The sequence below is a fragment of the Leptospira bandrabouensis genome, assembly GCF_004770905.1.
GTDB lineage: Bacteria > Spirochaetota > Leptospiria > Leptospirales > Leptospiraceae > Leptospira_A > Leptospira_A bandrabouensis.
This window is the reverse complement of sequence record NZ_RQHT01000014.1, coordinates 865,073-980,415: the sequence shown is the minus strand read 5'-3', so window position 1 is coordinate 980,415 and position 115,343 is coordinate 865,073. Positions and strand designations below refer to the sequence as shown.

The 115,343-nt window shown below is 37.8% G+C and carries 114 protein-coding genes and 4 tRNA genes (3 of these 118 only partly in view); 74 read left to right on the top strand and 44 right to left on the bottom strand.

Annotated elements, in window-relative coordinates; translation table 11 throughout:
- Positions 1 to 720: the final stretch of an efflux RND transporter permease subunit gene (locus EHR07_RS11855; protein WP_135745263.1), read on the top strand. Its footprint begins 2,481 nt before the window's first position; 720 of the gene's 3,201 nt are visible here — the last part of the coding sequence; its start codon lies beyond the left edge, outside the window; it ends in the stop codon at positions 718 to 720.
- A gap of 1 nt (position 721) precedes the next feature.
- The gene (locus EHR07_RS11850) at positions 722 to 2,149 is read left to right on the top strand and encodes a TolC family protein (RefSeq protein WP_135745262.1); all 1,428 of its coding nucleotides are present in this window, start codon (positions 722 to 724) and stop codon (positions 2,147 to 2,149) included.
- Positions 2,150 to 2,565: 416 nt separating this feature from the next.
- Here EHR07_RS11850 and EHR07_RS11845 read toward each other — a convergent pair whose 3' ends face one another.
- From EHR07_RS11845 to EHR07_RS11830, 4 genes are all read right to left on the bottom strand, one after another.
- Positions 2,566 to 3,051, bottom strand: coding sequence for a hypothetical protein (locus EHR07_RS11845; RefSeq protein WP_208739774.1), 486 nt, complete (start codon positions 3,049 to 3,051; stop codon positions 2,566 to 2,568).
- 89 nt (positions 3,052 to 3,140) lie between these two features.
- The gene (locus tag EHR07_RS11840; protein ID WP_135745261.1) at positions 3,141 to 3,476 is read right to left on the bottom strand and encodes a Zn-ribbon domain-containing OB-fold protein; all 336 of its coding nucleotides are present in this window, start codon (positions 3,474 to 3,476) and stop codon (positions 3,141 to 3,143) included.
- 105 nt (positions 3,477 to 3,581) lie between these two features.
- Positions 3,582 to 4,586, bottom strand: coding sequence for an NADP-dependent oxidoreductase (locus EHR07_RS11835; RefSeq protein WP_135745260.1), 1,005 nt, complete (start codon positions 4,584 to 4,586; stop codon positions 3,582 to 3,584).
- 4 nt (positions 4,587 to 4,590) lie between these two features.
- Positions 4,591 to 5,391, bottom strand: a complete 801-nt coding sequence (locus EHR07_RS11830) for an SDR family NAD(P)-dependent oxidoreductase (RefSeq protein WP_135745259.1) — start codon at positions 5,389 to 5,391, stop codon at positions 4,591 to 4,593.
- A gap of 119 nt (positions 5,392 to 5,510) precedes the next feature.
- Between EHR07_RS11830 and EHR07_RS11825 the strand changes: the two genes are divergently transcribed.
- The gene (locus tag EHR07_RS11825; RefSeq protein ID WP_135745258.1) at positions 5,511 to 5,936 is read left to right on the top strand and encodes a winged helix-turn-helix transcriptional regulator; all 426 of its coding nucleotides are present in this window, start codon (positions 5,511 to 5,513) and stop codon (positions 5,934 to 5,936) included.
- A gap of 201 nt (positions 5,937 to 6,137) precedes the next feature.
- Here EHR07_RS11825 and EHR07_RS11820 read toward each other — a convergent pair whose 3' ends face one another.
- The 6 genes from EHR07_RS11820 to aroC all read right to left on the bottom strand — a co-directional run bounded on the left by EHR07_RS11820 (position 6,138) and on the right by aroC (position 12,513).
- The gene (locus EHR07_RS11820; RefSeq protein WP_135745257.1) at positions 6,138 to 7,352 is read right to left on the bottom strand and encodes an acetyl-CoA C-acetyltransferase; all 1,215 of its coding nucleotides are present in this window, start codon (positions 7,350 to 7,352) and stop codon (positions 6,138 to 6,140) included.
- A gap of 71 nt (positions 7,353 to 7,423) precedes the next feature.
- Positions 7,424 to 8,395, bottom strand: coding sequence for a hypothetical protein (locus EHR07_RS11815; protein WP_135745256.1), 972 nt, complete (start codon positions 8,393 to 8,395; stop codon positions 7,424 to 7,426).
- A gap of 208 nt (positions 8,396 to 8,603) precedes the next feature.
- Positions 8,604 to 9,131: a NuoI/complex I 23 kDa subunit family protein gene (locus tag EHR07_RS11810; protein WP_135745255.1), complete on the bottom strand. Its 528-nt coding sequence runs from the start codon at positions 9,129 to 9,131 to the stop codon at positions 8,604 to 8,606.
- Positions 9,118 to 10,566, bottom strand: coding sequence for an NADH-quinone oxidoreductase subunit G (locus EHR07_RS11805; RefSeq protein ID WP_135745254.1), 1,449 nt, complete (start codon positions 10,564 to 10,566; stop codon positions 9,118 to 9,120). Before EHR07_RS11805 ends, EHR07_RS11810 begins: the two co-directional genes overlap by 14 nt.
- A gap of 53 nt (positions 10,567 to 10,619) precedes the next feature.
- Positions 10,620 to 11,360: a response regulator gene (locus EHR07_RS11800; protein WP_135745253.1), complete on the bottom strand. Its 741-nt coding sequence runs from the start codon at positions 11,358 to 11,360 to the stop codon at positions 10,620 to 10,622.
- Between the two features lie 16 nt (positions 11,361 to 11,376).
- Complete coding sequence (gene aroC, locus EHR07_RS11795) at positions 11,377 to 12,513, bottom strand: chorismate synthase (protein ID WP_135745252.1); 1,137 nt, start codon at positions 12,511 to 12,513, stop codon at positions 11,377 to 11,379.
- Here aroC and EHR07_RS11790 point away from each other — a divergent pair.
- Genes EHR07_RS11790 through EHR07_RS11775 form a run of 4 tightly spaced genes read left to right on the top strand, consistent with a single transcriptional unit; the run spans position 12,504 to position 15,290 of the window.
- Positions 12,504 to 13,070 carry an LIC_10042 family TonB-like protein gene (locus EHR07_RS11790; RefSeq protein WP_135745251.1) on the top strand — a complete coding sequence of 189 codons (567 nt, stop codon included), beginning with the start codon at positions 12,504 to 12,506 and terminating at the stop codon, positions 13,068 to 13,070. The two genes, aroC and EHR07_RS11790, sit on opposite strands and share 10 nt — an antisense overlap.
- On the top strand, positions 13,057 to 13,596 hold the full coding sequence (locus EHR07_RS11785; protein WP_135745250.1) for a UpxY family transcription antiterminator: 540 nt from the start codon (positions 13,057 to 13,059) through the stop codon (positions 13,594 to 13,596). The genes EHR07_RS11790 and EHR07_RS11785 overlap by 14 nt, the downstream gene beginning before the upstream one ends.
- Complete coding sequence (locus EHR07_RS11780) at positions 13,593 to 14,567, top strand: KpsF/GutQ family sugar-phosphate isomerase (RefSeq protein WP_135745249.1); 975 nt, start codon at positions 13,593 to 13,595, stop codon at positions 14,565 to 14,567. Before EHR07_RS11785 ends, EHR07_RS11780 begins: the two co-directional genes overlap by 4 nt.
- 6 nt (positions 14,568 to 14,573) lie before the next feature.
- A complete protein-coding gene (locus EHR07_RS11775) occupies positions 14,574 to 15,290 on the top strand; it encodes a type I 3-dehydroquinate dehydratase (RefSeq protein ID WP_135745248.1) in 717 nt (238 codons plus the stop codon).
- A gap of 2 nt (positions 15,291 to 15,292) precedes the next feature.
- Here EHR07_RS11775 and EHR07_RS11770 read toward each other — a convergent pair whose 3' ends face one another.
- Genes EHR07_RS11770 through EHR07_RS11760 form a run of 3 tightly spaced genes read right to left on the bottom strand, consistent with a single transcriptional unit; the run spans position 15,293 to position 19,039 of the window.
- Positions 15,293 to 16,870, bottom strand: a complete 1,578-nt coding sequence (locus tag EHR07_RS11770) for a tetratricopeptide repeat protein (RefSeq protein ID WP_135745247.1) — start codon at positions 16,868 to 16,870, stop codon at positions 15,293 to 15,295.
- Between the two features lie 44 nt (positions 16,871 to 16,914).
- Complete coding sequence (locus EHR07_RS11765; RefSeq protein WP_135745246.1) at positions 16,915 to 18,522, bottom strand: GMC family oxidoreductase N-terminal domain-containing protein; 1,608 nt, start codon at positions 18,520 to 18,522, stop codon at positions 16,915 to 16,917.
- Positions 18,523 to 18,532: 10 nt separating this feature from the next.
- Positions 18,533 to 19,039: a hypothetical protein gene (locus EHR07_RS11760; protein ID WP_208739772.1), complete on the bottom strand. Its 507-nt coding sequence runs from the start codon at positions 19,037 to 19,039 to the stop codon at positions 18,533 to 18,535.
- Between EHR07_RS11760 and EHR07_RS11755 the strand changes: the two genes are divergently transcribed.
- The 4 genes from EHR07_RS11755 to EHR07_RS11740 are packed head-to-tail and all read left to right on the top strand — an operon-like array spanning position 18,981 to position 23,754.
- A complete protein-coding gene (locus EHR07_RS11755; RefSeq protein ID WP_135745244.1) occupies positions 18,981 to 20,405 on the top strand; it encodes a peptidoglycan recognition protein family protein in 1,425 nt (474 codons plus the stop codon). The genes EHR07_RS11760 and EHR07_RS11755 overlap by 59 nt on opposite strands.
- Before the next feature lie 23 nt (positions 20,406 to 20,428).
- The gene (gene pepN / locus EHR07_RS11750; RefSeq protein WP_135745243.1) at positions 20,429 to 23,071 is read left to right on the top strand and encodes an aminopeptidase N; all 2,643 of its coding nucleotides are present in this window, start codon (positions 20,429 to 20,431) and stop codon (positions 23,069 to 23,071) included.
- A 9-nt stretch (positions 23,072 to 23,080) separates the two neighbouring features.
- The gene (locus EHR07_RS11745) at positions 23,081 to 23,404 is read left to right on the top strand and encodes a TRL-like family protein (RefSeq protein WP_135745242.1); all 324 of its coding nucleotides are present in this window, start codon (positions 23,081 to 23,083) and stop codon (positions 23,402 to 23,404) included.
- Positions 23,401 to 23,754: a TRL domain-containing protein gene (locus EHR07_RS11740; RefSeq protein ID WP_135745241.1), complete on the top strand. Its 354-nt coding sequence runs from the start codon at positions 23,401 to 23,403 to the stop codon at positions 23,752 to 23,754. The genes EHR07_RS11745 and EHR07_RS11740 overlap by 4 nt, the downstream gene beginning before the upstream one ends.
- On the opposite strand, the gene EHR07_RS11735 is transcribed toward EHR07_RS11740, so the two are convergent.
- Positions 23,751 to 24,704 carry a glycerophosphodiester phosphodiesterase gene (locus tag EHR07_RS11735; protein WP_135745240.1) on the bottom strand — a complete coding sequence of 318 codons (954 nt, stop codon included), beginning with the start codon at positions 24,702 to 24,704 and terminating at the stop codon, positions 23,751 to 23,753. The two genes, EHR07_RS11740 and EHR07_RS11735, sit on opposite strands and share 4 nt — an antisense overlap.
- Positions 24,705 to 25,092: 388 nt before the next feature.
- Here EHR07_RS11735 and EHR07_RS11730 point away from each other — a divergent pair, with 388 nt between their 5' ends.
- Positions 25,093 to 25,587, top strand: a complete 495-nt coding sequence (locus tag EHR07_RS11730; RefSeq protein ID WP_135745239.1) for a helix-turn-helix domain-containing protein — start codon at positions 25,093 to 25,095, stop codon at positions 25,585 to 25,587.
- A 50-nt stretch (positions 25,588 to 25,637) separates the two neighbouring features.
- Here EHR07_RS11730 and fliG read toward each other — a convergent pair whose 3' ends face one another.
- Positions 25,638 to 26,651 (bottom strand): flagellar motor switch protein FliG, encoded by a 1,014-nt coding sequence (gene fliG / locus EHR07_RS11725; RefSeq protein ID WP_004785217.1) that lies wholly within the window; start codon positions 26,649 to 26,651, stop codon positions 25,638 to 25,640.
- Positions 26,652 to 26,901: 250 nt separating this feature from the next.
- Between fliG and EHR07_RS11720 the strand changes: the two genes are divergently transcribed.
- On the top strand, positions 26,902 to 27,477 hold the full coding sequence (locus EHR07_RS11720) for a TetR/AcrR family transcriptional regulator (RefSeq protein WP_135745238.1): 576 nt from the start codon (positions 26,902 to 26,904) through the stop codon (positions 27,475 to 27,477).
- 22 nt (positions 27,478 to 27,499) lie between these two features.
- Entirely contained in the window at positions 27,500 to 28,468 is a 969-nt protein-coding gene (locus EHR07_RS11715) for an MBL fold metallo-hydrolase (RefSeq protein ID WP_135745237.1), read from the top strand.
- A gap of 415 nt (positions 28,469 to 28,883) precedes the next feature.
- Here the strand turns inward: EHR07_RS11715 and EHR07_RS11705 are convergent, their stop codons facing one another.
- Complete coding sequence (locus EHR07_RS11705) at positions 28,884 to 29,495, bottom strand: hypothetical protein (protein ID WP_135745235.1); 612 nt, start codon at positions 29,493 to 29,495, stop codon at positions 28,884 to 28,886.
- Here EHR07_RS11705 and EHR07_RS11700 point away from each other — a divergent pair.
- Positions 29,494 to 30,549 (top strand): hypothetical protein, encoded by a 1,056-nt coding sequence (locus EHR07_RS11700; RefSeq protein ID WP_135745234.1) that lies wholly within the window; start codon positions 29,494 to 29,496, stop codon positions 30,547 to 30,549. The genes EHR07_RS11705 and EHR07_RS11700 overlap by 2 nt on opposite strands.
- Here EHR07_RS11700 and EHR07_RS11695 read toward each other — a convergent pair.
- The gene (locus tag EHR07_RS11695) at positions 30,514 to 31,485 is read right to left on the bottom strand and encodes a M23 family metallopeptidase (protein ID WP_135745233.1); all 972 of its coding nucleotides are present in this window, start codon (positions 31,483 to 31,485) and stop codon (positions 30,514 to 30,516) included. The genes EHR07_RS11700 and EHR07_RS11695 overlap by 36 nt on opposite strands.
- A gap of 12 nt (positions 31,486 to 31,497) precedes the next feature.
- On the bottom strand, positions 31,498 to 33,954 hold the full coding sequence (locus EHR07_RS11690; RefSeq protein ID WP_135745232.1) for a sensor domain-containing protein: 2,457 nt from the start codon (positions 33,952 to 33,954) through the stop codon (positions 31,498 to 31,500).
- A gap of 238 nt (positions 33,955 to 34,192) precedes the next feature.
- Between EHR07_RS11690 and EHR07_RS11685 the strand changes: the two genes are divergently transcribed.
- The 4 genes from EHR07_RS11685 to EHR07_RS11670 all read left to right on the top strand — a co-directional run bounded on the left by EHR07_RS11685 (position 34,193) and on the right by EHR07_RS11670 (position 38,236).
- Entirely contained in the window at positions 34,193 to 34,759 is a 567-nt protein-coding gene (locus EHR07_RS11685) for a hypothetical protein (RefSeq protein ID WP_135745231.1), read from the top strand.
- A gap of 99 nt (positions 34,760 to 34,858) precedes the next feature.
- Positions 34,859 to 35,431, top strand: coding sequence for an HmuY family protein (locus tag EHR07_RS11680; RefSeq protein ID WP_238776949.1), 573 nt, complete (start codon positions 34,859 to 34,861; stop codon positions 35,429 to 35,431).
- Positions 35,431 to 37,617: a TonB-dependent receptor plug domain-containing protein gene (locus EHR07_RS11675; protein WP_135746271.1), complete on the top strand. Its 2,187-nt coding sequence runs from the start codon at positions 35,431 to 35,433 to the stop codon at positions 37,615 to 37,617. Before EHR07_RS11680 ends, EHR07_RS11675 begins: the two co-directional genes overlap by 1 nt.
- Complete coding sequence (locus EHR07_RS11670) at positions 37,592 to 38,236, top strand: hypothetical protein (RefSeq protein ID WP_135745230.1); 645 nt, start codon at positions 37,592 to 37,594, stop codon at positions 38,234 to 38,236. Before EHR07_RS11675 ends, EHR07_RS11670 begins: the two co-directional genes overlap by 26 nt.
- On the opposite strand, the gene EHR07_RS11665 is transcribed toward EHR07_RS11670, so the two are convergent.
- The gene (locus EHR07_RS11665) at positions 38,233 to 38,760 is read right to left on the bottom strand and encodes a DUF3015 domain-containing protein (RefSeq protein WP_135745229.1); all 528 of its coding nucleotides are present in this window, start codon (positions 38,758 to 38,760) and stop codon (positions 38,233 to 38,235) included. The two genes, EHR07_RS11670 and EHR07_RS11665, sit on opposite strands and share 4 nt — an antisense overlap.
- A gap of 13 nt (positions 38,761 to 38,773) precedes the next feature.
- Positions 38,774 to 38,995 (bottom strand): hypothetical protein, encoded by a 222-nt coding sequence (locus tag EHR07_RS11660; protein ID WP_135745228.1) that lies wholly within the window; start codon positions 38,993 to 38,995, stop codon positions 38,774 to 38,776.
- A gap of 188 nt (positions 38,996 to 39,183) precedes the next feature.
- Between EHR07_RS11660 and EHR07_RS11650 the strand changes: the two genes are divergently transcribed.
- Both EHR07_RS11650 and EHR07_RS11645 read left to right on the top strand, forming a co-directional pair.
- Positions 39,184 to 40,107: an FAD-binding oxidoreductase gene (locus tag EHR07_RS11650; protein ID WP_135745227.1), complete on the top strand. Its 924-nt coding sequence runs from the start codon at positions 39,184 to 39,186 to the stop codon at positions 40,105 to 40,107.
- 1 nt (position 40,108) lies between these two features.
- Entirely contained in the window at positions 40,109 to 40,330 is a 222-nt protein-coding gene (locus EHR07_RS11645; protein ID WP_004785453.1) for a transcriptional coactivator p15/PC4 family protein, read from the top strand.
- A 5-nt stretch (positions 40,331 to 40,335) separates the two neighbouring features.
- Here EHR07_RS11645 and EHR07_RS11640 read toward each other — a convergent pair whose 3' ends face one another.
- Positions 40,336 to 41,988, bottom strand: coding sequence for an anti-sigma factor antagonist (locus EHR07_RS11640; RefSeq protein ID WP_167483371.1), 1,653 nt, complete (start codon positions 41,986 to 41,988; stop codon positions 40,336 to 40,338).
- Positions 41,989 to 42,059: 71 nt separating this feature from the next.
- Here EHR07_RS11640 and EHR07_RS11635 point away from each other — a divergent pair, with 71 nt between their 5' ends.
- The 9 genes from EHR07_RS11635 (at position 42,060) to EHR07_RS11595 (ending at position 49,906) form a co-directional block, all read left to right on the top strand.
- A complete protein-coding gene (locus tag EHR07_RS11635) occupies positions 42,060 to 42,770 on the top strand; it encodes a 7-carboxy-7-deazaguanine synthase QueE (protein ID WP_135745226.1) in 711 nt (236 codons plus the stop codon).
- Positions 42,770 to 45,613, top strand: a complete 2,844-nt coding sequence (locus tag EHR07_RS11630; protein WP_135745225.1) for a DEAD/DEAH box helicase — start codon at positions 42,770 to 42,772, stop codon at positions 45,611 to 45,613. Before EHR07_RS11635 ends, EHR07_RS11630 begins: the two co-directional genes overlap by 1 nt.
- A 38-nt stretch (positions 45,614 to 45,651) precedes the next feature.
- Positions 45,652 to 46,917 (top strand): dicarboxylate/amino acid:cation symporter, encoded by a 1,266-nt coding sequence (locus tag EHR07_RS11625; protein WP_135745224.1) that lies wholly within the window; start codon positions 45,652 to 45,654, stop codon positions 46,915 to 46,917.
- Positions 46,904 to 47,755, top strand: coding sequence for an SGNH/GDSL hydrolase family protein (locus EHR07_RS11620; protein ID WP_135745223.1), 852 nt, complete (start codon positions 46,904 to 46,906; stop codon positions 47,753 to 47,755). Before EHR07_RS11625 ends, EHR07_RS11620 begins: the two co-directional genes overlap by 14 nt.
- A gap of 1 nt (position 47,756) precedes the next feature.
- Entirely contained in the window at positions 47,757 to 48,575 is an 819-nt protein-coding gene (locus EHR07_RS11615) for a hypothetical protein (protein ID WP_135745222.1), read from the top strand.
- Position 48,576: 1 nt separating this feature from the next.
- Entirely contained in the window at positions 48,577 to 48,894 is a 318-nt protein-coding gene (locus EHR07_RS11610) for a TRL domain-containing protein (RefSeq protein WP_135745221.1), read from the top strand.
- Positions 48,891 to 49,136, top strand: coding sequence for a hypothetical protein (locus EHR07_RS11605; RefSeq protein WP_135745220.1), 246 nt, complete (start codon positions 48,891 to 48,893; stop codon positions 49,134 to 49,136). Before EHR07_RS11610 ends, EHR07_RS11605 begins: the two co-directional genes overlap by 4 nt.
- Positions 49,072 to 49,461, top strand: a complete 390-nt coding sequence (locus EHR07_RS19205) for a TRL-like family protein (RefSeq protein ID WP_244288937.1) — start codon at positions 49,072 to 49,074, stop codon at positions 49,459 to 49,461. The genes EHR07_RS11605 and EHR07_RS19205 overlap by 65 nt, the downstream gene beginning before the upstream one ends.
- A gap of 82 nt (positions 49,462 to 49,543) precedes the next feature.
- Positions 49,544 to 49,906 carry an Ig-like domain-containing domain gene (locus EHR07_RS11595; RefSeq protein WP_244288936.1) on the top strand — a complete coding sequence of 121 codons (363 nt, stop codon included), beginning with the start codon at positions 49,544 to 49,546 and terminating at the stop codon, positions 49,904 to 49,906.
- 131 nt (positions 49,907 to 50,037) lie between these two features.
- Here the strand turns inward: EHR07_RS11595 and EHR07_RS11590 are convergent, their stop codons facing one another.
- Positions 50,038 to 52,185, bottom strand: coding sequence for a sodium-translocating pyrophosphatase (locus tag EHR07_RS11590; protein WP_135745218.1), 2,148 nt, complete (start codon positions 52,183 to 52,185; stop codon positions 50,038 to 50,040).
- A gap of 70 nt (positions 52,186 to 52,255) precedes the next feature.
- Between EHR07_RS11590 and EHR07_RS11585 the strand changes: the two genes are divergently transcribed.
- Positions 52,256 to 53,425: a tetratricopeptide repeat protein gene (locus EHR07_RS11585; protein WP_135745217.1), complete on the top strand. Its 1,170-nt coding sequence runs from the start codon at positions 52,256 to 52,258 to the stop codon at positions 53,423 to 53,425.
- Between the two features lie 106 nt (positions 53,426 to 53,531).
- On the opposite strand, the gene acs is transcribed toward EHR07_RS11585, so the two are convergent.
- Positions 53,532 to 55,496, bottom strand: coding sequence for an acetate--CoA ligase (gene acs, locus EHR07_RS11580; protein WP_135745216.1), 1,965 nt, complete (start codon positions 55,494 to 55,496; stop codon positions 53,532 to 53,534).
- 83 nt (positions 55,497 to 55,579) lie between these two features.
- A complete protein-coding gene (gene folE, locus EHR07_RS11575; RefSeq protein WP_265395020.1) occupies positions 55,580 to 56,152 on the bottom strand; it encodes a GTP cyclohydrolase I FolE in 573 nt (190 codons plus the stop codon).
- Positions 56,153 to 56,288: 136 nt separating this feature from the next.
- Here folE and EHR07_RS11570 point away from each other — a divergent pair, with 136 nt between their 5' ends.
- The 6 genes from EHR07_RS11570 to EHR07_RS11545 all read left to right on the top strand — a co-directional run bounded on the left by EHR07_RS11570 (position 56,289) and on the right by EHR07_RS11545 (position 60,263).
- Entirely contained in the window at positions 56,289 to 57,398 is a 1,110-nt protein-coding gene (locus EHR07_RS11570; RefSeq protein WP_244288935.1) for a glycosyltransferase family 4 protein, read from the top strand.
- 102 nt (positions 57,399 to 57,500) lie between these two features.
- Positions 57,501 to 57,692, top strand: coding sequence for a (2Fe-2S)-binding protein (locus EHR07_RS11565; protein ID WP_100743687.1), 192 nt, complete (start codon positions 57,501 to 57,503; stop codon positions 57,690 to 57,692).
- Positions 57,670 to 58,143 (top strand): WbuC family cupin fold metalloprotein, encoded by a 474-nt coding sequence (locus EHR07_RS11560; RefSeq protein WP_135745215.1) that lies wholly within the window; start codon positions 57,670 to 57,672, stop codon positions 58,141 to 58,143. Before EHR07_RS11565 ends, EHR07_RS11560 begins: the two co-directional genes overlap by 23 nt.
- Complete coding sequence (locus EHR07_RS11555) at positions 58,140 to 59,156, top strand: CE1 family esterase (protein ID WP_135745214.1); 1,017 nt, start codon at positions 58,140 to 58,142, stop codon at positions 59,154 to 59,156. The genes EHR07_RS11560 and EHR07_RS11555 overlap by 4 nt, the downstream gene beginning before the upstream one ends.
- Complete coding sequence (locus EHR07_RS11550; protein WP_135745213.1) at positions 59,137 to 60,015, top strand: alpha/beta fold hydrolase; 879 nt, start codon at positions 59,137 to 59,139, stop codon at positions 60,013 to 60,015. Before EHR07_RS11555 ends, EHR07_RS11550 begins: the two co-directional genes overlap by 20 nt.
- A gap of 47 nt (positions 60,016 to 60,062) precedes the next feature.
- Positions 60,063 to 60,263 (top strand): YgaP family membrane protein, encoded by a 201-nt coding sequence (locus EHR07_RS11545; RefSeq protein WP_135572759.1) that lies wholly within the window; start codon positions 60,063 to 60,065, stop codon positions 60,261 to 60,263.
- A gap of 59 nt (positions 60,264 to 60,322) precedes the next feature.
- Here EHR07_RS11545 and EHR07_RS11540 read toward each other — a convergent pair whose 3' ends face one another.
- Complete coding sequence (locus EHR07_RS11540) at positions 60,323 to 61,438, bottom strand: class I SAM-dependent RNA methyltransferase (protein WP_135745212.1); 1,116 nt, start codon at positions 61,436 to 61,438, stop codon at positions 60,323 to 60,325.
- 70 nt (positions 61,439 to 61,508) lie between these two features.
- Here EHR07_RS11540 and EHR07_RS11535 point away from each other — a divergent pair.
- From EHR07_RS11535 to recR, 8 genes are all read left to right on the top strand, one after another.
- A tRNA-Ser gene (locus tag EHR07_RS11535) sits at positions 61,509 to 61,592 on the top strand.
- A 7-nt stretch (positions 61,593 to 61,599) separates the two neighbouring features.
- A tRNA-Ser gene (locus EHR07_RS11530) sits at positions 61,600 to 61,686 on the top strand.
- A gap of 392 nt (positions 61,687 to 62,078) precedes the next feature.
- Positions 62,079 to 62,152, top strand: a tRNA-Arg gene (locus tag EHR07_RS11525).
- A gap of 1 nt (position 62,153) precedes the next feature.
- The gene (locus EHR07_RS11520) at positions 62,154 to 62,594 is read left to right on the top strand and encodes a nucleoside deaminase (RefSeq protein WP_135745211.1); all 441 of its coding nucleotides are present in this window, start codon (positions 62,154 to 62,156) and stop codon (positions 62,592 to 62,594) included.
- 45 nt (positions 62,595 to 62,639) lie between these two features.
- Positions 62,640 to 62,726: transfer RNA gene (locus EHR07_RS11515), tRNA-Ser, on the top strand.
- A gap of 227 nt (positions 62,727 to 62,953) precedes the next feature.
- Entirely contained in the window at positions 62,954 to 64,459 is a 1,506-nt protein-coding gene (gene dnaX, locus EHR07_RS11510) for a DNA polymerase III subunit gamma/tau (protein WP_135745210.1), read from the top strand.
- A 20-nt stretch (positions 64,460 to 64,479) separates the two neighbouring features.
- The gene (locus EHR07_RS11505) at positions 64,480 to 64,845 is read left to right on the top strand and encodes a YbaB/EbfC family nucleoid-associated protein (protein WP_208739843.1); all 366 of its coding nucleotides are present in this window, start codon (positions 64,480 to 64,482) and stop codon (positions 64,843 to 64,845) included.
- Positions 64,823 to 65,431, top strand: coding sequence for a recombination mediator RecR (gene recR / locus EHR07_RS11500; protein WP_135745208.1), 609 nt, complete (start codon positions 64,823 to 64,825; stop codon positions 65,429 to 65,431). Before EHR07_RS11505 ends, recR begins: the two co-directional genes overlap by 23 nt.
- Before the next feature lie 102 nt (positions 65,432 to 65,533).
- Here recR and EHR07_RS11495 read toward each other — a convergent pair whose 3' ends face one another.
- Genes EHR07_RS11495 through EHR07_RS11475 form a run of 5 tightly spaced genes read right to left on the bottom strand, consistent with a single transcriptional unit; the run spans position 65,534 to position 71,628 of the window.
- The gene (locus EHR07_RS11495) at positions 65,534 to 67,084 is read right to left on the bottom strand and encodes an alginate export family protein (protein ID WP_135745207.1); all 1,551 of its coding nucleotides are present in this window, start codon (positions 67,082 to 67,084) and stop codon (positions 65,534 to 65,536) included.
- Between the two features lie 5 nt (positions 67,085 to 67,089).
- Positions 67,090 to 67,944, bottom strand: a complete 855-nt coding sequence (locus tag EHR07_RS11490) for a substrate-binding periplasmic protein (RefSeq protein WP_135745206.1) — start codon at positions 67,942 to 67,944, stop codon at positions 67,090 to 67,092.
- Between the two features lie 42 nt (positions 67,945 to 67,986).
- Entirely contained in the window at positions 67,987 to 69,540 is a 1,554-nt protein-coding gene (locus EHR07_RS11485; RefSeq protein ID WP_425270295.1) for an OmpA family protein, read from the bottom strand.
- Positions 69,541 to 69,569: 29 nt separating this feature from the next.
- Positions 69,570 to 70,826: a serine--tRNA ligase gene (gene serS / locus EHR07_RS11480; protein ID WP_135745205.1), complete on the bottom strand. Its 1,257-nt coding sequence runs from the start codon at positions 70,824 to 70,826 to the stop codon at positions 69,570 to 69,572.
- On the bottom strand, positions 70,819 to 71,628 hold the full coding sequence (locus EHR07_RS11475) for a TatD family hydrolase (protein WP_208739770.1): 810 nt from the start codon (positions 71,626 to 71,628) through the stop codon (positions 70,819 to 70,821). Before EHR07_RS11475 ends, serS begins: the two co-directional genes overlap by 8 nt.
- 105 nt (positions 71,629 to 71,733) lie before the next feature.
- Between EHR07_RS11475 and EHR07_RS11470 the strand changes: the two genes are divergently transcribed.
- Genes EHR07_RS11470 through EHR07_RS11455 form a run of 4 tightly spaced genes read left to right on the top strand, consistent with a single transcriptional unit; the run spans position 71,734 to position 75,386 of the window.
- The gene (locus EHR07_RS11470) at positions 71,734 to 72,723 is read left to right on the top strand and encodes a M23 family metallopeptidase (protein ID WP_002972343.1); all 990 of its coding nucleotides are present in this window, start codon (positions 71,734 to 71,736) and stop codon (positions 72,721 to 72,723) included.
- Positions 72,723 to 73,076 (top strand): bactofilin family protein, encoded by a 354-nt coding sequence (locus EHR07_RS11465; protein WP_002972551.1) that lies wholly within the window; start codon positions 72,723 to 72,725, stop codon positions 73,074 to 73,076. The genes EHR07_RS11470 and EHR07_RS11465 overlap by 1 nt, the downstream gene beginning before the upstream one ends.
- 8 nt (positions 73,077 to 73,084) lie before the next feature.
- Positions 73,085 to 73,555: a YaaR family protein gene (locus EHR07_RS11460; protein WP_135745203.1), complete on the top strand. Its 471-nt coding sequence runs from the start codon at positions 73,085 to 73,087 to the stop codon at positions 73,553 to 73,555.
- A gap of 4 nt (positions 73,556 to 73,559) precedes the next feature.
- The gene (locus EHR07_RS11455) at positions 73,560 to 75,386 is read left to right on the top strand and encodes an ABC transporter transmembrane domain-containing protein (protein WP_135745202.1); all 1,827 of its coding nucleotides are present in this window, start codon (positions 73,560 to 73,562) and stop codon (positions 75,384 to 75,386) included.
- On the opposite strand, the gene EHR07_RS11450 is transcribed toward EHR07_RS11455, so the two are convergent.
- From EHR07_RS11450 to EHR07_RS11440, 3 genes are read right to left on the bottom strand one after another with little or no spacing between them, the layout of a single operon-like run.
- The gene (locus tag EHR07_RS11450; protein ID WP_135745201.1) at positions 75,360 to 76,256 is read right to left on the bottom strand and encodes a ParB/RepB/Spo0J family partition protein; all 897 of its coding nucleotides are present in this window, start codon (positions 76,254 to 76,256) and stop codon (positions 75,360 to 75,362) included. The genes EHR07_RS11455 and EHR07_RS11450 overlap by 27 nt on opposite strands.
- Positions 76,257 to 76,260: 4 nt before the next feature.
- The gene (locus EHR07_RS11445; RefSeq protein WP_135745200.1) at positions 76,261 to 77,022 is read right to left on the bottom strand and encodes a ParA family protein; all 762 of its coding nucleotides are present in this window, start codon (positions 77,020 to 77,022) and stop codon (positions 76,261 to 76,263) included.
- Positions 77,015 to 77,758 (bottom strand): RsmG family class I SAM-dependent methyltransferase, encoded by a 744-nt coding sequence (locus tag EHR07_RS11440; RefSeq protein ID WP_135745199.1) that lies wholly within the window; start codon positions 77,756 to 77,758, stop codon positions 77,015 to 77,017. The genes EHR07_RS11445 and EHR07_RS11440 overlap by 8 nt, the downstream gene beginning before the upstream one ends.
- A 58-nt stretch (positions 77,759 to 77,816) precedes the next feature.
- On the opposite strand from EHR07_RS11440, the gene EHR07_RS11435 reads away from it, so the two are divergent.
- On the top strand, positions 77,817 to 78,542 hold the full coding sequence (locus tag EHR07_RS11435; RefSeq protein ID WP_135745198.1) for a hypothetical protein: 726 nt from the start codon (positions 77,817 to 77,819) through the stop codon (positions 78,540 to 78,542).
- A gap of 329 nt (positions 78,543 to 78,871) precedes the next feature.
- On the opposite strand, the gene mnmG is transcribed toward EHR07_RS11435, so the two are convergent.
- Complete coding sequence (gene mnmG / locus EHR07_RS11430; protein WP_135745197.1) at positions 78,872 to 80,746, bottom strand: tRNA uridine-5-carboxymethylaminomethyl(34) synthesis enzyme MnmG; 1,875 nt, start codon at positions 80,744 to 80,746, stop codon at positions 78,872 to 78,874.
- 169 nt (positions 80,747 to 80,915) lie between these two features.
- Between mnmG and EHR07_RS11425 the strand changes: the two genes are divergently transcribed.
- The 10 genes from EHR07_RS11425 to EHR07_RS11380 all read left to right on the top strand — a co-directional run bounded on the left by EHR07_RS11425 (position 80,916) and on the right by EHR07_RS11380 (position 93,070).
- The gene (locus tag EHR07_RS11425) at positions 80,916 to 81,839 is read left to right on the top strand and encodes a branched-chain amino acid transaminase (protein ID WP_135745196.1); all 924 of its coding nucleotides are present in this window, start codon (positions 80,916 to 80,918) and stop codon (positions 81,837 to 81,839) included.
- Between the two features lie 6 nt (positions 81,840 to 81,845).
- The gene (locus tag EHR07_RS11420; RefSeq protein ID WP_135745195.1) at positions 81,846 to 82,778 is read left to right on the top strand and encodes a hypothetical protein; all 933 of its coding nucleotides are present in this window, start codon (positions 81,846 to 81,848) and stop codon (positions 82,776 to 82,778) included.
- A gap of 217 nt (positions 82,779 to 82,995) precedes the next feature.
- The gene (gene dnaA / locus EHR07_RS11415; protein ID WP_135745194.1) at positions 82,996 to 84,321 is read left to right on the top strand and encodes a chromosomal replication initiator protein DnaA; all 1,326 of its coding nucleotides are present in this window, start codon (positions 82,996 to 82,998) and stop codon (positions 84,319 to 84,321) included.
- A gap of 246 nt (positions 84,322 to 84,567) precedes the next feature.
- Complete coding sequence (gene dnaN, locus EHR07_RS11410; RefSeq protein WP_100720475.1) at positions 84,568 to 85,686, top strand: DNA polymerase III subunit beta; 1,119 nt, start codon at positions 84,568 to 84,570, stop codon at positions 85,684 to 85,686.
- The gene (recF, locus tag EHR07_RS11405; RefSeq protein ID WP_135745193.1) at positions 85,686 to 86,789 is read left to right on the top strand and encodes a DNA replication/repair protein RecF; all 1,104 of its coding nucleotides are present in this window, start codon (positions 85,686 to 85,688) and stop codon (positions 86,787 to 86,789) included. The genes dnaN and recF overlap by 1 nt, the downstream gene beginning before the upstream one ends.
- A complete protein-coding gene (locus EHR07_RS11400; protein WP_135745192.1) occupies positions 86,786 to 87,109 on the top strand; it encodes a DciA family protein in 324 nt (107 codons plus the stop codon). The genes recF and EHR07_RS11400 overlap by 4 nt, the downstream gene beginning before the upstream one ends.
- Positions 87,110 to 87,187: 78 nt before the next feature.
- Positions 87,188 to 89,107 (top strand): DNA topoisomerase (ATP-hydrolyzing) subunit B, encoded by a 1,920-nt coding sequence (gene gyrB, locus EHR07_RS11395; protein WP_135745191.1) that lies wholly within the window; start codon positions 87,188 to 87,190, stop codon positions 89,105 to 89,107.
- A 19-nt stretch (positions 89,108 to 89,126) separates the two neighbouring features.
- Positions 89,127 to 91,652 (top strand): DNA gyrase subunit A, encoded by a 2,526-nt coding sequence (gyrA, locus tag EHR07_RS11390; protein WP_135745190.1) that lies wholly within the window; start codon positions 89,127 to 89,129, stop codon positions 91,650 to 91,652.
- A 9-nt stretch (positions 91,653 to 91,661) separates the two neighbouring features.
- The gene (locus EHR07_RS11385; RefSeq protein ID WP_135745189.1) at positions 91,662 to 92,675 is read left to right on the top strand and encodes a tRNA dihydrouridine synthase; all 1,014 of its coding nucleotides are present in this window, start codon (positions 91,662 to 91,664) and stop codon (positions 92,673 to 92,675) included.
- An 11-nt stretch (positions 92,676 to 92,686) separates the two neighbouring features.
- Positions 92,687 to 93,070 (top strand): PilZ domain-containing protein, encoded by a 384-nt coding sequence (locus EHR07_RS11380; protein ID WP_135745188.1) that lies wholly within the window; start codon positions 92,687 to 92,689, stop codon positions 93,068 to 93,070.
- Positions 93,071 to 93,145: 75 nt separating this feature from the next.
- Here the strand turns inward: EHR07_RS11380 and EHR07_RS11375 are convergent, their stop codons facing one another.
- A complete protein-coding gene (locus EHR07_RS11375; protein WP_135745187.1) occupies positions 93,146 to 93,727 on the bottom strand; it encodes a lipoprotein LipL21 in 582 nt (193 codons plus the stop codon).
- A 129-nt stretch (positions 93,728 to 93,856) separates the two neighbouring features.
- Between EHR07_RS11375 and EHR07_RS11370 the strand changes: the two genes are divergently transcribed.
- Positions 93,857 to 95,434, top strand: a complete 1,578-nt coding sequence (locus EHR07_RS11370; protein WP_135745186.1) for an LIC10012 family protein — start codon at positions 93,857 to 93,859, stop codon at positions 95,432 to 95,434.
- Positions 95,415 to 96,302: a helix-turn-helix domain-containing protein gene (locus tag EHR07_RS11365; protein ID WP_135745185.1), complete on the top strand. Its 888-nt coding sequence runs from the start codon at positions 95,415 to 95,417 to the stop codon at positions 96,300 to 96,302. The genes EHR07_RS11370 and EHR07_RS11365 overlap by 20 nt, the downstream gene beginning before the upstream one ends.
- On the opposite strand, the gene holA is transcribed toward EHR07_RS11365, so the two are convergent.
- Entirely contained in the window at positions 96,281 to 97,390 is a 1,110-nt protein-coding gene (gene holA, locus EHR07_RS11360) for a DNA polymerase III subunit delta (RefSeq protein ID WP_135745184.1), read from the bottom strand. The genes EHR07_RS11365 and holA overlap by 22 nt on opposite strands.
- 51 nt (positions 97,391 to 97,441) lie before the next feature.
- Here holA and EHR07_RS11355 point away from each other — a divergent pair, with 51 nt between their 5' ends.
- Positions 97,442 to 97,672 (top strand): hypothetical protein, encoded by a 231-nt coding sequence (locus EHR07_RS11355; protein ID WP_100721265.1) that lies wholly within the window; start codon positions 97,442 to 97,444, stop codon positions 97,670 to 97,672.
- On the opposite strand, the gene EHR07_RS11350 is transcribed toward EHR07_RS11355, so the two are convergent.
- Positions 97,656 to 98,231, bottom strand: coding sequence for a Maf family protein (locus EHR07_RS11350; protein ID WP_135745183.1), 576 nt, complete (start codon positions 98,229 to 98,231; stop codon positions 97,656 to 97,658). The two genes, EHR07_RS11355 and EHR07_RS11350, sit on opposite strands and share 17 nt — an antisense overlap.
- A gap of 39 nt (positions 98,232 to 98,270) precedes the next feature.
- On the opposite strand from EHR07_RS11350, the gene EHR07_RS11345 reads away from it, so the two are divergent.
- The 3 genes from EHR07_RS11345 to EHR07_RS11335 are packed head-to-tail and all read left to right on the top strand — an operon-like array spanning position 98,271 to position 99,894.
- Positions 98,271 to 98,513 carry a hypothetical protein gene (locus EHR07_RS11345; protein ID WP_208739768.1) on the top strand — a complete coding sequence of 81 codons (243 nt, stop codon included), beginning with the start codon at positions 98,271 to 98,273 and terminating at the stop codon, positions 98,511 to 98,513.
- A complete protein-coding gene (locus EHR07_RS11340; protein WP_135695761.1) occupies positions 98,510 to 99,247 on the top strand; it encodes an SDR family NAD(P)-dependent oxidoreductase in 738 nt (245 codons plus the stop codon). Before EHR07_RS11345 ends, EHR07_RS11340 begins: the two co-directional genes overlap by 4 nt.
- 20 nt (positions 99,248 to 99,267) lie before the next feature.
- Complete coding sequence (locus EHR07_RS11335) at positions 99,268 to 99,894, top strand: L-threonylcarbamoyladenylate synthase (protein ID WP_135745182.1); 627 nt, start codon at positions 99,268 to 99,270, stop codon at positions 99,892 to 99,894.
- A gap of 1 nt (position 99,895) precedes the next feature.
- Here EHR07_RS11335 and EHR07_RS11330 read toward each other — a convergent pair whose 3' ends face one another.
- Positions 99,896 to 100,984, bottom strand: coding sequence for a CapA family protein (locus EHR07_RS11330; protein WP_425270293.1), 1,089 nt, complete (start codon positions 100,982 to 100,984; stop codon positions 99,896 to 99,898).
- A gap of 7 nt (positions 100,985 to 100,991) precedes the next feature.
- On the opposite strand from EHR07_RS11330, the gene EHR07_RS11325 reads away from it, so the two are divergent.
- Positions 100,992 to 102,650, top strand: coding sequence for an alkaline phosphatase family protein (locus tag EHR07_RS11325; protein WP_135746265.1), 1,659 nt, complete (start codon positions 100,992 to 100,994; stop codon positions 102,648 to 102,650).
- 20 nt (positions 102,651 to 102,670) lie between these two features.
- Here EHR07_RS11325 and EHR07_RS11320 read toward each other — a convergent pair whose 3' ends face one another.
- Genes EHR07_RS11320 through EHR07_RS11305 form a run of 4 tightly spaced genes read right to left on the bottom strand, consistent with a single transcriptional unit; the run spans position 102,671 to position 106,845 of the window.
- On the bottom strand, positions 102,671 to 104,863 hold the full coding sequence (locus tag EHR07_RS11320) for a ribonuclease R family protein (protein WP_135745180.1): 2,193 nt from the start codon (positions 104,861 to 104,863) through the stop codon (positions 102,671 to 102,673).
- A gap of 4 nt (positions 104,864 to 104,867) precedes the next feature.
- The gene (gene tsaB / locus EHR07_RS11315; RefSeq protein WP_135745179.1) at positions 104,868 to 105,539 is read right to left on the bottom strand and encodes a tRNA (adenosine(37)-N6)-threonylcarbamoyltransferase complex dimerization subunit type 1 TsaB; all 672 of its coding nucleotides are present in this window, start codon (positions 105,537 to 105,539) and stop codon (positions 104,868 to 104,870) included.
- The gene (gene tsaE / locus EHR07_RS11310) at positions 105,536 to 105,994 is read right to left on the bottom strand and encodes a tRNA (adenosine(37)-N6)-threonylcarbamoyltransferase complex ATPase subunit type 1 TsaE (RefSeq protein ID WP_135745178.1); all 459 of its coding nucleotides are present in this window, start codon (positions 105,992 to 105,994) and stop codon (positions 105,536 to 105,538) included. The genes tsaB and tsaE overlap by 4 nt, the downstream gene beginning before the upstream one ends.
- Positions 105,991 to 106,845 (bottom strand): Hsp33 family molecular chaperone HslO, encoded by an 855-nt coding sequence (locus EHR07_RS11305; RefSeq protein ID WP_135745177.1) that lies wholly within the window; start codon positions 106,843 to 106,845, stop codon positions 105,991 to 105,993. The genes tsaE and EHR07_RS11305 overlap by 4 nt, the downstream gene beginning before the upstream one ends.
- 75 nt (positions 106,846 to 106,920) lie before the next feature.
- Between EHR07_RS11305 and EHR07_RS11300 the strand changes: the two genes are divergently transcribed.
- The 6 genes from EHR07_RS11300 (at position 106,921) to EHR07_RS11275 (ending at position 113,523) form a co-directional block, all read left to right on the top strand.
- A complete protein-coding gene (locus tag EHR07_RS11300) occupies positions 106,921 to 108,903 on the top strand; it encodes a beta-galactosidase (RefSeq protein WP_135745176.1) in 1,983 nt (660 codons plus the stop codon).
- A 26-nt stretch (positions 108,904 to 108,929) separates the two neighbouring features.
- Complete coding sequence (locus tag EHR07_RS11295; RefSeq protein WP_135745175.1) at positions 108,930 to 109,820, top strand: LIC_10030 family protein; 891 nt, start codon at positions 108,930 to 108,932, stop codon at positions 109,818 to 109,820.
- An 11-nt stretch (positions 109,821 to 109,831) separates the two neighbouring features.
- On the top strand, positions 109,832 to 110,674 hold the full coding sequence (locus tag EHR07_RS11290; protein ID WP_135745174.1) for an inositol monophosphatase family protein: 843 nt from the start codon (positions 109,832 to 109,834) through the stop codon (positions 110,672 to 110,674).
- 108 nt (positions 110,675 to 110,782) lie between these two features.
- Positions 110,783 to 111,358 carry a superoxide dismutase gene (locus EHR07_RS11285; protein ID WP_004787680.1) on the top strand — a complete coding sequence of 192 codons (576 nt, stop codon included), beginning with the start codon at positions 110,783 to 110,785 and terminating at the stop codon, positions 111,356 to 111,358.
- 109 nt (positions 111,359 to 111,467) lie between these two features.
- The gene (locus tag EHR07_RS11280) at positions 111,468 to 112,850 is read left to right on the top strand and encodes an anthranilate synthase component I family protein (RefSeq protein WP_135745173.1); all 1,383 of its coding nucleotides are present in this window, start codon (positions 111,468 to 111,470) and stop codon (positions 112,848 to 112,850) included.
- Between the two features lie 67 nt (positions 112,851 to 112,917).
- A complete protein-coding gene (locus tag EHR07_RS11275; protein WP_135745172.1) occupies positions 112,918 to 113,523 on the top strand; it encodes an anthranilate synthase component II in 606 nt (201 codons plus the stop codon).
- Between the two features lie 58 nt (positions 113,524 to 113,581).
- On the opposite strand, the gene EHR07_RS11270 is transcribed toward EHR07_RS11275, so the two are convergent.
- Positions 113,582 to 114,805 carry an LIC10025 family lipoprotein gene (locus EHR07_RS11270; RefSeq protein WP_135746264.1) on the bottom strand — a complete coding sequence of 408 codons (1,224 nt, stop codon included), beginning with the start codon at positions 114,803 to 114,805 and terminating at the stop codon, positions 113,582 to 113,584.
- On the bottom strand, positions 114,780 to 115,343 hold the 3' portion of the coding sequence (locus tag EHR07_RS11265; RefSeq protein WP_238776989.1) for a peroxiredoxin family protein. 66 nt of this gene lie beyond the right edge of the window; only the last 564 of its 630 coding nucleotides appear in the window; its start codon lies beyond the right edge, outside the window; its stop codon occupies positions 114,780 to 114,782. The genes EHR07_RS11270 and EHR07_RS11265 overlap by 26 nt, the downstream gene beginning before the upstream one ends.
- Positions 115,333 to 115,343, top strand: the start of a protein-coding gene (locus tag EHR07_RS11260; protein WP_409036984.1) for an SHOCT domain-containing protein. Its footprint extends 778 nt past the window's final position; only the first 11 of its 789 coding nucleotides appear in the window; its start codon is at positions 115,333 to 115,335; its stop codon lies beyond the right edge, outside the window. The two genes, EHR07_RS11265 and EHR07_RS11260, sit on opposite strands and share 77 nt — an antisense overlap.

Below are 115,343 nucleotides of genomic sequence, written 5' to 3'. Positions count from 1 at the left end.
TTACCCAACGAAGGTTACACAACTGGTGATGCCATCCAAGCAATCCGGGAAGCATCCAAAAATCTACCTTCAGGATTTGAAGTTGGTTGGGAAGGTTTATCTTATGACGAAGCTGCTAGAGGGAACGAAGCCATATTTATCTTTTTAGCGGTAATTGTTTTTGTGTATCTAGTGCTTTCAGCTCAATACGAAAGTTTTATCATTCCTTTCTCTGTGATTCTTTCTCTTCCACCAGGAATTTTTGGAACTTTCTTTTTATTAAAATTATTAGGTCTTGCCAACGATATATATGCCCAGATCGGAATGATTATGTTAATCGGTCTTTTAGGTAAAAACGCAGTATTGATTGTGGAATTTGCAAGGCAAAGACAAGAAGCAGGTTTAAGTGTATTTGACGCTGCCATCGAAGGGGCAAAAGCAAGATTCCGACCCATCCTTATGACATCGTTTGCCTTTGTTGCAGGTTTGTTACCTCTGGTTTTTGCAACAGGCCCCGGTGCTATTGCAAACCATACTATCGGTGCATGTGCGTTAGGTGGAATGGTCTTCGGAACTATCTTCGGTGTCGTAATTGTTCCAGGATTATACATCATCTTTGCAAACATTGCTAAAGGAAAAACTTTAATCTATCGCGAAGATAATATGCCACTTTCAGAATCTGATTCAAGTTACATCACTTCTGAGAAAGAAAGAAAAAAAATGAGAGGAGGAAAGAAATAGAATGAAACGATTTATTTTACCAATTGTATTTTTACTTAATTTTTCCTGTATACCTGCACTCTTCCAAAGAGATAAGGACGATTTAAAACTTCCTGAAGAATTTTTAAATTGGGAATCTTCAGAAAAATCAGAAAAGTTAGCCAATCAAATTTGGAAGGATTTTTTCAAAGAACAACAGTTAATTGAACTCATTGACGTTGCTATCGAAAACAACCAGGAACTCGCCATATTAGAACAAGAAATCAATATTGCTAATAACGAAGTTTTTGCCCGACAAGGGGAATACCTTCCAAAACTATCCCTTCAAGCCGATGGCGGCGTTGAGCAAAAAGAAAGATTTAGTACACCAAATGCCAATTCACCTACACTTTTTGTGCACGGTGGACTTGTGATGAGTTGGGAAATTGATATCTGGAAAAAACTAAGAAATGCTACCAAGTCAGCTTATCTACGTTATTTGGCTGGTATTGAAGGCAAACGATATGTAGTCACAAACTTGGTTGCTGAAATTACAGATACCTATTTTGAACTAATCGCTTTAGACAACCAACTTACATTATTAGAAAACTATATTGAAGTATTATCCAAAGTGAAAGACATGGTAGTTCTTCAAAGAGAAGCGGGCCGAACAACATCATTAGCTGTAAAACGTTTTGAGGCAGAAGTTTCAAAAAATTTAGCGCGCAAATATGACATTGTCCAAAGAATCGCAATCACTGAAAACCGCTTAAACTTCTTATTAGGTAGATTTCCTGAAAGAATTACAAGAAATTCAGAAGAGTTTTTAGATATCTCATTACCTGAGATTCAAAAATCCGTTCCAATTGATCTTTTAGAAAATCGTCCTGACATCAAACAAGCTACGCTTATTTTAGAATCAAGAAAATTGGATGTCGATGTAGCAAGAGCTAGGTTTTATCCTTCACTCATGATTGATGGAAATATTGGATATGAAGCATTTAATTCAAAACATTTCAAAGGCACTCCTGTATCGTTAGCTTATGGGTTAGGTGGTGGTATCATCGCGCCTCTCATCAACAGAAAAGCAATTGAAGCAAACTATGCAACTGCAAACAATCTTCAAATTCAAGCTTTATACAATTACGAAGTTTCACTTCTGAAAGCTTTTACAGAAGTCACCAATCAAATTGTTAAAATCAAAAATTTAAATCAGAAATTTGAAGCAAAAACCAAACAAGTCTTAAACTTAAAGGAATCTGTCGAAATTTCGAACATTCTCTTCAAAGCCGGTCGCATTGATTACATCGACGTATTATTCACACAACGCGACTTCTTAGAAGCACAAATTGAAGTGTATGAATTAAAATATAGTCTATTAGAATCTAACGTAGGTTTGTATAAAGCACTTGGTGGTGGATGGCGCGGACAAAAAGAACCAGAAAGCGAAAGAAAAAATGGAAACTTTTAATCTTCTATAATTTAAAAAATCAGTAAACTTCTGAACATTTTGCGGGGCGCCTCGAATCGAATCCACAACCTAACTTAGATTCATCAACGACCCCGCTTTCCGCTCCAATCTTTCCTATTTGGTTCCTATAAGAAAATGGATGGAATGCGGAAAGGATTTCCGCTGCAATCGGTGGCGCGAGGAAATGATTGTCATTTGTTGGGAAAAGATAATTTTATCTTTGCATTTCGGATAATTTTAAATTTAAAGTTTTTCTTTTTGAAATCTAACAAGTTAGCTATTTCATCCGACTATGTTACAATTTTTCTTGTTACATGGCTCACAGTAAAATAGGTAAGCAAACTCAAACAGACTAGTTTATCACCACATTTCATTTGAAAAAACCAAAAAATATTTGAAGATTGATAACATAGATTTCATGAGTAACCATTTGTCTCTGATTTTCTTTTATGATACAACAATGCTTTCTTCAAACAAACGATAAGCTTTGTTTTTGGAAGTTTATTACTAGCGGATAAATACAATGCTCGTTTCCCATCACAGTTGAATTCTGGAAATTCAATCGAAATCTCCTTTGCGATTGAGGTTTTACAATTAAAGTACAGAGCAAATTCAGAATCTTTTACTTTCGCCATTCGAATGGTGGATCCAGATTTTGTTTTTGGAGTTAAAAAACTTGGTTCTCCCCATTTCAAACATTCTTCAATTTCACCAATCTTTTCATCAGCAAATGACAATTCATAAATCCAATTTCGGATTTCCATAAACTTTTCCAACATTGCAGGCGTTAGATTAAAATAATAGGAAGTTATTTCTTCCGATGGAAGAGGATGCTTTAGTTTGGAATTGGTTTTGAAATTAGATTTCGATTTAATTTTGTATTTAGAGGTTGCCAATTTCATTTTGATGATTCGGATTTCAAAACAAAAACCTAACCTAGCTTTCGAATTGAATATTGAATTAGATCTTGTGTGAACTTTTATAAAAATATCTAATATTCGAATATGGGACCAATTTTTTCATCCGTGTCTTTATAGCGGACTTTATCACCAATTTTGACTGCACTAAAATCAGTCACACCTTCAATCACAGTTGTCAATTTCACATTTTCTTCGGTTTGCACTATTGCCAAAACATACGGAGCACGGGTCGCCATATGGCCGAATCCAACATACACAACAGTAAACGAATGAATCGTTCCATTCTCTTTTAATTCCACTTTTTCTGTGGATTCACTGCCACAGGAGGGACAAGCACTCAGTACTTCAGCTACTTTGAAGTTACATTGGTTGCAAATTGTGCCAGTGAATGATTGTGTTACGCTCATAGTACATTTCTTATGCAGGGCAGATTTAATTGCAATCCGTTTAAATTATTGTTAGGTGAAATTGACAAAAAATGTATTCTTGAACTTTTCTAAACACAATTCAAACTATTGGACTTTTACAACTACTTTACCTTTTGTACGTCCGGTTTCCACATAAGAAATCGCTTCGTTGGTTTGTTCAAACGGAAATACTCTGTCGATCACTGGTCGAATTTTCCCAGCTTCAATCAATGATGTAATTTGACTTAACTGATAACCATCGGATCGCATAAACAGAAATTCGAAATTAACATTCAGCTTTTTAGCAAATCTTTTTACAGACATACTTAGCAAACTCATTATGAATTGGAAAGGCCAGCCTAGGCCGATTTTTTTAGCAAATTCACTAGTGGGAGGCCCAGTGAGTGACACTAGAGTTCCACCTTGTTTCAAAATTTGCAGAGATTGGTGAAGTATTTTATTGTCTCTATTGCTATGTAGTACCAAATCATAATCTTTTAAAATTTTTGAAAAATCTTCCTTTTTATAATCAATTACTAAATCGGCACCAAGACTTTTTACCAAATGCGTATTAGCGGAACTAGTTGTAGTTGCTACAAAGGCACCCAAATGTTTTGCAAGTTGAATTGCAAATGTCCCAACACCACCTGAACCAGCTTGGATGAATACTTTTTGGCCTTTTTTGACATTCGCAATTTCCACCAAAGCCTGCCATGAAGTGAGTCCTACAAGGGGAATGGAAGAAGCCTCTTCCATTGAAATGTTTTTAGGTTTCAATGCTAAATCATTTTCTGAAACAGCGATTAACTGCGCAAAGGTACCTATATGATAATCAGAAGGTCTTGCATAAACTTCATCTCCAACTCTAAATTTTGAAACACTAGCTCCCACTTTTATAATGACACCTGCCATATCGTGTCCGTTAGTAAAAGGTGGTTTGTATGGAAGAAAAATTTTAAAGTCACCATTTCTAATTAAAGAATCAAGTAGGTTGATGGCCGTTGCGTGAATTTGGACTAATACTTCATTATCTTCTACTGTTGGCTCTGGTAATTCTGTAAGCACCAGTTTATCTTTTTTACTGTAACGACTAACTTGAAATGCTTTCATTGTCTTAACCTTTAAACCGATTGAAGTTTTTTATCAAAGAATTCTCAAATAGTTTGTATGCAAAGTGTTGTATTGTCAAAATCACAGAAGCACCTTTACCAACTGGGTGATTAAATTTAGGTTCTTTTGTTTCAATCAATTTTACTAAAGTATCGATCACTGGAGTTGGTTCTGGAGCATTCCCAAACAGATCCTTTGCAAACCTTTCAATTTTACTTCTATATTGGTTGTAGTCATCAATTTTAATTTCAGCTTTCATAGCATTACTAATGATATTCGTCTTAAATCCCATTGGTTCCACCATAGCTACTTTGATATTAAACTCATTTAATTCAAATCGTAAGGATTTAAAAAATCCTTCTAACGCATGTTTAGATGCACCGTAATAAGAGACACTTGGAAAATTCAATAGTCCCATGATCGATCCAACGGTGATTATTTTTCCAGATCTTTGTTTTCTAAAATCGGGTAATAACTCTTTAGTTAGTTTTACTGTTCCCCAAAAATTTGTTTCAAATTGCCTTTTACCTTCTTCAATGGAAGTTTCTTCTGCAAGTCCCGACAAATAAAATCCTGCATTATTAATCAAAACATCTAAATGGGAAATATGCTTGAACAATTCATTACGAAATACCTTGATTGAATTATCATCGGCAATATCAAGTGATAACATTTTAAATGGAACTTTGATTTGGTTAGGGTTACGACTTGTGCCAATGACATTGTAACCACTTTCGTGAAGTCTATTTGCGACGATTAGACCAAAACCTGAGGATGCACCTGTGATTAAAATTGTTTGTTTCATACTACGATTAGACTCTGTGTTTCAATTTTTACTTGCAATTTGCAAGTAAAAATATCACTTTTATTTTGCAAGTGATTATTTTGTAATATTTTTTAAAATTTTAGATTGGAGGAAAAGGAATGGAAAAAACCAATAAAAGGTCAGAATGCCCTCTTAGCTGCTCTCTAGACATTTTTGGTGACAAATGGTCCTTACTCATCATTAGAGATATGATGTTCTTTAATAAGTCAACCTACGGTGATTTTTTAAAATCAGAGGAAGGTATCGCTACAAACATCCTTGCGGCCAGACTCCAAAGTTTAGAAGAAAACGAACTCATCAAAAAAACAGAACATCCAACTAGCAAAGCCAAAGTCCTTTATCAACTGACAAATAAAGCAATCGAACTCTTACCGATACTTGTTGAGATACAATTGTGGGCAGAAAAATATTTTGAAATTCCCGCAGAAATCAAATCTCAGCTCAAAGAAGTAAAAAAGGGAAAAGAGGAATTTATAAAGGTTATGACAAAAAAGTTAAAGAAACAAATTCTCGACCAAACCTAGTTAAGGAAGAAAAAGGATACTAACGAAATTTTTTTCCTGCTTCGTTTGTCTGTTATGCGTATTGCGCATAAATCGCCCACCCGATCAAAGTGGCGCGGTCTGGTATGGGATCTAGAAACGTGCTGTGTAATAAACGATACACGTTTAAACCCCGCAGTTACGAGATCCAAACGTGTTTTTTCAAATTCTTAAAGTTTTATCTTACTTCAATCTTTCGATGATGGTAGCAATTCCCATACCGCCACCGATACAAAGAGTGATGAGTCCGTAACGAAGGTCTCTTCTTTCCAACTCGTCAAGTACGGTTCCAGTCAAAATCGCACCAGTTGCTCCGAGTGGATGTCCAAGAGCAATCGCTCCCCCATTTACATTGATTTTGGACTCATCAATTCCGAGTGTTTTCTTTACGTATAACACTACAGAGGCGAAAGCCTCGTTGATTTCCCAAAGGTCAATATCTTTTACGCTAAGACCAGCTTGTTTCAAAGCTTTTTGCGAAGCAGAAACAGGACCAGTTAACATGATCGTTGGATCTTCGCCTGTTGCCACTGTTGCAAGAATTTTTGCACGTGGTTTCAAACCGTATTTTTTCAATCCTTCGTCATTAGTCACTAGGATCGCAGCTGCACCGTCAACGATTCCAGAAGAGTTTCCAAGTGTGTGGATGTGGTTAATTTTTGTTACTTCAGGGTAAGAACGAAGAGCAATCGCATCCAATTCTTTTTCACCAATCGTTTTGAAGACTGGGCCAAGACTAGAAAGGAAGGCATAATCAGATTCTAAACGTGGGTTTTCTTCTTCTGTTACTACAGTTCCATCATCCAAAGTAATTGGGATCACAGATTTTTTGAAGTACCCATTTTGAATGGCAGCGTGTGCTTTTTGTTGTGAAGATTCTGCAAAACGATCTGCTTCTTCACGAGAAATATCATACTTTGTTGCGATTAGGTCAGCAGAGATCCCTTGTGGAACTAGGTTGTAATGTGCAGCAATTTTATCGTTACCTACGTTAAAATCACGTCCCATCATATCATCACCCATTTTCACACGGCTCATGGATTCAACTCCACCACCAACTCCAATTTCCATTGCTCCGGAAGCAACATGGTTTGCTACGTTGTTAAGGGCTTGTAATCCAGATCCGCAAAAACGGTTTACTGTATAACCAGGAACATCTTTTGGCCAATGTGCCGCCATAACCGCATAACGAGCGATACATGCAGCTTGGTCAGCTACTTGGGATACACAACCCATTACAACTTCTTCAACCGTTTTAGGATCGATTCCGGTACGTGATTGGATGGCTTTTAATGTGGCAGCAGCTAATTCTTGTGGATGGACGGATGCAAGTGTCCCGCGTTTTTTGCCCTTTCCTCTCGGAGTTCGGACAGCATCAATAATATAGGAATTCCCCATGGGTTTACCTCTCTCTGGGTGTTCTAGGAAAAACGTACAGAGTTCGCCTCATAAGAAAAGTAAAAAAATCATCATTTCGTCATAGTTTTCATGAATTTGTGACGGTAGTAGAGTAATTTTGCCCGGATTTGGCACCCGTAACCCGAAAACATCGCATCGAGCCTGTCTGCTTTGCTTTCAGTTCGTTCTTCAGCGATGCGGATGTACCGAAAATTGGGTTCGATGGCCTCCGCAAATTCTCGTTTATTCCAATCTACATAACGCCAAGCGCTAAAACTATGGTTCACTCCCACCTTCTCATCGATGGTTCCCAGGAGTTGGAATTTGGATTCGCAAGGGGTTCTAAAAAATATGTAACGATTAAAAAAATAGAGTATCGTTCGATGCGGATTTGCCTCTAAAACCGAACGAAAATGTTCCCGCATTTCCTCTACAGTATAAAACAGATCGGGACCCGAATTGGTGCTGCGAAAGATGACTGGGGAAAATTCATTCGGTGTATATAATTTTGTTAAAATTCGGATATAAGATGGGTCATCCAGTCGGTAAGGAATTTCATTAAATGCAAAAGGAAAAGGATCTCTTTCTGTGAAATGAATTTCAATATACCGAGTGTGGTCGTATTCCGGGTCATTGATATCGGTAGCCACAATCTTTTTGATATACCGAGAAAGAAATTGGTCTTCGTATAAATCACGAACTGTCACAGCTCCCTCTTCATAGAGAATGGCACTCCCAAAATCTATAAAGCTAGCACCATCTAACAATCGTCCAATGGATCCATATTCATGATGTAAAATTCGATTTCGAAAGATCGAACGTAAAATCAAATTGTGATCGTATAAACGTTTACGGCCCGATCTTTGTTCTACGACTGTGTTTTTAGTTTTTTTAACTTTATAGTAATGAATATGATTGGCAAGGCCAAACCTTAACTTTTCAAACGCATGGTTTTCTAATACACGTTTTTCATCTTCTTCATTTTCGATAATGGTAGTCTCTGCAAAAACTGTAGAAGGAAAACTAAAAGGTACCGTTATCATCCAAAAAAATAGACAAAAAATAAAACTAAAACTTTTGGTTACGATGTATTGGTTTGGAATATTTAGAACAAAAAATCTAAAGTTGAATTTTTGAATCAAAGAATGTAAATTCACAAGTAGATTTATCAAGTGGGATCAAAATTTAAAAACCCGGATTCGTCACGAAACAACAAAAACCGGGTAATCAAATAGAATTGAAAAAATAGATTTAAATCCTTTGGCCGAGAATGGGCCCGCCAGTTTTTTCCATCATTCTTTCTTTCGTTAAAAACAAATCTTCACGATTGTCTGCTGCCATCTCTCCTGTTCCATCTAAGTAAATCGCACCCTTAGGACAGGCTTCCTCACATAATCCACAGAAAATACAACGTAGTAAGTTGATTTCAAACTTCTTTGCATATTTATCTTCTGGGTGAAGGTGTTGACGATCCGTTGGTACTTCTGCTGCTTCAATATGAATGGCATTGGCAGGACAAATCCACATACAACAAAAACAAGCAGTACATCGTTCCCTACCTTGTTCATCTCGTTTCATGGAGTGCATTCCGCGAAAGCGAGTCGAATATTGGCGTTTTTTATCAGGATATTCGATAGTCACTTGTTTGTTGAAAAAAGCTACCTTAACGAAATGTTTAAGAGTAATCCAAAGGCCTTTGCCGATGGACCAAAAATAAAACTTCTCATACCAAGAAAACTGATGTTTTTTGGCTACGTTGATGACATTAACGGTTCCCAACAGATGCCTCCGCTTTTTCAGTCAGTTTTTGAAAGATCAAATCCATAACACCAGCTGCCGTTTCTAATCCTTTGATTGGATTTATCGATTGCTCAAAGTTTTGTTTCAGGCCGTTTTTATTGGTAAAACTACCTGCCGATTCCGCAAAAATTTGAATTGGTGCCGCCAAACTTGCGCTTTTTGCTGCATCAGTCAAATTGGTATCAAACACAATGACTTTTGATGGATCAATTCCTTCCGGGATTGATTCCTTTAAAACAATCACCAAATCAATGGCACCGGACTTAATAGCACTGGTGATTCCTGAAATTCCAGAAGTAGTAGTGATTCCTAAATCTACTGCTCCCTTTGTATTAGGGTGGTAATCTTTTGTGAGTAAAAAATCCACTTGTTCGGTATCTTTGTTTTGTGCATCTGTCACACGGGATTCCCATTGGATAGACTTGCCACCTAACTCGCGCGAGATCGATTCAAAACTTTTTTTCAACGAATCCAGCGTTTCATTGGATTCATGAGCTCCACCAAGAACAGCAATGGATTTCGCTGCTTTCATACGATCTGCAATTTTAGAAATGACTTCTTTGGACGTAGAAGGTTTTCCTGCTTCCAAATAACTATGAAGACGATTTTCATTCATCCAATCCAAATCAAATCTTCCTTTGTCACAAAGGAAAAACATACCTTGGTCATAGTTTTCTCGAACCATATAACGATACATTTTATTGTCTCGCACATTCGTTGTTACATTACAACCTGTAGAACAACCATGACATACGGATTTATGTGATTTATACCACCAAACGCGCGACTTAAATAATGTTTTATTATTTAGGAGTGCTCCCACTGGACAAATATCTGCCAATGCACCTTGGTAGTTATGATCAATTGGTTCTGATTTTGCAAGACCAATGATGGAATGATTTCCTCTTTCAAAAAGTCCAAGATTGGACTGACCGACCTTTTCCTCTTCAAAACGAACACAACGATAACAAACAATACAACGATTATGATTGATGATGAGATTGGTTCCAATCTCTTCTTGAGGAATATTTCGTTTTTCGAATTCAAACCTAGAATGTCCAGAACCGGAACCAAATGCGTTGTCTTGCAAACGGCATTCTCCAGCTTTATCACAAACAGGACAGTCTAACGGGTGATTTGCGAGTAAAAATTCCATTGTGCCAGCGCGAGCTTCTTTCACTCGGTCAGACTTTGTAATGATCCCCATTCCTTCTTTTACAGGAGTGTTACAAGCAGCTTGTAAACGAGGCACACCTTCAATTTCAATGAGACACATACGGCACATACCGACAATGCTTAATGCTGGATGGTAACAGAAGTAAGGGATTTCGACTCCAACTTCTTTTGTGGCGTCGATGAGGTTTTTCTTTTCGTCGACTTCGTATTCGACTCCGTCTATCTTTATCTTAACCAAAGAACAGGCCCCCTACGTTTGATTAGACCTTATCATTGGTTTTTGTCAAACCTTCATTTTGAAATTATATTTACCTCGGAAAGATAAGAGTAAGGTTGCAAATCCACGACGTTGTCGTTGAAGAATTCCGAATCCAGAAAGAGAGAACTGGCCCGGATATTGGTCTGTTTCAGAATTTTAGCAATCAGATCATCCAAAATTTGTAAGGCACGTACTTCATAAAAAAAGATCTTATCGAGATTGATTCTCAAATTGGTGAAAGAAGCTCTTCCACCCAAGGTCAACATAAACCTATCAAAGATCTCATCCTGCGATTTTTTACCCGGACAGCCCTGGATTTCCAAAAGCATCTGCGAAATGGACAATTCGGAGACAGAGATAGTTAATGGATGTTGTTTTTTATCAAAAATGTTTTCTGGTTTGAGTTGCAAAACCTGCGCAATTTTTTCGAGTAGAGCTTGGTTTGCGATGGGTTTCAAAAGATAAGCGGTAACATGGCTTAAGGCCGCACGTCTTACTTGTTCTTTTTCGCCAACCGCAGTTAACATGATGACGGGGGTCATCTTTAACATGTCTTTGCCTTTCTCTAAAAAACTGATTCCGTCCAAATAAGGCATATTGACATCGCTAATGACTAAATCAAAACTATTGTTTCTGATTTTGGTTAGTCCCGACATCCCATCCACAACATGAGTGACATCAAAGTTATACCTTTCTAAAGTATGTAGTAGTAGTTTGGCACTACTTTCATCATCTTCAAGAAGTAAGATTTTATAAACTTTGGGTCGATTCATTTGTTTTAGGATTCCTTTATTGTTCCGGTATAGAATCTAAGTTAGCATATTTCATAAACCATTTTGGCTGTAAGGCTCTTTGATAAAGATAAGCATCCACTAACACAAGGTTTACTACAGCTTCCACAATGGGAACAGCTCTAGGTAAAACACAAGCATCATGGCGACCCTTTGCCTTTAAAACAGTTTCTTCTTTTTTATCATTAATCGTTTTTTGTTCTATTTTAATGGTCGAAGTTGGTTTAAAAGCGGCACGGAGGATCAAATCCATTCCGTTAGAAATTCCACCTTGGATTCCACCGGAATTATTGGTTCTTGTTTTTACTTTTCCTGTTCCCGCTTCTATATAAAACTCATCGTTATGAACTCTTCCTGTTTGGCGAGTACCGGAAAATCCAGAACCCACTTCAAATCCTTTACAAGCAGAAATCGACAAAATCGCTTTGGCTAAGTCTGCATCCAGTTTATCATAAACAGGATCTCCTAAACCAGGAGGTAGATTTCGAACGGCAATTTTTACAACACCGCCTACCGAATCTCCTTCGTCGCGAAGTTTGCGAATGAGAGTCTCCATTGCATCATTGGACGATTGTTTTGGACATCTTGTTGGAAAATTGTCCACAAAATCTCTTGAAGTAGGATATTCTGATTCACTAATATTAGAATCGATTGTACCAATTGAATCCACCCAACCAACGGTTGAGATTCCAAGTTCTCTCTCTAAAATCACACGAGCTAAACCCGCTGCTGCCACTCTTCCGATGGTTTCTCGAACAGAAGACCTTCCACCGCCCACGTGCGCTCTGTGTCCGTATTTTTCGGAATAAGTATAATCTGCATGAGACGGTCGAAACACATGAGCCATTTCATCATAGTCACTACCGATGGTATTTTGGTTATTCACCTTCATTAAAATGGGACTACCAGTTGTTTTACCCTGGAAAACTCCAGACTCAACCACCATCCGATCTTTTTCATCCCTCGGAGTGGTAAGATCATTTTGGCCTGGCCTTCGCCGTGTTAAATCTTTTTGGATTTCTTCTTCAGGAAATGGAAGGCCGGCAGGAACTCCATCCACAACCACACCAACGGAAGTTCCGTGGGACTCACCATACGTAGATACTCGAAAAATTTTTCCCCAACTTGAAGGCATATACGGACAATGAAAATGGAGATTGCATTCTCTCCAATAAAGTTTTTCATGTTCTTGGAATGCACATTCTCTTTGAAGGCCAGAAATACAAGGCAATGGTTGTCAGTTTTGGATTTCACCTTTTGTTATTATTGGCTTTCATTGCTTATAACCTCCAAGGGGACATAGATTCGACATATTTAAATTTAAAAGAAGGTGGAGCCGTTTCGACCCTTCGGTTACAATTTTCTTCCGGAATCGGAAAATCCCAAACATCTTCCTCCACAAATCATACGCAAGACGATGGAACCAAAACTCTAGAAGAGGAAATCTCGGAATTCCAGAATTGTCTCAGTTATCCAGCCCTTGCTTTGGAACAAAAACTGGAAGATACATGCGTTTATAAACTTTCTGTAAAAGAAGATGGTACTCTAGAAAAAATTGCAGTGGTCACCGCGTGTAGGTATGCCGTCTTTGATTTACAGGTGCGTCGGCAACTCGCTGATTGGCATTTTCAATATTCCAAAGGTAAAGAAATTGTTCTACCCATTAGGTTCCGTTTAGATGTCCGAGACTAATCCCCCCATAGAAGAAAGTGCTTGGTACATTGTGTATACAAAACCCAGAGCGGAAAAAAAACTCAGTGAACTTTTAACCAAATACCATTTGGAAAACTACCTCCCTATCCGCAAAGAAAGGAAAAAATGGACTGATCGATTTAAATGGATCCACGTTCCCATCCTTCCTTCTTATATTTTTGTAAAAATCGTATTCTGGAGGGATAAAAATAAAGTCCTCCAATTACCAGGTTCTCACCATTTTGTATTTCATAAAGGCCAACCAGCAACCGTGACCCAAAACGATATTGATATATTAGAAGAAGGTCTACAAAAGTATGCTGATAGTTTGAAGGTTAGTCCTGAATCCGTATTAGAAAAAGGGAAAATGGTTCGCATCATTAGCGGAGCACTAAAAGACAAAACAATGGAAATTTTAAAAGTTAAAAATAAAACCTTAGTGGTCCTAAGGTTACCAGGTGTAGAAACTGCTTTTTCTTATGAAATCAAAGTAGATGATTTAGCCTGGGAGGAATTACTTGTATGAAAGAAAAAGATACACTATCGATCGTAAAACAAGCGCTTGATGACGAAATTTCATCTTTAATTCATTTTAGAGATGAGTTAGATCCGTCCGTAAAAGATTGTATCGATTTAATTTTAAAATCAAAAGGGAAAGTGATAGTCACAGGAGTTGGTAAATCTGGTGACATAGCCAAAAAAATTTCTCATACACTTTCCTCCACGGGAACCTCAGCCTATTTTTTACATCCAACAGATGCATCCCATGGGGATTCAGGCATTGTAGGACCAGATGATGTAGTTCTTGCCATTGGAAAAAGTGGAGAATCGGAAGAACTAAACTACATACTCCCAACACTTCGTAAAATTGGTGCAAAGATTGTAGGAATCACAGCAAACGCCAAATCAAAGTTAGCTACCCTTTCCGACATAGTTATCATCACTCCTGTATTAAAAGAAGCCTGTCCTTTAGATTTGGCTCCTACCTCAAGCACAACGATTGCTCTCGTTTTAGGTGATGCCATAGCTGTGGCTCTTATGGAATTAAAAAATTTTCAAGCAAATGATTTTGCCTTATACCATCCGGCAGGAAGGCTTGGAAAACGACTTTCTCTTTATTTATCTGATGTTATGCGAAAAGGGGAAAGAAATGCGTCGATACCGGTAGATGCAAATCTCGAAACTATTCTCAAAGAAATCACAGAAAAAGGAATTGGAGCCACAGGTGTTGTTGACTCTAATTCAAAACTCATAGGCCTCATCACAGACTATGACATTCGAAAGTATTTAACAAAAAACACTCTATTACCTACTGTCACTGCCAAAGATATGATGAACGCTAATCCAAGCAGTTTCCGACCAGAAGAAAAAGCCTATGACGTCTTAATCAAAATGGAAGGCCGGGAAAGACCAATATCGGTGGCTCCCGTTGTAGATGATAAAGGTGTATTTGTGGGAATGATCTCCCTTCACGACTTATTACAAAAAGGACTTTAATTGATTATGCCAGAATCTTATAAAATCATAGCCTCTGTTGGAGAAGACGACTTACGGCATTTGCAAAAAAAAGATGTAAAGGAAATCGATGTGATCGAAGTACGATTGGATCTTTTTTCCAGAAACTACATTCAAAAGGAAATGAAAAAAAAGCTAAAAGCCTTAGGTCTTCCAGTGCTTTTTACTTACAGGCGAGCAGAAGATAGTAGCGTTCGTTCTTATGTAAAACTATTTCACGAAGATGTAGAAGGAATTTTAAAAGATTTCAATGATAATGCAAATTATCTGGATATTGAATTAAATCGTGAAGACACCATATTTAAAAATTACGAAAATCTAAACTACCGAATCATTTATTCTTATCATTCGTTTAAAAAATCGATCCTTGCCAATGAAATGACAAATTTCATAAACAAAGCAAAACCCGTAAAAAAGAAAAATCCGATTTTCAAATTTGCCATCACACCTGAAGACATCGAAGAAACTGCCGACTTTTTAAATGATATCAAACTTTTGTCCAAATCAAACACGATGATTGGAATTTGTATGGGAGAACTAGGAATCATCTCTAGAGTTTTTGGAGACAAATTTAATTCCTCATTCACTTATATGACGTTAGGCGAACCAAAAGCACCAGGCCAAATGTCTGTCGAAACATTTAAAAAACTCAGGGCAGATTTATTTAAAAGTCCAGGTTTAGCAAAAGAATCAAAGGAAGATTAAAATTAGTTTTGGGAACTTACGGTTCCCGCTTTTGTTTTAATAAACTCACGAAAGTTTACATCTTTCCAAATATCTTTAAAATCCTTTTCTAAGGACTCGGAAACCCAGTATTCTGGTTTTAAATCGGCAGCTAACTTAAACTGTTCCTTTGTTTTAGAGATGTCACCTTTTTTAGAGTAACATCTAGCAAGAAGGTAATGGCCCGAAGAGGAACCTGTCACTTTCTGTAAAATGGTAATCGCCAAGTCCACTTTACCTGAATAAAAATAATTGCGACCACGGTAGAATAAAAATTCCCGCGTTTCTGCTTTTGCAGGATCTTTTTCTAAAACTGAAAAATAAGTTTCTGCTTTGTCAAATGCATTGGTTTCCGTATAACGCCTTGCTAGTTTAAGAAATCCAACTTGGTATTTTTCTGGACTTTGGGTTAAATCAGGAAATTTAGAATCAATAAATTCAGAATACTTTGCAAAACTGGATTCAAATTTTTTAGTACGTTGTCCCGCTTCAAACATACATACAAAACGGAACATATGTGATTCCACTTGGTTGGGGTTGAGGGAAAGCGCTTTATCCGCAGATGAAATACAATTTTCCCAATCTGATTTTTGTTCGTATAATCTTGCCAAGGCCAAGAGCGGTGGATCTTTTTGTAATTGTTTGTATGCTTGTTGAAAAGATGTTTCAGCTTTATCAACTTCAGCTAACTTTTGATAAGCGATACCTTCATTTAAATAAACATAATACAAAAACACATTTGTATCTTTCGAAAATGGATTTTTTTTGGCTCTTTCAAAGGATTCAATCGCAGATTTAGGATCATCTTGTCTCAGTTTAACAATGCCCAGTTTATAATGGTATCTAGATCGATTTGGATTTTTTTCAATGAGAGTTTTAAGATTGGTCTCCGCTAAATCATATTTTTTTTCTTCAAACAAAGCCAACACATAATCCCAACGGACATCTTCTAAATTTGGTTGGTTAGCCAAAACTTGTTCATAATAAGAACTTGGCTTTGTAGATTCCTGAACTTCAGAAACTTCTTCCTGTTTTTTAGCCGCGTCTTTTTTTAAATCAGCATGTTTAGGTTCCGTATGTTTCGTTTCTTGTCTTTGTGGCTGTGAATAAGATTGTGAGGAAGAAGGATTTCCTTTGTTTCCGACAGCGCGATTGTATATTTTTTGTACTTCTTCGTTTTTTGGATCATACTTCAAATAACGTGAAGAGTACGTTGCCGATAAGTTCCAGTCTTGGTGATAATTGAAAAATAGTGCGAGTTTTAAAAGGACAGTTTTTCTTTGGTCTTTGTCCAAATCCAAATCGACGGCTCTTCGAAAGTTTTGAATGGATTTAGGATAATCTTTTTTATATTCATAAATATATCCCAAATACATATACGCTTCCCCGTCTTGCGGGTGTGAGTCGGCGTGTTTTGTGAATTTTTTAATCGCTTCGCCGTATGCTTTTTTCGAAAAAGCTTTTTTACCTTCTTTCATTGCATCGCTGTCAATAGCGAATGCTGTAGTGTGAAGGATGACAAAGATAAATACAAAGGAAAGATATTTCCGCACGGATTCCAAACTAGTTAGAACCCGTGGGATTGAAAGGGATTTTTGGAAAAAAGTTAGATCTTCGTTCTTTCTTCTTTTTGTGAGGCTAAATTTCTCGAAGCTCTGAGAACGATACTCATTGTCGTTATTTGTGGGTTCACCGAAAGTCCCGTAGGGTAAACTGAGGCATCCATGACAAATATGTTTTTATGACCATAAATTTCCAAATTTAAATCAACCGCACCTTTTTCTGGATCATTTGCTGATTGGATGGAACCGTGAGGGTGTGCAGAACCAACTGTTAAATCTCCTGGTTTTGTGCTTTCTTTCAAAATCCAATCAAAATTATCGTTTCCTGTAACTTTATATGGCTCTGTAAACCTGGTGAACGGAAAAATTAATTCTTTAGCACCAGCTGCCACAGTCACTTCTGCAAGGGCTTTGAGTCCTCTTAGCATGTTAAGACCATCTGTGGGTGTTAGTTCAAAATATACCTTTCTTCTTCCCAAACTATATTTTACACTCGCATTGGCTTCCCCATCTGCCCCATCACGAACTAAAACAATTCCCGCATTGTATTTGGTAAAATCCTTCATCACATCAAACTGTTGTTTGCCGTAAAAAGGAACAAGAGAAGAAGCAAGTGTAGGTCTGTAAGGTGCCGCTTCTAACCAATATCCATAACCAGTACCATTTTGGTTATGACCATCTTTGATTACAATGGACTGCGGAGGACCATGAAACATTTTGATTTCCGAATCAAACTTACCAAAGATAGTTGATGTTGGATGAACTTTTAAATTCCTACCTACCCAACCGTTTCCAATCCCACTTCTTTGTAAAAGGGCCGGACCTTCGATCGCACCTGCACTGACAATCACAACAGGGGCTTTGATTTCCATCATCTCAATCACTTCTGTTGGAGCAGTTTCATACGCATCAGGTGTGAACTCAGCAATGACAGTTTTGATTTTGCCTTCTTTGATTTTTGCCGCTCTCATATTGGATATAACAATGGCTCCCGCTTCAATCGCATCGGGGATCCAAGTCAAAAATGCCGATTGTTTTGCGTTGATAGGACAACCTAGTCCACAACGTCCAAGTCCAATACAACCACGGTTATTATTACGAAGAACTTGTGGAGTGAGTCCCATTTTTTTTCCACCCACGCGTAACACATTATTGTTCGCATTAACTAAGTTATCTGGTACTTCGTGCACACCTAATCGTTCGTGTACTTCCGAAACATAAGAATCCATTTCTTCTCTGGAGTACCCTTGCCACCCAAAACGTTCACTCCATTCATTGGTTACGTAATCTGGCGGATACAAAGAAGTTTGCCAATTGACAGTGGTAGAACCACCAATCGACTTCCCTTGTAAAATAGATAATGTTTGTTCTTCTGCTACGATAAATCCAGCATCTCGATACAATCGTGCCTGAGAAATGAATTCATCTGAATTAAATTGAGCAGGAGTAAAATAACTTCCTTCCTCAATGAGTACAACTTTCCAACCGTTTCGCGCAAGCTCACTTGCCGCAACGGCACCACCAGCTCCAGAACCAATGACTACGACATCAGCACTGAGTTCCCATTTTCCATTTTGAATTTTATGTTCTTTAATAATCTCTGCATGTTTTTTCGGAGTAATGATTTTTTGGTTTGAAAGAGGAATTCCCATATAGCCTGCCTTATTGGATATAACCGACAAATTTTTGGTATTCTTTGTCAGAACTTAAAAGGAAAAAAGAAATCTGCCTAAGGATGGCATAAACTCCGCGTTTGAGCCCAAGGGAAGAGTGTTTCCATTCTTGCAATCGTTTGATTCGTTCTTCCATCGGTAGTTTTACAATGGGTGTAAAAGAAAAATCCAACGCCATTGCTGCTAAAATCGAAGAAGGCACACTCGCTAACAACTGTATGACGCTTTCTGTTTCGATGGGATAGGGATGTCCATACACATAATTATCTAAAGCAAGTCCAAGGTCAAAATTCGGAATGGGGTTGTCTTGGAGGAAGACTTCTTGTAAGCTACGAAAACTATGGTATTGTTCTGGAGAAATTCCCCGAAGAGGAGGAGTTGTAAGCCCAGGACCACAGTTCACTCCATGAATCGAAACTGCAGTAAGGGCAAAACATTTGAGAGAAAACTTTAAGAAACGATTTCGTGATAATAGAAAGGGTGTGTACGGCTCCAAGTCTCTTTTCCTTGTTATGATTTTGAACCCATTGTGTCAGAATCTTGTAAAATTATCACTCATTTTCCTTATTTCCACTGGATGTATTGGTATTTTTCGAAAGGCTCCTGATTACCCATCCATTCGCATTGAAGGTTTGGTATCTTATAACGAACTAGAGTCGATTAAGAATGTAAAATGGAATTCTCTCTCCAAAGTCCGGGACCCAAAATCTGTATCTGCTCTTATCCTTCACAACTCCGGAAAACGAAAGTTACCTGAGTTTTTTAAACTTTCTGCCGCCAACCAATTCCTGTTTCACATTTACGTGGACTCTGAAGGAAATATTTTTGGGGATCCCAACTTTTTAAACCAGGAATGGTCGGCTGCACCTGGAATTGATTTAGAATCCATTCACATTGTTTATGAAGGAACCCAGGAAACACTTTATAACAATCGCAAACAACGAGGAGTTCTCAACCAAGTGATTTCCTATTTGGCAGAAGAATTAAACATACCCAAATCCAATTATGATGTCATTTCAAAACGAGGCATTTTTACACATAACCAAACCAAACGTCGGTTTGGCGGATTTGTAGATTTTTCCCCTTGTGGCAGTGAGTTAGCTCTTAAACAAATTCTCTCCGAAATCGATGGTAAATTTTATGAAGAAGATGATTGGAAAGATCGGTTTGTTACTGGTTGGGTATTAAAAAAAGAAAACAAAGAAATTTTAAAAGATACCTTCAAACCCACCAATGGAAGAGGCATCACAAAACCAGAAAAAATCACTATATCACGAATTGAAAAAGACGAAAAAGGATTTCCACCGGAAGATTATAGAGTTAAGTACACCTTCCGTGGAAAAATCAAACCAAGTTGTGTAGTTTTACATTACACTGCCATTTCCGATTATTTTAAATCACTTCGCACACTAGAAGCAAGGAACTTAACGGCCTCTATCATGATTGACAATAACGGAAAGGCTTACCAACTCCTTGATGTTTTGGAAGACAGAGCCGCCGCAGCCACGGGAACTAACGATAATTGTATCCAAATCGAAATTGTGGCCAAAGATACAGAAGAACTTTTAAAACAACCAGAACAAATCCAAACCGTAAAAGATCTTGTGACAGAACTCACTACCAAATATAAAATTCCACTCTCTAATGAAAAACTAGAGGATTTATCTGGCGTTTTTAGCCACACCCAAGCCAAAAAAAAATGGGGTGGTTCTATTTTTCTAAACGCAAAAGACTTTGATCCAGGCGAAGAGTATATGGAAATGATTTTAAATTCCATTGGTGGCAAATACTATAGTGAACCAGAATGGAAAAACCGAAAGGCAATCGATTGGGCCATTTTATATCGTAACTTTCAACCTTAACGAGACGGAGAGACAGAGCTTCTATGAAACAACTTTTACATTTTTTTTACTTACTTTTCGTACTTTTAGTTTTAGATTGCCGTCTCAAAAAACCAGTTTACCACCTAACCCAATCCGAAGCAGAAACTCGATTCGAAATTATAGAAGACATTCATTATGAGTTAGATGTCCATCTCAGTTCGAAGGAAACCTTTGAAGGAAAAGTTAAAATTCGTTTTTTTGGAAAAAAACTCCGTGACTTACGATTGGATTATTATGAAGGAAAAATCAAAAGTATCATTTTAAACGAAGAAGAACTTACTAATCTTCCTTACGAAAATGGCCATATTCAATTGCCAGCAAACAATCTAATGATTGGGAATAACACACTCACAATTTTGTTTGAGACTCCTTATGCCAAAACAGGTAACGGCCTGCATAAATTCACAGATCCAGATGATAAAGAAGTTTATCTGTATTCACAATTTGAAGCCTTTCATGCGAACAAAATGTTCCCTTGTTTTGACCAACCTGATTTAAAAGCAACATTCCAACTCAATGCAACAGTGCCTAAAAATTGGAAGGTCATTTCCACCACACTTCCTCATTCCCAAACCAAAGGACTAAATCCCGAAGAAATTTCTTTTTCCTTTCCAGAATCAGCAAAGATCTCTACCTATGTTTTTTCTCTCCACGCAGGCCCTTATCAAGTTTGGGAGGATAAATTTGAGTCCATCCCTTTAAGATTATTTGTTAGGAAGTCACTTGCTAAGTATGTAGATCCCAAAGATTGGTTTATCTTTACCAAAGAAGGATTTGCCTTTTTTAATTCTTATTTTGGAATTCCTTATCCATTTTTGAAATATGACCAAATCATTGTTCCCGAGTTTAACTTCGGAGCTATGGAAAATGTTGGCGCCGTCACTTTTTCCGAACGATTTGTTTCTCGTTCACCAATGACAAGATCTCAAAGAGAAAATCTTTCCGATGTGGTTTTGCATGAAATGGCACATATGTGGTTTGGAAATCTTGTTACCATGCGTTGGTGGAACGGATTGTGGCTTAACGAAAGTTTTGCGACCTATATGGCAAGTTTAGCCCAAGCAAAAAATTCTGAATTCAAAGAAACTTGGATTAGTTTTTTTGAAAAGATGAAACAATGGGCTTATGAAGAAGATAGTTACAGTACGAACCACCCTGTAGAAGCAAAAGTTTCTGACACGGAAGAAGCCTTTACACAATTTGATGGAATCACTTATGGAAAAGGAGCCTCTGTCCTCAAACAATTAGTTTATTTTATTGGAGAAGAAGCCTTTCAACGAGGTGTTCAAAATTATCTTCGCAAATATTCTTATTCAAACTCTACTCTCTCTGACTTCTTAAAAGAGTTAGAATTTGCAAGTGGGTTTCCTATGAAAAAATGGTCGAAAGATTGGTTAGAAACCAAGGGAACCAACCAAGTAGAGTTAACAACTGTTTGTGCTGATAACCAATTCTATTGGAAAATAGTACAGTCGGCTCCTGGTTCAGAAAACAAACTGAGAGATCACAAAACAATTTTAGGTCTCTACTTTTTTGATAAACCTAACAGACAATTGTCCTTTGAAGAATTCCCTGTGGTTTATTCTGGTCGCTCCACTAATGCCATTTTTTCTTTAAAAACCTGTCCCGATTTTAGTTTTATCAATGCCGAAGATCATGACTTTGCGATCTGGAAGTGGACAGAACCAAACAAAGAAAATTTAGAATATGTTTTAGAATACGATACTGACCCGATGCGAAAACTCATATTGTGGACTGATTATTTTAGACAAGTGCAACTTGCTAATATCACATTTGATGAATTCAAAGACACAGCAGTTCGTTTATATCCCACCGAAACTGATATCAAAATCAAACGATGGATTTTATCACGTTTGGCCGGTGACAATGGTTCCACATATGTAACTAGTAGGTTCTGGTTTCCCGAAGAAAAACGAATTCAGGATTTAAATACTTTACAAAGTTTTTTATGGGAAGAACTAAATAAAGCAAAACCTGGAAGTGATGAACAAAGATACTTATTTGTTTCGCTCATTGACTCCACTTATACAACGACTTCTAAAAAAAGACTCTATGAGTTTTTAGAAAACAAACTTTCTGTAAACGGCTTAAAAATCGACCAAGACTTACGTTGGAATCTAATCATTAAACTCAGTTCCTTAGAATCGGATAGAACCAAAATTCAAAACCTGATCGAACGTGAAAAGAAAGTCGATCCTTCTAGTCGAGGAGTTAATTCCAGTTTGGCGGCCGAAGGAGCAGAACCCAATCATTTTGTAAAAGAAAAATGGATTCAAGTTCTGCTCAACCCAAAGTCAAGTCAGTTCTCCTCATCAACTCTACGTGTGGTGTCTTATTCCTTGTTTCCAGAACACCAAAAAGACATCCAACTCAGCTTCTTAGATACTTATTTTGATGCTTTGGACAAATTTAACAATGGTGAAGATGAAAACTATTTAGATGCCTTTGCTAAAAGTTTAGCTCCAGACTTTTGTACTGACGAAACTTTACTCATTCTAAAGAAGTTTACAGGAAACCATCCCCGTCTTCCGGTTCCTGTGAAAAAAACTCTTCTGAAACAAATTGATTCAGAAAGAAAGTGCATTCAAATGAAAAACAAACATAAAGATCTCATAAACAAATAAGGATTTTTTTTGAATCGGTTTTTGATTTCACACATACTACTTCTTTTGATTTCTATTTTGAATTTTGGAAATTGTGCCTCCCCAGGTTTTGGACCAAAAGGGTATATTTATACCAAAACAAAAATTGGAATTTTTGGAACAGGGGAATCTTCCAAAAGAAGGGCCACATCTTGCATACACTCTGTACTAGGGCTATTTTCTTTTGGCGATGCTTCCTTAGAATTTTTGAAATCAAGATCCAAAATCCAAACTGTCACAGAAACTAATTGGACCACCTTTTCCATTTTGGGAATGTATGCGAACCTTTGTGTCGAGATCTCAGGAAACGAATGAAAAAAGACTCTCGATTCATTTCGAAATCATTTGTGGTTTTGGTTTCTCTTATTTTCGCTTTCTTACTCACTCAATGTGTTAATTTAGGACAACCACAGGGTCTTGGTCCTACAGGTATTTTGTATGCCTCTTATTCTTTAGGACTTTCAGAACGTAACCTACCAAAACTTCCGTTAAAAAAAGGGAAAGCTTGTGTCAAACGATACGGTTTCTTTTTTACAACTGGTAATGCGAGCATTGGCGAAGCTGCCAACGCAGCAGGAATTGTGGATATTTACCGAATCGAAAAAGAGGCAACGAATTACCTCTCTCTTTATTCATCCCTTTGTACGGTGGTTTGGGGAATCTAAGGTTTTTGACGAACTACCGAGTCCAATAAATCTGGATAATCCGAAATAATTCCATCCACACCACAAGAAACAAGTCTCCTCATTTCTTTTTCTGTATTGACAGTCCAAGGAATCACCAACATGGATTTGTTATGCGACTCTTTCACAAATTTGTGTGTAACATATAGAAAGTATGGAGAAATGATATCAGCTTGTTTTTCTTTTGCGGCTGACAAAATGTTTTCTCGATATCCATTTCCAAAACCAATCGTCATCAAAAAACCTTGGAAGTAAGTGGGAACAAACAAAGCACTGGTTTTAATTTTTGGATTTTTAACCTTGGAAACAGCCAAAGTCCGAAGATCAAATGATTGAATGGTTGTCCTTTCTACGACATTATACTTTTCAATGATTTGAATTAGTTTTTCAGTATGTTCTTTCACTAAACTATCGGGTGCAGAACCGTCATCCGGAAATTTTGTTTCAATATTGAACTCATAAACTTCTTTTGATTTTTTTTCCGCTTGTATTACCTTTTCAAAAAACTCTTCTAAGGAAAGAAGTTTGGTACCAGGAACAGGAGTTTGTTTTGGAAAGTTAGGATTTTTTTTGGATCCACAATCATAAGATTGCAGTTCGGCTAACGTAAGTTCATAAAGTGAAGTTTTTTTAATCTCAGTACCATCTGCGTTTTGACAGATCACAGGATTGGTATCCGAATCATGGTGGATGACCACTCGTTTGTCTTTAGTAAGAACCGTATCTAGTTCCAATGTAACCATTTTATATTTGATCGCTTCTTCAAAGGCAGGCCAAGTATTTTCTGGTTTTAGTCCTCTTGCCCCACGATGACCTTGTAAATCGATCACTTTACGCAAACGGTTGGGTGGTTCTACTGTAGCACAGTTGGTAAAATAAAGCGTAAAACAAATTAAGAATAAACTAATTCTAAATGTTAGGGTTTTCTTCATCAATGGTTTCCTTTCTAACGGATTCCATAGTAGACATTCATTGTGATTAGAAAGAAATTTTTAAGACTATTTCCAAAAAGAAAACGGGCCCACTCAATGGAAATCAGGGAAATTCCAGTGTGCCGTAAGAACTGACTCATCGCAAAACACGGAAAAATAAAGAAATCAAACGGGGAAATAAGAAAAGGCTGGAAAAAACGAGCACACCACCTAGGCTAAGCCCGGTGGTGGACTCCAGAAAGGAAATTTAGCGTAATTTGAGCCTAACGGTTCTTTCCCTCTGCAAGTCAAACCTATCCATGCGAATCTTAATCCTTCAGAACGTTCAAAACGTTTTTTAGGCCATTTCAGACCGTTAATAACGGAAATTTTGAATTTTTTTTAAAACATGGAAAAAGTAAATCACTTTAGAAACTACCGAGAACGACGAAAACTTACTAGAATCGAATTATCCGAAAAACTGAACATTCCAAGGTCTGCCGTAGAACTTCTGGAATCCGAAGATTGGATCCGCTCCAAGTTTGATTATGTGGTTTTAGTCTCCAAAGAACTCGGATTGTCACTCATTGATCTCATCCGACAAGAATTCGATTACGACTTAGAAAAAGAATTTTTTAATGAGGAAGAATTTGAAGAGATCGTAGCGCGATATGCCAACGCCAGAGTCACTTTGATACTTTCCGAATTAAAACTATTTTGCAGTAATGCAAAAGTAAGATTGGATGATTTTGATATTACAGAATTTTCTTTTTCGATGGGAAACTTACATAAACTCATCACACTAAACCAAAAATTAGAACGTGGGGAAATTTCTCCGAAAGATGCCCTGATTGAATTTCCACCAAAATGGGGAAAATTCAGTAAACGAAATAAAGATAATTAAAATTAGTTTTAAATTTCGATTAAGAAAAAGTAGAAAATAACTTGTGGGTGTTATACCACAAGTTCGTCTTCTCCCGCACGAGCCACAACGATCTCGCCCGCTTCTTCCAGTTTACGGATGATGTTTACAATTTTTTGCTGAGCGTCTTCCACGTCTTTCAATCGAACAGGACCCATAAAATCCATATCTTCCCTGAGTAAGTTGGCAGCACGTTTGGACATGTTTTTAAAGATTTTATCTTGTACTTCCGAGTCCACAGACTTAAGTGCTTTCGCCAAATCCGTGTTATCTACTTCACGCATTACCTTTTGGATCGCACGGTCGTCGAGTAAAACGATATCTTCGAATACGAACATCCGTTTTTTGATCTCTTCTGCAAGTTCCGGATCTTCCTCTTCCAAGGCCTCGATGATGGTTTTTTCTGTTCCCCGGTCTACAAGGTTTAGAATTTCCACTACAGAGTCAATACCCCCTGCCGAGGTATAATCCTCAGATGCAAGAGTAGAGAGTTTACGCTCTAACACCCGTTCTACCTCACGGAGTACGTCCGGTGATACCCGGTCCATCGTTGCAATCCGTTTGGCCACTTCCGCTTGGATTTGGTGTGGTAAGTTCGATAAGATATTGGATGCTTTTTGCGGATCCAAATAGGAAAGAATGAGTGCGATGGTCTGAGGGTGTTCCCCCTGGATAAAGTTAAGGAGGTGGGCCGGGTCAGTCCTTCGGATAAAGTCAAAGGGCCTTACTTGTAAAGACGAAGTAAGCCGGTTGATGATATCGATGGCTTTCTGATTTCCGAGAGCTTTTTCGAGTAATCCACGGGCAAAGTCGATACCACCATTGGTGATAAACTCTTGGGCCATCATGAGTTCATTGAACTCAACGAGCACCTTTTCTTTGTCTTCTGGAGTGATTTTATCTAAACGAGCAATTTCAAACGTGATTTGTTCGATCTCGTCTTCCCGGAGGTGTTTGAAGATTTCGGAGGCCACTTCGTTTCCAACCGCAACCAAAAAGATGGCGGCCTTTTGTCTTCCTGTAAGCGATGGCTTCTTATTGATCATACTTCGTCCCGAAATCCGTACTACTTAGTTTATCGGCGGACTCTGAAAAAAACAATGAGATTTATTCTAGAGGGAAATGAGAGAAATCGAAAAGGAAAAACTGCGTTTGGCAAACAGGTCATTATCTTTTCCTTGCCTGCTCTTTCCCATAACATCAAAATCCTGATTTGGATCTTCCACATTTGGAAGGGGAAAAGGAACCCCTATTTTTTATGTTGACCGGTCTATTATCTTGCAATAGACTGGCTTTGTGGGAAAAAAAGGAATCGAAACCAAACAGAAAATGATCGAGGTTATGGCTGGTCTTTTGGAGGAATCCGGGTATGAAGCCACAGGTATTATTGAACTTGGAAAGGAAACCGGGACACCCAAAGGTTCTCTCTATTTTCACTTTCCTGGCGGAAAAGACGAACTCACAAACCTTGCTCTCCTCCATTCTGGAAACCAATTGAATTTATTTTTCCAATCGGTACTCGCAGAAGCGGAATCTCCAACTCAGGCCATCAAACAGGTGTTCCATGTTTTGGAAGAACGAATTATTTCCAGTGATTATAAAAAAGGATGCCCCATAGCCACAACAGCAATGGAAACTTCAGGCTCAGTTCCTGCAGTTTCAGATACATGCAAAGAAGTATATTCCATTTGGTTAAAAACTTTTGAAACCTACCTCGTAGGAAAGGGATACACAGCACGTAACGCAAAAAATCTTTCACTTTCCCTACTCTCTTTATGGGAAGGTGCTTTGTTACTGGCAAAACTACAAAAATCACCGGAACCGCTGCGTGTGGCTGCAAAAACTGCAGAATTACTTTTCAAACAAAACTAAATTTATATAGGAAATTTTAAAAATGAAACTCCCATCCAAATCAAAAATTCTTTTAATCATTAGCCTAACATCTGTAATTATTTTTTTTCTATACTTCCTTGGTTATCCCAAAGAAAAGATTCCTACCTACATCGCGGACAAGAAAACAAATTCTTCTTCCATCCCTAAACCGCAGGGAAAATCAAATTTGGTTTTTTCGATTTTAAAAACAGGAGAAGCAAAAACCTTGGAAGGTTTTGTTAAAGAAGGTGGGTCTGTCTTCAAAACAGTGACAGTGGCACATTCCGCCTTTTATATCCAACATCCTAAGGGGAATTTTTTATTTGATACAGGACTCGGGAGCAAAGTCAAAGAACAGTTTCAAATTTTTCCTTTGTATTTAAAACTTTTAATGGATTACAAACCTTTCCAAACTGCCTACGAACAATTGGAATCCAATGGAATCACTCCCAAGTCGATTCAGGATGTATATTTTTCTCATCTTCATTGGGACCATGCAAGTGGTTTAAAAGATTTTCCTTGGGCAAAAATCCACAGTTTACCTGAGGAACTAAATGATCCTAAAATTGAATTAGGTTACATTCCTTCTCAATTTGATGGAGATTCCGTCCATTGGAGTCACTTAAAGTTTTCCAATACACCTTATGCATCTTATGCGAAGAGTTTGGATTTGTATGGGGATGGAACGGTTGTTTTTGTTCCAATGAAAGGACATAGCGAAGGGTCTGTAGGTTTATTCTTACATACCGACAATGGAGAGGTTTTCTTTCTTACCGGAGATATAGTTTGGCGACGGGAAGGCTTTTTAGAAAAAAAACACAAACCAAGAGGGGCTAGATGGATTGTGGATTTTGATACAGAAAGTCTTGGCGAAGAGATCGCAAGAGTCCACGATCTAATCCAAAACAATCCAACTCTGCAAATCATTCCTGCGCATGATAATGATGTGCAAAGTGCATTGGGATTTTTTCCGAAAGTGATAGGTAGGTAAGGTTTTTTACCTTTGGTCATGTCGGATCAAAATGTATCAGCTAACTCTTGAGAGATTTGTAAACTAAATATGAAAGCCCTATTTCTTGATTTATTACTCTCTCTACTTTGCTTAGTGAGTTTGGCTTTTTATTTCACTAAAAAAGTAAATCTTTCTCTCTTGTACGAAATTGTTTTTTTAGCATTACTTTCTCTTTTCAGATTGGGTTGGACTTTATTGACTCTTACTTTCAGAAGGAAAAAGAATTTTTCCTTCTATCTCATTACGATTTTATCGTTGGTAATTAACGGAACAAACCTAAGTTTTTTATTTTTTCTATTTCTTTTAACTTTAGGATTCACCGGTACACACTAGTTCGCATGTATCTACCAATTTAGTCAATATGATGTTCGCCCTATTGATAACTGAGAAAACCTTAGCTTTCTTCTGAATTTTTGTTTGGTATTGGTTTCTCTTGCAAAAGCAAAGATCTGATTCCTTTTATGGACTGGTCCAATCGGTCCAATTCTTCTAACAAACTGCCACGATTCTCTTGGATTTTGTCATGATACAAATGGGCTTTGCCTACCAATTGGTGGTAGTCCAAAGAAAGTTGGTGCAGGGCAGAATCCCACAATACGGGCGCAATTCTTCTTTTTTTCCAATAGATTTGTTTTCCCCATCCATAAACCCATTGCCCGAGGCCAATGGCATGTAGGGGAAAAAGAATGTAGAGGGAAGCAAAGATTACCTTTCCATAAGAAATTTCTTGGGAAAACAATCCCCAAAAATAGATCCAAAGTGCAGAAAGTAACAAAACTGAAACAGTAAGGTTTGCCTTGGGAGTTTTGGGAGAAACTGAATTGAAAATGGAAAGGAGGATGACAGAAAAGATAAGTAAAAGGAGAACTTCCCAAGGGACTAAAGTAAAAAATAAATCCCAAAACTTTTGAAAATTCTCCCAACTAGTTTTGATCTGGTTGATGGTAGTTTGGATTTCTATAATTTGGTTTTGGATTTTTTGAAAGAAGTCTGTAATCGCCGACATGTTGCAAATACTAACTAAAATCAAAAATCATGCAAGTGGTTTCTTTGCCAAATTCTTGGCTCCAAAAACCACAAGAAATTTACTTATACTCTACTCCATCATTGCCATTCCTTTTTTTATTTACCACGAATCCCACTTACCTTGGCATTATATTTTTGCCCTCTGCATTGTTTCTCTAGTAGTTGGATTGTTCCTTACTTATGTTAGTTTGTATATTATCCAACTGTATTGGACAGAAACCTTCCATCCATTCATTGAACTAGGTGTTGTAATCCTTTTTATCTTTGCACTTTGGCTTGCTGAAGTTTTGGTTTTTGAGGCCGGAACTGTATTTTTGTTTATACTGGTGGCCATTGCTTTTCTCATTCGAGTTTTACACCTTGCCGAATATGCGCGCCTTCTTTTGGCAGCCTGTCTCATCGCAAGTAACGCACTGATTGCCTTTAAAGCATTACAAGGTGCAGAAGTTTTATCAGCTTATCTCCTTTTTAAAAACAAATACCAAATTGAAGAAAAAGATCTAAATGATTGGGCTGTTACAAACAACAACCAATATTGGAATGAAGAATTGCAGTTTGGATTTACCCTTCCCGAAGGATTTTATTTTTTCAAACCTGAAAACTTAACTATGGAAAATAAAACGGGAGCAGGGCAAATTGCGGGTCTACTTGCCTTCAGTGATCACGATGCCGAACGTTATCCATTTGTTAGGATCTTCTATTTTCCTGATTACCTTGGTTTCCAAGAAAACCAAGCAGTGGCAGAATTTTCGGAATTTTTAAAAATTCAGGTAAGCAAAGGTGATATTGAGGATATCCAAGAAATCCAACAAAAAGAATTGGAACCTTTTATTCTCACTTCTAAGTTTTGGACTTTTTATGACCTACTACGTCCCCGTTATGCGAAAACAGGATTTATCCTTGTTGATACGCCAAATCACGATAAACTTCTTTTACATATAACAGAAAATTTGGAAAAAGGTGAAATCCACGAACAAGGTATTCGTGAATTTTTATCCTCAATTCGATTCGGAAATCGATTGCAGAGCAATTAAAGAAAGCGGATCTACTAAAGTATCATTGACCTTAGCTCCTAAATGAAGGTGAGGACCTGTTGACATTCCAGTTGTACCAACGGTTCCAATTTCTTGACCTTGTTTAACAATATCACCGACTTTAACTTTGATTTGATCTTGGTGCATATAAAATGAAAATATCTTATTACCATGATCAATGATCGTAAAATTCCCTTCATAGTAAGCTTTGCGAGCAAGAACTACTACACCATCTTGAATCGCGTAAACTGAGGTTCCTGTTTTTCCTCGAAAGTCCACACCACCATGTGGCCGACCTTGTTTGTTATTATAGTCTCGCCTAACATAGAATTTACTGGTAATAAAAATTTTATCCAAAGGATTTTTGAAATTACCTGTAAATTGTAAACGGCTTTGTTTGGAAAAAGCGGCTTCTTTTGCAGTTTTACATTCTTGAATAAAATCCAATGTTTCTTTGGGTAGTTCTTTGGTTACGAATTTATCATCTACCTTGATCTGTTGGTTTTTCTTGATTACTTGGAATTTTGTTGGTTCTAAAATGATTTGGTATTGTTTTTGCCCCCGTTTGACAAAAAAGATTTTAGACACAATCTCAAGAGTCATAGCACCCGCCGGAGTATCGGGAGAGATAGGTAAAAAAGCAACCATACTCTTTTCCCATTTTGTTAGGATTACATCTTTTCCAAGCCAACTTACTTTATAAGACTCATTGATCCACTTTTTATCTTTGGGAGTTAATCGAAGGAAAATGACTTCGCCTCTTCCGAATCGTCTTGCTTCCATGAGTAATGAAAAATTTTTTTCCTCTTTTTTCACGAAGTAGTTGGAAGAAGAAACCTTAGGGGAAGGTTTTTTTTTGACCTCACGGGACTCGGCAGGAACAGCACGTACAAAAGATAAAATAAGAATCAATAAAGACAAAAACCGTATCATCATTATTAAATTCGGCTATTTTGTTTTAGTAGATTCGTTAAAATTTCTAACAAAAGCAACAAATTCATCAGCAGGTAGTGGTTTGCTATAAAGGTATCCTTGGATCATGTGGCAGCCTAAATCGTGAAGTAAATCTCTTTGCGCCGAATTTTCCACTCCTTCCGCTATTACTTCCATACCTAAGGAATGTGCCATATTGATAATGGCCTTACAAATGGCGCGATCATCTTCGTTCAATTCCAAATCAACCACAAAGGATCTATCAATTTTGAGAACATCTGCATTGATTTTTTTAAGATAACTTAAGGAACTATATCCAGTTCCAAAATCATCGATGGATACTTTGATTCCAAGCCCAGATAAATATTCGAATGCCTCTATACTCTTTTCTGGATTTTCCATAATGGAACTTTCAGTTAATTCCAGTTCAATTTCTACAGGATCAATATTGTATTGGAGAATGGTAGATTGTACACGGTGTGACCAGTTAGCACGAGCTAGTTGCTTGCCACTCACATTTATACTTACAGGAAAAGTGTGAAGATTTAGTTCCTTCCATTCTTTTTTGAGTCGGCAAGCCTCTTCTAAAACCCAATCACCAATTCTTTCGATGATTCCTGAGTCTTCTGCAACTGGGATAAATTCAATAGGAGGAACCCATCCCCTTTCAGGATGTTTCCAACGAATGAGTGCCTCAGCACCACAGACATGATTTGTGAGAGTTGAAATTTTTGGTTGGAAAAATAATAATAACTCTTCATTTTGAATGGCTTTCCGAAGAGAATTTTCAATGTATAATCTTTTTTCAGAACGAAGGATCAGTTCGTTGGTATAAAATTTATAATTATTTCTACCTAGTTCTTTTGCCTTGTACATGGCCATATCAGCATTTTTTAAAAGTTCAGAGGAAGAAACTCCATCGTTAGGAGAAAGAGCAATTCCCATACTGATTGTTGTAAATAAATCACGACCCATGATATGAAACGGTTGGCTCAGGATATCGAGAATTTTTTGTGCAAACTCTGCGGCTGCACTTTTGTTTGCTACATCCACTTTTAAAATAGCAAACTCATCACCACCAAATCGTGCGACAGTATCCACTTCCGTCATCACACGTTTGAGTCTTGCCCCAACCATTTGCAAAAGGATATCTCCTTTGGTATGACCCAAACTATCATTGATAAATTTAAAGTTATCAATATCAAAGAAGTAAAATGCAAGTAAGGTTTCCGTTGATTTGTGATTCTTTAATGCCTGATTTGCATGATCAATAAACAAGGTTCGATTCGAAAGACCAGTAAGTGCATCATAATAAGCTAAGTAAGTAATTCTTTCTTCAGATAGTTTTCTTTCCGTAATGTCTACACCGAAACTAATGAACCTTTTCTGATCGGTTTCTGTATCATCAATAGGAATGTACTTTCTTAATAAATAAGTTACTTTATCGTTACTGTCTTGGATGAGTTCTTCAAATTCTACGATTTGATTTTCCTTGGCTGCAATCTCTAAGTATTTTTTGCGTTTTTCATGAAAATCGGAAGGAAGATCCAATTTTTCAGCCAACTCTAAATCGGTTTTTTTATATAACCATTTTCGAATCTCTTTATTCGACAAAAAGACTGGGTTTGTATATTCGTATTGAAAATTCGAATTTAACACTGCGATATCTGAGTCTAGGTTATCTAAGATAAACTCATAAAATGCTTTTTGATTTTTTACCTGTTCTTGCGATCGTTTCCTTTCTGTAATGTCGCGAAAGGTTGCCCAAATTGCCATTTTTCCATTTACTGGAAACAATCGAAAAGAGGATTCCGTAGGAATCAAATGTCCGGATTTAGTTCGCAAAGCTGTGCTTTCAATAAGATTGCCTTGGAATTCTTCATCTTCATCGACTTCCACAGGTGGCATAAAAAATGAAAATTCTTTACCAACAATTTCCTCTAACGGATATTCCAAAACAACCACTGCTTGTTTATTCGCATTGATGATCTGTTTGGTATTTGGATCAATCTGCATGAGGACATCCAAGGATTCTTCGAAAACATTTTGAAGGACGATTACCTTTTCTCTGATTTTATCATAAGCGATCGATCGATTCATATCTTCAATCAATCGTTCAGAAAAATTTAGTACTAAATCTAGAATTCCAAGAGAATAGGTTTTTTCTGCTAGGTGCAAAAAGGTAGGATGGGCCGCTCTTGCCAACTCGTTTGGAGTTAAAGGTTCAATCGAAAGTAATATGTAAGGTGATTCAGGAAACTCTTCAAAGATAAACTTTTGTTTCTCTAAAACTTTAGGATCATTCCAAAATAGAAAGACAGCCGATTCCTTGATGGACCCAGGTTTGATGTCCAAGATGGAATGAAAACTATGAACATTACAAGATTCTATATTCGTTATGTCGCGAAGTATACGGTTATAAAAATCATGATCAAACTCTTCTATGTATATGGTGATTTGTTTGAGAGACATGACCTTGGCATAGTAGACGAAAAATACTTTTCCTTACAATTGATTTTTTGAATCTTACGTTTGTAAGGAATCGAGAGATAAATTAGAAAAGAAAGATGCGAAGATATCCCAATTTTTCCCGATGCAAACCAGATCTGTCCTAGTTCTGCCAGTGAATTTAAAAAATTCAGCCATTTAATAAAATGAATTTGATTCTCATTACCAGTCTTTAAGCCTGGATAAAAATGACCGAGGTTCTATGAAATCCCTTCAAAATAAGACAAAATTATTAATCCTTTTGAGTTTGATCGCCGGACTTTCTCTTCAGTGTGAAAAAAAAGAAAATAACGACAAAGACCTTCTTACTTTAGTGACAATTGGCTCTCTATTCAATATGGCTGGGGACTGTTCCATTGCAGCAAACGGTAAAACTCTCAATACTTGGACCACAACTTCTGGACTTGGTTCTGGAACCATTACTAAAACTAGTAGTGTTCCTGTTGTAGGCCACCCAACTGCCGTATTAAAATATGCTGGTACCGGTGTTGTAAAATTTACTTTAACTGGAAAATCCGAAGTAATTGTGTATGGTTCGGGATCTTGCCCCCTCGATTCTACAAAAGTTATCAAAACGGGAATCACTTATAGTGCAGGAACTCTTGTCGATGACAATGCTGCTTTTCCTGATGCTTACAAACTAGATGGAACTGGAACGATTTCCATTACTGCTCCTAACAACCCATCTGGCGTTTATATTCTCTTTTATGCCCTTCCTAGCAAAGGCCAATCCGCACAGATTAGCTATTCCATAGCTGATTCTTTATAATATTCATAAAGTATGCGAAGGATTTTCATTTGCCTGATTGCCATCGGATTCTTTTTTTGCGCCCGTCAGGAAAAAGCCCTGACGGACCAAGAAATTTTAGTGAATCAGTTGATTGTCAATGCAATCAATGCAGGGAATCCCAATGCTTTGGATAAAATTGTTTTCTCCCGTTTACAAGCGGACGGGAGTTACCTCACTCGCATCAACGCTAGTAATTTAGATTTTTATATTTATTTCTATTTTGAAGGAAATAAACAAATTCCTTTTTCTGACAAAGATAAGTTAACCTGGGACATTGCATTTAACCGGTATAAGGTGGCCACCAATTCAGGGGAAACCAATCGTTCTGGTTTGGGTGGAGCCTGCAAAAGTAATACTACCGATTTTTCTGTGGCAAGTTCTACTTCTGCGGCTAGCCAAGGATGTAATTCCTTTACTTTGGATAGTTCTTCTACCACTCAAGGAATCGGTGGTGCTGGTGCCGTGTATGTTGGAAACCCACTAGTGACCGAATGGTATAACTATACGATCGGAAATTTAACACCGAAGCCAGATATTTATCTAATTCGTTCGGGAACAGGTTCTTCTATTTATGCCGTCCATATTGAAAACTATTATAGTGATGCGGGAACTTCAGGTTATCCGACCATCCGATGGAAAAAACTTCCCTAATGTATTTATTTAATCCCTTCCTTTTGCCAATCCTTTGCCTTTTTTTATTGTTTATAGGGGAAGTTCATTCTCAATCCAAACCTCGTGAAAATGGAAAGAATACAAAAACGGTTGAGAAAACACCAAGTGTTCCGACTACTCCTGTAACTACAGACACGAATACAACCAATCCTAATCCTCAAAACGAAGAAACACAAACTCCGATCACAACCGCTCCCCAAGAAGGGAATAAAGAAGAGAATCCAACAGAGGAAGTGGACCGTTTTAAAGATTTAGATAACAAAAATGGAATTGTCGTAACAGGGTCTCGTGGGGAACGACGACTCAAAGATTCTGCCGTTGCGACAGAAGTCATTTCTCGGAAACGAATTGAACAAACAGGCGCACGTAACCTAGGTGAGGTGCTCGATACTCAACTAGGAATTAATGTTACCCCCTTTTTTGGTGGATCTCAAGTGCAAATGTTGGGTTTGGATTCCAAATACGTTTTATTTCTTGTGGATGGACAACGGGTTGCAGGACGACTCAACAATACCATTGATCTAACACGATTTAAAGTTCAGAACATTGAACGAATCGAAATTGTTAAAGGAAGTTCGTCTTCATTATATGGAGCCGATGCAATTGGTGGTGTGATTAATATCATCACCAAACAAGCTGAAAAACCAGAACATTACCAGTTCCGAACTTCCTATGGAAATGGAAGGCAAACCAATTTCGGAAGCCAAGGCGAAAAGAATATGATCGCCGATGTAGGTTTTAAAAATGATTTTGTTGCTTCCAATTTTTATGGTGGGTTCAACCAATCTGCTGCCTATGATTTAGATCCAAGGACACCTGCTACTACGGGAAATGCATTCCAAGATGCCAACGTAGGTGGAAACATGACTTTCAATCCTGATGGTCAATTTAAAGTAAAAACAGGAATTAATTATTTAAATCGAAACCAAGCTGGAATCGATTCAAGATCCAATGGCGGAGTTTTTGATAGAACAAATCTAACAAACGACTTTCTCGGTTTAGGTGCATTAGAATATACATACGGAAAACGTAATATGGTTTCCTTACGAGGAAATTTTTCACGTTGGGAAAATCATTATAAATTGGACCAACGAAATTCTAATGAGTTGGATGTAAAAGAATTCACAAATGAATTTTCCTCGCAAGGTGTCGCCCAAATTGATCACGAAATCAATAAAGACCACATGGTTACTGCAGGCGTAGAATCCTACTCCGAAGAATTACAATCAGATCGTTTACAAAGAAGAAATGCCTATCGAACAAGAAGGGCAGCTTTCATTCAAGATGAATGGATTATTTGGCGCCAAGGATTTGTTTGGCGACTTGTTCCCGGAGTTCGTCATGACGTGGATTCACAGTTTGGCGGTCAAACCACTCCCAAAATCGCAACAAAAGTAGATATCACAAGTGAACTTGTTTTTCGTGCCAGTTACGGAAAAGGTTTTCGGCCACCTTCCTTTCGAGAGTTGTATTTACGGTTTGAAAATCCTGGAGTTGGTTATGTTGTTGATGGAAACGATAAACTAAGACCTGAAAAGTCAACCACTGTTAACGCAGACATCGAATATACCCCTTTTAAATTTTGGACACTTTCCCTGAGTGTTTTCCGAAATGACATTACTGATCTCATCCAATATAGTTTTGGAACAAGGACTAGTGAATTTGCAAACTTCCAATTAAAAAACGTTCAACGTGCCTATACAAGAGGGGTAGAAGCAGGATCCCGTGTTCGTTTTCTTAAATACTTTGCCCTGGAATTAGGTTACAACCAAACTGATACAAGAGACCTAACGACCGATAGGCCCTTAGAAGGAAGGGCCCTGCATCAAGGAACAATGAACTTTTTTGTGAATGCACCTGGCGGTTGGGAATTTGCACTTCGTGCCAAACGTTTAGACAAACGGCCGTTTTATAGTACTACCAACGACTTCACAGCTGGATCCAGTACGGCTCTAATCGACCAACAAACGAAGAGTATAGAAGAAAATAACAAAGTTGTCTATGGGAAACCTTTCACCCTACTGAATGTACGGATGGAGAAAAAATTCTTCGAAGGAAGAATGTCTCTGTTTTTAGGAGTAGACAACGTCCTGGACCAATACGAGCTTACTTACAATCCTATTCGTCCCAGGTTTTACTATGGTGGACTCCAAGCCACTTTTTGAACTTTATTCGTTTAAAACAAGTTTTGTTATTTTTGTTTTTTATTGTTTTTCAGGAGTAGAACTGTACTCCGATGAATCTAAGTTAAACGTAAAACAATCCAAAGTTTTAAAAGAATCGTTTTCCTACTTGGAATCCCTAGAACCCAAACGAATCAAAATCGACAAGTCTACTTACAACCGTCTCTCCCAATTTGAATCCATTTTTAAATTTAGTTTTTCCGGGAAAAAAGTTTCTCGTTGGATCCAATCTCGAATTAACAAATATTCTTACGGTTCTACCGGAGATTACATAGCTATGTACCAAGATGGTGAAGTATTACTTGGTCGCGCGTTCTTCAGTTTGAATCGATTGGATCGTGTCTTAGTGTTGTTACACGAAGCTAGACATGCCGATGGCAAAAATTATAGCCATGTAATTTGTCCGGAAAATTTTCAATTTTTAAACCCTCGCGATTGGAAGATTCATCCTGCAGGAAAAAAAGGATGTGATTCCACTCCAGATGGTGGTTACGGAATCACTGCTGCTTTTATATTTGAATTAGGTGCTTATGGCTACCTCAACCAAACAGAAGCGGCGCATCGTTATAATTCGGAAATTTCCCGAGTCATTCGAGATTAATAGACACATGCCTGTCTTAGTTTAGGATTTTCTGCGATTTTTGCCTTTAGTCGAGATAAAATGATTTTGGATCGAACTTTAGATTCTTCCTCTTTCGTAGGATCAAAAATAAAAGAATGTTTTTCCTTCATTAGATTTCCCAATTCATCACTATGTGTAGGACAACCTAACAAAGAAGCAATGGCTCGAATTCTTTCACCGGTACCCTTAACGGTTTCTAATTCCAAAGGTTCTTCATTATAAGTCACAAATACTTCTTGGGCTCGGTCAGCGCGAACAATTCCATCCGTAGTGCAATTAGAAGTTCCCGAAGTGATTCCAAATGTTTGAGAGGATAAACTACCATTGGTGGTCGCAGCCAAAACTTGCCCGATATCATTTTTCCAAGCCGGTACCATCGACCCAAGTCCACAACCAGCCATTCCGTACGGTTCTGCAGATAATGAATATGAAACCGATACCAAAAGTAAGCTAACGATTGTCAGCTGAAGTTTAAAAAAAGAAGGGTTCCCGGATCTAAACATAAAACCTCGAAAATTAAATGGAAAATAAAGTATCGGAATTACGGTCAGCTTGAGGAAGACGATTTCCATAATCCAAAATCTCTCCTTTCATGGAGAGAACGGCCCAGGTTTTTTCCTCTTTTGTTTTGGTTTGCATAGATTGGAGCAAAGTATTGGTGAAAGACTCCAATTTTTGATGAAGTACGGTATTGGGAACTGGTGATGGTTTCTTTTCTTGTGCTTCAGTTGATCTCATGCAATTTGTTTTCCCGGTTGTCTTTAAGATCGGCGGGAGGGCCGGAATGACTAAAGTTTAAAAACTCTAAAAAAGGAGTCAAGAAGAGACATAATTCCGAGGAGGAAAAATGAAAACTCTAAGTTCTCCTTTTCCCGAACCATCGGAATGCCAAACTTGACCAAAAACCACCTGTAACGAGGACGACTTTGCTTACCCCTCAAATCAATCTGTTTAAAAAATCAAATCCCCTCCAAGCCCAAGTTTTGGCCAATACCCGTTTGACTCCCGAACCAGGAAAGGGAAAACGCCCAACAAAAGAAGGCGATTCTGCGGTGCATCGAATCACGATTGCCGTCGACCATAACACTTATCCTTATATGATCGGGCAAAGTGCTGGTATCATTCCCCCGGGCGCGGATCCAGAAAAAGAAGCTAAAGGCTCGGCTGATCCGTCGTATACCATCCGTTTGTATTCCATTGCCTCCCCATCCTATAGTTTTGGGCAAACCAAGGATAATATTGAATTTGTGGTCAAAAGGGACAATGTGTACGATGAAAATGGAAATCTTCTCCATAAAGGAGTTTGTTCCAATTATCTTTGTGACTTAAAACCAGGTGATACAGTCACGATGACTGGTCCCGCTGGAAAAAAATTCCTACTTCCACAAACTGACTTTTCTGGTGATATTTTCTTTTTTGCTACAGGAACAGGAATCAGTCCTTTTTTTGGAATGGTGGAAGAACTCCTGGTTCAAAAACTAATTAACTTTCAAGGAAATGTATGGCTAATCTACGGAGCACCCTATTCTGATGAAATCGTACTTCGCGATTATTTTGAAGATATGGCTAAAAACCATCCCAACTTCCATTTCGTAACAGCGATTAGCCGAGAAGAGAAAAATTCCTTCGACGGTGGAAAGATGTACATCACTCACCGCGCAAAAGAAAATGCCGAATCCATTAAAAATGCTGTCAATGGAAACGGTAAGTTTTATATTTGTGGCGGTCCGAAGGGAATGGAAAAAGGAGTCATACAAGAAATCATCTCTGCTTGCGGAACTGATCTTTCGTATGATGAATTCAAAAAACACCTAGAGGAAAAAGAACAACTTTTTGTAGAGACGTACTAAAATGGCAAAAACAGGAATCATTCGAGACATTGACAAAGGACGGGGAGAAGTCATCCGCGTGGAAATCTCCGAATATAAAGGCCAAACTTTTTTTAACATTCGAGTTTGGTATACCGATCCCAACGGGGAACTAAAACCCACTCAAAAAGGAATCGCTATCGCTCCTGCTTTAGTTGGTGATTTAAAAGAAGCGATCGAAGAAGCAGAACGTTGGTTGGCTTAAACCAACTAACTGATTTTATCCCCTTCGCTCGCATAAATAAGCCTCTGTAATATTTCCTTACCAGAGGTAACATTTTCTGCCACGCGAATGTGGTTGTACAACCTTGTGATTTCAAAAATCTTTTTTACTGAATCATGGATGTTGGCAACCACAAGTTCACCACCCCGTCTCCTGAGCCAACCCACAATCTGAATCACCATTCCAATCGCAGAAGAATCAATATGAGATGTATTGGAAAAATCAAAAATTACATACCTAAAACCTTCAGAAATTTTTTGTTCCATAAAAAGTTTTATCTCGGGGCATTTATACAAATCAATATCACCAGTGACTCTGTATTCTAAAATTTCATCATGAACTAACACATCTTTTAAATCCAACTTTTCTGGACCTTTCATCATGATCTGTGAATTCATAAATAAATGTTTGTTCAAATCATCTGATTTTGTTGTAATTTTTGTTTCTAAAACCTGGAGACGACCAAGTACGGAACCAAGTGCATTGGGTGCAAAATGTAAGTTATTTTTAATGTCCTGAATGAGACCAAATAACAATGCCTTAGCGTCTTCTACATGGCCACGTTTGATAAAATCGGAAATTTCTTTGATCCCAGTGGTTGCATTGGCTACCAATATTTCTACTAAAACATCGGGGTCTTGTTTGCCTTTATGATTCGCTTTTGGAAAATGAAATGATTCTTTCACAGATTCTAAAGCATTCTGTTGTAACAAATTATAGTAAGATACGTTTACTTCACAAAAAGGAGATTCGGATTGGTTTAGGCGATCATCAATTTCCAATCGTAATACTAAGTTGCGGATGTCATCGGCCCTAAGATCGCCTAACTGTAGATTGATTTTTTGTCTGGATATGGTTTTGGAATCACCAATAAATTCATCAAATTCTTCCAATATCTGATGAGATGTTTCTGACAACACTTGTTTCAATCGAACACCAGGAGCCAGTTGTAATTCGACATCTATGGCTTGTGCATACAAGGCCCCAATGTCACCAAATTCATCGAAAAATATATCCGAGGCTTTTTCCGGATTGTCGATGTAATGAAAATTTCCACCACCGGCTTTTGCTATTTCCACCAACATTTCTTCATTAAAATCATTTCCTACACCTATGGTTGTTGTGGAGATACCCATGGCTAAGTGATCTGCGGCAATTTTTACCAATGCTTCTTTTTCTTTGATTCCTGAAGTGGGATTTCCATCGGTGAGTAGTAAAACTCGTTTATAGGCATTAGGGATTTTGGAGAGACTGAGACTTTTTAAAGCGGACAACCATCCACCACTTAAATTTGTGGAAGTGGCTACTTGGATATTTCGAATTTTATCGGTCACAGAGACTTTTTCTGTTAGGTGAGTAACCGGTTGGATGAGTTGGACATCAGCGGAATATGCAATGATAGATACAGCATCATGTCTAGTCAGCCAATTGACTAATGCACAAGAAGCCTCAATCACTGATTCCATTTTTTCACCTTTCATGGACCAACTTTTATCTATAGCAAGACCTATCACTAAAGGTTTACGTTCTGCTATTTTTGGATTGGCGGGTGTACGAAACCGAAGCAACAAATGATTTTCTTGTAGCTCTTTTTCTTGGATCAGAGGATATTCCAATTTCGCTTCTACGTACATGACCATAAAATGAAATTCTGAATAAATGTTTTCGCAAGAACAATTTACTTTAATCTGACATCGAAGGACTCATCACAATGTTTGGTAAAATTCACGAAATCTATTCTTCTATTTCTGGCGAAGGAATTTCACAAGGAATCCCAACAGTTTTTATCCGATTTGCCGGATGTTCTTTACGATGTGGCAAAACAGAATCAAGATCGTTATGGTGTGACACAGCTTATGCCTTAGGCCCGAACCAAGGTGAAGAAAAAAGTTTAGAATCGATATGGTCGGAGTTAGAAAACTTAGATCCTCATCATGGTTACCAAGTTCTACTTTCTGGAGGGGAACCCTTAGAGGGGAAAAACCGCGACTTATCCATTTCCATTGCCAATAAAATTTATAAACATAGAACAGAGGCAGGTTTGCCCTACCCTGCGGCGCGTGTGGAAACCAATGGAAGCGAGCGAATTACCGAAGATGTTTTTTTTATTTTCACTATGGACTACAAATTACCAGGTTCCGGTATGGAAGACCGAATGGATCTGGAAAATTTCCGGATTCTAGAAAAGAGACATAATTCACTTGACGAAATCAAGTTCGTTGTGCGAGATAGAATCGACTTTGATAGAAGTATCGAAGTCATTCTCGAACAAAAAATACAGACAAATATATTGTATTCGCCCGTCCACGGGGAAGTGGATGCCAAAGAACTGGTTGAATGGATCAAAGTTGACAATCCACCTAAGTGTCGTTTGTCGCTTCAAATTCATAAAGTGCTTTGGGGAAATCAGAAAGGAGTTTGATGGATATCCCTACTCAATTAAGTTTAGATTTTGAAACAACTGTTGAACCAAAACAAACAAATGAATACGGATTCCTTGTCGACGAACCGGAGTTAGGTCTCGCAAAAGTCACAAAAGAAACTACAACTTCAGTAGAACTGTTTTTTGAATCAAAAGAGATTTTTAGAACTGTTAATAAATCCAACAAACAATTAAAATTTTTAAATCAATATCCACAATCACTTCGTGAATGGGAAGAATTTCCCAAAGCAATGGATTTGGCCCTTGATGCCAGCCAACTCAAACTTACTTATAATTTTAACAAACTATCCTCACTTTCAAACTCGAGAACTCGTTTACTTCCGCATCAAATTGAATCGACATTCATTGTTGCAAATAGTTTAAAACCAAGGTTTATCTTAGCCGATGAAGTAGGGCTTGGAAAAACCATCGAAGCTGGTCTTGCCGTAAAAGAACTTATGTTTCGACGAGGGCTCAAACGAGTCCTTGTGGTGGCACCATCTCCACTACTTGTCCAATGGCAACAGGAGATGAAAAACAAATTCAATGAAGAGTTTGCAATTGTTCGTAGAAGAAATTTTGTTACCAACGGTCCAGACCATTGGAGAAATTTTAATAAAATCATTACTTCTATCGATTTCATTAAAAATCCAAGATATGCCGAAGAAATTCTAGGAACGAAATGGGATATCGTTGTTTTTGATGAAGCCCATAGACTTCGTCGTGATTATTCCAAAATCACTCGTGGATATTTATTTGCTGAAAAAATTGCTAGAAAAACGGAATGCCTCCTCCTTCTCACAGCGACACCATTCCGTGGAAAACTAGAAGAACTTTTTTACCTCATGCACCTTGTCGATCCCAATATCCTTGGGCCTTACCATACCTTCGTTAATGATTATGTGGTTGGTCAAAAAGGGGATTTAAAGGAAAAAATCTCCAAAGTTCTCCTTCGTCGTCGTAAAGTGGAAGTAGGTGGGTTTACCAAACGATTTGCCAAAACAGTTAGGATTGATCTCTCTCCCATCGAACGAGCGTTTTATGATGAAACGACGGAGTATGTAAAAAGAGAATACAATATGGCGATGGGAACCAAAAACCGTGCCATAGGATTTGTAATGGTTGTTTTCCAAAAACTTTTGGATTCTTCTGTCATTGCCCTCCTTTCTGCCTTACAAAAAAGAAAATTTATGTTGGAATCCAAATTCCATTACATGAAAGAACATGAAACCACTTTGGATGATTGGGATTTAGATGAAACGGAAGGTGTCGAAGATTTTATTTCTGAATTAGAAGATGAAGAAATGTCTAGTTTCCAAAGGATCAAACGAGAACTCTTTACTCTGAACCGCCTCATCCATTTAGGAAAACAAATCAAAGAAGACAAAAAAACTCAAAAATTAAAAGAAACTCTCTATCGTTTAAAAAAAGAAGGTCATAAAAAATTCATTATCTTCACTCAGTTTAGAACGACACAAGACCATTTACAATCAGTTCTAGAACCAGACTTCAAAGTTTCTCCTTTCCACGGCTCTTTGAGTATGGATGAAAAAGAAGTCGCTATTCAAAAATTTAAAGAAGACTACGAAATTTTAATTTGTACAGAAGCTGGTGGGGAAGGTCGTAACTTACAATTTGCAAATATACTTTTTAATTATGACTTACCTTGGAGCCCGCTCAAGATCGAACAACGGATTGGAAGGATCCATCGTTTTGGTCAAAAGGACAATGTTTATATCTTTAACTTTGCTTCCAAAGATACAGTCGCGGAAAGAATTTTAGAAGTACTCACAAATAAAATTCGTTTGTTTGAAGAATCCATTGGTGCTTCTGATGATTTACTTGGAACGATTGAAGAGGAACTTGATTTCAACTCTAGTCTTATGAAGTTTGTTACTGGTACGAAAACAAAAGAAGAGTTAGAAACTGAATTTGATCTTAGAATCCAAGTAGCACAAAAAGGATTTGAAAAACTCAATGCTCTTGTAACTCCGAAGGTTTTAGATTTTAACTTAAAAGATTATTATGATCATACACTTGAAGAAAGAGAATGGAACAATAGCCATTTGGAAGAAGTCGTTGCCCAAGGTTCCAAATTTTTTCAAGCTCACTTACCAGGAACTCTAACCTCAGTTGGGAAAGGATCTTACGAATATAAAAACGCGGAAGGTAAAGTTAGAAAAGCCACCTTTGATTCAGACCTTGCCTTAACGAATGATTCATTGGAATTTCTTGCGTTTGGACATCCCTTTGTTGAAAAAGTTACAGAGTTACTCACACAAAGCGATATCGGTCGTAAAAAAAAGTACCTTTTATCAGACAACCTAGGACAAAAAATATTATTTGTTTTTCAGGTGGAATTTGATTTTTCCTTAAAAAGAAAAGACCTGTTTTTTATAGAATATGACTTAAAGAAAAAGAAAACTTTAGTTCTAACGGAAAAACCAACTGAGTGGATCGAAGCAAAATCTTACGTTCCAGAAAAAGAAATTTCCCTTTCCAAATTAGAAGAAGCATTTATCCATTGTTATCCGATCGTTGAATCAGAAGCAGAATCTAAAAAAGAAACTCTAAGAAAAGAAACACTTTCTATTTTCCAAAAGGAAGAATACAAAGTAGAACTTTCTCATCAAAAAACGATTCGCCAATTAGAAGAAAAATTGATGCGCCAGGAAGCCGCTTACAAATGGGACAATCGTCCTGAAAAAAAAGCAGTCCTACATAAGACTATGAAAGAAATCCAACGCGCTAAGGATGATTACACGATTGAAATTCGTAAAATCAAAAATGGTGCCACTATTTTCCATAGAATTCGCCTCTACCAAACTTATATCAGTATTTAATTCATTTACAGAGAAATTCTAAAAAATAGAATTTGGGAATGTCCTTTCTCAAAATTCCTTTCTGGATCCAAATTTTCGCATCTTTGTTGTTAGGTTTGTTATTTGGAATCCTATTAAATCCAGAAACAGGATTTATATCCTCTATCGCTTTAAAACCTTATTTATCATGGATGAAACTACCTGGAGATATTTTTTTAAATTTGCTCCAGATGATTATGATTCCTTTAGTGATTGTCTCCATCGCACTTGGTGTTTCTAGTTTAAAAAATTTAAAGGATCTTTGGAGTTTGGGAAGTAAAACACTTCTCTATTTTATTTTTACAACTATTGTTTCAGTCAGTATTGGAATATCGCTCGCATTGGTGATTAAACCAGGAAATCAAATTCAAACGCAATCAGTCGTTACAAACACAACGATCGCAAAAACGGATTTAAAACAAAATGAAGAATCGGTTCCTGAAATTATCGCAAATATTATCCCTAAAAATCTTGTAAATGTTTGGTCCAAACAACAAATGTTATCGGTTGTTTTTTTTGGAATGATATTGGGAATTTTTTTTCTTACCTCGAGAGAGTCTGGAGCAGCACTCAAAGCATTTTGTCATTCATTGGAAAGTTTTTGTTTATGGGTGGTTGCCACTGCGATGAAATTAGCCCCACTCGCTGTTTTGGGACTCATGAGTTATGCGATGGTACAAATCGGATTTTCTTTGTTATTTGGTTTGGTTTCTTACATTGGGACAGTGATTTTTGGATTATTTTGTATTCTTATTTTTTATTTAAGTTTGATTTTTACCCTCACAAGAAAGAATCCTTTTCGTTTTTTGAATCAAGTTCGCGAAATTCCCCTACTTGGTTTTTCAACCTCTAGTTCAAGTTCAGTCCTTCCCTATTCTTTAAAACTTGCTAAGGAAAAATTAAAATTAAAAGAAACTGTGGCCGACTTTGTACTTCCTCTGGGTGCCACAATCAATATGGATGGAACGGCTCTGTACCAAGCAGTTGCTACCGTTTTTTTAAGTCAGGTTTATCAGGTCAATTTATCCACAATAGACTTGTTTTTGTTAGTTGGAACAGTGACGGCAGCATCTATCGGAACGGCAGCAACTCCTGGGGTTGGTCTCGTTATCCTCACATCTATCTTATTTACATTTCACATTCCCATCGAAGGAATTACTATCCTTTTTGGAGTTGACCGCTTTTTAGATATGTGTAGAACTTCAGTAAATCTAACCGGCGATTTATCCTGCGCATTTATTATGGACCATATCTGGAAGGAAACAAAAACCAATGAAAAAAATTAAATACACAGTTTTCTTAGGAATGTTAGTATTCCTCATTCATTGTGATACTAAAAAAGATTATCTAGACGATGTGGGAGCCAATTTACTTTGCACTACATACGCAATTTGTAATGGGGAAACACCTGCAAAAACTGGTATTATTGGTGATAGTTGGACCGATCTCCTTCTAGGATTTCCAGCAGTGGAAACTCTCAGGCCACAGTTAGAAAATAGGTTTCATTATAAATTTGTAGGTGCCACCCTCGGCGGAAAAACCTTGCAACAGGTAGTAAACGAAGGGCTCCAGTTTCAAGTGATTGACCAAGGTGGTGCAGACATGAAAGTCATCATCCTATCTTTGGGTGGAAATGACATTCAAGCCAATCTTTCCGAATATATTGGAAATGTGGAAACAGTGCAAGCACAACGATTTGCCACCATCAAAGCAAATCTCAAAAAACTAGTCGCAACAGGAAATGCTTACAAAGTTTCTAGATTCGGTGGCCAACCAATCAAGTGGATCATTCATGGTTACGACTATCCAAATCCATATATGGCGCCAGTCATTGCTGGTTCTGATGAGGGTTGCAAATCCAAGTTTGATCGAATTGGTCTTAACGTTCCTGATGCGGCTGTTTTCACTTCAACACAATTAGATGCTTTTAACAATTTATTACTAGATACCATTCGGGAAGAACCCACCCTTCTATATACGGACCTAAGAAATACATTAGGTGGAAAACCATTTTCGCGCGCCGAATTTATGTTAGATTGTATTCATGCAAATAACTTAGGATATACATATCTTACCGATAAGTTCGCTAGATTAATTTATCCAATCACCAATATAGGATTTTAATATGAAAAATATACTAATCATATACATCTTTTTTCTTTCTTTAATTTCTTCTTTATATGCACAACCAACTAACAATACTGGGTTTGCACACCCATTACAAGTCGAACCTGTTGCTTTATATACTAAGGTTAGAGGTAATATAGGTTATTGGCATAAAGACTTCAACGGAGTTAAAGAAATTAATAAGGATATTAATGTTGAGGGAGAATACAAATTTTCCGATTCATTTTCAGTTATTTCTTCCGTAGGTCGAACAGATTATTCACAAACCGATACCGCAAGAGAAATCACATGGGATCGATGGAATGCAGGGATCAAATATGGAAAAGTTTATGAAAATGGATCCTCTCAATTTTTAATTGGTGCTGGTTTAAGACTCTATGATAAAAAAAGAAACGCTGAATTTCGAGAAAGAGAAAACCCAGATTTTTATTTAATCAGACCTAATTTTGGATTGGGATACAAATACGGAATCTTCCAAATCATGTCTGAGTTTCGTTTTCAAACAGAAACTAACAGACATGGAAAAGAGTCTAGCCTCCAGGAATTTAAACGTTATTACCAAGTCGGTATTGCACCTTCTTTTTCAATTGCAGATTCCGTTCGCATCTTTACAGAATTGGAATACAGAGAACCAGTGGATCGAGTGGCCGATAAAAATTTAAGATATTTTAATTTTTATCCAGGGATCTCCATGAGTACTGAAAATTTAGGAACGTTTAGTTTCTCTCTGCTCTTAGGAATTTTGCCAAAAGAAGATAACGCAATTGATCGTGGAATTCGTTTTTCCTATTTCTACTTCTTTGATACAAACCAGTAGTATGAAACGAGGTTTATTGATTTCGATTTGTTTCTTTTTTTTTCAATGTTTCAGTTTTCAAATAGGAAATCCTTCTTTCACTATTTTCCAAAATAAAGGACAAGAAGGATGGTTTTCTCCAGGAAAAGCACCACAACCGTCAGATACATTTGTAGAATCTTGTACTACGAATTACTTCGGTTTGGTGAGTTTAGGAAATGCTAGTTTGGAATATATCCATCGTCAGTCTCGACCAAAGGAAATCCATAGCCTCGACCATTATTATAAAAAACAGTATTTCTTTTTCCAAGAACTTTGTTTAAGAATTACAGGACGATGAAACAGAACATTGACTCATTAACTGAATTTGCAAAGAAACTGAAAAGTGGACTCATTTATGAGGAAATTGAATTCAAATTAAAAGAATTTCATTCCAAAAAGAATAATGCATCTAAAAAATCGCTCGAAGCACTTACCGAAAAAATTCGAAAGAAAGAAGAACAAATTAAAAAACTTTATGACGACATCATCCTTTTACAAAACAAACTTTCAGAAATTTTGGACCAAGAACTTAAAAAATAACCAAACTCATCCAAAAAGAAAACTACTCCTAACATTCTTTTTATTCAATTTATTTCTAAACCTTTCCTGTGCCAGTTCCGGATTTGGAACCCAAGGCCTTCTTTATGAGAACCAAAGGATTAGTATGATGGAAACTGGGAACCCTGCCACCAAGGAAGGAATCGCTTGTGCTAAGTCCTATTTGGGTCTCCTGGCTCTCGGAGACGCTTCTGTCGAAGTGTCCCAAAAAATTGGAAATATTAAAGAAATTACGTCTATTGAACTAGAAACTTACAATTTCTTGGGGATTTACGCAAAACTCTGCGCAATTACCAAGGGTAATTAGTCGAAATTAAAGTTAGAGCCCTATGCCCAGCTGGAAGAGAATTTATATCCTATTTTTCGTTTTATTTTCTTCCCAGGCATGTTTGCCGAAGCCAAAACCATCTCTTTTGGGTGTGTTGGTATTACCTTTGGTCACGCAAACCTCTTCCACTTTTACCATTGAATCCACAGTCCCGACCGATGGAGCCACAGGTGTTTCCTTAAATCCAACAATTACAATCGTAATGACCCAAGCGGTAGAAAGTACTTCGCTCAATACAAATATTAGCTGTTCCCCTTCTTGTCCCAGTCTCAACGGTGGTGCTTCCAACAGAACCATCACTCTTACTCCAGCAAGTGCTTTGACTACTGGCACCACTTACACCATCACTTTAAACAAAAACATCCAATCCATATTTGGATTAACGCTCGGCACAAACACCAGTTTCAGTTTTACCACCTTATAAAAAAAGCCGACGTTTCCGCCGGCTTCTCTCTTTCATTTCCTATTTAAGGAAACTAGAATTGATTGTTTGTATTTGGTAGATTCCTTTGGACCAAAGACCTCTACCAAATTTTCATGGTCTCACTTAATTTCTTATTTAAAGAAATTTAAAATGATCCCACCTTTTGTTACAAAAAACTCAGCAAACACAAGTGAGGTGATCGCCATGAGTTTAATCAAAATGTTGATCGCAGGGCCAGAAGTATCTTTAAACGGATCTCCTACTGTATCACCCACAACCGCAGCTTTGTGTTTTTCAGAACCTTTTCCACCAGCTGTTTTTTCGATGTATTTTTTCGCGTTGTCCCAGGCTCCACCGGAGTTTGCAGAAGAAATCGCAAGAACCACACCAGAAACAAGTGCTCCTGCTAGAAGACCAGCAAGTGACTTCACTCCAAATAAATACCCAACAACAATCGGGCTTAAGAGAACAAGAAGACCTGGAGGGATCATTTCACGAAGAGCAGCAGAAGTAGAAATATCTACACACTTAGCATATTCTGGTTTTGCTTTACCTTCCATAAGACCAGGGATCTCTTTGAATTGGCGACGAACTTCTTTTACCATATCAAGAGCTGCCTTTCCAACTGACTTCATAGTCATTGCCGAAAAGATAAAAGGAAGCATGGCACCGAAAAGAAGACCACCAAACACCAAAGGATCAAGAAGTTCAATGGAAGTTAAATCGATCGCACCTTCACCCATTTCTTTAGAAGCATTTTGAGTTCTAGTGATAAACGCTGCAAATAAGGCAAGGGAAGTAAGAGCAGCCGATCCAATCGCAAATCCTTTTCCTACAGCCGCAGTGGTGTTTCCCGCTGCATCTAGGTTGTCAGTTCGATCGCGAACTTCTTTTCCGAGTTCCGCCATCTCAGCAATTCCACCCGCGTTATCAGAAACAGGGCCGTAAGCATCAATCGTCAGACCAATCGCAATGGTAGAAATCATACCAATAGCAGCGATGGCAATTCCATACATACCGGCAAGGATATTGGAAACAACGATTACGATCACAAGTAAAATTACAGGAATGACTGTGGATTTGTAACCAAGTGCCAAACCGTAAATGATGTTTGTAGCAGCACCAGTATCACAAGCATCTGCCACTTCACGCACTGGTTTGTAAGAGTGGGAAGTGTAAATCTCAGTAATCCAACCAATAAACATACCAGCAAACAAACCTAATGCGACTGATGTAAACACATTCCACTTAGTGATGGTTTTGTCTCCGATTTGGAAACTATCGATCATAAAAATGTCCGTTGCAAAATACAACGCACCCGCTACGATGAATGTAGAAATCCAAAGTTGGAGTTTGAGAGCTTTTTCTACGTTTCCACCTTCTTTCACGCGAGCAAAAAAAGTTGTGATCAGGGAAGCTGGGATTCCAATCGCAGAAATTAAAAGTGGATAGAGTAGAGCTGAATTATTGTCAGCAAGTGCTGATGCTGTGGCACCAATCACAAGAGCCGCACAAGTTGCTTCAGCAGCAGAACCAAAAAGGTCAGCACCCATACCAGCAATATCACCTACGTTGTCTCCAACGTTATCAGCAATGGTTGCTGGGTTACGGGGATCATCTTCTGGAATTCCTTTTTCTACCTTACCAACAAGGTCAGCACCAACGTCTGCGGCTTTGGTATAAATACCACCACCCACACGACCAAAGAGTGCCACAGAAGATCCACCGAGACCAAAACCTGCTAGTGATTCCATAAGGATGTGTTTAGCAACACCAACGTTTGTTCCTGTGAAGAGAAGGAAAAGTCCAATCATTCCAAGAACTGCAAGACCAATGAGACCAAAACCCATAACGGCTCCAGAGTCATAAGCCACTCGGAAGGCGCGAGAAAGAGAAGTTTTTGCGGCTTCTGCCGTGCGAACATTACCAGCTGTCGCAATCTTCATTCCAATAAAACCAGAAAGGCAAGAAATGAGGGCACCAGAAACAAAAGCAACGGCAGTATAAATTCCTTCGTTGAACTCAGTTTTTGGGTTATCCAAAAGTAGATAAATGAGAACCGTCATGAAACTGATAAATAGCAAAATGACTCGGTATTCTCTGAGAAGGAAGGCCATTGCCCCTTCTGCGATTGCTGCGGAGATTTCTTTCAATTTAGCAGTTTCTTTTTCGCTACCGCCGCCTGCGCCCACTTGGATGCGAACCACCCGAGCCGCGTAGAATATCGCCGTGACTATGGAAACTAGTGCCATGACGATGATGATTAACTCTACATTCATGAGATCCTCTTTGAGATTGTTTATTTGAATTTCTAAGATTATTTAGAAGATGACCGATGAGAATCCATAGATGATACTTCGGTCTAGGAGAATATGGCAATTTAGTGTTCTGGTAACAAGTCTATTTCTGGTTTCCAGTCCAAATTTAGCAGAACCAGAGGTTCTGAACCCAGTTAAGGTCTTTTATGGATACGAAGATCTTTTGCGGATGGCAGAAGACAAAATTGTCCAAGAAACCCCGGCCAAAGCATTCGATTTTCTCATCAAAGCCAAAGAATTAAATCCAGATCCGGACTATCGGTACTATAATATAGCCGCACGTGCCCACATGAAGTTAGGTCAGGTATTCGACGGAATTCATGCCTTCGAAGAATCCATTAAAAAGAAAAAAGACCAACTCGATTTGGTTTTGTATGTCGCCGATTTTTATGAAAAGGAAAGAAAACAAAAAGAGGCTTTGTTCTATACAAAATTGTATTTAGAACAAAAACCCAATGCTAAGTACAGATTGTATACTGCAGCCATTTTATCCAGACAACTTGGTTTGGAATCGGACTACGAATCCTATATACAATTTTTAGAATCAGACAAAACCTTTGTTTCTGAAAAAGATGCCTTACAAGCGAGTCTTTTGAAAAATATCAAAAACAAAAAATGGAAAGAAGCAGATGATTTGAGTTTGCGGTACTTGGTTTATTTTCCTCGGGAAGAGACAATGTATGAAACCTTGATCCTTGCCCGAAGAGGAAGAGAATCCGAACTTTTAGAACAAGCTTACCAATGGACAACGACCATTTTTTTGAATGAAACTAGGTACTTCACTCGCTACGGAGTGTTTCTCCAAGAAAAACAAAGATACCTAGAAGCCTTGTCTTTATTTCGAAGAGGATTTTACAATTTACTGAAATTTTACCCAGATTCGGATGCGGGAGAGATTTTATTTCTCATTCGTCAAAGTTATGCGAATCTAGGAAAAGATAGAGACACCCTTGCCATCGATTCTTTGGTGAAAGATTTTAAAAACCAAAACAAACTCACGGCTACCGAATTAGAAAACCACCAAAACACGTATCGTAAAAATAGAGAGTATTTGTTATTTTGTATCCACTGGTTTTCGAAACGAGATACGACCAAAGCAAACGAGTATCGTAAAAAATTAAAAGATAGAGATATGGAATTTGAAGAATCAGAATTCCTGCGGGTGATGGGAGTATTTTCCGCTCTCCCGCAGGATCTTTAAAACAAACAAGACCCAACTCATAAAAGAAGCTGGCTTTTTATAACCTTCTTCTTCCTAGTTAGTTTTCACCGAAGGAAGAAGAACTGAAAGTACCGAAAATCTAATTTTAACTGTGGAATTTCTTTTTATCATCAATTAACGATTGTACTACGGATGGATCTGCGAGAGTGCTGATATCTCCCAAAGTATCAAATTCGTTATTGGCAATTTTTCTTAAAATTCGTCGCATAATTTTCCCTGATCTCGTTTTAGGAAGTCCCGGAGCCCAGTGGATCACTTCTGGCCTTGCAATTTTACCGATGACTTTTTCCACCATCGCAATCAGTTCTTTCTTTAAAGCATCGTTGGTGGTCACACCATGTTTCACAGTTACATAGGCATAAATTCCCTGACCTTTGATATCATGTGGAAATCCAACCACCGCAGCTTCGGCAACTGATTTATGTTCAACGAGTGCACTCTCTACCTCGGCTGATCCAATGCGATGTCCCGAAACATTGAGTACATCATCGACTCGTCCCGTGATCCGAAAGTATCCATCTTTGTCTTTGTTGGCACCATCACCTGTGAAGTAATACCCTTTGAATTGTGAAAAGTAGGTATCAAAGAATCGTTTTGGATCACCGTACACCCCACGCATCATCGAAGGCCAAGGTTTGGCAATACATAGGTTTCCAGAGATTTCTCCTTTGTCTTTGATCTCCACACCTTCATTGTCCACAAGGACTGGTAGGATTCCATAAAATGGCCAACTCGCCGAACCTGGCTTTTGCGGGATCGCACCAGGAACACCAGAGATCATTATGGATCCGGTTTCTGTTTGCCACCAAGTATCCACAATCGGGCATTTTGATTTTCCAATATTGGTATGGTACCATTCCCAAGCCTCTGGATTGATGGGCTCACCCACAGAACCAAGAAGTCGTAAAGATGCCAAAGATCTTTTTTTGATAGGTTCAATGCCTTCTCGCATGAGTGCTCGAATGGCTGTTGGCGCTGTGTAAAATACGGTGACTTTATATTTATCAATCACATCCCAAAACCGGCCGGCATCTGGATAACTAGGAACCCCTTCAAACATCAGCGATGTGGCCCCATTGGACAATGGTCCATAAAGAATATAACTGTGTCCTGTGATCCAACCAATGTCTGCCGTACACCAATACGTGTCCGTCTCTTTATAATCAAAGATGGTGGCAAAAGTAAGATTGGCACCGAGTAAATATCCTGCTGTGGTATGTAGGACACCTTTTGGTTTTCCTGTCGAACCTGAAGTATAAAGAAGGAAAAGTGGATCTTCTGAATCCATTACTACTGGTGGGCATTCTTTTTTGATATCGGGTTCTTTCATGAGGTAGTGGTACCAGTGGTCTCTACCTTCTTTCCAATTTAAGTTTCCTTCGTCTCCAGTTCGCTTAACAACGATTACGTCTTTGACTTTGTATTTACTTTCTTCTAAAGCAACATCCACATTTTTTTTGAGTTCAACTGGTTTGCCTCCACGATAACCACCATCAGCAGTAATGACAAGTGTGGGTTTGCAGTCTTCAATCCTACCAAGAAGGGCTTCTGGCGAAAATCCACCAAACACAACGGAATGCACGGCTCCAATGCGAGTACAAGCTAGTGTCGCAATGGCAAGCTCTGGAATCATAGGAAGGTAAATGAGAACCCGGTCTCCTTTTTTTACATGGAATTTTTTCAGAACATTGGCAAAGTGATTTACCTCGCGGTGCAGGTCATGATAAGTAAGGACTTTGGATTCATCAGGGTTGTCCCCTTCCCAAATAAGAGCCGCTTTGTTTCTGTGTGGAGAATCTAAATGTCTGTCTAAACAGTTATAGGAAACATTGAGTTTCCCTCCAACAAACCATTCTACTTTTGCTTTGGCAAAATCGTGTTTGAGAACCTTGGTCCATTTTTTAAACCAAGTTAGGCGTTTGGCTTGTTCGGCCCAAAACTTTTCCGGTTTTTCTATAGATTCTTTGTATTTGGTTTTGTATTCTTTTAAACTAACATTCGCAATCTTAGCGAAGTCTTTGGACGGTGCCACGATTCTTTCTTTCGGCATAGATTCCCTCTAGAGAAAGAATGCTGAACTTTTTTTTAAAAAAGTCCAGCATGAATCTGAAAAATTGAATTTAAAAAATGAACTTAATGCGAGCCGGTTCGGATCAAATCCAAAAATTCGCTGCGAGTGGTGGGATCTGTTTTGAATAAACCAAGTAGGCTAGAAGTAAAGAGTTCTGAGTTTTGTTTTTCTACCCCACGCATCATCATACATAGGTGTTTGGCTTTGATGACAACACCGACACCAAGTGGATCTAAGGTTTCTTGGATGGCTTGCGCAATTTGGTCGGTGAGTCGTTCTTGTACCTGCAAACGTCGGGCAAATACATCTACGATTCGTGGAATTTTACTAATTCCTATGATTTTTTTATTGGGAATGTAAGCCACATGTGCCCTTCCATAAAAAGGAAGTAAGTGGTGTTCACATAAAGAATACATTTCAATATCGCGCACCAAAACCATACCAGTAGTGCTTTCTTCAAAAATCGCACCATTCACAATTTGGTTCAAATCAGCCTTATACCCACTGGTCAAAAAATCATAGGCCTTCTTCACACGATTAGGCGTTTTCACAAGACCTTCGCGCGAGGGATCTTCACCAATTTGTTTTAGGATTTCTTCGATTAAGTTTTCCATTCGATTCCTTTTGACAGATATGTTCCTGGTGTCTTGATCCTGCCTTCCAAATTATGAATGCAGAATATTTACTACTAATTTGACTAGACTTGACTCATCGGGAAAAGATACATTTCCTTTTTTTTAAATTAATTCTAAAGGACATAATCAAATCAGAATGCGGATTAAAATTGGATACGATGCAAGGATGGTCGAAAATTCAGGGATCGGGATTCGGATTCAACATATTTTGAAGTTTTGGCCCATTTCTGCAAAGATAGCCGATTTATTTATTTTTGGTGATCCCTCTGTATTAGAAAAATACGAACTTCCAAAGCACGCAAGTATCATTGAATATAAAACAAATATCTATTCGCCTAAAGAATTTTTAGGTCATCCCAGAATGGCCGAAATGGATTTTTTAGACATCCCTCATTTTAATATTCCCTTTCCGTACATTCGTAAATGCATTGTCACCATTCACGATCTGATTCCTTATCATTTTAAAGCGGCACATAGTTCTCTCGTCAAACGAGTGTATATGCAAATTGTATTTCGTTGGATCAAATGGTTTGCACACAAAATCATCACTGTTTCGGAATACACGAAAGAGGATTTGGTAAAAAGTTTTGGATATTCGAAAGAAAAAATTTCTGTTGTTTATAATGGAATCGATTTACATAATTTTTCAAAACAGCCACAGGCAAAAGTTTCTCAATTCATAAAAAAACACAAACTTCCCAAATCCTATCTATTCACCGTAGGAATAGGAAAACCTCATAAAAATTTTCCATTTTTATTATCCAATTTAGAAACGCTTTGGGAAAAAAAGAAACTTTCCTTACCTTTAGTTGTGGGTGGCCTCAAGGAAGAAATCCCAGAAGAATTTTTGGAAATCCAAAAGAGATATCCCGATCAGATTTATTTTTTATCTCATCTGCCTTATGCAGAACTTCCTCTGGCGTACCAAGGTGCAAAAGTATTTCTCTATCCTTCTTTGTTTGAAGGGTTTGGATTCCCCGTTTTGGAAGCACAAAGTGTTGGCACTCCCGTCTTTTCTTCCAATGCCAGCGTTTTACCGGAAGTTTTGGGAAATGGTTATGAATCCTTTGATCCCAAAAATTCCGATTCCTTTCAGAATCAACTACTCACCTTACTAAAAGATACAAAGCGACTCAGCCAGTTGAAAGTTTTAGGGGAAAAAAACGCCAAACGATTCCAATGGAAATCGGCCATTCAATCCCTAAGCCAAGTTTACAACCCCATTCTCGAACCAAAAACCCGATAAAATCCGGAAGGCTTACGGGGTTTTTGTGAAATTTTCCAAACTTGAGACAAAAAAAAATTCTTGTCGTACCATTGGGAACGCAAGAGACTGATTCTCAGAACCATGATCAAGTGTCACTGCGCAGAAGTTTTCTTTGAATCTATCTTAAATGTTGTCAAAGATACAAACCGCCCTATACTAGAAGTTGCCCGCGAGATGGGAGCGGCTGATACTTGTACGGCTTGTGTTCCGGATATGTTAGCCTTCATCGAGCAGGAATTGGAAGGTCAACTTGCAGGAAATACAAGTCATTGATTCCGAATTAATCGGAACTCTCGTTAAAAAAGCTCAAAACGCAGAAAGAAAACGTACCAATCACAACTTCCATGAACAAAAGGAAGTGTACCAAAGATTCTTAAACGTTCTTTCAAAAAATACCTACATTCCACCTCACAGACATTTGTCGGATCCAAAACCCGAAACCTTCATCATCCTCGAAGGGGAGATTGGTTTTTTGATTTTTGATGAAAACGGCGAAGTAAAAGAGGCACATAAACTTTCAGCCAATGGTCCTAAACGTGGGATCGATTTACAACCAGGTGTTTGGCATAGTTTAGTGTGTTTGTCAGATACGGCAGTTTGTTTTGAAGGAAAGTCTGGTCCTTATGATCCCACAGTTGATAAAGAATTTCATCCAAAGTATCCGCTAGAAAGTGATCCAAAGTTTACAGAAACCATCAAATCCTTTGAATCTTTATTTGTATGAATTGGATTTCTGTTAAGGTTCAGTTATACCTACTTTTGATTATGGTTTCCTTTTCTTTTTTCTGTAAATCGCTGCCTTCGATTGTTCCGGTCAAAGAACACAAACTACAATCAATCTCAACGGATGGTTTATTACGTTCCTTTCGCTATTACATCCCTAAGCAATCTAAAGAGGATAAATTACCTGTCGTGTTTATTCTACACGGAGGTGGTGGAACAGGCGAGGGAATGATTTACCTTTCCCGAATGTCAGAAAAGGCTGAGGAATATGGATTTATTGCAGTGTATCCAGATGGTTATGCAAACCGGTGGAATGACGGAAGAAAAATTCCACACTCTATCACAGATAAAAGGAACACAAAAGATGTAGATTTTTTCCGTGAGATGGTTCGTCACTTGGACTCTGAATATCCTATTGATTACAATCGTATCCATGCTGTTGGAATTTCTAATGGTGGATTTATGACACAACGTTTGTTATGTGAAGCTCCCGATTTATTTAGTTCAGGTTATTCTGTTGCTGCCGTAACTTCCCGAGGGTTAAAAGAGATTTGTAATCCTCCATTGCAAAAATCGATAGGATTCATTATGGGAATGTCTGATGATGTAGTTCCCTACCAAGGGGGAACCGTTTCCATCCCTGCTGATCCAAACAATCAATCACAGAGAATTGCTGCAGGAGATGTTCTTTCCTATATTGAATCATTAGAATACTGGACTTCAAGTTTTTCGTGCAAAGAAGAAACCAAATCCCAAAAAAGACACTTAAATAAATTTTGGAAGAGGGACATTCAATACACTAAATTCACTGATTGTTCCAGTGACCAAATTGTAGAAGGATATTTGATCCCCGGTGGCGGACATATTTGGCCTAATGGTTTTTATTACCAAAATGAAAAACAATACGGATATTTAAGTAAGGACTTGGATACTAGAGAGATTGTGTTACAATTCTTTCGAACGACATATAAAAAAGAAAAGTTGGTAAATAACAATGCACCATTCGGAAATTAGAAATTCATCCACTGTATTTACCACTTTAGAATCAGGAACCGGTGACCCTGTTCTTTTCCTACATGGATTTCCCGATAACCATAAAACCTTTGCCCCAATAATGGAATCTATTGGAAAAAAAGGGTTTCAATGCATTGCCCCTGTTATGCGAGGATATGAACCGTCTACAATTTCGCATTCTCAAAAATTACATGTTGTTGACCTGGTTCAAGACATCTTAGGTTGGATGGATGACCGACGTTGGGAACAAATACATTTAGTTGGTCACAATTGGGGAGCAGTCATCGCCTATGCTGCAGGAATGTATTATCCGAACCGTATCAAATCGATTACAAGTCTTGGAGTTCCTTTGCTACGAACCTACCAAGATTCCTTTTTTTGGGCTCCCCAACAAACCATTCATTCTTGGTATGTTTTATTATTCCAAATTCCCTTTCTGGCAGAACTGACAATCCGATCTAACAACTTTGCTTTAGTGGATTTTTTATGGAGAGATTGGTCACCTGGATATACCCCAAACCAAGACCACTTAGCAGAGATTAAATCTAATTTCCAAAATCCAGGTATTTTATCTTCAGCACTTGCGTATTACCGAAATTTAAATGACCTTTTTACGGAATCTGGTAGAGAAAGTTTATTAGGAATCTTAGATTCTCAAATTAATGTCCCAACCCAAATTCTTTATGGTCTGAACGATGGTTGTTTTCATAAAAATTTATTTGAACACTTACTGGATGAAACAGACTTTCCTTGCGGGTTTCGCAAAATTGGTTTCGATCATGCTGGACATTTCTTACATTGGGAAAAAAGAGAAGAAGTGACGAAATTGATTTTAGAATGGTTACAAAAAAATAAATAAGAATACATTCGTTTTCCTTCGTCAAACCTTCTTTAAGGAGATTGGATATGTTTCAAAATATGGGTCTTTATGACAGAATCATTCGAGTGGTCGTGGGTTTGGTATTAGGTGGTCTCTATCTAACAGGAGTTGTAGAAGGTACGACTGCTTTAGTTCTTCTCATTATTGGACTTGTGATGATTGCTACTTCTGCAATAGGATTTTGTCCCGCTTACCTTCCTTTCAAAATCACAACTAAAGAAAAATAACAACGCATCCTGTAGTGCAAAAACAACTCACAAGTTTAAGTTTGTGAGTTGTTTGTTTTTTATTTTTTTAAACTTACAAGAACTTCATAGTGTTGAGTTCTCGGAAAAAAATCAAATAAACCTAAATATTCCAATCGATAACCTAACTTTTCCAATCTCGTTACGTCCCTTCTTAAAGTGCTTGGATTACAACTTGAATAAACAATTTGTTTCGGAGAAAAAAGGGAAGCCGAGGTTATGATCCCTTCCGAAAGGCCGGCTCTCGGGGGATTCACAACCCAGATTGGATACTTCGCAGTATGTTTCGGTAAATGTTTTTGATACAAATCACTCACTTCATATTCGAACTGCAAAGCATTGTTTGACTTAGCATTTTCTCTTGCATAACGGATACTTTTTTCGTGAGATTCCATTCCATAAAGAGAGGCAATTTTTTCGCGAATGGAAATACCAATCGTTCCACATCCACAGAATAATTCCAAAATTTGAGCCGAATCTGGTAAGAGAGATTTGATTTTCTCAAGCCAAGGTTCTAACAGAAACCTGTTAATTTGAAAAAAACCACGTTCGGGAACCTTGAGTTTCGTATTAAAAATACTAATTTCTGTCTGGTCTCGTTCGTAATTGACAACGGATTTGGACGAAAGTCTAAGTTGGATGGATTTTTGTTTTGTTACCGATTTTTTGATCCCTAGGGGTATTTCAGCCCATAACAATCGTTTATCGATGGTTTTACAGACAAATTGAGATTCATTGACGATCCGATGGCTTTTTTTTGAAAAATAACCAATTTCTTTTCCATTCGATTGCCACTGCACATTGTTTCGATACTCGTTTGCTAGTCCTGTAACCACCTCTAATTTCCCTTTCCATTCCGAAAACATGGCTTCTAAAAGTGTTTTTTTGATTTGGATCTCGTCTTGATAAGTGATATGGCGGTAACTGCAACCTCCACACTCTAAAAATACAGGGCAATCTGAAGGAATTCTTGATACGGCTGGCTCAATGACTTCCGAAACGGTCCCAAACCATTCTTTTGTTCCTGTTTTATAAAGATTTATGTCTACTGTTTCGCCCGGTATTCCACCCTCAACAAAGACGGCATGACCCTCATGGTGTGTGATACAGAAACCACCATTCACCCACTTTTCTAGTTTTATACGCAACTTTTCCATTCTCTAGAACCATTCATTGAATATTCAATTGACACTGCACTCGCATTTAACATAACGGATAGGTACTCTTGGAGAAGTGGCTGAGTGGTCTAAAGCAGCGGTCTTGAAAACCGTCGTGGTAATCCCACCGTGGGTTCGAATCCTACCTTCTCCGAGTCGCTGGAGACGTGCCTGAGTGGCCGAAAGGAGCGGTTTGCTAAACCGTCGTACGAGCAATCGTACCCAGGGTTCGAATCCCTGCGTCTCCGTTGTTACCGCCATGAATACCGTCCAATTCAAAGACAAAATCCAGAAAATTAAGGCTTACTTACTTACTGAGGAAGCAGCAAAAATTTTTGCTGTATTACCTTTGTATTTTTCTTGGGTTCCTGTCTTTACTTGGAAACGAAGTGTTCCTGAATTTGTGACAGTATGTTTCTATTCGGCAATTAATACTTGTTTATTCTTACTGATCCTTTTCATTGCACAAGTTATCTCCGTTTTACCTTTCGTCGGACTTTACCTGGCTGCGACCATTCACTTAGTTTCCGTACTACTTTATCTAGGAATTTCTGGATTTTTGATTTACTCCATCCGCTTAAAAAAAAGCATAGATATACCCATTCTTTCGGACTGGGTAAAAATGCTTCAGGCATTCATTGCGCCCATAGCTCAACTGGATAGAGTATCTGACTACGGATCAGAAGGTTAGAGGTTCAAATCCTCTTGGGCGCGCGTGGAAGCATTCGAATCGTTTCTTGGCCGCTATACAGAAGCCATTTCTAACCACCCAGAAGAAATTCCCTCTTATTCAGAAATCATCACACGAGATGGAAAACTAGTTTCCACTGCCTTCAATTCCGTCGAACAAACATTAAATCCTACAAAACACAGCGAAATTTTAGCAATCGAAGAGGCTCTTTCGAAAACGGAAGGTCGATATCTTACCGATCATATTTTGATAACGGCTCTCGAACCTTGTTTACTTTGTGCTGGTGCCATTTTGAGAGTAAAAATACCAGAAGTGGTTTATTTTGTTCCGGCAAAGCCAGGGGAAGGAATTTCTTCTTACACAACCGAATCTATTTATTTATTGAATCATTTTCCCAAATGCATCCTTATCCCTAGATCCCACATAAAATTTGAATTTCTGAGTTTTTTCAAAGAGAAAAGGTAGAATTCTTTTGAGCATTTCTTTTTATGGAAGCCAGTAGAAACCATTGGAGAGATGTCAGAGTGGTCTATTGTGCATGCTTGGAAAGCATGTGTGCCAAAAGCACCCCGGGTTCGAATCCCGGTCTCTCCGCCAGGTTCTACACCGATTTCTTTCTATCCTTAGTTCGATTTCCACTCTGATTCGAACTAATGGAAAACCTCTCCCTGTTTTTACTTTAGATTTCCTAAACTTTCCATCTCCCATTTCTGAAGAAAATATCCATAACCTTCATAAATATTTCATTGCCTCCAACATACGAACTTCCAAGATCAAAGTGATTCACCAATTTTTATCTCCTATCTTTTGAAACACGGACTTCCATGAGCGAAAACCACCAAGTACTCTTTCGAAAATACAGACCCCAATTCTTTCGCGATGTAATTTACCAAGACCTTGCTGTTGGTTCCTTACAAAACGCATTCAAATCAAAAAAGATTGGTCATGCTTATATTTTCATTGGCCCTCGTGGTGTTGGTAAAACAACCATCGCAAGAATTTTGGCCAAACGTCTGAATTGTGAACGTCCAGATGGGGTAGAGCCTTGTAACGAATGTACTTCTTGTTTAGAAATTACAAAAGGTATTTCGAATGATGTATTTGAAATCGATGCTGCTTCCAATAGCGGGGTGGATAACATTCGTGAATTACGTGAGAATGTAAAATTCAATGCGATGGGTGGGAAGTATCGCGTTTATATATTAGATGAGGTGCATATGCTGAGCGGAGCTGCTTTTAATGCTCTCCTTAAAACGTTAGAAGAACCGCCAGCCCATGTTGTATTTATTTTAGCTACTACTGAATACCATAAAATTCCAGAAACCATCCTTTCTCGTTGCCAAGACTTTCATTTTAGAAAAGTACCTGTCACAGTTTTACAAAACTATATAGAAACTCTTTGTGAAAAAGAAAACCTAAAGTATGATTCTGAGGGTCTGTTCTGGATCGCAAAAAAAGGGGACGGTTCTGTTAGGGATACACTTTCCTTTATGGAACAAGCTGTTATTTTCACCGATGGCAATCTAACAGGCGTAAAACTTAGAAAAATGATTGGGTATCATGGAATTGATACCTTTACTGATTTTTTAAATCAATTATTAGATTCTACCCAAAGTGCTCAAATTTTTGAAACACTGGAAAATCTTTTCCAAGCAGGAATTGATTTAGGTAAGTTTGTTTGGGATTTTATCGAATTTTTGAATTCTTTACTTCTCATCAAAGATAATTTAGCAGATCGAGAATCCATCAATATCCCACAAGAAGACCTACAAAAATTAAAACAGAATTATCGTGAACTTGATCGTGAAGTCTTAGTCCTGCTTGCGGAACGTATTTTTTCCGTACACGAAAAATTGAATTTAATGAAACTACGAAGTTCCTACGAGATGAAAGTTTATTTAGAAATTCAATTTCGAAAATTGATTTTGGACAGAGAAAAACCAAGTGTATCAGGACTATTAGCAAAAATATCTGAACTCACCAAACTTGTCCAAGGTGATATTTCTCATATCCCTGACAATTTAGAGTCTGCAAAAAAAGTGGTCCCTACCACTGGTGCTTCACAAAAACAAGAACCTGTTACGAGTCCACAACCAGGATTAGCAAAAACAGGTTCGGAAAAACCAATAGAAAATCGGGAATTGGAAACAAAACCTCCTACACAGACAAAAACAAATTTGGATGTGGAGATAAAACAGACTTCAGAACCAAAACCGAATCCTCCTAAACCAACAACCACAAGCCCTGCAAGTCCAGAAGATATGGAAAAACTTTTGAAAGAAAAGTTCTCTGGAATGGAAGTTGATCCCAACCAATTTAAGAATTTATAAGTCCAAAGGTACGTATGGGAATTTTTGATCAAATGAAACAAATGCGAGAAGCTTTCTCGCAACTCGGCAATATCAAAGAAAAACAAGAAGAACTTTCGAAACGTCTCGCACAGATTCGAGTCACTGCCTCTGCTGGTGCAGGGATGGTAGAAGTGACAGCATCTGCAGATGGTACACTCACTAACCTCAATATCAATCCCATCATGTTTAATGCAGATGATAAAAAGATGTTAGAAGATTTAATCCTCTCTGCCACAAACGAAGTGCAAAGAAAAGCAAAAGAAGCTATGGCTCATGAAATGAAAAATGTTCTCGGTTTCAATCCTAGCGACTTCGAAGGTGTTTTCAACCAAATCCAAAAGGATGGAGGATTTCCTCCTGTCTGATCCACAATTTCAAAAACTAATCCAATCCTTTTCTAGCCTTCCTGGAATTGGAAAAAAAAGTGCGACAAGAATTGGATTTCATATTCTGCGAATGGATCCTTCTACCTTTCGTGCTTGGTTGTCAAATATTGAAGAAGCAAAAGCGAAACTTCGATTTTGTGATGAATGCGGTGGACTTACAGAAGATCCAGTTTGTTCTATATGTTTGTCTGATAGAAGAGACAACGGAATACTCTGCGTTGTCGAACAACCAGAAGATATTTTCTTTATTGAAAACACAAAAGAATACGTTGGTAAGTACCATGTCCTCAACGGTGCCATTTCTCCTTTAGATGGAATTGGTCCCGATCAACTTAGAATTCGCCAACTAATCCAGAGATTAGAGGATGGAGGAATCAAAGAAGTTTTGATCGCAACTAACCCAACTCTCGAAGGAGACGCAACAGCGTCTTATCTTTCAACTGTGATCAAACCAATGGACATTAAAATCACAAGGATTGCTCATGGGATCACCATTGGTGGCACTTTGGAATATTCTGATCAATACACTTTGGGAAAAGCCATTAAATCAAGGCTCACACTTTAAACTGAATTTAATTATTCTAAAGAAGGGAATCAGTAATTATTTTTTCCAAATCAATTCCGACGGTTATTCATTACAAAAATTTATACAGAATTGGACAAATATCTAAAATCGATGTTCGAATACAATAAATCCTTCTCTGAGTACTCTTCCATATTTAGAATCTAACAATACAAATAAGGCATCGCCAGCCACAAAATAACCTGATCGAAATATAATTTGGAAATCGGCAGTAACGTTATAACGAATATTGAAATTATATTCCATACCCATATAAGTGGATGTTCTATAACCATTTCTTTCACTAAACTCTCGGTTAATTCGAATTTCCGGTGACTTGGTTGCCCATAATTGATAATAACCTAAAGTAAATTGGTAAGGTCCAAAAGCAATTATGTTGGAATAAAAACCATATTCGTTTAATCCAGAAAAACTAGATCCGTTGAATAATGCGTAACCCCCTGTGAAGTCAGTTGCAATGTTGGAAATGGAAAACCCTGGTGCTAAAGTTCTATATCCATTTCCTTTTAAATTTGCTTCATTTCCTTTTTCGTCATAACCTGGTCTTCCAGTCGTACCAAGAGCTATTAAATTAAAATTTAAAGACTCACTCCAACGGTAGGTAAATTGAAAATCATACATACCTCCCTTGATAAAATATCTTTGAGTGTTATTATAGATAGTTATGTCGTTTGTATCAGTTACAGGTCGTAATTTTTTTACAGTACCAGTATTAAAAATTCCATGTACGATAAAGGAAAATTTTTGGAAATTAAACTCGTTGTGCAATCCATACCATGCAAGTCTTGCTGTTTCATTATCCGACTTATCATTATCATCCAAAAAGTAGGCGTAAACTTCATTTCGAATATTTCTAAAGTATTCAAATTTCAAACGATTGTAATAGATATTTGATGTTTGATAATTTTTATCAGCAAAACCGTTTTTATCAACATCCATAAAACTTTGATCGCGTGCTCGTAAAATTCCACCTTCTAATGATAAACGCAGAAATTGGAAATTTTTTAAAATACTAACACCTGTTCCGGTGGAAAACAAAACCCGGCCTTGCGCAGAGCTAAAAAGTTGTTGGCCAACTTTGATAAAAAGTCCTGATTCAGGGATACGAAAATTTAAATATAAAAAGTTTGTCTGCACGTTTACCGCTGCAGTTCTACCTCTTTCACCACCGGAACCAGGTCCAACCAAACCAGGATCAAAACCATCCGGCCCCGTTGCTCGAAGCCCTTTTCCGCCAAAGGGAATATCACCAACTTGCATCCCCCAAATTCCTTCCACATATTTGTTTGCGGAGAAACTCATATTGTATAAAAACCGCGAATCATAATAACTCACGTCTTCTTTTCTACGTGAGATTTGGCTTGGTAGACCTTGTTGCCTTCGTTGCAAATCTGATTGTATTGTTTCTTGTTCTTTTTCTTGCTGCTCCGCATTTTCCTTTTCTAAATTTGTAATTGGAGTTACAGGAGTTTTTCTTTCTAATAAAACATCTCGACCTACATTCGTTGCACGAACCCTAAAAGATCCGTTAAAATTCATAGAAGATCTTTGGGATTCCTCTTCTTGTGCAATCAAAACACCAAAGGGGATTAAAAGAAAAATGAAATAATAGAAAAATAAATTACGTAACGACATTGAGTTTATTCTTTTTTAACCCACTGATTTGATTTGAAATATTTGTTTATCAAACCTTGAATTTTTCCTGTACGTTTTAATTCTTTAATAAAGAAATTTAAGTTATAAAGAAACTCAATGTCTCTTTTTGCTGTTGCCATACTGATATGGTCTTCTTGCACAACTCCCAAAATAGGTAGATAGTTTGCTCTCAATGAAGAATCTTTTTGTAATAGAGCTTGAATATAAAACGAATCAGCAACAAATGCGTTTACATTGTTTTTCTTTAATTCATTTAAAGCTGCTTCGTTTGTAAAATAAGAGAAAATTTGAGCTTTCGGAAAAGCTTCTCGTAAAAACGAATGGTTTGAACTGTTAGCTAATACGGAATAGGAAATTCCAGTAATGTTTGTTAGGTCATTTAAATTACGAAACAATTGGACAGTAACAATTTGCCCTTCCGGTTCAGGTGGTAGCGCGGTTCGATTCACCAAAGCGGCCGGGGTTGAGATTAAATATGGATCGGTGAAATATACATCTTTAAATCGATTTATCGAAGAAGATATTCCAGCCATGGCAATTTGTGTATCACCTTTTTCTAACATTCGTGCATGTTGATCAAAAGTTCTAAGCGGAATGATTTTTAAATCTACATCTAAAAATTTTGCATACTCTTGTGCAAGTTCTACATCTAATCCTGGAAAATTTGGATTTGGACTTTCGATATAAAATGGATCATAAAATTCATTTACAGAGACAGTTAAAGTTTTGGTTTTTCTAATTTTTTCCAAAACTTGACTCGGCTCACCTGAAATAGAAGCGGTGAAAAATGCCCAAAGGGATACAAACCCAATGTATTGGATCCTTAAAAGAGGTGACATCCCCATTACCTTTTCTTCGGAAATGGAAACGGCAAGGAAAAATTAAGGATCAATTAGGACAAATTCGGTTCGACGATTTTTTTTAGAAGAGGACTCATCTGTACCTTGGACCATTGGTTGGGTTGGCCCTTTGCCTTCTGTCAAAAGTCGTTTTGGATCTACACCTTTAGAGACTAAATATTGTTTAACGGAATCGGCCCTTTCTTTTGAAAGAACCATATTGTCCTCAAAGGTGCCTGTTAAATCAGTATGCCCAATAATTTTCATTTTTTTATCGGAATTTTCATGTAGATAGTCAACAATTGCATCCAAGGAAACAGATGATTCAGGTTTCAAAACGGAAGAGGCTCTTTCAAAATAGACAGAATCTAAAGAGATTTTTTTCGTTTCTTCCAGTTTCTTTTGTACGATGTTTTCTTGCTTCGGAACAGATGCAGTAAAAAGATCAAATGACCTTCCATCCACTCGGCGACAAAACAAAAAAGTTTTTTTCACCTGCTGAAAAATAATGTAAGCTTCGTCTTCGCCTGAGTTGATAGGATCACCTAAATTCTCTACATCCGTAAACGAATCCCCATCTATCTTTGCCATATATAAATCAAAACCTCCGTAACCTCCAGGTCGATTGGAGGAAAAGAAAAGAATTGTTCCGTCATCATTAAAGGCAGCGGCGATTGTCGCATAATTATCATTAATAGGCGATGGTAAAAGTTTAGGTGCAGACCATTTCTCTCCTTTATACTGACTAAAGTATATTTTTGCCAAATTTGGTTTTCCAAATGGATATCTGGTAAAAAGTAAAGTATCTCCAAGTAAATGAGGATTTTCTTCTATATCGTCCGTGTTAATCGGAGCAGGTAATGCCACAGGTTTACTCCAATTTTTTCCATTCCAATTTGAAACATACAAATCTCTGGAAATTCCAACCTTTCCATCGGGTAACATTACTTCTACGGAACCATCTCGATTGGATGATAAAAGTAGAGTTTTTCCATCCCTGGAGATAAATGGACTTTGGTCATCAAAAGGGGAATTTAAAACATCCACTTCTTCCGGAAAATCCCATGTTCCATCCTTTTTCCGTTCCGATTTAAAAATCTCCGTATAACCACGATTAGATCTCTTTGAATAAAAATACAAAGTTTTGGCATCTGGAGTCATCGTTGGAGCAAATTCTTGAAATTCAGTATTGATTGGTCCTTGGATCGGAGCCACAACCAAACTTGGTTCGCTAGGTAGCACTTGAGAAGCAATTGGTAGTGAGAAAAATATACAAAGGTATAGAATGGTGATTTGACGAGAAAATTTAAAATGAAATAGAGATTTAAAAATCCAAAGCATTTCATGGAAAATCATTTTGTAAATTAACGAATCACGCACATTACCCAGATGGCTGCTGCTATTAGAAAAAAAATGACGAAGGAGATATCTGTTATTCGCATAACCGCCATTTATCGTGTTTTCTCCGTTGGAGGCATATTCCCCCGAACAAAGCGAGTATCTGCATTGCGTATAAACACCCAGCTTGACAAATACTGATTGACGTAAATTTATTTTTTTATTCTTGAATGTCTGGGATATAAGAGAGAAGGGCATTTGACACCTCGGTCATCTGCCCTAAATTACTAACGAATGTAAGGTTTTAATACATCCGGAATTTGGAAGGTACCATCCGCTGATTGGTAATTTTCGATCACTGCGGCGAGTGTTCGACCGATTGCAAGACCGGAACCATTCAGAGTATGGACGAGCAGGTTTTTTCCTTCCTTTGACTTGTATCGAATTTTTCCCCGTCTGGCTTGATAGTCTTTGAAGTTAGAAACAGAGGAAATTTCCATAAAACGTCCAAGTCCCGGCATCCAAACTTCAATGTCGTAGGTTTTGGAAGAGGCACTGGACATATCCTTACTACAAAGTAACATCACACGGTAGGGAAGTTTTAACTTTTGCAAAATGGATTCAGCATCTTGGAGCATTTTTTCGTGTTCGCTTTGTGAAGTTTCCGGTTCTACAAACTTCACAAGTTCCACTTTTTGAAATTGGTGAACTCGCACTAGACCACGTGTATCACGGCCGTAAGATCCAGCTTCTCTTCGAAAACAAGAAGTATGTGCACATACGGAAATGGGTAATTCTTTTTCTGAAATAATTTCATCCCGGTAATAATTGGTAAGCGGAACTTCTGCGGTTGGAATCAAATTGAGTCCGTCTTTTTCCAATCGGTAAAAATCATCAGCAAATTTGGGAAGTTGGCCTGTGGCAGTCATTGACTCGTCATTGACTAGAACCGGAACCCACATCTCTTCATACCCATTTTCAGAAGTATGAGTATCAAGCATTAGATTCATGAGCGCTCTTTCTAATTTGGCACCAAGTCCTCGGTATGTGTAAAATCTAGCACCAGAAAGTTTTACGCCGCGTTCGAAGTCAAAAATTCCCAAAGCCTCACCGATATCAAAATGAGTTTTGGCTTCAAAGGAAAGTTTAGGAACTTCTCCCCACTGACGCACAAGAACATTATCTGCTTCCGATTTTCCTTCTGGGACAGAAGGATCGAGTAAGTTTGGAAGTCCTAAATTCAATTCATGTAAAGATTCTTCTTCCTTTGTCAGTTCTTCTTCTATCGCTTTGATTCGATCTCCAACAACTTTCATGGAAGCGGAAATTTCTGTGATGTCTTTGCCTTGTGATTTTTGAATTCCAATTTCTTTTGAAACTCGGTTCCTTTCGGCACGAAGGTCTTCCACTTCTAATTTCAGTTTTCGTTGTTTCTCTGAGACTGATTTAATTTTTGCTTCAATGTCTGTAGAAGTAACACCTCGTTTTTGTAAGGTGGTAAGTAACTCTTCAGGGTTTTGAACAATACGGTTGATATCAAGCATGGTGATAAGCCTTTCTTTGTGTGAATTTTAGTGAATTTTGATAAATGCGATCTGCTACTTCAGAATTTGTTTCTGTACGTAAAGAAAACATTTTTTCAAGAACAAATGGTAAATGGGAAGAATCATTTCGTTTGCCTCGATGTGGCATTGGCGATAAAAATGGCGCATCAGTTTCTATAAGAATTGTTTCCAAAGGAATTTTTCGTGCTGCTTCTTGAATATCTGTTGCTGATTTAAAAGTAACAATTCCCGAAAAAGAAACATAGTAACCTAAATCCACAAACCGTTTGGCTGCTTCATAATCATAAGTAAAACAATGAATCACACCAAACGCTTTGGATTTATATTCTTTTAATGCTTCGTAAGTATCTTCAAAAGCATCACGAGAATGAATCACAACTGGTAATTTGTGTTCGGAGGAAAATTCTAAAAACTTTCGTAACACATCATTTTGCGCAAGTCGTGTGCTTGCATCATGATAGAGATCGACACCAATCTCACCTATTGCCGAAAATTTTGGATCTTCCATTCGGGATTTAGCTAAATCTAAAATTTGATCTGCATTAGGAAATTCATGTGTTTCCGTAGGATGACATCCTATGGAATAAAAAATCTCTAAATCCTCTTTCGAATGAGTTTCAGAAATACGAACAGCTTCCATAGAACTTGGTAAATCGATTCCGATTTGAACCATCCGGTCTACTCCAGCCATTCGGGATTTCGCCAGAGTTTCTTCAATCTCTTGGCCTTGTTCCCGAATTATGTCTAAGTGGCAATGAGTGTCAATGCTCGAATATCCCATAAATAGCAAGATTTGTAATTTCCACTGGATGAAAATGAAAATTCAATCGAAAGATATAGTGGGTACGATAAGTTTTGTTTAAATAGTCGAAGGTCTAAAAAGAACGTGGAAGTAAAACAAAGACTACATTTAATTTTTTACCGATTAAGGTATAAAGTCCAGGAATGGAAGCTTAAGTTATCCCAACGTTACGAGGATCTCGACAAAAAAGGTCGTGAACGTCTGACAATTATGGTCATTCCTCACACCGATCGCAAAACAATTAACTTTGTTATCTCTTACAAAGCCATTTCTATCTTCATCGGGATCATGGTGATCCTTCTTGTGATCAGTGCTGTGAACGTTCTTTCACATAGTGGGTCCATCCACCAACTCACAGAACTCAATTTAACTAACAAAGACTTTATCAGACAATCTTCCAAGATGAAAGAAGAGGTTAACTCTCTTCACGAAACCATCCAATATTATTACGAAAGAATTTCTAACCTCTATATCAAACTTGGTGGAGATCCTTCTCGTGTTTCCAAAGGGATGGGTGGGCAAGCGGGACAATTTCTCGCATTACAAGGAACACCTCAGTCCGACATCACGGATGAATCCTTTCGCATCAAAGAAGACATTCACAATCTAAAATTATCTTCTGAACTTTCTGAAGAGATTATCAAACTCATCAAAAAAAGAAAGAGCATCATTCGTAATACTCCATCGATCTGGCCAACAAAAGGGTATGTATTATTTCCTTTTGGAAATTATATTTCGCCTGTGACTGGAAAAGAAGAAATAAACAGAGGATTGGACATTGGATCCTTTCCCGGTGCAGAAGTCATCGCTACCGCACCAGGTATTGTATTTGATACTGGATACTCACCGGCAACAGGATACTACGTAAAATTATCACACCGATTTGGATGGAAAACCATCTACTCCAACTTGGATCGAATTCGCGTTAAGAAAAACGAAAAACTCTCCAAAGGTGACATCTTAGGTTATGTTGGAAAATCTCCTGAAAATCCGATTTACCATCTTCATTATGAAGTACATGTTGGTACCCAAGCGTTGAATCCGTTTTCGTTTCTCAACCAAATTCAAGAATAATGTCCAATCCATCTACAGAAGAAGAATTTTTAGTTAATAGCATCATTGGGGAAGGAGCCGAGTTTGTCGGTGAATTCAAATTTCCAGGCCTTATTCGTATCGATGGAAAATTTCGAGGAGTCCTTGAAACCACCGGAAAGGTACTTATCGGAAAATCAGGAATCGTCGATACAGATATCAAAGCACGAGTGGTTGTTGCCGGTGGAGAAATTCGCGGTAATATCTATGCAACAGAACGAGTTACATTACTTTCTAGTTGTCGATTGGAAGGAGACATTGTCACTCCTCGCCTCATTGTTGAAGAAGGTGTAGTGTTTCACGGAAAATGCACTATTAATCCCACTCGTCATTAGGCGGGTTTATGATCATCCAAAACAACAATCCTAAGTCGGTATCCACACCGACCAAAAAAGGATCCAAAGATAAACTCGCAGGTTCGTTCGCACCAGTGGATGAATCCAAACAAAGTTTTTTAGAAATCCTAGAATCCATAGTTCCGGCAGGAAAAGAAGAAACTAGAGAACTAAATGAACTATGGAAAGATTTGCCAGATTTAGAAAAGGAACTCATCAAAGATCCCAATCATAAAAACCTCGAATCCTACAAAAAACATATCAAACAAATTGCCGAACTCATCCTTAAAAAAAACTACAAGGTAATGCAGGCGCCCCAACGCGGACGAAATGACCAAAAAGATGTACGATATGTCAAGGTTGTGGATGAAAAACTGGATCTTTTGGCAAAAACCATGTTTTCACCCAATAACAGTGCTTTCGTGATTTTGAAACAATTAGATGAAATCAGAGGTCTACTTATTGATCTAAAAGGATAATTCTTTGCAAACACCTGACCGACCTAAGTCAAAAAATCTCCGTGTCCTCTCTAAAACCTTTTCCTATTTAAAACCTTACAGATTCCAAATGGTCCTTTCCTCACTGGCTCTGCTTTTTACAGCAGGAGTGACTTTGGGGCTAGGGCAGGGATTACGCCATTTGGTGGATGCAGGATTTTCGGCCAGATCCAAACAAGAATTAGGTTACTCACTTGCCTTCATTATTGGAGTGGGAATTTTTCTTGCGATCGGAACTTACATTCGTCACTACACGGTTTCTTGGATTGGCGAACGTGTTGCCTCGGATATTCGAAGAGATGTATTCAAACATATCATCTTCATCCATCCAAGTTTTTTTGAACTCAATTCTCCGGGTGAAATCCAATCGCGGATCACAACAGATACCACACTCATCCAAACTGTGATCGGATCTTCTGCATCCATTGCCCTTAGAAATGTTTTGATGTTTGTAGGTGGAATTATTTTTCTTTTTATCACCAATGCAAAACTCACGATGATTGTTCTCTTTAGTGTTCCTTTCATTGTGTTCCCAATTTTGTTCTATGGAAAAAAAGTAAGGAATTTATCCCGTACCACTCAGGACAAAATTGCGAGCATTGGAACTTACGTCAGTGAATCTCTTCTCAATATAAAAATCTTACAATCCTTCCACCACCAAGAAGAAGACATTGAAAAATTTTCTCATACTGTTGAAGCAGCTTTTGATGTGGCCGTGGCTCGCATCAAACAAAGAGCTCTTCTCATAGCAGCAGTCATTTTATTCATTCTTACTGGAATCAGTGTGATGTTATGGATTGGCGGGACAGATGTACTCGAAGGTAAAATTACCGGTGGGGAACTCATCGCGTTTTCTTTTTATGCGATCATGGTTGCCAATAGTGTGGGTGCTGTTTCTGAAGTTCTCGGCGATTTGCAAAGGGCCGCTGGTGCCACCGAACGATTGATGGAACTTCTTTTATTTGAATCAGAAATCAAGGATCCAAAATTCCCAAAACCAATTGCAGATGTATTACATCCAGCAGAAGGGAATGGATCTTTATCCCTCAACGTTGCTTCCAGCCAGAAGGGATTAAAAATCAATTTGGACCATTTGGAATTTTCATATCCCTCTCGTCCGGAACACAAAGCCATCAGAGGAATTCATTTAGAAATTCCTGCCAACAAAACCACAGCTCTTGTTGGTCCCTCTGGTGGTGGAAAGAGTACACTCTTTGAACTCATCCTCAGATTCTATGATCCCACCGCAGGAAAAATTCTTATCGAAGGTGTGGATCTTACAGAATTGGCTTTAAAAGATTTAAGATCTCTCATTGGATTTGTTCCTCAACAACCCATTCTCTTTAGCGGTACTTTGCGAGAGAACATTGCTTATGGAAAACCAAATGCAAGTTTTGAAGAAATCGAGAAGGCTGCGGCCAGTGCTTATGTTACGGAATTTTTAAACCAACTACCGAATGGGTATGATACCAACTTAGGGCATTTAGGAACAAGACTTTCCGGCGGACAAAAACAAAGAATCGCAATTGCAAGAGCCATCCTTCGCAACCCGAGAATTCTTTTATTAGATGAAGCCACCTCGGCCCTTGATTCAGAATCAGAACAAATGATTCAGCAAGCTTTAGATTTTTTAGTGAAAGAAAGAACAACCATTATGATTGCTCACAGACTTTCCACTGTCGTAAAATCGGATCAAATTGTGGTAATTAAAGAAGGGGACATTGAGTCCGTCGGAACCCATGACGAACTCATTCGAAAAAGTGAATTGTATGAGCGACTAGCGAAACTACAGTTTCACACCGAGCTGCTCTAAAATTCTTTCCATGTCATTTAGGTTGGCGTAAGAAAAAACAATTTTCCCTTTTCCATTAGTTTCATTGTGCGTTACTTCCACTTTGGAACTATATTTGTTTCTGAGTTTGGATTCTAATTTTACGATACTTGCATCTCGTTTATCAGGTCCAGTGGAAGTGGACTTAGATTTTTTATCAGGATGTAAAAGATTGGAAACATAGTTTTCTACCTCTCGAACATTCCATCCTTCCGCAATTACTTTCTGACCCACTTCCAATTGTTTTTTAGGATCGGGAATCGAGAGAAGGGGGCGGGCCTGTCCTTCTGAAAGTTTTCCTTCCTTCACTAAGTCTTGTAATAATTTAGGAAGAGAGAGAAGACGAATTAAGTTAGAAATAGTAGCTCGGTTCTTTCCCACACGAGTCGCAAGATCTGTTACCTTTAACCCTCGTTTGTCGATAATGGCTTGGTAAGCCAAAGCCTCATCCATTGGATTGAGGTTTTCTCGTTGGATATTTTCAATGAGGGCAAGTTCCATCATATCGGCTTCGGATAGGTCGCGAACTATCGCAGGAATTTTTGCAAAGCCAGCAAGTTTGCAAGCGCGTAGTCTTCTTTCTCCCGCCACCAAAAGAAATCCTGAACCCGAAGGATTTTTTTGTACAACGATAGGTTGGATCACTCCATGTTCCGTGATGGTATTGGATAACTCTTGGATGGATGCATCAGAGAATTGTTTTCTTGGTTGGTGTGGGTTTGGTAAAATTTCTGTGACTTTAATTTCTCTTAGACCGGTTTGTTCCTCTTTAGAAATCTCAACGTTGTTTTCATTTACAGGAATTAAATTCCCAAGTCCTCTTCCTAAAACTTTACCTTTGCCGAGTGCCATAACCTTATGCCTTCCCTACAATTTCTTCCGCTAAACTTTTATAACTTTTTGCACCCACACCATCTGGATCATAGTAGTTGATCGGTTTTCCAAAAGAGGGTGCTTCTGATAATTTTATATTTCTTGGAATGACAGTTTCATAAACTTTCTCTTTGAAATAGTTTCTTACATCTTCAGCAACTTGGTTTGCTAAGTTGGTGCGTTTATCATACATCGTGAGAAGTACTCCTTCTAGTGCGAGGGATGGATTCCATTGTGACTGCACGAGAGAAATAATTCGCATGAGCTGCGACAATCCTTCCAGCGCAAAGTATTCTGTTTGCAAAGTGATCATCACCGACTGAGAAGCACAAAGAGCATTGATGGTAAGAACACCAAGAGAAGGTGGGCAATCGATTAAAATATAATCATAAGATTCTTTCACAGAAGCCAAAGCATCTTTCAATTTGAATTCCTTTCTTTCCATTCCCAGGAAATCCACTTCCAATCCAGAGAGGTTGATGTTGGAAGGAATGATATCCAAATTGTTTACGAAAGTTTTTTGCACTGCTTCTCTTGCAGAGAGTTCCCCAATCAAAACTTCATAGGTAGTTTTTTGCAAAGACTGAACTTCCAACCCGAGTCCAGAACCGGAATTCCCTTGTGGATCGATATCAAGGAGCAAAACTTTTTTTCCCAAATCAACAAGATTGGATGCCAAGTTTATCGCTGTTGTCGTTTTACCGACTCCACCTTTTTGATTACTGATAGAAACAATTTTACCCATTCTTGCTTTTCGTCTCCTTTACGATTTCTTTCCAGTCACGAGGGAATCCCTTTTTGGGAAGGGAATTCTTTTGTAGTATTTTTATATGTCTCTTTCCCACAAACTCTAATTCGGGAATGGGAATTTCTTTTTTCATAAAGAACCCATTGTTACTTAATACCTCTGTTTCTTTTTCTAGATCCTGGTAGGGTTGTGCAAGGAAGGGACATAAGATTCCTTTTTGTTTTACCATTCGTGTTGTGACTTCCGCAATGTAAGGATAAGGAACCATTGCTCTTGAAGTGACAACATCAAAATTGGAACTGATTTCTTCTGTTCGTGCGTAGATAAAGTCCACTCGCTTTTTGACTTTGGAAAGACTTCCTGTTTCGATTTCTGTTTCAAGAAGTGCGAGCTTTCGTTTTTGAGAATCCACGAGAAAGACATGTGGTGCTTTTTTTAAGAGAGCAAAAAGAAAACCAGGTAGACCCGGCCCTGTTCCTACATCGGCTACATTTGTTTCACGTGAAACATATCCGGTTACTTTCAGTTTCCACACAAAGATCAGAGATTCTATAATATGTCTCTCTAGAATCTTTTCTGAATCATTTCGAGAAAAGAATCCTCCTTTCTCGTTGTCTCGTTTGAGAAACTCATAAAAGTTTTTCACTAATTCCCAATCAAACTCTGGCTCCAACTTAGGAAACAAATCAGGAATGATGGTTTGGATTTCTTCTTGGATCGTTTTTTCTGACATAATCTCGTTATCGTTTTAAATGAATTCGCCGATGTCTCCTGTAGGAGAACTCTTTTCCATGATTCGAATCATTAGTTTTTTAATCATCCTTTCCTTTCCCATTTTAGGTTACACTCCGGGCAAGTGGTCCCACAAAGATGCTTACCTATTTAAAAAAGTAAAAAAAGTTCCGAACAAAGAGATCGTCCGTAACGGCGAGGGTCAGGTTGTTTATGTCGCGGAATATGAATACAACAGTGACGGAAAATTAATCACCGAAACTTATTCTGATAAAGAGGGGAAGGGAGACGGAAAAACTACTTTCCGTTATACAGATGGTTTGCTCTCGAGCGAAGAAGTTTATGATAATGGCGGACACTTAGTTGAAAGAAAGGATTTCCAATTCAAAGGTCGAGCTCTGAAGAAAATGAATGTAAAAGATGGCGAAGGGAGATTACTGATTGTTTATTCGATTGAGAGTGATGGCGAAGGAAATGTATTTGCTGCTGAAGGCAAAAACTTAGAAACCAAGGACAATGAATCTTTCCGATTTCAAATCGATCCTAAACGTCCGAATGTTCAAATTCAATATCTCACTGATGACAAAAAGAAAGGTCTTGGTGAAATCCATTTCAAGTTTGATACAAAAGGAAACTTAGTCGAAAGAGAATTCTTCCAAGGTGACACCCGCCGTGTGCACAAACTGAAATACAAAGCTGATGGAAGTTTGGAGTCCCATTCGTTTCACGTGAAACAAGGGGAAAACTGGATCCTCGAAAAGACCCATGTGCTTGTCTACGATTAGATAGATTTTCAAAAAGATTGTAAGGATCGGTCTAGTAATCAAAGGTTCAAATTCGGTAATTTAAAAACAAAGAATGTTAAGTATTGATCTTAAAAGACTCTCAAAGTAATTGAGCGAAAGGTTTATCTGGATTCAAAGTTTGGTTTCAGATAGTTAAAAGTTCGGGTCATTAGTCTTTCAAAAATCTGCCTTTGAGATTCTATAATGCACCTCAAAAGCTTTTTAAATTGCGAAGATCGATTCGAAGAAATCCAAAAATAAAAAAAGCCAAGAAGGAATATCCATCTTGGCTTTTTGATTTTAAGGAAGGTTCGGCGTTTGTTTTTTAGTTATCGTCTATCCACCAAATGATAGAGCAGAAGATCCACATCGGAAGGATCCACACCTGATATATGAAGAGCATTTTCTAAATTCATAGGTCGATGTTTTTCTAACTTTACTACGGCTTCTGTTTTGAGTCCTTTCACACTAGCGTAATCAAAATCATTCGGAATCTGAAAGTTTAAAAACTTCTTACGGTATTCAATCGTTTCCAACTCTCGTTTTAGATAACCTTCGTATTTGATTTCCATCTCCAAAACTGCTTTTTCATCTTCATTTAAAATGGAGAGTTCAGAGACCATAGGCTCAATGTCTCCAATTTTGATATCAGATCGTTTCAAAAACGAAGCAACTGTGTGACCAAATTTATAATTGGTGATCTTCTTTTCTTCCAGGACCTTCGTAAGTTCGTCGGATGGTTTCATTGCCGTCACAAACATTTGTGTTTTGATTTTATCGATCCGAGCATAACGATCTTTCATTTCTCTAAAGAGTGACTCATCAACAAGTCCCATCTCATATCCATATTGCATCAGTCTTTGGTCAGCATTGTCTTGGCGAAGGAGTAGGCGATATTCGGCTCGGCTTGTGAACATTCGGTAAGGATCTTCCACACCTTTATAAACCAAATCATCCACAAGAACTCCGATGTAAGATTCACTTCGTTTGAAAAGAATCGGCTCTTCTTTTCTTACAGAACGAATCACATTATATGCAGCAACAAGTCCTTGTGCCGCCGCTTCTTCATAACCAGTGGTTCCATTGATTTGACCTGCATGATAAAGACCTTTTACTTTTTTAGTTTCGAGTGTTGGATTTAGTTCTGTCGGATCTACAAAATCATATTCGATAGCATAACCCGGACGCATGAGTTCTACTTCTTCCAAACCTTTGATACTTCGAAGAAACTTCCATTGCACTTCCTCAGGCAAACTTGTGGAAACTCCATTGAGATACATCTCGTTGGTTTCATATCCTTCCGGTTCGATAAAAATTTGGTGACGGTCTCTTTCTGCAAACCGAACCACCTTATCTTCAATTGAAGGACAATACCTTGGGCCAATACTTTTGATCTGACCCGAATACATCGGTGAGAATTCTAAGTTTTGTTTGATGAGTTCATGAGTGGTATCGTTGGTGTAAGTGATGTAACAAGGAATTTGTTTGCGATCAATCTTACTAGTTGAAAAGGAAAAGGGGCGTGGGTTCTCATCACCATCTTGTACATCGAGTCCATCAAAGTTGATAGAATTTTTATGAACACGAGCCGGAGTACCTGTCTTTAATCTTCCGAGTCGCAATTCAAAACGAGCCAGTGTATGTGAAAGTCCTTTGGTTGTAGGTTCCCCAATTCGACCTGATTCTTTTTGGTAAGTTCCAATATGAATCACACTCGAAAGAAAAGTTCCAGTGGTTAAGATCACATGGTTTGTATAAAAAGTAAAACCACGACCGGTGATCACACCAGTCACTTGGTTTCCTTCCACAATTAAATCTTCTACGGTGTCTTGTCTGATAGAAAGAGTTTTTAATTTTTCCAACTGATGTTTGATCATAAGTTGGTATTGTTTTTTCTCAGCTTGTGCACGCGGAGCCCAAACGGACGGACCTTTCGATGTGTTTAACATCTTAAATTGAATTCCCGTTTGATCAATCACCCGACCCATGAGTCCACCGAGTGCATCCACTTCTCGAACCATATGTCCTTTGGCAATTCCACCGATGGCTGGGTTACAACTCATCTGTCCGATGGTATCCAAGTTCATCGTGATGAGTAAAGTTTTGAGTCCTGCTTTCGCAGAAATATAAGCAGCTTCAGTTCCGGCATGTCCGGCTCCGACAACTATACAATCAAATTGGTTGGGATAAAAGGATGGATTCATATTATGTCTTCTTAGTGATTCAGTTCTTATAAAAAAGCGAGGGAGAGAGATTAGAGAATCTACTCCTTAGAACGATATCAAAATCATCGGCCTAAGCTTCGAGAGAAAAAAAGATAAAATTCATTTTCTAATTTTGAAACTCCAGAAGATTGGAGTGATAGGAATCTCAATGGCTCAGAATTCATTCCCTTATACATACTTCGAAGGAAAAATCGTTCCTTCCGAGGACGCAAAAGTCAGTGTCCAAACCCATGCATTACAATATGGGACAGGCGTCTTCGGTGGAATCCGTGGATACTACAACGAAGCTAAAAAAAATCTTTATGTCTTCCGATTGCCAGACCACTGCAAACGACTTGTGAACTCTACAAAGATCATGCAGTTGCAAATCCAAATCACACCGGAAGAGATCCAATCCATCATCTTGGATCTCCTTCGAAAAAATGAAGCCAAACAAAATGTATACTTAAGACCTTTCATTTATACTTCTGCCTTACAACTCTCACCAAGGTTCCATGATGTAAAAGCAGACATCACCATTTATGCATTGAAGTTGGATGATTACCTCGATACACAAAACGGACTAACCACTATGGTTTCCTCTTGGCAAAGATTTTCTGATAACCAAATTCCAACTCTTTCCAAAGTGAGTGGTGGGTATGTGAACTCAGCTCTTGCCAAATCAGAAGCCGTTCAAAATGGAATGGATGAAGCTATCTTTTTAGATGCGAGAGGATTTGTATCAGAAGGTTCTGCAGAAAATCTTTTTATTGTTCGTGATGGAGTGATTCATACACCAACCATTCCATCTTCAATTTTAGAAGGGATTACTCGTCGTAGTATCATTCAAATTGCAAAAGACCTAGGTTACCAAGTAATCGAAAGAGACATTGCACGTTCCGAACTTTATATCGCTGATGAATTATTTTTTTCGGGCACAGGTGTACAAGTGGCTTGGGTGAAAGAAGTGGATCGTCGTGTGATCGGTAATGGGAACATCGGACCCATCACTAAAAAAATCCAATCCATCTTTTTTGAAGCAGTTCGTGGAGAACAACCGAACTATATGAATTGGCTGACTCCGGTATACTAAAGACCAATGGCCGATGCTTTGTTTTCATTCGACCAAGTTTCAGGCCAAGATGTAGCACTGACTTATCTAAAATCTTTTTTAAAAGATAGGTCACGAATTCCTGGATCTATTATTTTTTACGGACCCGATGGAGTGGGGAAGTGGACAGCAGCAGAAAGATTTGCAAGACAACTCCTTTGTTTAGAAGGAACCTCTTGTGGAGTTTGTGATTCCTGTCGCCAATTCATGAAAGGAGTCCATCCCGACTTCATTCAATTTCCCAGAAGAAAAAACATTGCCATCGGAAAAGAAAAAGATCCAGAAGACTTTACCATTCGTTGGTTGTTATCAGCTCGGATTCCATTCAAACCACATACTTCCGAATATCGTGTTGTATTATTTCCTGAAGCAAATCGAATTAATAACGAAGCAGAAACAACTCTTCTAAAAACTTTAGAGGAACCCCCTCCTCACACAAAGTTCATTCTCATCGTAAACGATTTAAAAAACTTAAAACCAACCATAGTGTCTCGTTCGGTTTGTGTTCCCTTCAATTATCTCACACAAGATGAAATCAAAAAGATTCGTAGAAATGAAATGACCGAATCCAAACTTTACTATGGTGGATCCCTCAACCCTTTTGAAATCTCTGATGAGTTTTTGGAAGAGTGGCATGAGAATGTAAGAGAACATTGTCACGATTCGATTTTACTTTTTAAGTTGGAAAACTGGGTGCGTGACCAACTCGGAGAATTTCGATCTAATAAAGAAGGACTTACTGGAATAGATTTTTTAGAGATGATTTGTTTATTACTACTTTATGAGTACAGACAAAAAAACTTTGAAGCCAATGTAGGAAGGATCGAAGCCATCTTAGATTTTAAAATGAAACTACATTATGAAATTCCTGCACTGGAGTATGTTCTTTTATCACAATTATTTTTACGTTTAGCCACATAGTCATAAAAAGCCGATTGTTAACGCAATACTAATGATTTAAATAAAGAACACCTAACACAAATTACAAGGAAATTATCAGTCAAATCAATTAAGGGACATAATTTTTTTATTCGGTTCGACTATTTTTTCTAGTTTGGATCGTTTTCCGATTTTTCATTTGAATTCTACCTACTTGCTAAAAGTATAGTACCCGATTTCACATTTAGGGCGGGGAAACTTGGACAGACGTTGGGAAGAAATTTTAGAAGAAATATCGAAACAGATACCTCCCAAGTACTTTTCCAATTTCATTGCACCACTCAAATTTGAAAAATGGGACAACCAAGTGGTTCACTTGACGGCCCCCTCCACGGGAATCAAACGCCACGTGGAAACAAAGTATACAACTTTCATTGAAGACGCCGTTTATCAAGTAGTAGGTGATCGTTTTCGTGTTTCTATTTTAGCGGAATCAGAAACTTCTACACAAATTTTAAAAGAAGTCATCCAATCCAAATTTGATGAGTCTGACTCAGATCTAAATCCAGAATTCATTTTTAGCAATTATATCACTTCTGATTCCAACCGCATTGCTTATACAGCCGCAAAAAGTGTAGCAGAACAACCGGGAAAATACAATCCATTGTATATCTTTGGACCTGTGGGTGTAGGTAAAACACATCTATTACATGCCATAGGAAATGAGATCAAAAAGAAAGATCCATGGAAAACGGTTCGGTATGTAAATAGTACCTCTTTTTTAAATGAGTTTATTTTTACCGTTCGTCAGAACAATCGTGAGTCACTCGAATCTTTCAAAATTCGATACCAGTCATATAATGTTTTACTCTTCGATGACATCCAATTTTTGAATGGCGGTGCTGAAAAAACCCAAGAAGAGTTTTTTGCTCTCTTTAATTTTCTATATGACAGAAAACGCCAAATTGTCATCGCCTCCGATAGACCGAGTTACGAACTTCCGTTACACGAAAGGTTAAAATCTCGATTTGTGCATGGTCTTCAAGCCGATGTCAAATCCCATGATCTGGCACTTCGCATTGAACTTTTACGAACCAATTTTTCCGAATTCAATATTCCTGCCAGTGACAAACTCCTTCATTGGCTTGCCGAACGATTGGAAGGCGATTCAAGGGCGCTCATTGGAATTGTAAATGATTTGGTTTTGTACAAAAAGGCTTATGAATACTTTTTGCTTACGGAAGAAAAAATTCAGGAGATTGCAGAAGCTCGTTTTCTCACGAATAAAAAGCGAATTGGGTTCAGTCCCGACATGGTCATTGATCTTGTCTGTGAACGAACCAATGTCGCTCGTAAAGATTTACTTGGAAAGAGTCGAAAAGCGGATTTTATCCCACCCAGACATCTTTGTATGCTCCTCCTCCATGATGTACTCCATGTTCCGAAGGCACAAATTGGAAGAATTTTTTCGACCACTCATTCTACCGTCATCCACGGCATTGATAAATTCAAAGAAAGAATGAAAACAGAATCCCAGTGGGAAGACCTATTTCATAGCATCAAACACAAGATAAGTTTCCAATAACCTGTGATTAATCCGACCATTACCTGTCGATAAACCGTCGATAGGACATAGTCAGTCCTTATTGTCTCTTAAATTTTCCATGTCCTGTTCAAAGTGACATAAATATTGACAGTTGCAAAAAGGAAAAAACCTGACATAATTCAATAAAAATTGATGTTTCCAGGCTTTATCGACATACTGACAGAACCAACGGAAACGACATAATATATATAATGATATATAATATAAATAATAAGAAGAGGAAAAATGAAATTCACTGTCAATACTACAGAATTCCTAAAAGCAATCAACTCAGTGGATGGAGTCATCTCTGTTAGAGAAATTAAATCAGCTCTCTCCAATCTTAAAATCCAAACTGGTGAGAATGAAGTGTATCTTTCTGCGACTGATCTTGAGATCGCAATTAAAACTTCGGTTCCTTCCACCATTGGAGAAAAGGGTACGGCATCGCTTCCCGCAAAACAGTTATCGAGTATTTTTAAAAATTTAAACTTTGATACAAGTTTACTCACTACCACTGACCAATCAGAAAACTCAGAGACAACCATCACTGATGCTAGTGGTAAGATGGACACAAAGTTCAAAGTGAATGGGATTGATTCAGAAGATATAAAAACCATTCCAAAAGTGGATGAGGCAAGTGTGGTTGAATTTCCTTGCCAAACGATTCGTGAAATGTTTCGTAAAACTTCTTATGCGATGGCGATTGAAGAAACTCGTTTTGTTTTTAATGGTCTCTTTTTAAAACCAGACAACACAGATTTAATTGTTGTTGGCACGGATGGACGTCGTCTTTCTAAAATTGTTCGTAAGTTTCCAAAACAGTTTCCATTTAAAAATGGTGTGATCATTCCTCATAAAGCAGTTCGAGAAATGCTTAAGATGATGGAAGGAAAAGAAACTGCAAAGATTGGTTTTGTAGAAGAACAAATTTATGTTTCTTCTGGAAACGTAGAACTTCTATTTAAACTCATTGATGGAAATTTTCCTGACTACGAACAAGTGATTCCAAAACAAACTTCAGAATCAGTTCGTGTGGTAAAAGCTGACTTCTTAACTTTTTTGAAACAAGCTTTGATTTCTGCAGAAGAACCTTCGAAACAAATTCGTTTGGCATTTACTAAAGGAAATGTGAATATCAGTTCTTCCAATCCTGGAACCATGATGTTTGATCACAATATGCCAATTGAATACAATGGGGAAGCAATCACCATTGCGTTCAAAGGTGATTATTTGAGTGATGTGGTAAAAGCTGTGGATGACCCAGAAGTGATTCTAGAATTCACAACATCTAGTGCTCCTGTATTATTTAAGGATCCATCGGATAGCGACTTTGTTTCTGTCATTATGCCAATGAAACTTTAATGTTTCTAAAGAAAATTTACATAAAGAATTTTCGCAACCACGAAGAAACTCAGTTAACATTCAAATCACGTCTTATCTTTTTTATTGGAAACAATGGGGAAGGTAAGACAAACCTTCTCGAATCGATTTCACTTCTTTCCTATTTAAAAAGTTTTCGTGAATCAGACCAAAACCAACTCCTTCGTTGGGATACAAAAGATACATTCATTCGTGCTGAGTTTGAATCAGAAAATAATGAGTATTTATTTGAATATGGAATTGAACATTCCTATTCCAAACGAAAGAAACTGAAAGTCAACGGAGAGGAGTTTAAAAAAATCTCTGACTATGTAGGATACTTTCGTTCGATTGTGATGAGTCCACCTGATATCCTTATCATAGAAGATGGGAATGTAGAACGTCGCCGTTTTCTTGATGCCTTTATATCATCCACTAATCGGTATTATTTAAAACAACTCATTGAATATGATCGTTTGATCAAACAAAGAAACGCGGCTTTGAAAAAAGAAAATTCTTCCGATCGGGAAATAGGAATTTGGGATGAACCTATCATCCAACATGATGCGGAAATTCGAGAAATTCGGATGAAGACAATTGAAACCTTAGCCGGTTACTTTCATAAAAATTTACAACAGTTAAGTTCTGGAAAAGATCCCTTCTTTTTAACTTACAAACCCAATATCGCATCCAAAGAGGAACATAGACAAAAACTAACCGATAATCTGCGAAAGGACAGAGCGATCGGTTATACGAGTTGCGGGAATCATCGGGACACACTTCCGATTGGATTTGATGATAAAGATTTGAGTGGGTTTGGATCCCAAGGCCAAAAACGAAGTGCGGTGATTGCTTTGAAAACCGCCTGTTTCCAGATGATCCGTGATACAACGGGAGAAGCTCCTGTCCTACTGATTGATGATATCATTCGGGAACTGGATGTCAAAAGAAGAGAATACTTTGTGAATTTGATTTCAGAATGTGGACAGGCATTTTTTACCACGACTGATTTAGAAGGAATTCATGAATATGTAGGTAACCTAACAGTTGATAAAGAAATTTACCAAGTGGAAGCCGGAAAAGTAAAGGTGTTTTCAGAGAAATGAAAAAAGTCGAACTCTCAGAACTTTTCCAAAGTTTAGAAAAACTGGGTATGGATAGGGAAGCTGTCTTTCGGGACCAAATTCTGAAAACTATACGACTTCGTTGGAACGAGATTGTAGGGGATTATTTTGGGAAACAAAGTTTTCCGAAATCCATTGAAGGAAAAAAACTCACAGTTGTTTGTCGACACTCCATGATTTCCCAAGAATTGGAGTTCCAAAAAACAGAAATTTTAACAAAAGCAAATGCAATTACGAACCCAGTTTTATTGGAAAAAATTCAATTTAAAACTGGAAACGAATTCCAAAATCCCAGGTCTTAAGTCACTTAAATCACCCCGATTTCACTTGCCCTTCGAGGGTCTTTCTAGGATACTTCCTATAGGGTATCTTATAATTTTATGTCCAACCAAACCGATCAAAATGCCTATTCAGCCTCGAAAATCAAGATCCTAGAGGGTCTAGAAGCGGTCCGGAAACGCCCCGGAATGTATATCGGAACCCAAGATGAGTCCGGCCTACATAAGATGGTTTATGAGGTTGTGGACAACTCTGTGGACGAGGCAATGGCTGGCCATTGTACTGAAATTGATGTCCGCATTTTACCAGACCATATCATAGAAGTTCGGGATAATGGACGTGGGATTCCAACTGGAATTCACCCAGATAAAGGTAAGTCCACAATTGAAGTGGTATTAACGATCTTACACGCCGGTGGTAAGTTTGAAAACGATGCCTATAAAGTATCTGGTGGTTTGCACGGGGTAGGGGTTTCTGTGGTGAACGCCCTTTCCACTTATCTAGAAGTAGAAGTCCACCAAGATGGAAAACTACACTACCAAAAATACCAAGCAGGGGTTCCTGTTGAAGATGTAAAAATCATCGGTGATACAACACACCGTGGAACAGTGGTTCGTTTTAAAGCTGATGATACAATTTTTACTACTGTTGATTTTTCTTTTGATACCCTCTCGGCACGATTTAGAGAAATCGCTTTTTTAAACAAAGGTCTTCTCATTCGAATTGAAGACCAAAGAAAAGAAGAAGTTGCAAAACATGAATTTAAGTTTGATGGAGGAATTGTTTCCTTTGTTGAATATATTACGGAAACAAAACATCCTTTGCACAAAGTTCTGCACTTTGTGGGTGAAAAAGAAAATGTTTGGGCAGAGATTGCGCTCCAATACTGTGATACCTATAGCGAAAATATTTTTTGTTTTACCAATGCGATTAATAACAACTTAGGTGGAACTCACTTAGAAGGTTTTAGAACTGCTCTCACAAGAACATTAAATGACCATTTAAAGAAAGACCAAATCCTTTTCAAAAAACAACCCAATGGTTTACAAGGGGATGATATCAAAGAAGGTCTTTGTGCCGTTATCTCCATCAAAATCCCACAACCACAGTTTAACTCACAAACAAAAGAAAAGTTGGTGAATGCAGAAGTCAAAGGACTTATGCAAACCATCACAGGAGAGGGTCTCAATCGATTCTTTGAAGAAAACCCTGCTGTCATCAAAAAGATTTTAGAAAAATGTATTTTAGCTTCGAAAGCAAGAGAAGCTGCAAGACGTGCTCGTGATTTAACAAGACGTAAAACTGTTTTAGAAGGTGGTGGCCTTCCTGGAAAACTAGCCGACTGTTCTGAAAAAGATCCAGAACATTGTGAATTGTATCTTGTCGAGGGAGACTCGGCGGGTGGATCAGCAAAACAAGGTCGAGATCGAAATACCCAAGCCATCCTTCCACTCAAAGGTAAAATTCTAAACGTTGAAAAAGCACGATTGGATAAAATTTTATCGAACGAAGAAATTCGCACATTAATCACAGTTATGGGAACAGGAATTGGTGATGATGAATTCAATGTAGAAAAACTTCGTTATAAAAAAATCATCATTATGACAGATGCGGACGTGGATGGATCTCATATCCGAACACTTCTTTTAACTTTTTTCTTCCGTTATATGAAACCAATCATTGAACAAGGATCTTTGTTTGTGGCACAACCTCCATTGTATCTTTTGAAGTTTGGAAGAGAAGCTGTCTATGTTTACTCTGACAGGGAAAAGGAAGAAATTCTTAAATCAAGGCCCAATGACAAAGTTGTGATCCAAAGGTACAAAGGACTTGGAGAGATGAATCCAGAACAACTTTGGGATACAACTATGGATCCAAAAGAACGTGTTATGTTACAAGTAAAGTTACAAGATTTTGTAGAAGCAGAAGATACATTCAATATCCTAATGGGTGATGAAGTATCTCCACGTCGTCGTTTCATCGAAGCGAATTCTTACAAAGTTGCAAATTTAGATCTTTAATCGGAATTAGGATAAAAAAATGACCGAACAAAACGGCCAAGAAAACGAATCAAACAAAACCCTAGCACTGAATCTTTCCGGTAGACCAGACGTAGCCGGTGCACTGAAAGCCGGTGTGCGGGTCATTCCGGTGGAAATTGAAGACCAAATGAAGGAAGCTTACCTTGATTATGCGATGAGTGTAATTGTTGGTCGAGCCCTTCCTGATGTTAGAGATGGATTAAAACCTGTTCATAGACGTATTCTTCATGCGATGAATGAAAGAGCCTGGAGATCAGATCGTCCTTATGTAAAATCTGCGAAAATTGTTGGGGAAGTGATTGGTAACTACCACCCGCATGGTGACTCAGCAGTTTATGAAACGATGGTTCGTATGGCCCAAACTTTTTCCATGCGAGAAACTTTGATCGATGGGCAAGGAAACTTTGGATCTGTCGACGGTGATAATGCTGCGGCTTATCGTTATACAGAAGCTAAACTTACGAAACTTGCGGAAGAACTTCTTAAAGACATCGAAAAAAATACAGTCAGTTTTTCACCAAACTTTGATGATACGAGACAACAGCCGGATGTTTTACCAGCAAATTTTCCAAATATTTTAGTAAACGGTTCAACAGGGATTGCTGTGGGTATGGCTACGAACATTCCACCGCATAACTTAAAAGAATCGGTAAATGCTGTCATTGCTCTCATTCAAAACCCAGACATCACACTGCCGGAACTAATGAAAATTCTTCCAGGACCTGATTTCCCAACTGGAGGAACCATCATTGGTGGGGAAGGTTTATACCAAGCCTATGCTACTGGGAAAGGTTCCATTCGCATTCGATCCAAAGTTGATATAATCGAAAACAACAAAGGTCGAGAGATTATTGTCATTAATGAAATTCCATACCAAGTAAACAAAAAGAACTTACTCGAAAAAATCGGGGAACTTGTGAATGAGAAGATCATAGAAGGTATCTCTGAAATTTTAGATCTTTCCGATAGAAAGGGAATTCGAGTTGAGATTCATGTTAAAAAAGATGCCAATGCACAGGTCATTCTAAACCAACTTTTCAAACTCACACAACTACAAGTGAGTTATGGAATCACAATGCTTGCGATTTTAAACAATCGCCCAAAAATCTTTTCACTAAAAGAAATTCTAAAATCCTATGCAGATCATAGAAATGAAGTCGTTGTCAAACGTACTGAATTTGATTTAGATAAAGCACAAAAAAGAGCACACATTTTAGAAGGATTACGCATTGCTCTTGATAATATCGATGAAGTGATACGTATCATACGTGCCTCTAAAGATGTAAAAGAAGCACAAAGTTCCCTCATGGCAACGTTTTCACTTTCTGAAATCCAAGCGGATGCGATTCTGGAAATGCGATTGCAACGACTCACTTCATTGGAAGTACAAAAAATCATTGAAGAGTTGGAACAAGTTCGCCTTCTTATTGCTGACCTAGAAGACATTCTTGCCAAACCAGAACGAGTGAAATCCATCATTTGTGACGAACTTGGAAAAGTGTCTCAATCTTTTGGAAATAATCGTTCCACAGAGATTAGTTTGGAATCTCTGGAATCATCAACCTTTAACGCGGAAGATTTGATTGCAGATGAAGAAGTAGTGGTTCAGTTATCAGAAGATATGTTTATCAAACGTCTTCCTATGGATACATTCCGTCGCCAAAAACGAGGCGGAAAAGGAGTCCAAGGAATCTCGACAAAAAGAGAAGACTTTGTTAAAAAACTAAGTAGTGCCATGACTCACGATAACTTAATGCTCTTTTCCAATAAAGGTAGAGCCTTCCTTATGAAAGTTTATGAACTACCTATCGGTTCGAAGGAAGCAAGAGGAAAATCATTAAAAGCCGTGATCAACTTAAATGATGATGAGATCATTACTTCGTTATTCACTTTCAGAAATTTTGACGAATCCTATTTGCTTATGGTAACAAGAGATGGGTTTGTGAAAAAGATCCAATTGGATGAATTCACTAACACCAAAAAATCCGGTATCATTGCCATCGGTCTTCGTGAAGGAGATGAGCTCATTGATGTGATTGCTAACCCAAATAACTATGATGTGTTCATTGGAAGTAAAAATGGACTCGCAATCCGAATGAATTTGAACGAACTTCGGTCACAAGGTCGAACCGCTTCTGGTGTCACAGCGATGAAGTTGGAAGATGATGATGCGATTGCAGGAATTACCAAAGTAGAACCAGGAACCAATTTATTCTGTGTTTCCGAAAACGGATTTGGTAAACGCACTGATTTCGAAGAATTTTCTACCAAAGGTCGTGGTGGGAAAGGAATGACCTATTTAAAAATTGGTGAAAAGAATGGTCGTGCCGTGGGAATCTCTTCGGTAAGAGAAGAGGATGAACTTCTTGTCATTACACAATCAGGTATGACCATCCGAGTCGAAGTAAAAACGATTTCGATGGTGGGTCGCTCTGCCATGGGTGTCAAAGTAGTGAATACCAAAGATGAAGACTTTGTAAAAGACTTTGCAGTCGTTAGAGATTCAGAGTCCGAACCAGAATAAAGAGGAATTATGATTACCATCGGGGGAGTGACAATCAAAGGAGATGTTGTTCTTTCGCCGATGGCTGGTATTTCCGATAGTCCCTACAGGCAAATTACAAGACGATATGGTTCTGCTTTTGCATATACTGAGTTTGTGTCCACAGAACAATTGTTAATGGGGAATACAAAGTCGTTGGATATGTTTCGTTACTTAGAAACAGAAAGGCCGATTTTTTTTCAAATTTTCGGATCAGATTTAGAAACTGTAATCAATGCTTCGGAAATAGCAGCCTCTAAAAAACCGGATGTCATAGACTTGAATATGGGATGTTCTGTTGCCAAAGTCTCCCACCACGGATCAGGAGCTGGGCTATTACGCAATGTTCGTTTGGCGGGTGCAATGATTGAAGGGATTCGCAAAAAAACAAACCTTCCTGTCACTGCAAAGATTCGGCTTGGTTGGGATTCCAATTCCTTAAATTATTTAGAAACAGTCAAAGTATTAGAAGGTTCGGGTGTATCGGCCATTTCCGTTCACGGAAGGACAAAGGCAATGGCTTATACTGGTGTTGCCGATTGGAATGCGATTGGTGAGATCAAATCCAAAGCAAAGGTGCCTATTTTTGGAAATGGCGATGTGGCCAGTTTTTCTGAGGCACTCAATAAGAAAAAAAAATATGGCGTGGATCTTGTTCTTATTGGTCGCAAGGCCATCGGAAATCCTTGGATTTTTTCAGAGAAACCTAAGGAAAAGGTTAGTTGGTTAGAAATTAAGGAAGTTATTTTAGAACATTTAAACTTAATGTTAAATTTTTATCCTTCTGAAGATGATTATGGATTAATACTTTTTCGAAAGCATTTTATAAGATATATAGAGAATACAGGATTCCCTGAGAAAACAAAAAGAGAACTTTTGACAATCACAAACGTAAATCAATTTATAAATAGATTAGAATCTGTAGAAATGGATTCTAAATTTTTGGAAACAAGCGAAATAAAAAACGAGAATATCAACTGTGAAACGTTTGTTAGTCTCGTATAAAGGAAGTTAAAATGGCCGATTCAAAGCAGTCAATATTTTCAGATAGTTATAGTAAGTATGGTGGAGCAAAACAAAAACGAAAAGATGCTCGTGTGAAGTTGGATGTACCTTGCACTGTTGAACTCGTAAAATCTAAAAATACACCAGTAACAGGTCACCTCTCTGATTTAGGAACAGGGGGACTTGCTTTTCAAACAACTGCCATTTTCTACGAAGGTGACCAAGTTAGAATTCAATTTTCCCTAAATCAACAACCATTAGAGATCATTGGTACAGTACATCGTACGGCTGGAAAAACTACTTCGGTAATTTTTCAACCTCTAACTGCATTACAACATAAAGTGGTCCAAGATTTTATTCATAAACATTACTTTGATCCAAAACTTAAAAAGTAAACTTTGACTTAGGCAAAAAAAAGCCTCCCAAATTAGGAGGCTCTTCTTTGAAGTTGAATGCTAAACAGTGTCAGATTACTGAGCTGCAGTTGCCTTAGCTTCAAGTGCTTTTTGTCCGCCCATATAGCGCAAGTATCCAACACACTGACATTCTTCCCAAGTTTCAGGTTCGCCAACATTTGCGCAAATTCCTGTTTCGTTGTTAAGAGAGCAGCAGTCGTAAACTCCCACACCTTTGATAGTACCTTTAGATTCAGAAACAATTACGGAACCTGTAGATTGACCATCAGATACACCGGAAGCTTGTTCTAAGTATTCACCTAAGATTTTTTTCAGACCATCACCAGCAACTTGAAGACGAGCTGCTTCACGGCAAGTGGATTGTTTCATGGCAACTGAGTTTGCTTTGATAGCCTTGTCAGAAGCACGTGCAGAAAATTTCATGTAAAGATAATCGAATTCTTTTTCTTTCCCTTTGCAATACTCAGCAGGGCTTTCACCACGTTTAGCAGCTGCCGCGTCAGGCGCACATGCCCAACCTTCAAAAATCCAACCATTTTTACCTACGGTCGTAGCGTCTCTTCTGCCTCCATCATTGGATCCGCAAGATACAACAAATGCGATTAGAGAGGCACATACGATAAGTGATTTCTTCATAAAGAATCTACTCCTTTTCCGAAGAATTTGATCCTATAAAAAACCCTTGTCAATCTTTTCTCAAAGAAAACGAATGATGCTTGTAGGATAAAGATTTACATTTTCCCTGAATAGACCAATTCTAATTTTATGTCTCGCCGACCTTACCGCATTACCCAAATATTGCTTTTGATTTTTATTACGTTCTTTCCCGAATTTGTGATCGGGAAAGAAATTTCTATACTGCCTGCTTACATTTCTGGCGAAGTGCCACAGGTTCTTGGCACAAGACGTGAGGCTGGATTTGAGTTGTCCCGTCTTTCCAGACACTACTTAAAACGAAATTTTTTTACCGAAGTAACAGATCCTAAACTTGTAGAAAATTATTTGAATGAGTCGGATTGGAACGAAGAAAGTGAACTAAAAGATCAGGATTTTTTCTCTTATTGTACGGAGTGGGATTCTCATTTTGTTGTCCAAGATCAGGTTGATTTTGGAAATCCTATCCTTGTCAAAACGGTTATTTTTAACTGTAAAAACCAAACTAGACAAACCATCCAATCCAAACTCATTTCCAACTTTGTTTTAGCGTATGAAAAACATAATGAAAAAAGTTTTCGATTTCTGCCACCTCGGTTTTATGAAAAGAAAAACAAAATTGCTCCCAATTATGAAATCAATCTATTTATAGACATTCATTCTTCTTATGCTTATTACAAAAAAGATGTTTTAAAGAGTTTGTCTTCTTTGTATGATCAGGACGGATTGTTTTTAGGTGTGACACTCGTAAAAAAAGATAAAATAGTCACCATCCCACCGACAAAGGAACACATTGAAATCAAAAAATTGATGGAAGAAACAGGTTGGCAAGGAAACAACCAAGCTGAGTCCATTGTATCCGCCTTACAGGGCTTAAAGTCGAAAATTTCAACGGGAAAAAAAGAATCAAGAAAACTGTTTTTGCTTCTTTCTTCTGCAGTGAAGGACAAGTCCGGATCGATCATCATGGCATTGAATGATTTACGACATATGGAAATGGAACCAGTAATTCTTGTGCCAAACCATTCGGAACTAAGTACAATTCGAGAATTACAAAGAATTGGCAAAGCAAGTAACAGTCGTGTTGTTGGCATCACTGAATACCAAAAAATTGGAACTTCCGATGGATATGAATATCTTTATTTAAATCAATTCAATGTGTATTCGTCGATTGAAGAATTACCCATGCCTTTTAATTGGAATCAAAACCAAATCAAAAAATATGATGCATCACTCGTTCGTGCGGCAGTCGATGTAGTCACACCTTACAATCTTTATCTGGCGTATGAAAAAATTTCCGACAAACGAGTTTTGGAAAAAGAAGAAATTAAAACCGATTTAGAATATATTTTACGAACAGAATCCAATACAGACCAAACAGAAAAGGATAGATTCCAGACGGTTCTTGTTGAATCAAAAGGAGAAGCCATTTGGATTCAGTTGCCTTATGATGTGGTGGTAACAAAAGGAAAAGAGTATTTAATCCAAACAACTTTTGTTTTGGATCCTTTATCCACATGGGGAGTGAAAAATGCTCCTGCGGAAACCAATTTGTTAAAAATAAATACTACCTATCCAAAGACATTGATGGTGAAACCTTCGCAGGCAAAAAAGTTTTTGGATACAAACAAAATTAGAGAATTTAACGGTTACTTGCAAGGGACAGTGAGTGTCATCAAAAAGAAGTAAACAAACTTCAGAATGGATTTCTAGCGGATCCGATATCCAAAAGATTCGCAACCAGTGGATAGAAACTTCAAATTCCAATTTACCGATGTTAATCATTGGAGAAAAGGGTGTGGGGAAAAGTTTTTGGATCCAAAGAAGTTTAGAACAAAGAAATATATCTTCCAGTAATGTAATAAGTTTTGATTTTTCATATCCCTTTGCCTTTGCGGAATCCTTAGAAAAAATAAAATCATCCAGACAGATGGTGACCATTCTGATGGATCGCATCACAAAGGCAAAACCAGAAGAAGTATTGTTATTACAACAATGGTGGAAGTCAGAAAAATACGAAGAAAAATCAAAAGTATATTTGTATTGGGAAATTCATTCAGAAGAACTTGAAATTCTAACTCAAAAAAATGTGTATTCCGATTTTTATGACCAGTTAAAATCTTTTCGGTTTGAACTTCCGAATTTAAAAAAACGGATTTCTGAATTACCCTTATTTGTTTCTCAGTTTTTAGAAGAGGCAAATACGGAACTTGGTAAAAAAATTTCCGGCATGGAAGAAGAGTTTTTTGTTTTTTTTAAAAACAAAACATTCACCACAAATTTTTCTGAATTACGTGATATGATTTTTGCACTGGTTGGTTTTTCATCCGGCAAACAATTACATTGGAAGCAGATCCCATCTCATTTTTTTGAAAACCAACTCACAGAATTTGAAGTGAAACCTGGAATTAGTTTGGAAAGTTATGAAAAGGAAATCATCAAAGCCAATTTGATTTATACAAAAGGAAATCGAGAAAAAGCGGCCAAACTCCTGGGAATCTCTGAAAGGAATTTGTATCGAAAATTACATGAATATCATTTGGAAGATCTTTCTTGAAGTAAGGAAAAAAGATGCATAATTTTTTGTAAAAAGTAGTTCCTTCCTTCTTCGTCACGAAGTCCTGATTTGAATTTGATATTCATTTCAATCACTTGGTCATAAAATAAATCTAAAGTTTTATCAGTAAACAAAGCGGAATCAGAAACCAATTGCCTTCTTACAAAGTTTTTTCTCGCATCGGAATAACTTCCTGTTTTTAAAAGTTCATCCATAATGGGGATAGGAACTTCACCGTTGTGTCTTGTCCGTATGACTTTGATTTTGCGAATTTCATCTAGTTTGTAACTGAGCCTTGTAAGGAAACTAAGAATTTCAGAGTTTTGGTCACCAAACTTAGTGAATTCTTTAAAAAAATCAACCTTACGTTTTTGAATCAATGTTTCTACGAGCAAATTGGTATTCAGTTCATTTTGACTAAATAAAACGGAATTCACATCATCGATGGTAAATTTGGAACGATGTAAGTATTGTTTGAGTTTTTTTACACTTTTGAGATAAGCACCTACGTTTGCGGGAATTCGATGGATGAATTCATCGGCAGCATTTGGTTCAAAATGTACTTGTTCCTGGTCACAGACCTCTTTGAATACTTTTGGGTAATCACTTGGATATAAAAATTTTGTTTTGTAATAGTTTAAGGTTCCTTGAAAAAGTTGAACCAAACCTTGGGGGATATCTTTTCCATCATAATGGACAATGAGAAAAATTTCATCGGATACAGAGGTTATGTTTTTACGAAATCCAGAAGCAAAATCTTTCCATTCTTGTGTCGACTTTGTATCCAGTATGGGTTTAAAAAGTGCGGCAGCTTGTTTGACAATGATGAGTTTTCTTGGGTAAAACATATCAGGAGTGAAGAGCTCCGCAAAAAGTTTTGCCTGTTCTCCTGATTCAGATACGATGAGAATGATTTCGTAAGGGCCCGAAGATTTCGAAAGGGCCTCTTTGTAATGATCGATGATGAGTTCAAATTCATAGGAATCTTCGCCTGTGTAGGCAAAAAATTGGGGCAGGTTACTTGTTTGGGTTTTGAAGAGTTGGAAAAGAGAGCTAAATTCTCTAGCTTGCGATTTTTTTGTTTCCATTTTTGTGAATCCGGTCTAATCTTTCGATAGGATCGAGGCGATATTCATAGTATGGAAATCTCAAGTAATGTGGCAAGAGTTTCAGGACTAGGCGAACCATATATGTATGTGTCTCCCACATACAACACCCAAGCTGTGGAGCAGGTAGAAGCAATTCAATCTCGCTCTTACCAGCCAAAGTATGTTTCGGGGGAAACAGAAAAAAAAGCAGCGGAAGTCCAAACAAGTCCAGAGGCAAAAGCAGCTTACAAACCTGGAAATTTGGTCAATCTTTACGCGTAAAAGACTTTTCCCAAAAAGGCAACCACACCGAAGAACGAGCTAAAAAACTTCGGAGGGGAAATCCCATCACATTCGTATACGATCCAAACCTTGCGGCTACGGGTCCATTTTCATCTTGAATTCCATAAGAGCCTGCTTTATCAAAAGGTTGGCATCGCAAAATATAATCACGTATTTCCACTTCGCTCCAATTTTTAAATTCGATGATTGTTTCCTCGTAGAAAAAATCAACCGTAGATCCGGTCTGCAAACCACCCCCCGAAAATACAGAATGTTTTTTTCCCGAGAGTGTTTTGAGGATTCGAACGGAATCTTCCAGGTCGACTGGTTTGTGTAAAATTTCATTTTGAAATACAACAATGGTATCAGCAGCCAAATAAAGATGGTTTGGGTTCCCATCGTTACCTAATTTCGAGTGAACCATTCGTTCTAAATATTCGAGACTTGGTTCCTTATATTTTTGAGACTCATCAATGTTTGCTGGTTCCACCAGGAATAAAAATCCAAGATCGGTGAGTATTTGGATTCGTCTTGGTGATGTCGATTTGAGTATAAACAAATTCTTGCTATTCCTTACGGGATATTGTTTCATTTCATAATGATGAGTCCTCGACTTTTGGCTATTTTTTTATGGGCGATTGTTTTTATTTTTGGATGCAAACGAGGTTTTTCGGAAGACATCCAAGATTGTAATCCCGTTGCGGATTATTATGAAAAAGGAACACACTACATAAGAAGAGATTTGGTTCGGGATGATAATACTTTAGATTATAAAAAACTTTTGGAAGACACAAAACCTCAAGCTAGCGATTGTTATCCTTCCAATCATGAGGTAAAATGAGTTTATTTGATGTAAAAGGAAAATCGATTTTGATCACCGGTGCCAGCCGAGGCATCGGAAAGACATTAGCTCTCGGTTTTCGAGACGCAGGTGCCATTGTCTATGGAGCAGGTTCTAGACCAGAATCCATTGAGTGGATGGCAAAAGAAGGAATCAACGGAGTGGTCCTTGATGTACGCAGTGAAGGTGCAGCATTTGAAATCATCGGTCAAATCAAAGCAAAACATGGAAGACTCGATACACTCATTAACAACGCCGGTATTGCAACGAATACTCCCGCTTCTGGATTTAAAGAAGAAGAATTACAAAATATAGTTCAAACAAACTATGTAGGTGTGTTTCGCAATTGCCAAGCCTATTACAAACATCATAAAAAAGAAGGTGGAAACATCATTAATGTGGCTTCGGTTCTTGGAATGGTGGGAAGTAAATTGGCTTCTGTATATTCTGGGACAAAGGGAGCAGTCATTACTTTATCTAAAGCCCTTGCGATTGAATGGTGTAATAATGGTTATCGTGTGAATGTCATTTGTCCGGGGCTTATTGATACCGAAATGACAGATATGATCAAAGACAAAGAATTCATCATGAAACAAGTGCTTGCTGGTATTCCTATGGGGCGTCTTGGAAAACCTGAAGAACTCCTGGGAGCGGCCATTTATTTAGCCTCTGACTCTTCTTCGTATATGACGGGTCAGTGTCTTGTTCTTGATGGGGGACTCACAGCACAATAATTGATGCTGTGTGAAACCAAATGATCCTATACCTCCATCCAGAAAATCCGGAAATCCGAAAACTCAAACAAATTTCGGAGAGACTGAAGGATGGAGCTGTTTATATATTTCCAACTGACACTGTTTATGCGATCATAGCAGACGCACACTCAAAACTGGGTGTTGAGAAAATATACGATATTCGTAAACTTCCCAAAGACAAACCGCTTTCTCTGATGTGTAAAGACATTTCCATGGCATCAAATTTCATTGAGTATTTGCCTAATTCTGCTTATCGTTTGATGAAACGAGTGACACCTGGTCCCTTTACCTTTGTTTTAAAAGCAAATAAAAACTTACCAAAACCTTCGGTAGTTCATCATAAGGACAAACAAATTGGTATCCGCATTCCAGATCATATTTACTTAAGTGAACTCTTAAAAATCCATGATTCCCCTCTCACATCGACTTCGGCTTTTTGTGATGATGAGTTCATTATTGATATAGACGATTTAGAATCCATTTACGGAAACCAAGTGGAAGGAATTGTCGATGGTGGGATTGTCAAAACAGAACTATCGACTATTGTGCAAATCAATGATGATTCGATAGAATTAATACGCGAAGGTAAGGGTTATGATCTTATTTCGGAAGAAGTTTCAAGTTAAATCAAAAATTAAGACCAGGAATTTTTTTAAGGTGTGCTTCATAAGCAAACATTCTTTTTTCTGAATGTTTAGGAAGTTTAATTGGAATTTCCTTTTTTGCATATTTCAGAATGGGAATGATTTTATATCCATGTGGGTAAACCCAAACAGATTCCGTACTTACATTTTTAATCTGTTTTTCTTTCTGTGAGTTTATCTCTAATGAAAAAGATAAAATAATCCCACCATCAGTGTTTTCTCTATTTTGCGCCGACAAAAAATTGCCAAGGGAATAGGCCACAAGTCTGTCCTCTCCATTTTTTTCTTCCTGGAAGTGATCGATTCTTTGCACTACATGAGGATGCCCTCCAATGATGATATCGGCCCCAGCATCGAAACCTATCTGAACCCATTTGGTCTGTGACTTGTCTGGTTTCTCTTCATACTCAGTTCCATAATGATACCAAAGGATTACAAAGTGGATTCCATTTTCTTTGGCAAAACTAACATCATCTTGAATTTGTTTTTCACTCAAAAGTCTAACGATTCGATCATTTTTGACAGGAATTCCATTTGTGGAATATGTATAATTATAAATCGCAATTTTGATCCCATTCACTTCGATAAAAAAATCTTTTCGATTTAGATAATCCGAATTTGATTTGAAAGTTCCAATAGGAACCATTCCCATTTGATTTACCGAATCGATCGTATAATCAATTCCGAAAGCTCCCTTATCCGCAGAATGATTGTTTGCTGTTGATAGAATATCAAAACCTGCATTTTTGATTCCTATTAAATAGCCGATAGGAGATCCAAATCGAGGGTATCCAGTAAATTCACTTGGGTCATTTGCGATGGTTGTTTCTAAATTTCCTAAGGTTAAATCAGCATCCTGTAATGAATTTGAAACAAATTCGAAACTGCTGCTAGAATCATATTCTTTAGTCTTTGAAAGATAATAAGAGGAGATTTGTGAGTTATGGCACATGAGATCCCCAACCACTTTAATTCTCACTTGCCTAGTAAAGTAAACATCGGGAAGAGTGTAACAAGATAGGAAGGGAACAGTGATACACCAAAAATATATAAAACGAAATATAATAGTCATAGTCGGTATGTTTTTGGCACTCTTTAATTGTGGTTGGGAAAAGGATTACAAACGTGCTGCCTTTCTTTCGATGCAGCCGGATACAGATTTAATCTTAGCGCCATTTCCCTTCAATATTTTTGATAGAGAGGCAAGGGACGCAATCACTCTTTCCCATTATTCCAAAGAAGAAATAAAAAATATTTTAGAAGACCATGATCTATCTTGGGATGAGTTAAAGAACCAATGGCAATTGGATTCCGAAGACGAACATTTTTCGAAAGAAGTAAACTACACATCACATTATACTCAATATTCCTATGATACAGAAATTCCCATTTGGATTTATGGACCGAAGTGGATCAGAAATGGCCATTACTCAGATGAAATCAGCCAACAACATATTCCCTCTATCTATGGAAAAATTTTAGATTTTCCATTTAAGAATACAATCGATGTATCCTATTTGGAAAAAATATTCCAAAACGAGAAGGTAAAACCCGAAATCATTGTTACCATTGTTGTTGATCAAGGTGGAAGACAACTTTATAAAGCACATAAAGGTGCTTATCCGTTTCTTGAAGATTTAAAAAACAACTCTGCTTACTTTAAAAAGGCAAAAGTGGCACATTTGGAATCACATACAGCTGTAGGTCATATGGCGATTGGAACCGGAGCCTTTCCTAAAGACTCAAGGATTTTCTCGAATGAGATTTATACATATGCAGATGGAAAGGTTCTCCATAGACCCGTTTACCAAGGAAAAAACAAAGACTGGGATTTGAGCGAAATGCAAGTGCCGAGTTTTGCTGATGAATGGGATCTTTCAAAGAATAATGAACCTGTCATCGTAAGCCAATGTTATGCGGCAAGGGCAGCAGTGGGTATGGCAGGACATGGAAAACTATTTTCCCCCATTTCGAAAGATTCGGTAACAGAACTTCCCGATAACGACTTTGTTTATTGGCAAGATGTGAAAAATTTATCATGGACGACGTATAACGATGCCTTTCTTGTTCCTAAATCAGTACAAAAGTATAACTTGTACCAATTCTATTTGAATCATAAAAAAGAGATTTCTACTCATTTTGATGCGAAAGATCCAATTGACTTAATTGCAAAAATCCACCACTTCCAAGGATCAGAATTTCAAACTAAAATGGATGGAGCTCTCTTTCGAGATACCATTACAGAAACCATTCTCAATACAAAAAAAGACAAAGATGGTATCACTGATCTTGCCTATGTAACTTTAAAGGCTACGGATGCCGTAGGACATTTGTATGGATGGGAATCCAAAGAAGCAGAACAAGTGTTAAAAGCTACGGATAAAGAAATTCAAACTATATTCGAATATTTAAAAACTAATTATGGTGATAACTTTATAATGGTGGTAACGGCAGATCATGGTGCTGCACCCATGCCGGAAATTTCCAATGGTCTTTTCTTAAGTCATGAACAATTTTTCTCCAGTGTAAATGAACTTCTCCCAGAGTCAGAAAGAACTAAACGTTCCCTTGTGAAATGGGTGGCACATTCACAATTAGCATTGGATAGAGATTTGATGAAGACATATCAGATCAGCGAAGAGGCTATCATTCAAAAGTTTATGTCCATTCAGGTAAATGATCGAAAGTTTTTTAGAAAGGTTTGGAAAAGAGAAGAAATCCCGAATCTATCTTTATAAAATAGATTCGAGGATTGTCGTTATTTCTTTTTCAGTGGGGTTTCGCCTTTTTTGAAATCTTTTAATTTCAAAAACACTTTGATCTCTTCAAAATCAATGCGATCAAGGCTCACTGTCACTGGATCACCGATAAAAAATATTTTGGAATATTTTTTGGAATAAAAAGAAAAATCATTTTTAATGACTACTTCAAATTCGTCGGTGAATTCCGATTTGTCTAAAACACCTTCCAAATTAGAAATATCCAATTCTACAAAAATTTGAGAAGGTCTGATCCCAACGATAAAACCTTTAAACTCTTTTATTCCTGTAGATTCCAAATATCGAAAGGATTTGATTTTAACAATGTCTCGTTCCGCATCGGCAGCCCTTCTTTCTTCTTCCGAACAATGAAGTCCCATCACGGCAATTTCATTTTCAGAATAAGTTCTTTCGGTTTCAAGAAGTGTGGCTTGTAAAACACGATGTACAATCAAATCAGGATAACGCCTGATTGGTGAAGTGAAATGGCAATAGTCCTTGAAGCCAAGTCCCCAATGCCCAAGCGGGTCTGCACCATAATACGCCTGCATAAAACTTCGTAACAGTAGATAATTGAAAATTTTTCCAACAGAACCATCTTCAATTTCTTTCACCGCTTTCATGATTTCTGCGTAACTTGTATCTTTGATTTGGATGTTATATCCATTCAATTGAAGAAAATGGTTTAGGGTTTCTAGTTTTTCTTCATCCATAGCTTCGTGGATACGATGTAAGGAAGGAGCTTTTCTTTTTCTTAAAAATTCATCTACTTTCAAGTTAGCAGACAACATCAACTCTTCAATTAATATATGGCTTGTTAGGCGTTCGCGATTTTCAATCCCAATAGGTTCTTTTCTTTCGTTCCATGTGATAGTGGTTTCCCGTAAGTTTAAATCAATTCTACCGGCTTCCATTCTGCGTTTGCGAAGAGCTTCTGTGAATTGGGAAACTTGGTACATCCAATTTTTTGGATCTTTAGCTTTGATTTCTTCTTCTGCCATTTCATAAGTGTACCTTGTATTTACTTTGATGACAGATTTATAAAACTTTGCGTTGTAAATTTCCCCAGTTTTACTTGCTTCCATTTCAACGGTAAAAGCAAGTCGATTGGTGTTGGCTACCAAACTGCAAAGGTCTTCCGATAAAATCGGTGGCAACATAGGAACCACACGGTTTGCTAAATAAACAGAAGTGGCTCTTTCATAAGCTTCCTTATCGAGAGGTGAATCTTTTTCTACATAATAGGAAACGTCAGCAATATGAATCCAAACACGAAGCCTGTTTCCTTCGTCGACAAAACTGATAGCATCATCAAAATCTTTTGCTGTAATACCATCAATAGTGACAGCAAATAAGTCTCGTAAGTCGGTTCGGCTATTCCAATCAGAAACTGTTTTTTCTGATACTTCTTCAGGAAATTCTAAAGGAATGAAGTCTGGGTGCACCGGATCATAATTGTATTTCATTAAAATCCGTTGTAAGTCGCCGTCTTCTTTTGTGTCCGATTCAAAACGAATAAAACTGACATCGTAAAGATTTTCCTGAGGAATGGCACCTTCTTTAAATTTTACGATTAAAATATCGTTCACTTGAATTGAATCAAAAGTATCTTTCAAAATGGACTTAACATGAAGGACTCCTTCTTTGCCTTCCCCAAGCATATCGAGAAAATTTCCAAAAACAAATTTGTTTGTTTTTTCTCTGACTCGCATTCGGTAAAGAACACGGCCACGTTTGATGATATTTGTGACTTCTGCTTCTAACCTGTCTTTTTTACCAACTCCCAAGGGAATGACTTCTACCTTGTCCCCAGTAATGGCGGAATTGGTCATTGGTCCTGGAATGAAAATTTCATTTTTGGAAGGAAGGGAAATAAAACCATCACCCCTTCGAGAAATGGAAATTCTTCCAGTTAGGCGAAAAGGGCTTGCCACTGTTAGGTATTTTTTATTTGGAATTAGTAATCCTTCTGCTTCTAACAAATTGAGAAGTTGATCGATTAAAAATTCGATTTCTTTTCTAGGAACTTTCTCTTTGCGTTTGAAGGATTTTACTTTCTTCGTTTTCGGATCGGGTCTTTTGAATTCACTTGATTCGGTAAATTTTTTTTTGATCTCTTGTCTTGTGATGTCCTTTCCAGACTTTTGATCTAGAAATTCTATGATTTTTCTTTGTATTTTATAGGTATCCATAAATTCATTTCTGATCGACGTAGGTCCCGCGAATGTAATTTGGCAGGAGAGATAAATAGTCGTTTTTATTTGGTTCTGTTTTGAAATACTCTTTCAAACTATACTGTAGTATAGACGAAAGATTTAAGTTTGTCGCCTCAATTTTTGTTGCAGTAGGGGGATAAAACTTTGGTAAATTACCAGTATAGTACCAATTGTTAGGTGTCCATTCTGAGTTTTTGATTTTTGATTCAATACTTTCAGGGGTGATGTCATAAGATTCAGAAAAACCGTTATGGGATTTATACTTTGAATAGTATTTTCCCTGTTTTCCATCCAGGCAAATTAGGGAAGTTTCTTTAGTAACTTCCTCTCCCATGATCCCAGTTAAATATACTTCTAGACTATCGACACCGAAAACAGGAATTTTCCATAACTGTGAAAGATCTCTTGCTGTAGTTACTGTTATGCGAATCCCCGTAAAAGATCCTGGCCCATTGGCAACGATAATGAGATCTGGTTTTTTGATTTTGGCCTTTTCCAAACCCAAACGAATGTATTCAACCAGTTTATAAGAGGATTCTTTTGGTGTGGTTTCTGTTTGTTCGGAAAGTATTTCCAGGTCTGTGTTTTCCGATTCTTTGGCAACAAGGACTTGGATCCAGTCTTGGGTTGTGTCAAAGTAGAGCACGTTCATTGGATTTCCTTTTCCGACCATTCCAAAGTATAGGAACGAACTTTTATAGAATCCGAATCAATCGACAAATAGATGCGATTTTCTTTTGGTAAATAAGGTTCCGCTATTTGCCACCATTCGATGGCAGAGACACCTTCTTTTCCCCATATTTCTTCAAATCCAAGTTCTTCTAACTCTTCCAAAACTTTGATTCTGTATAAGTCAAAATGATACAAGCGAAAGTTAGGCGAATCATAAATATTATATAAGGCAAAGGTAGGTGAATTAATAGAACTAATTGTGTCAAACCGACTATACCATTCACGAATAAACGTGGTTTTGCCCGCTCCCATTGCTCCGGAAATCAATATAACAGGGTATTTGTTTTTCTTTAAAAATTGATCCACCAATTGGTCCAAACTTAGAAATACTGGATTTAGTTCCGTTTCTCTAAGAGAAAGAAAACTGGCCTTCATTGATTAAAAAATTTCTCCACATCAAACGAATCAAATTGGTAGGCAGTTCTACAAAACTCACAAGTAATTTCAATTTTTCCAAATTCATCAATGATAGAATCTGCTTCTTGTTTACCAAGGGAAGCAATGATATCTGCCACTTTATGTCTGGAACAATCACATAAAAATTCAGGTGCTTCTTTGCTTAAAACTTCCAACTCGGAACCAATTTCTGTTTGGAGGGAATTCAACATTTCATCGATGTTGAGTGACCAAAAAGCTTCTGTTTTTACTAAGGGTTGGATTTTAGTTATTAGAAATTTAAAACTTTCTTCGGGAGCATCAGGTAATGCTTCAAAGAACAAACCTTTTGCGGAAAAATCGTTTCCAGGGAAATCAAAAGGAAAAACTTCCATTCCCACAATCGCTTTAATTTGTTCTGATTCCGTAAGGTACTTGATAAAATTCACTTCAAAAGTGTCTTCTACTAAGTTTGTATAAGACTGGTAAGTATCCGAATCAAAATCCCAACGAATTACTTTCATAATCCCTTGGCCTAAAATAAATTCGTTTCGGATGTCTCCTTCTTCATGGCTTGCAGAATACGCAACAGATTTCATTTTACCGTAACGATCACTATAAGCTAAGGCTTGTTTGTTGAAATCATCTTTCCATTGAATGCTCACCTTTTGTTGGTTTTTAGTCATCTCTGCGAGAAACAACGCACCCATCATGGTTTTAGAAAGAAATACGGACATTTCTTTGTTTAGAGAATGTAGAAACATCGCTTCTTTAGCGGTTTCTGTGAGATCGACTATTGTAAATCGATAGTGGTGGGTGTTGGATATACCTAAAATAACTTGGTCAGACATTATTTGATTGAAAGTGCTGTTTTCTGATTCAGTCTGTGTCACAAGATAGATTCTGCAATCGCAAAAAGGAAAAATATGATCTTTGGCGCCTGTTATTACCCCGAACAATGGAACCCTGCGGACTGGGACGAAGACTTAAAAATCATGAAAGAAATGGGTCTTTCGTCAGTAAGGCTTGCAGAATTTGCCTGGGGAATTATGGAGCCGAAAGAAGGAAAGTTCGACTTTTCTCTGTTCGATGCTGTTTTAAAAAAAGTTCAAGACCACGGAATGACTGCCATTCTTGGGACTCCGACAGCTACCTTTCCTCCTTGGTTGTATAAAAAATTCCCAGAAATTGTCCAAGTTTCCAAAGAGGGTATTGTAAGAGGGATCGGAACTAGACGCCAAGCTTGTTTTTCTTCCCCTGCCTATAAAAAAGCAACAGAGCGAATTGTGACGGCAATGGCCAAACATTTTGGTAATCATCCCGCTGTTGTAGGATGGCAAATTGACAATGAACCTGGGCACGAAGGTTCGGATGTCGATTATTCACCTTTAGCATTAAAAAACTTTAGAACTTGGTTAAAAACAAAATACAAAACCTTAGATTCGCTTAACAAACGTTGGGGGAATATTTTCTGGGGAGTGATTTACTCTGATTGGAGCGAAATTCCATTGCCAGCGGCTCATGTGGCTAGTAATTTCAATCCGGCGATGATCCAGGATTATTATAGATTTCAATCGGACGAACTAGTTTCTTACATTCATTTCCAAGCAGAAATTTTAAGAAAGTACAGCAAAGGAAAACCACTGACTACAAATCTTTATCCTTCGCCTTTTTTACCAATCACGGATATGACAAAGTTATTTTCCAAATTGGACTATGTGTCTTGGGATAACTATCCAGTTTGGGGAAACCAACAAGAACCATACCCACATCCATTGGTAACTGCCACACAACAGTATTCGAGAGGTTTAAAAAACAAACCATACACTGTGATGGAACAATTCTCTGGTGTGCAAGGCCATGATACTTTGGGTTATCTTCCACCGCCGGGACAAATTGGTCTTTGGCTCACACAAGCCATTGTGAATGGAGCCAATCAAATATATTTCTTTCGTTACCGGACAGCACGTTTCGGTCAGGAACAACTTTGTTATGGAATTTTGGATCATGGGAAAAGAAAAACATCCAAATATTTTGAGTTAAAAAAGACAATTGAAGAAATCAGTGAATTTGCTTCCGACATTGCCGATTCGCCTTACAAAGCTGAGGTGGCAATTTTACATGATATTGAAAATTCACGTAATTATAAACACCAACCATTGAGTGATGGTTTGAAATTTTCACCGGTTTCCTTTGCCCAAGTCGGATATGATATTGAACTTGCGACTTGGTTTGCAGGTACTAATGTTTTGAATGTAAACGCTCATTCTCTTCCAATTAGTACAGAAAACGACTGGTCCAATTACAAAGTTTTAACTTTACCACTGTATACAATGTTTGATCCTTCGGTTGTAGAAAAATTAAAAGCCTATGTTTCCGGTGGAGGAACCTTGGTTCTTGGATATCGTGCAGGAATCAAAGACAAGGACCATTGGATGGTAGAAGAACCGGTTCCAGGAGTGTTTGGAGAAATGGCGGGAGTGAAAGTGTTCCAGTTTGAAGCACCAGCGACTGACAAAGTCGGAATTCGGATGGGAATTTTACCACTCAAAGGTTCCAAGTTCTGTGAAATTTTGGAGCCAACAACAGCCAAAGTCATCGCAAGATACAATGATTCGAAGAAGTTTTATTCCGGTAAAGCTGCGATCACTGTGAATACTTTTGGAAAAGGCAAAGTCTATTATGTAGGATCATCCTTAACACCAGAGAGTTTTATTCTATTGTATAGAAAGATATTAAAGGGCGCTGGGGTTTCCTTTGGCTTTTTAGGTGCGACCATTGAGCGTCATTTCCGTGAAGGAAAAAAATACAATTACGAAATCACAATGAACCACTCTAACCATTATAAGTTGGCGGGACTTTCGATTTTAAAACCGTTTGGTTATAGAATCAAAAAAATTCCCAAATAGACTTTCGATTTTTTAAAATTTTAGAAATGAAAATACAAGATTATAAATCAATTAACCGGATTCTAAACGAAACGTCTGCAAAAAATAAACCAGGCGAAATCTATGTGGATAATTTACATACTCCGTACATCCAATTTCCGGAAAAATTTCTAATTTCGGGAACTTCAGTCACCCAACCAGAGTTTGGTGATATTAAAGAATTTGTTCAAACTATTTTAAAATATATTCCCGAAGCAATCGAAGGAACTTGTTTGTTGCCGGAACCACGCCCGAAAAGAGAATCGGGAAAGCTGTTTTTTGTGCGGCCCATGTTATTTGGATCTTCTCGTTTTCTATATGTGTTTTCTGTGGATATGTTGTATTTGGGTGGAGCCAAGTCGGAAGAAATCAAAAAAGTTGGTTCACAAAATATGACTCCCTCCATCATCACAGATCGTTTGTATTTTCAGACAAAAATCATTCATCTGCATTCCACAAAAGAAGATGGGGAGAGTATCACTGACTTTGAAGCAAAGCGATTTCAAGGTGGAGTTTTTCGTGTGGAATCAGAAAGGGATGATTCCAAACCAATTCGAAAGTTTTCTGAAATTTTTGATGAAATTGATTTTTCAGATACAGAATCAAAAATTCGCGAAGAATTGGGTATAACAGCGGATGTTTGGAAGTTAGGAAGAATTTATAGTCCAATTGGAATCGACTATTTGTCTTTATCACTTCGCTTTTTAATTCCTAGTTTGCCAAAAACCATCCAACAATTTCGAAATTTTTATCCAATTTTAACTCATAGTGATTCTGGAATTCCAGAAGAAACCTTAAAAAAATACCATGAATACCTATCTTCTTTTGAAGTGGAGAGGACACAGTCAAAGTCCGGTAATATTTTATGGAAAGTCATTCAAAAATCATCCGATAATTAAAAGCAGGTAGTATGGGCATATCTTCACCAACCATTAATTTCCCCGTAGATGAAACCATCAAACGGATTGAATACGTAAAAGCAAATGCGATGGGAATCATCCATGAAGCAAAAAAAATCCAAAGGGAAGTATCTGTGATTCGATCAGAAACTGATGCGGATGAAAAAGAAAGAATTGATGCCGCCGACGGAAAGTTAGGTGATATTCTCATTCGATTTTTACAAAAATCCTTTCCAAAAGATGGAATCATTTGTGAAGACAAACCTACTATTGATGGTGGTGATTTTAAATGGGTTTTAGATCCAGTGGATGGATCGATGAATTTTGTTCGTGGCCTTCCTTTATATGCGATTTCCTTTGGATTGGAACATAGAGAAACACCCGTCGGTGGAATTGTGATCGTTCCGCCACAGGAATCAGTTTATTCGGCAGTGATGGGCGAAGGTGCCTATAAAAATGGAGAACCTATCGTTACATCTCGAATTTCAGAACTGAACCGAGCCATTTTTTCTCCGAACCTTCCTACAAAACGGGCACACATGATCCAAGAGATTATGGCTGATCTTTCTGGATTTTTAACCTATGCCAGGTCTTTCCGTAGAACGGGTTCTTTTGTCCTGGATGCTTGTTTTATCGCAGAAGGTGTGATGGATGGCATTTGGGAAAAAACGGTCAAACATTGGGACGTTTCTGCCATTTCTGTGATTTTATCGGAAGCAGGTGGGAAATTAACTGACTTAAATGGAGTGCATTACTATACCGGACTTCCGGAGTTAGTAGCTTCTAATGGAGTTTTACATTCCGAAATTTTAAATTTATTAAAGACAGTTCGTTCTACAGTCAGTCGAAATTAATAGAGGCGAACGATTAGAATCGTTCTACTTTTTTAGTTTACGATTTGCTTTTGCGAACCATACTAGATACAAAATACAATTACACTTGAATCCATCAGGAGACCGATCATGGAACATAAACTCCCAGAACTTCCTTATGCAAAGGATGCACTTCTTCCGCACATTTCACCTGAAACTTTAGAGTTTCACTATGGAAAACACCATCAAACTTACGTTACAAACCTTAACAACCTTATCAAAGGAACAGAGTTTGAAAATGCAACACTTGAAGAGATTGTAAAAAAATCATCTGGTGGAATTTTTAATAATGCAGCGCAAATTTGGAACCACACTTTCTACTGGCATTCCCTTTCCCCTAAGGGTGGCGGAGCTCCTACAGGTGCTGTTGCTGATTTAATCACAAAATCCTTTGGATCTTTTGATGCGTTTAAAGAAAAGTTTTCACAATCTGCGATCACAAACTTTGGGTCTGGTTGGACTTGGCTTGTTAAAAAAGGTGACGGTTTAGAAATCGTAAACACTAGCAATGCGGGAAGCCCTTTGAAAGATGGACTCCAATCTTTGTTGACCATCGATGTTTGGGAACATGCTTACTATATTGATTTCCGCAATGCTCGTCCAAAATACGTAGAAGCATTCTGGAATTTAGTAAACTGGGACTTCGCAAACCAAAACTTAAAATAAGAACGGATTCAAATTCACACGTCGAAAGGCAGGTTCCGGAATCCGGACCTGCCTTTTTTATTTCATTAAAAGATTCAAAATGAATCTTGGTACCTAATACAGAGTTTTTATGAGCCAAACACTTCCTAAAATTAAGATCCCTAAAAAACCAAATTATACTTCTTTATCGTTACCGGAAGGAATCGAGTTTTGGGAACTCTTTCGGGTCATAGAAGCGAAATATGAGAATTGTTTTCTACTCGAATCGGCTGGAGATAACCAATACGATTCACGTTACTCTGTGATAGGATTCGAGCCATCTCATCTTATTTTGGGAGAACCTGGGGTTTTAGAAATTGATGGAAAAAAGTATTCTGTTGAGAATCCCTATTTTGCTCTGCGGGAACTCACCGATTACAATTCGCTAAGCATTAGTTATGCGGGTGGATTTGTTGGTTACCTTGGTTATCAAAGTATGCAATTCTTTGAGCCAAAATTGAAACTCGAACCACATCCTGATTTTCCTGCGATGATTTTTGGTTTGTATTTGGATGGACTGATTTATGACAAATTTACTGGTGAACTTATCTATTTTGATAATGGAACTAATCGTACCAAAGAAGTGAACCAAATCTTAGAGGATGCGGGCAAAGAAAAATCCCAAAAACCAAAAGTAAAGGTTTCTCTATTAAAAGCAGGTTTGTCTAAAGAAGTTCATAAACAAATGGTGGAGGAGGCTTTAGAAGAAGTAAAAGCAGGTAACACTTTTCAATGCCAAATTGGATTTGAAGAAATTTACACAGTAGATGGAAACCCATTAGCGATCTATGAAACGCTAAGGGAAATCAATCCTTCGCCTCATATGTATTATGTAAAATTTGGAAGCCGCGCCATTTTAGGTGCCAGCCCAGAATTACTTTTTCGATTACGACAAGGAGAAATGGAGTCTTTTCCTTTGGCAGGGACCACCAAACGTGGTGTTGATGCTAAAGAAGATACTCTTCTTGCACGTAAACTTTTAACCGACCCAAAAGAAATTGCAGAACACAATATGTTAATTGATCTCCATCGAAATGATGTGGGGCGAGTGGCAAAATTTGGCACAGTGAAAGTGCGTAGACGTTTTGATGTAAAACGGTTTTCCCATGTGCAACATATCTCTAGTGAAGTAGTGGGAATTTTATCTTCCAAAGAAGATATGTTTTCGGGACTTGCCTCTTCGTTTCCTGCAGGAACACTTTCTGGTGCACCAAAAATTGAATCGATGAAAATCATTGAACGCATTGAAAAATCGCCACGTGGTCCTTATGGCGGAGCTGTGGGAAGTTTTGGTTTGAATGGCGATTGTACCTTTGCCATTCCGATTCGAAGTTTTTTTGTGAATGGAAACAAAGGATTTGTTCGTGCATCGGGAGGAATTGTTTTTGATTCCAAACCAGAAGATGAATACCAAGAAATCATCAACAAAATGGCATCGGTTCGCAAAGCTTTAGATTTGCATAAAGCTCCTTAGTGCGCTAATGAACTACGAAAATGACAAAACGAAGTTGCCGGTAAAATAAGAAAACGGAGAAACCAAAATGAAAGTGCTCATTCTAGATAATTATGATTCTTTTACATTCAATCTTTACCAAATTGTAGGCGAAATCCTCGAAGAAAGAGAGGAACTTTTTCAATTGGATGTCATCCGAAACGATGAAAAACCTTTTGAATGGATCAAGTCAGCTAACTACGATAAGATTATTATTTCTCCTGGTCCCGGCCATCCAGCAGACCCTGCTTATTTTGGTGTGAGCGCGGATATTCTTAAAGAGTTAGGAAAAACAACACCGGTACTTGGCATTTGTCTTGGAATGCAAGGAATGGCGACTGTGTTTGGTGGTGAGGTAGTTCGTGCTAATGTAGCCATGCATGGAAAACTCTCACCCATTGAACACGATGGAAAGGGTGTGTTTTCTGGTTTAACACAAGGAATAGAAATTATGCGTTATCATTCCTTGGTGGCAAAAGAATCAACGCTCCCTAAGGATTTAGAAATTACAGCTCGAGTTTCTGCGGGGGAAGGGAAGGGGGAAATTATGGGCCTTCGTCATAAAACTTTTAAAATCGAAGGAGTCCAATTTCATCCCGAATCATTTGGTTCAGAAGAAGGTAAGGACTTACTAAGGAACTTTATCAATTCTTAGTTAAGTCCAATATCGGTTTTTTAACAATCGATGGTTTGTATTTTCTTTGACGAAGCTATTATTTTAAATCTAACAACATAGCTTCTTCCCAGGAGGCATAAAAATCAAAATCGTTACTTGCTTTTTGGGAATCATCGCCACCAAACAAAGAAAAACGTTTTCGTTTGATTTCATTATAAGTAGTTATGGTGTTGATTTGCCCACGTTCTGTTTTTCTGAATGTAGCGTGAATTTGTGATCCACCTCTACCTTGGGTTCCTTGGATGAGTAGGGTAAAAAACTCGTTAAAGTATTCATCCATATTTCCAGGGATAAAAAAATTCACAAATCCTTGGGGAATCACATAGAAAAAATTTCCATTAATTTCTTTCTTCCCAATGCGAACAAAATGTCCGTCGAGTGTATCAGTTTGTTTATCAAAGGTAGTTTTGAGTTTATATTCTAAGTTTTGGATTTTTACAGTAATTCCAAAGGATTTGATTTCAATATCACCTAAAAAACGAATTTCTTTTGGTGAAAGAAAATAATCCGAAGGTGGATTCACTGGAAAATGAAATTGGATAGTTTTACCTTGATTGGTAATTTTTAATTTATGCGTGGGATTAAATTTATCCCAAATTTCCAGATTCAATTTGGTTTTTTCTAACCGCGAGCCAGTTCTTTGGTAAAAACCAGGAAACTTTGCCTTTGTATCTTCATTGATAGTAAATTCTAAAGTATGCCATTCCGCATTTTCGGTTACATGGCACTGCATTGCGCTACATAGGAACTGCAAGTTTTGTGAAGTTGACTTTAATGACTGATAGGCGTTGTGGTCATTGATCGCAAAAACAAAATCATGTAACCATTTAAAAAAATCTCTAGGTTGATAGCCATTGAGTTTGTGAATGATTTTTCTTTCGACTGTGTAAATTTCTCTTTCCTCCCAAAGTTTTGGAGTGAAAGTAACTTTTGCCAGATAATCATATTTTGGTGGAATTGGTTCGTTCCAATTTAGATTCCAATTTTGTTGGTTGTCTATGCTCCCATACAGGGAAAGAAACGGGTAACCATCCGCTGTTTTTTGTAATAATGCTTCGTTTTCTTCACTAAGACTACCTGCTAGAGCAGAAAAATAAACTTCGTTTTTCGAGGTAGATTTAATAGAGCGTTGTAAGTGATCATAACCTTTCCAAAACTCATAGTAGTTTTGATTTTTTTGAAAACAATTCGAAACAGTAAAAACTACTATAATGAAGAATAAAGATTTTTGTAAGTTATATTTCTTTTTTAAGAATTCCATATATTTCTTGGATGAGGTTTTCATCCATTTCTTCCTGATAGGATGATGAAATCAATTTGCCTGATTTATTAAAAATCCGTAAGTAGGATTCACCTTTGGTTAGACCAACTGTAAGATGTCCTTTACGATCTAAAAGAATACTTTCATATTGTTTTGTTTTGGATTCTTCTAAATAATTTTCCACTAGTTTGTTTGTTTCCTGAAAATCCAAATAAAGTAAAAAATGAACTTTGGAACTATCTTTCCAAAGCAAATTCTGCATTTTCCAATATAGTTTTCGGCCTTGTTTTCGACAAAGTTCTAAGTCCCGAAGGAAACATCCCATCAAAACAACAGGTTTTCCTTTCACAGAACTATCAGAATACGATTGCCCATATTGGTCCTTCATCTGAAATTGTGGCATGGGCTGTGCTTCCCATTTTTCTTGAGATATGAATACCACTGCTAAAAGAAATATTACAAATCGCGACACAGATTTTAGCCTATTCATAAATCCATTAACGGCAAGTGCAAAAATTTTCTGCGTTTTGATTCTATT

Coding starts and splice junctions, on each gene's coding strand:
- EHR07_RS11635 (WP_135745226.1), top strand. CDS start 42,060: ATGTTTGGTAAAATTCACGAAATCTATTCTTCTATTTCTGGCGAAGGA.
- EHR07_RS11670 (WP_135745230.1), top strand. CDS start 37,592: ATGGTGGACTCCAAGCCACTTTTTGAACTTTATTCGTTTAAAACAAGT.
- EHR07_RS11705 (WP_135745235.1), bottom strand. CDS start 29,495: ATGTCGGCGATTACAGACTTCTTTCAAAAAATCCAAAACCAAATTATA.
- EHR07_RS11800 (WP_135745253.1), bottom strand. CDS start 11,360: ATGAATCGACCCAAAGTTTATAAAATCTTACTTCTTGAAGATGATGAA.
- acs (WP_135745216.1), bottom strand. CDS start 55,496: ATGCCGAAAGAAAGAATCGTGGCACCGTCCAAAGACTTCGCTAAGATT.
- EHR07_RS11660 (WP_135745228.1), bottom strand. CDS start 38,995: ATGAGATCAACTGAAGCACAAGAAAAGAAACCATCACCAGTTCCCAAT.
- EHR07_RS11325 (WP_135746265.1), top strand. CDS start 100,992: ATGTTTTTGGCACTCTTTAATTGTGGTTGGGAAAAGGATTACAAACGT.
- EHR07_RS11460 (WP_135745203.1), top strand. CDS start 73,085: ATGATCATCCAAAACAACAATCCTAAGTCGGTATCCACACCGACCAAA.
- EHR07_RS19205 (WP_244288937.1), top strand. CDS start 49,072: ATGACGACATCATCCTTTTACAAAACAAACTTTCAGAAATTTTGGACC.
- EHR07_RS11695 (WP_135745233.1), bottom strand. CDS start 31,485: ATGATGATACGGTTTTTGTCTTTATTGATTCTTATTTTATCTTTTGTA.
- EHR07_RS11740 (WP_135745241.1), top strand. CDS start 23,401: ATGAAAAAAGACTCTCGATTCATTTCGAAATCATTTGTGGTTTTGGTT.
- EHR07_RS11485 (WP_425270295.1), bottom strand. CDS start 69,540: ATGCCCTTCTCTCTTATATCCCAGACATTCAAGAATAAAAAAATAAAT.
- EHR07_RS11545 (WP_135572759.1), top strand. CDS start 60,063: ATGTTTCAAAATATGGGTCTTTATGACAGAATCATTCGAGTGGTCGTG.
- EHR07_RS11675 (WP_135746271.1), top strand. CDS start 35,431: ATGTATTTATTTAATCCCTTCCTTTTGCCAATCCTTTGCCTTTTTTTA.
- EHR07_RS11490 (WP_135745206.1), bottom strand. CDS start 67,944: ATGTCACCTCTTTTAAGGATCCAATACATTGGGTTTGTATCCCTTTGG.
- EHR07_RS11555 (WP_135745214.1), top strand. CDS start 58,140: ATGAATTGGATTTCTGTTAAGGTTCAGTTATACCTACTTTTGATTATG.
- EHR07_RS11300 (WP_135745176.1), top strand. CDS start 106,921: ATGATCTTTGGCGCCTGTTATTACCCCGAACAATGGAACCCTGCGGAC.
- EHR07_RS11320 (WP_135745180.1), bottom strand. CDS start 104,863: ATGGATACCTATAAAATACAAAGAAAAATCATAGAATTTCTAGATCAA.
- EHR07_RS11375 (WP_135745187.1), bottom strand. CDS start 93,727: ATGAAGAAATCACTTATCGTATGTGCCTCTCTAATCGCATTTGTTGTA.
- EHR07_RS11585 (WP_135745217.1), top strand. CDS start 52,256: ATGATACTTCGGTCTAGGAGAATATGGCAATTTAGTGTTCTGGTAACA.
- EHR07_RS11285 (WP_004787680.1), top strand. CDS start 110,783: ATGGAACATAAACTCCCAGAACTTCCTTATGCAAAGGATGCACTTCTT.
- EHR07_RS11565 (WP_100743687.1), top strand. CDS start 57,501: ATGATCAAGTGTCACTGCGCAGAAGTTTTCTTTGAATCTATCTTAAAT.
- recF (WP_135745193.1), top strand. CDS start 85,686: ATGTTTCTAAAGAAAATTTACATAAAGAATTTTCGCAACCACGAAGAA.
- EHR07_RS11335 (WP_135745182.1), top strand. CDS start 99,268: ATGATCCTATACCTCCATCCAGAAAATCCGGAAATCCGAAAACTCAAA.
- EHR07_RS11615 (WP_135745222.1), top strand. CDS start 47,757: ATGAAAAATATACTAATCATATACATCTTTTTTCTTTCTTTAATTTCT.
- EHR07_RS11275 (WP_135745172.1), top strand. CDS start 112,918: ATGAAAGTGCTCATTCTAGATAATTATGATTCTTTTACATTCAATCTT.
- EHR07_RS11780 (WP_135745249.1), top strand. CDS start 13,593: ATGAAAGAAAAAGATACACTATCGATCGTAAAACAAGCGCTTGATGAC.
- mnmG (WP_135745197.1), bottom strand. CDS start 80,746: ATGAATCCATCCTTTTATCCCAACCAATTTGATTGTATAGTTGTCGGA.
- gyrB (WP_135745191.1), top strand. CDS start 87,188: ATGTCCAACCAAACCGATCAAAATGCCTATTCAGCCTCGAAAATCAAG.
- EHR07_RS11400 (WP_135745192.1), top strand. CDS start 86,786: ATGAAAAAAGTCGAACTCTCAGAACTTTTCCAAAGTTTAGAAAAACTG.
- dnaX (WP_135745210.1), top strand. CDS start 62,954: ATGAGCGAAAACCACCAAGTACTCTTTCGAAAATACAGACCCCAATTC.
- EHR07_RS11775 (WP_135745248.1), top strand. CDS start 14,574: ATGCCAGAATCTTATAAAATCATAGCCTCTGTTGGAGAAGACGACTTA.
- EHR07_RS11610 (WP_135745221.1), top strand. CDS start 48,577: ATGAAACGAGGTTTATTGATTTCGATTTGTTTCTTTTTTTTTCAATGT.
- EHR07_RS11850 (WP_135745262.1), top strand. CDS start 722: ATGAAACGATTTATTTTACCAATTGTATTTTTACTTAATTTTTCCTGT.
- EHR07_RS11785 (WP_135745250.1), top strand. CDS start 13,057: ATGTCCGAGACTAATCCCCCCATAGAAGAAAGTGCTTGGTACATTGTG.
- recR (WP_135745208.1), top strand. CDS start 64,823: ATGGAGGATTTCCTCCTGTCTGATCCACAATTTCAAAAACTAATCCAA.
- EHR07_RS11540 (WP_135745212.1), bottom strand. CDS start 61,438: ATGGAAAAGTTGCGTATAAAACTAGAAAAGTGGGTGAATGGTGGTTTC.
- serS (WP_135745205.1), bottom strand. CDS start 70,826: ATGCTTGATATCAACCGTATTGTTCAAAACCCTGAAGAGTTACTTACC.
- EHR07_RS11715 (WP_135745237.1), top strand. CDS start 27,500: ATGAAACTCCCATCCAAATCAAAAATTCTTTTAATCATTAGCCTAACA.
- EHR07_RS11440 (WP_135745199.1), bottom strand. CDS start 77,758: ATGTCAGAAAAAACGATCCAAGAAGAAATCCAAACCATCATTCCTGAT.
- EHR07_RS11645 (WP_004785453.1), top strand. CDS start 40,109: ATGGCAAAAACAGGAATCATTCGAGACATTGACAAAGGACGGGGAGAA.
- EHR07_RS11605 (WP_135745220.1), top strand. CDS start 48,891: ATGAAACAGAACATTGACTCATTAACTGAATTTGCAAAGAAACTGAAA.
- EHR07_RS11340 (WP_135695761.1), top strand. CDS start 98,510: ATGAGTTTATTTGATGTAAAAGGAAAATCGATTTTGATCACCGGTGCC.
- EHR07_RS11665 (WP_135745229.1), bottom strand. CDS start 38,760: ATGTTTAGATCCGGGAACCCTTCTTTTTTTAAACTTCAGCTGACAATC.
- tsaB (WP_135745179.1), bottom strand. CDS start 105,539: ATGAACGTGCTCTACTTTGACACAACCCAAGACTGGATCCAAGTCCTT.
- EHR07_RS11435 (WP_135745198.1), top strand. CDS start 77,817: ATGATTCGAATCATTAGTTTTTTAATCATCCTTTCCTTTCCCATTTTA.
- EHR07_RS11735 (WP_135745240.1), bottom strand. CDS start 24,704: ATGAAGAAAACCCTAACATTTAGAATTAGTTTATTCTTAATTTGTTTT.
- EHR07_RS11355 (WP_100721265.1), top strand. CDS start 97,442: ATGGAAATCTCAAGTAATGTGGCAAGAGTTTCAGGACTAGGCGAACCA.
- EHR07_RS11425 (WP_135745196.1), top strand. CDS start 80,916: ATGGCTCAGAATTCATTCCCTTATACATACTTCGAAGGAAAAATCGTT.
- tsaE (WP_135745178.1), bottom strand. CDS start 105,994: ATGAAGGCCAGTTTTCTTTCTCTTAGAGAAACGGAACTAAATCCAGTA.
- pepN (WP_135745243.1), top strand. CDS start 20,429: ATGAAACAACTTTTACATTTTTTTTACTTACTTTTCGTACTTTTAGTT.
- EHR07_RS11830 (WP_135745259.1), bottom strand. CDS start 5,391: ATGAAACAAACAATTTTAATCACAGGTGCATCCTCAGGTTTTGGTCTA.
- dnaN (WP_100720475.1), top strand. CDS start 84,568: ATGAAATTCACTGTCAATACTACAGAATTCCTAAAAGCAATCAACTCA.
- EHR07_RS11295 (WP_135745175.1), top strand. CDS start 108,930: ATGAAAATACAAGATTATAAATCAATTAACCGGATTCTAAACGAAACG.
- EHR07_RS11495 (WP_135745207.1), bottom strand. CDS start 67,084: ATGTCGTTACGTAATTTATTTTTCTATTATTTCATTTTTCTTTTAATC.
- EHR07_RS11305 (WP_135745177.1), bottom strand. CDS start 106,845: ATGTCTGACCAAGTTATTTTAGGTATATCCAACACCCACCACTATCGA.
- EHR07_RS11450 (WP_135745201.1), bottom strand. CDS start 76,256: ATGGCACTCGGCAAAGGTAAAGTTTTAGGAAGAGGACTTGGGAATTTA.
- EHR07_RS11330 (WP_425270293.1), bottom strand. CDS start 100,984: ATGACTATTATATTTCGTTTTATATATTTTTGGTGTATCACTGTTCCC.
- aroC (WP_135745252.1), bottom strand. CDS start 12,513: ATGCCTTCAAGTTGGGGAAAAATTTTTCGAGTATCTACGTATGGTGAG.
- EHR07_RS11550 (WP_135745213.1), top strand. CDS start 59,137: ATGCACCATTCGGAAATTAGAAATTCATCCACTGTATTTACCACTTTA.
- EHR07_RS11825 (WP_135745258.1), top strand. CDS start 5,511: ATGGAAAAAACCAATAAAAGGTCAGAATGCCCTCTTAGCTGCTCTCTA.
- EHR07_RS11380 (WP_135745188.1), top strand. CDS start 92,687: ATGGCCGATTCAAAGCAGTCAATATTTTCAGATAGTTATAGTAAGTAT.
- EHR07_RS11730 (WP_135745239.1), top strand. CDS start 25,093: ATGGAAAAAGTAAATCACTTTAGAAACTACCGAGAACGACGAAAACTT.
- EHR07_RS11345 (WP_208739768.1), top strand. CDS start 98,271: ATGATGAGTCCTCGACTTTTGGCTATTTTTTTATGGGCGATTGTTTTT.
- EHR07_RS11385 (WP_135745189.1), top strand. CDS start 91,662: ATGATTACCATCGGGGGAGTGACAATCAAAGGAGATGTTGTTCTTTCG.
- EHR07_RS11590 (WP_135745218.1), bottom strand. CDS start 52,185: ATGAATGTAGAGTTAATCATCATCGTCATGGCACTAGTTTCCATAGTC.
- EHR07_RS11370 (WP_135745186.1), top strand. CDS start 93,857: ATGTCTCGCCGACCTTACCGCATTACCCAAATATTGCTTTTGATTTTT.
- EHR07_RS11475 (WP_208739770.1), bottom strand. CDS start 71,628: ATGGGATATTCGAGCATTGACACTCATTGCCACTTAGACATAATTCGG.
- EHR07_RS11685 (WP_135745231.1), top strand. CDS start 34,193: ATGAAATCCCTTCAAAATAAGACAAAATTATTAATCCTTTTGAGTTTG.
- EHR07_RS11835 (WP_135745260.1), bottom strand. CDS start 4,586: ATGAAAGCATTTCAAGTTAGTCGTTACAGTAAAAAAGATAAACTGGTG.
- EHR07_RS11765 (WP_135745246.1), bottom strand. CDS start 18,522: ATGGGAATTCCTCTTTCAAACCAAAAAATCATTACTCCGAAAAAACAT.
- fliG (WP_004785217.1), bottom strand. CDS start 26,651: ATGATCAATAAGAAGCCATCGCTTACAGGAAGACAAAAGGCCGCCATC.
- EHR07_RS11630 (WP_135745225.1), top strand. CDS start 42,770: ATGGATATCCCTACTCAATTAAGTTTAGATTTTGAAACAACTGTTGAA.
- EHR07_RS11640 (WP_167483371.1), bottom strand. CDS start 41,988: ATGGTCATGTACGTAGAAGCGAAATTGGAATATCCTCTGATCCAAGAA.
- EHR07_RS11280 (WP_135745173.1), top strand. CDS start 111,468: ATGAGCCAAACACTTCCTAAAATTAAGATCCCTAAAAAACCAAATTAT.
- EHR07_RS11620 (WP_135745223.1), top strand. CDS start 46,904: ATGAAAAAAATTAAATACACAGTTTTCTTAGGAATGTTAGTATTCCTC.
- EHR07_RS11700 (WP_135745234.1), top strand. CDS start 29,494: ATGTTGCAAATACTAACTAAAATCAAAAATCATGCAAGTGGTTTCTTT.
- EHR07_RS11690 (WP_135745232.1), bottom strand. CDS start 33,954: ATGTCTCTCAAACAAATCACCATATACATAGAAGAGTTTGATCATGAT.
- EHR07_RS11815 (WP_135745256.1), bottom strand. CDS start 8,395: ATGATAACGGTACCTTTTAGTTTTCCTTCTACAGTTTTTGCAGAGACT.
- EHR07_RS11290 (WP_135745174.1), top strand. CDS start 109,832: ATGGGCATATCTTCACCAACCATTAATTTCCCCGTAGATGAAACCATC.
- EHR07_RS11420 (WP_135745195.1), top strand. CDS start 81,846: ATGGCCGATGCTTTGTTTTCATTCGACCAAGTTTCAGGCCAAGATGTA.
- EHR07_RS11445 (WP_135745200.1), bottom strand. CDS start 77,022: ATGGGTAAAATTGTTTCTATCAGTAATCAAAAAGGTGGAGTCGGTAAA.
- EHR07_RS11465 (WP_002972551.1), top strand. CDS start 72,723: ATGTCCAATCCATCTACAGAAGAAGAATTTTTAGTTAATAGCATCATT.
- EHR07_RS11270 (WP_135746264.1), bottom strand. CDS start 114,805: ATGGAATTCTTAAAAAAGAAATATAACTTACAAAAATCTTTATTCTTC.
- EHR07_RS11840 (WP_135745261.1), bottom strand. CDS start 3,476: ATGAGCGTAACACAATCATTCACTGGCACAATTTGCAACCAATGTAAC.
- EHR07_RS11570 (WP_244288935.1), top strand. CDS start 56,289: ATGCGGATTAAAATTGGATACGATGCAAGGATGGTCGAAAATTCAGGG.
- EHR07_RS11845 (WP_208739774.1), bottom strand. CDS start 3,051: ATGAAATTGGCAACCTCTAAATACAAAATTAAATCGAAATCTAATTTC.
- EHR07_RS11625 (WP_135745224.1), top strand. CDS start 45,652: ATGTCCTTTCTCAAAATTCCTTTCTGGATCCAAATTTTCGCATCTTTG.
- holA (WP_135745184.1), bottom strand. CDS start 97,390: ATGGAAACAAAAAAATCGCAAGCTAGAGAATTTAGCTCTCTTTTCCAA.
- gyrA (WP_135745190.1), top strand. CDS start 89,127: ATGACCGAACAAAACGGCCAAGAAAACGAATCAAACAAAACCCTAGCA.
- EHR07_RS11820 (WP_135745257.1), bottom strand. CDS start 7,352: ATGGGGAATTCCTATATTATTGATGCTGTCCGAACTCCGAGAGGAAAG.